107 protein-coding genes and 1 riboswitch (2 of these 108 cut by a window edge) are annotated in these 115343 nt (G+C 36.1%); of the genes, 67 read left to right on the top strand and 40 right to left on the bottom strand.

Features of this window, described 5'->3' with window-relative positions; genetic code table 11:
- Nucleotides 1–683, top strand: partial view of a hypothetical protein gene (locus tag AEA09_RS08360; protein WP_053583399.1) — the 3' portion only. Its footprint begins 220 nt before the window's first position; the window shows 683 of its 903 coding nt (coding positions 221–903); its start codon lies beyond the left edge, outside the window; it ends in the stop codon at nt 681–683.
- A complete protein-coding gene (locus tag AEA09_RS08355; protein WP_053583398.1) occupies nt 667–882 on the top strand; it encodes a hypothetical protein in 216 nt (71 codons plus the stop codon). The genes AEA09_RS08360 and AEA09_RS08355 overlap by 17 nt, the downstream gene beginning before the upstream one ends.
- A gap of 306 nt (nt 883–1188) precedes the next feature.
- On the opposite strand, the gene AEA09_RS08350 is transcribed toward AEA09_RS08355, so the two are convergent.
- Nucleotides 1189–1827 (bottom strand): NAD(P)/FAD-dependent oxidoreductase, encoded by a 639-nt coding sequence (locus AEA09_RS08350; RefSeq protein ID WP_053583397.1) that lies wholly within the window; start codon nt 1825–1827, stop codon nt 1189–1191.
- A gap of 723 nt (nt 1828–2550) precedes the next feature.
- On the opposite strand from AEA09_RS08350, the gene AEA09_RS08345 reads away from it, so the two are divergent.
- The 7 genes from AEA09_RS08345 to AEA09_RS08315 all read left to right on the top strand — a co-directional run bounded on the left by AEA09_RS08345 (nt 2551) and on the right by AEA09_RS08315 (nt 8713).
- Nucleotides 2551–3504, top strand: coding sequence for a cation diffusion facilitator family transporter (locus AEA09_RS08345; protein ID WP_053583396.1), 954 nt, complete (start codon nt 2551–2553; stop codon nt 3502–3504).
- Nucleotides 3505–3638: 134 nt separating this feature from the next.
- Nucleotides 3639–3971, top strand: coding sequence for a metal-sensitive transcriptional regulator (locus AEA09_RS08340; protein WP_053583395.1), 333 nt, complete (start codon nt 3639–3641; stop codon nt 3969–3971).
- Between the two features lie 287 nt (nt 3972–4258).
- Nucleotides 4259–4573: an ArsR/SmtB family transcription factor gene (locus AEA09_RS08335; protein WP_053583394.1), complete on the top strand. Its 315-nt coding sequence runs from the start codon at nt 4259–4261 to the stop codon at nt 4571–4573.
- A 167-nt stretch (nt 4574–4740) separates the two neighbouring features.
- Entirely contained in the window at nt 4741–5061 is a 321-nt protein-coding gene (locus AEA09_RS08330) for a metal-sensing transcriptional repressor (RefSeq protein WP_425411999.1), read from the top strand.
- Nucleotides 5062–5161: 100 nt separating this feature from the next.
- Nucleotides 5162–5368, top strand: a complete 207-nt coding sequence (gene copZ / locus AEA09_RS08325; protein ID WP_053583392.1) for a copper chaperone CopZ — start codon at nt 5162–5164, stop codon at nt 5366–5368.
- Nucleotides 5369–5443: 75 nt separating this feature from the next.
- Complete coding sequence (locus AEA09_RS08320) at nt 5444–7855, top strand: heavy metal translocating P-type ATPase (protein WP_053583391.1); 2412 nt, start codon at nt 5444–5446, stop codon at nt 7853–7855.
- 159 nt (nt 7856–8014) lie between these two features.
- A complete protein-coding gene (locus AEA09_RS08315) occupies nt 8015–8713 on the top strand; it encodes an SIR2 family NAD-dependent protein deacylase (protein ID WP_053583390.1) in 699 nt (232 codons plus the stop codon).
- 42 nt (nt 8714–8755) lie between these two features.
- Here the strand turns inward: AEA09_RS08315 and AEA09_RS08310 are convergent, their stop codons facing one another.
- Genes AEA09_RS08310 through AEA09_RS08300 form a run of 3 tightly spaced genes read right to left on the bottom strand, consistent with a single transcriptional unit; the run spans nt 8756 to nt 9839 of the window.
- Complete coding sequence (locus AEA09_RS08310) at nt 8756–9100, bottom strand: hypothetical protein (protein ID WP_245622817.1); 345 nt, start codon at nt 9098–9100, stop codon at nt 8756–8758.
- Between the two features lie 50 nt (nt 9101–9150).
- A complete protein-coding gene (locus tag AEA09_RS08305; protein ID WP_053583388.1) occupies nt 9151–9480 on the bottom strand; it encodes a fluoride efflux transporter FluC in 330 nt (109 codons plus the stop codon).
- Complete coding sequence (locus AEA09_RS08300) at nt 9477–9839, bottom strand: fluoride efflux transporter FluC (RefSeq protein ID WP_053583387.1); 363 nt, start codon at nt 9837–9839, stop codon at nt 9477–9479. Before AEA09_RS08300 ends, AEA09_RS08305 begins: the two co-directional genes overlap by 4 nt.
- Nucleotides 9840–10171: 332 nt before the next feature.
- Between AEA09_RS08300 and AEA09_RS08295 the strand changes: the two genes are divergently transcribed.
- The 4 genes from AEA09_RS08295 (at nt 10172) to AEA09_RS08280 (ending at nt 16419) form a co-directional block, all read left to right on the top strand.
- Nucleotides 10172–10975, top strand: a complete 804-nt coding sequence (locus AEA09_RS08295) for a cupredoxin domain-containing protein (protein ID WP_053583386.1) — start codon at nt 10172–10174, stop codon at nt 10973–10975.
- 15 nt (nt 10976–10990) lie between these two features.
- Complete coding sequence (locus tag AEA09_RS08290; RefSeq protein WP_053583385.1) at nt 10991–12499, top strand: hypothetical protein; 1509 nt, start codon at nt 10991–10993, stop codon at nt 12497–12499.
- Between the two features lie 444 nt (nt 12500–12943).
- Nucleotides 12944–14686 carry an ABC transporter ATP-binding protein gene (locus AEA09_RS08285; RefSeq protein ID WP_053583384.1) on the top strand — a complete coding sequence of 581 codons (1743 nt, stop codon included), beginning with the start codon at nt 12944–12946 and terminating at the stop codon, nt 14684–14686.
- A complete protein-coding gene (locus AEA09_RS08280) occupies nt 14683–16419 on the top strand; it encodes an ABC transporter ATP-binding protein (RefSeq protein ID WP_053583383.1) in 1737 nt (578 codons plus the stop codon). Before AEA09_RS08285 ends, AEA09_RS08280 begins: the two co-directional genes overlap by 4 nt.
- Before the next feature lie 40 nt (nt 16420–16459).
- On the opposite strand, the gene AEA09_RS08275 is transcribed toward AEA09_RS08280, so the two are convergent.
- Nucleotides 16460–16837: a hypothetical protein gene (locus tag AEA09_RS08275; protein ID WP_053583382.1), complete on the bottom strand. Its 378-nt coding sequence runs from the start codon at nt 16835–16837 to the stop codon at nt 16460–16462.
- 195 nt (nt 16838–17032) lie between these two features.
- Between AEA09_RS08275 and dacB the strand changes: the two genes are divergently transcribed.
- The 8 genes from dacB to AEA09_RS08235 all read left to right on the top strand — a co-directional run bounded on the left by dacB (nt 17033) and on the right by AEA09_RS08235 (nt 25662).
- Nucleotides 17033–18466, top strand: coding sequence for a D-alanyl-D-alanine carboxypeptidase/D-alanyl-D-alanine endopeptidase (dacB, locus tag AEA09_RS08270; RefSeq protein WP_053583381.1), 1434 nt, complete (start codon nt 17033–17035; stop codon nt 18464–18466).
- A gap of 467 nt (nt 18467–18933) precedes the next feature.
- A complete protein-coding gene (locus AEA09_RS08265) occupies nt 18934–19374 on the top strand; it encodes a MarR family winged helix-turn-helix transcriptional regulator (protein ID WP_053583380.1) in 441 nt (146 codons plus the stop codon).
- Nucleotides 19375–19546: 172 nt separating this feature from the next.
- A complete protein-coding gene (locus AEA09_RS08260; protein WP_053583379.1) occupies nt 19547–21244 on the top strand; it encodes a methyl-accepting chemotaxis protein in 1698 nt (565 codons plus the stop codon).
- 146 nt (nt 21245–21390) lie between these two features.
- On the top strand, nt 21391–22323 hold the full coding sequence (locus AEA09_RS08255) for an LCP family glycopolymer transferase (RefSeq protein WP_053583378.1): 933 nt from the start codon (nt 21391–21393) through the stop codon (nt 22321–22323).
- A gap of 311 nt (nt 22324–22634) precedes the next feature.
- Nucleotides 22635–22730: a transcriptional regulator gene (locus AEA09_RS19900; protein ID WP_156312102.1), complete on the top strand. Its 96-nt coding sequence runs from the start codon at nt 22635–22637 to the stop codon at nt 22728–22730.
- Nucleotides 22731–22877: 147 nt separating this feature from the next.
- Nucleotides 22878–23441, top strand: coding sequence for a signal peptidase I (gene lepB / locus AEA09_RS08250; RefSeq protein WP_425411976.1), 564 nt, complete (start codon nt 22878–22880; stop codon nt 23439–23441).
- Between the two features lie 437 nt (nt 23442–23878).
- On the top strand, nt 23879–24373 hold the full coding sequence (locus AEA09_RS08240) for a sigma-70 family RNA polymerase sigma factor (protein WP_245622858.1): 495 nt from the start codon (nt 23879–23881) through the stop codon (nt 24371–24373).
- A gap of 2 nt (nt 24374–24375) precedes the next feature.
- Nucleotides 24376–25662, top strand: coding sequence for a DUF4179 domain-containing protein (locus tag AEA09_RS08235; RefSeq protein ID WP_156312100.1), 1287 nt, complete (start codon nt 24376–24378; stop codon nt 25660–25662).
- A 129-nt stretch (nt 25663–25791) separates the two neighbouring features.
- Here AEA09_RS08235 and AEA09_RS08230 read toward each other — a convergent pair whose 3' ends face one another.
- A complete protein-coding gene (locus AEA09_RS08230) occupies nt 25792–26619 on the bottom strand; it encodes a DNA alkylation repair protein (RefSeq protein WP_053583373.1) in 828 nt (275 codons plus the stop codon).
- 284 nt (nt 26620–26903) lie between these two features.
- On the opposite strand from AEA09_RS08230, the gene AEA09_RS19895 reads away from it, so the two are divergent.
- From AEA09_RS19895 to AEA09_RS08185, 10 genes are all read left to right on the top strand, one after another.
- On the top strand, nt 26904–27074 hold the full coding sequence (locus AEA09_RS19895; protein ID WP_156312098.1) for a hypothetical protein: 171 nt from the start codon (nt 26904–26906) through the stop codon (nt 27072–27074).
- An 813-nt stretch (nt 27075–27887) separates the two neighbouring features.
- The gene (locus AEA09_RS08225) at nt 27888–28436 is read left to right on the top strand and encodes a hypothetical protein (protein WP_053583372.1); all 549 of its coding nucleotides are present in this window, start codon (nt 27888–27890) and stop codon (nt 28434–28436) included.
- A 63-nt stretch (nt 28437–28499) separates the two neighbouring features.
- Nucleotides 28500–28934: a GNAT family N-acetyltransferase gene (locus AEA09_RS08220; protein WP_053583371.1), complete on the top strand. Its 435-nt coding sequence runs from the start codon at nt 28500–28502 to the stop codon at nt 28932–28934.
- 12 nt (nt 28935–28946) lie between these two features.
- Complete coding sequence (locus AEA09_RS08215) at nt 28947–29426, top strand: nucleoside 2-deoxyribosyltransferase (protein ID WP_053583370.1); 480 nt, start codon at nt 28947–28949, stop codon at nt 29424–29426.
- A gap of 63 nt (nt 29427–29489) precedes the next feature.
- Nucleotides 29490–29648 (top strand): YbjQ family protein, encoded by a 159-nt coding sequence (locus AEA09_RS08210; protein ID WP_245622816.1) that lies wholly within the window; start codon nt 29490–29492, stop codon nt 29646–29648.
- 185 nt (nt 29649–29833) lie between these two features.
- Entirely contained in the window at nt 29834–31522 is a 1689-nt protein-coding gene (locus AEA09_RS08205) for an AAA family ATPase (RefSeq protein ID WP_053583369.1), read from the top strand.
- A 26-nt stretch (nt 31523–31548) separates the two neighbouring features.
- Complete coding sequence (locus AEA09_RS08200) at nt 31549–31839, top strand: hypothetical protein (RefSeq protein WP_053583368.1); 291 nt, start codon at nt 31549–31551, stop codon at nt 31837–31839.
- 355 nt (nt 31840–32194) lie between these two features.
- Entirely contained in the window at nt 32195–33034 is an 840-nt protein-coding gene (locus AEA09_RS08195) for a D-alanyl-D-alanine carboxypeptidase family protein (protein WP_053583367.1), read from the top strand.
- A gap of 112 nt (nt 33035–33146) precedes the next feature.
- Complete coding sequence (locus AEA09_RS08190) at nt 33147–33398, top strand: DUF4825 domain-containing protein (protein WP_281176743.1); 252 nt, start codon at nt 33147–33149, stop codon at nt 33396–33398.
- Nucleotides 33399–33764: 366 nt separating this feature from the next.
- Nucleotides 33765–35033 carry a polysaccharide deacetylase family protein gene (locus tag AEA09_RS08185; protein ID WP_053583365.1) on the top strand — a complete coding sequence of 423 codons (1269 nt, stop codon included), beginning with the start codon at nt 33765–33767 and terminating at the stop codon, nt 35031–35033.
- Nucleotides 35034–35107: 74 nt separating this feature from the next.
- On the opposite strand, the gene gltS is transcribed toward AEA09_RS08185, so the two are convergent.
- Together gltS and hutG are read right to left on the bottom strand one after the other, a co-directional pair.
- The gene (gene gltS, locus AEA09_RS08180; RefSeq protein WP_053583364.1) at nt 35108–36292 is read right to left on the bottom strand and encodes a sodium/glutamate symporter; all 1185 of its coding nucleotides are present in this window, start codon (nt 36290–36292) and stop codon (nt 35108–35110) included.
- Nucleotides 36292–37245: a formimidoylglutamase gene (gene hutG / locus AEA09_RS08175; protein ID WP_053584658.1), complete on the bottom strand. Its 954-nt coding sequence runs from the start codon at nt 37243–37245 to the stop codon at nt 36292–36294. Before hutG ends, gltS begins: the two co-directional genes overlap by 1 nt.
- A 137-nt stretch (nt 37246–37382) precedes the next feature.
- Here hutG and AEA09_RS08170 point away from each other — a divergent pair, with 137 nt between their 5' ends.
- Nucleotides 37383–38267, top strand: coding sequence for a LysR family transcriptional regulator (locus AEA09_RS08170; RefSeq protein WP_053583363.1), 885 nt, complete (start codon nt 37383–37385; stop codon nt 38265–38267).
- A 568-nt stretch (nt 38268–38835) separates the two neighbouring features.
- Nucleotides 38836–39576: an SDR family NAD(P)-dependent oxidoreductase gene (locus AEA09_RS08165; RefSeq protein ID WP_053583362.1), complete on the top strand. Its 741-nt coding sequence runs from the start codon at nt 38836–38838 to the stop codon at nt 39574–39576.
- Nucleotides 39577–39825: 249 nt separating this feature from the next.
- Here AEA09_RS08165 and AEA09_RS08160 read toward each other — a convergent pair whose 3' ends face one another.
- Nucleotides 39826–40443, bottom strand: a complete 618-nt coding sequence (locus AEA09_RS08160) for a cupin domain-containing protein (protein WP_053583361.1) — start codon at nt 40441–40443, stop codon at nt 39826–39828.
- 231 nt (nt 40444–40674) lie between these two features.
- On the opposite strand from AEA09_RS08160, the gene AEA09_RS08155 reads away from it, so the two are divergent.
- The 8 genes from AEA09_RS08155 to AEA09_RS08130 all read left to right on the top strand — a co-directional run bounded on the left by AEA09_RS08155 (nt 40675) and on the right by AEA09_RS08130 (nt 47070).
- On the top strand, nt 40675–40875 hold the full coding sequence (locus AEA09_RS08155) for a hypothetical protein (protein WP_053583360.1): 201 nt from the start codon (nt 40675–40677) through the stop codon (nt 40873–40875).
- 611 nt (nt 40876–41486) lie between these two features.
- Complete coding sequence (locus AEA09_RS20445; RefSeq protein WP_281176706.1) at nt 41487–41618, top strand: hypothetical protein; 132 nt, start codon at nt 41487–41489, stop codon at nt 41616–41618.
- Between the two features lie 85 nt (nt 41619–41703).
- Nucleotides 41704–42870, top strand: a complete 1167-nt coding sequence (locus tag AEA09_RS08150) for an S-layer homology domain-containing protein (RefSeq protein ID WP_082332597.1) — start codon at nt 41704–41706, stop codon at nt 42868–42870.
- 56 nt (nt 42871–42926) lie between these two features.
- Nucleotides 42927–43022 carry an excalibur calcium-binding domain-containing protein gene (locus AEA09_RS20095; protein WP_082332596.1) on the top strand — a complete coding sequence of 32 codons (96 nt, stop codon included), beginning with the start codon at nt 42927–42929 and terminating at the stop codon, nt 43020–43022.
- Between the two features lie 351 nt (nt 43023–43373).
- Entirely contained in the window at nt 43374–43799 is a 426-nt protein-coding gene (locus tag AEA09_RS08145) for an acyl-CoA thioesterase (RefSeq protein ID WP_053583359.1), read from the top strand.
- An 11-nt stretch (nt 43800–43810) separates the two neighbouring features.
- A complete protein-coding gene (locus tag AEA09_RS08140) occupies nt 43811–44185 on the top strand; it encodes a DUF423 domain-containing protein (RefSeq protein WP_053583358.1) in 375 nt (124 codons plus the stop codon).
- A 618-nt stretch (nt 44186–44803) separates the two neighbouring features.
- Nucleotides 44804–45700, top strand: coding sequence for a DegV family protein (locus tag AEA09_RS08135; protein WP_053583357.1), 897 nt, complete (start codon nt 44804–44806; stop codon nt 45698–45700).
- 164 nt (nt 45701–45864) lie between these two features.
- Complete coding sequence (locus AEA09_RS08130; protein WP_053583356.1) at nt 45865–47070, top strand: EAL-associated domain-containing protein; 1206 nt, start codon at nt 45865–45867, stop codon at nt 47068–47070.
- A 219-nt stretch (nt 47071–47289) separates the two neighbouring features.
- Here the strand turns inward: AEA09_RS08130 and AEA09_RS08125 are convergent, their stop codons facing one another.
- Nucleotides 47290–48249 (bottom strand): MBL fold metallo-hydrolase, encoded by a 960-nt coding sequence (locus AEA09_RS08125; RefSeq protein WP_053583355.1) that lies wholly within the window; start codon nt 48247–48249, stop codon nt 47290–47292.
- 200 nt (nt 48250–48449) lie between these two features.
- Here AEA09_RS08125 and AEA09_RS08120 point away from each other — a divergent pair, with 200 nt between their 5' ends.
- The 3 genes from AEA09_RS08120 to AEA09_RS08110 all read left to right on the top strand — a co-directional run bounded on the left by AEA09_RS08120 (nt 48450) and on the right by AEA09_RS08110 (nt 54921).
- Nucleotides 48450–49925, top strand: a complete 1476-nt coding sequence (locus AEA09_RS08120; protein ID WP_053583354.1) for a methyl-accepting chemotaxis protein — start codon at nt 48450–48452, stop codon at nt 49923–49925.
- A gap of 465 nt (nt 49926–50390) precedes the next feature.
- Nucleotides 50391–53096 carry an aconitate hydratase AcnA gene (acnA, locus tag AEA09_RS08115; protein ID WP_053583353.1) on the top strand — a complete coding sequence of 902 codons (2706 nt, stop codon included), beginning with the start codon at nt 50391–50393 and terminating at the stop codon, nt 53094–53096.
- Nucleotides 53097–53421: 325 nt separating this feature from the next.
- The gene (locus AEA09_RS08110; RefSeq protein ID WP_053583352.1) at nt 53422–54921 is read left to right on the top strand and encodes an S-layer homology domain-containing protein; all 1500 of its coding nucleotides are present in this window, start codon (nt 53422–53424) and stop codon (nt 54919–54921) included.
- A 151-nt stretch (nt 54922–55072) separates the two neighbouring features.
- Here AEA09_RS08110 and AEA09_RS08105 read toward each other — a convergent pair whose 3' ends face one another.
- On the bottom strand, nt 55073–55657 hold the full coding sequence (locus AEA09_RS08105; protein WP_053583351.1) for a DJ-1/PfpI family protein: 585 nt from the start codon (nt 55655–55657) through the stop codon (nt 55073–55075).
- Nucleotides 55658–55795: 138 nt separating this feature from the next.
- On the opposite strand from AEA09_RS08105, the gene AEA09_RS08100 reads away from it, so the two are divergent.
- Both AEA09_RS08100 and AEA09_RS08095 read left to right on the top strand, forming a co-directional pair.
- On the top strand, nt 55796–56230 hold the full coding sequence (locus AEA09_RS08100) for an Lrp/AsnC family transcriptional regulator (protein WP_053583350.1): 435 nt from the start codon (nt 55796–55798) through the stop codon (nt 56228–56230).
- Between the two features lie 151 nt (nt 56231–56381).
- Complete coding sequence (locus tag AEA09_RS08095) at nt 56382–59552, top strand: ATP-binding cassette domain-containing protein (protein ID WP_053583349.1); 3171 nt, start codon at nt 56382–56384, stop codon at nt 59550–59552.
- A gap of 259 nt (nt 59553–59811) precedes the next feature.
- On the opposite strand, the gene AEA09_RS08090 is transcribed toward AEA09_RS08095, so the two are convergent.
- Complete coding sequence (locus AEA09_RS08090) at nt 59812–60414, bottom strand: LysE/ArgO family amino acid transporter (RefSeq protein ID WP_053583348.1); 603 nt, start codon at nt 60412–60414, stop codon at nt 59812–59814.
- 102 nt (nt 60415–60516) lie between these two features.
- On the opposite strand from AEA09_RS08090, the gene AEA09_RS08085 reads away from it, so the two are divergent.
- The 4 genes from AEA09_RS08085 (at nt 60517) to AEA09_RS08065 (ending at nt 65445) form a co-directional block, all read left to right on the top strand.
- Entirely contained in the window at nt 60517–61953 is a 1437-nt protein-coding gene (locus AEA09_RS08085) for an aminotransferase-like domain-containing protein (RefSeq protein ID WP_053583347.1), read from the top strand.
- 370 nt (nt 61954–62323) lie between these two features.
- Nucleotides 62324–62707: a hypothetical protein gene (locus tag AEA09_RS08080; RefSeq protein WP_053583346.1), complete on the top strand. Its 384-nt coding sequence runs from the start codon at nt 62324–62326 to the stop codon at nt 62705–62707.
- Between the two features lie 561 nt (nt 62708–63268).
- Nucleotides 63269–63442: a hypothetical protein gene (locus AEA09_RS19890; RefSeq protein ID WP_156312096.1), complete on the top strand. Its 174-nt coding sequence runs from the start codon at nt 63269–63271 to the stop codon at nt 63440–63442.
- 1673 nt (nt 63443–65115) lie between these two features.
- The gene (locus AEA09_RS08065) at nt 65116–65445 is read left to right on the top strand and encodes a hypothetical protein (protein ID WP_053583343.1); all 330 of its coding nucleotides are present in this window, start codon (nt 65116–65118) and stop codon (nt 65443–65445) included.
- A 190-nt stretch (nt 65446–65635) separates the two neighbouring features.
- Here AEA09_RS08065 and AEA09_RS08060 read toward each other — a convergent pair whose 3' ends face one another.
- On the bottom strand, nt 65636–67093 hold the full coding sequence (locus AEA09_RS08060) for an aldehyde dehydrogenase family protein (protein WP_053583342.1): 1458 nt from the start codon (nt 67091–67093) through the stop codon (nt 65636–65638).
- A 228-nt stretch (nt 67094–67321) separates the two neighbouring features.
- Entirely contained in the window at nt 67322–68473 is a 1152-nt protein-coding gene (locus AEA09_RS08055; protein WP_053583341.1) for a 3-phenylpropionate MFS transporter, read from the bottom strand.
- 97 nt (nt 68474–68570) lie between these two features.
- Here AEA09_RS08055 and yeiL point away from each other — a divergent pair, with 97 nt between their 5' ends.
- The 9 genes from yeiL (at nt 68571) to AEA09_RS08010 (ending at nt 78889) form a co-directional block, all read left to right on the top strand.
- Nucleotides 68571–69236 (top strand): transcriptional regulator YeiL, encoded by a 666-nt coding sequence (yeiL, locus tag AEA09_RS08050; protein WP_053583340.1) that lies wholly within the window; start codon nt 68571–68573, stop codon nt 69234–69236.
- A 236-nt stretch (nt 69237–69472) separates the two neighbouring features.
- Nucleotides 69473–70453, top strand: a complete 981-nt coding sequence (locus tag AEA09_RS08045; RefSeq protein ID WP_053583339.1) for a diaminopimelate dehydrogenase — start codon at nt 69473–69475, stop codon at nt 70451–70453.
- Nucleotides 70454–70665: 212 nt separating this feature from the next.
- A complete protein-coding gene (locus AEA09_RS08040) occupies nt 70666–72216 on the top strand; it encodes a methyl-accepting chemotaxis protein (protein WP_053583338.1) in 1551 nt (516 codons plus the stop codon).
- Nucleotides 72217–72957: 741 nt separating this feature from the next.
- Nucleotides 72958–73851: an intracellular short-chain-length polyhydroxyalkanoate depolymerase gene (gene phaZ / locus AEA09_RS08035; protein WP_053583337.1), complete on the top strand. Its 894-nt coding sequence runs from the start codon at nt 72958–72960 to the stop codon at nt 73849–73851.
- Nucleotides 73835–74566, top strand: a complete 732-nt coding sequence (gene fabG / locus AEA09_RS08030) for a 3-oxoacyl-ACP reductase FabG (protein ID WP_053583336.1) — start codon at nt 73835–73837, stop codon at nt 74564–74566. The genes phaZ and fabG overlap by 17 nt, the downstream gene beginning before the upstream one ends.
- A 407-nt stretch (nt 74567–74973) precedes the next feature.
- A complete protein-coding gene (locus AEA09_RS08025; RefSeq protein WP_053583335.1) occupies nt 74974–75528 on the top strand; it encodes a DJ-1/PfpI family protein in 555 nt (184 codons plus the stop codon).
- Nucleotides 75529–75802: 274 nt separating this feature from the next.
- The gene (locus tag AEA09_RS08020) at nt 75803–76066 is read left to right on the top strand and encodes a YhdT family protein (protein ID WP_053583334.1); all 264 of its coding nucleotides are present in this window, start codon (nt 75803–75805) and stop codon (nt 76064–76066) included.
- Nucleotides 76066–77511 (top strand): sodium/pantothenate symporter, encoded by a 1446-nt coding sequence (gene panF, locus AEA09_RS08015; RefSeq protein ID WP_053583333.1) that lies wholly within the window; start codon nt 76066–76068, stop codon nt 77509–77511. Before AEA09_RS08020 ends, panF begins: the two co-directional genes overlap by 1 nt.
- 247 nt (nt 77512–77758) lie before the next feature.
- Nucleotides 77759–78889, top strand: a complete 1131-nt coding sequence (locus AEA09_RS08010) for an NAD(P)-dependent alcohol dehydrogenase (protein WP_053583332.1) — start codon at nt 77759–77761, stop codon at nt 78887–78889.
- 54 nt (nt 78890–78943) lie between these two features.
- On the opposite strand, the gene AEA09_RS08005 is transcribed toward AEA09_RS08010, so the two are convergent.
- Nucleotides 78944–79318 (bottom strand): nucleotide excision repair endonuclease, encoded by a 375-nt coding sequence (locus AEA09_RS08005; RefSeq protein WP_053583331.1) that lies wholly within the window; start codon nt 79316–79318, stop codon nt 78944–78946.
- Nucleotides 79319–79631: 313 nt separating this feature from the next.
- A riboswitch (SAM riboswitch) is annotated at nt 79632–79741 on the top strand.
- 95 nt (nt 79742–79836) lie between these two features.
- Here AEA09_RS08005 and metA point away from each other — a divergent pair.
- Complete coding sequence (gene metA, locus AEA09_RS08000) at nt 79837–80772, top strand: homoserine O-acetyltransferase MetA (protein ID WP_053583330.1); 936 nt, start codon at nt 79837–79839, stop codon at nt 80770–80772.
- A 75-nt stretch (nt 80773–80847) separates the two neighbouring features.
- Here the strand turns inward: metA and AEA09_RS07995 are convergent, their stop codons facing one another.
- From AEA09_RS07995 to plsY, 6 genes are all read right to left on the bottom strand, one after another.
- The gene (locus tag AEA09_RS07995; protein WP_053583329.1) at nt 80848–81993 is read right to left on the bottom strand and encodes a GerAB/ArcD/ProY family transporter; all 1146 of its coding nucleotides are present in this window, start codon (nt 81991–81993) and stop codon (nt 80848–80850) included.
- 52 nt (nt 81994–82045) lie between these two features.
- On the bottom strand, nt 82046–82282 hold the full coding sequence (locus tag AEA09_RS07990) for a hypothetical protein (protein WP_053583328.1): 237 nt from the start codon (nt 82280–82282) through the stop codon (nt 82046–82048).
- 6 nt (nt 82283–82288) lie between these two features.
- Nucleotides 82289–83485 carry a Ger(x)C family spore germination protein gene (locus AEA09_RS07985; RefSeq protein WP_053583327.1) on the bottom strand — a complete coding sequence of 399 codons (1197 nt, stop codon included), beginning with the start codon at nt 83483–83485 and terminating at the stop codon, nt 82289–82291.
- 31 nt (nt 83486–83516) lie between these two features.
- A complete protein-coding gene (locus AEA09_RS07980) occupies nt 83517–85091 on the bottom strand; it encodes a spore germination protein (RefSeq protein WP_053583326.1) in 1575 nt (524 codons plus the stop codon).
- Nucleotides 85092–85239: 148 nt separating this feature from the next.
- Nucleotides 85240–85530, bottom strand: coding sequence for a HesB/YadR/YfhF family protein (locus AEA09_RS07975; RefSeq protein WP_053583325.1), 291 nt, complete (start codon nt 85528–85530; stop codon nt 85240–85242).
- A gap of 19 nt (nt 85531–85549) precedes the next feature.
- Nucleotides 85550–86152: a glycerol-3-phosphate 1-O-acyltransferase PlsY gene (gene plsY, locus AEA09_RS07970; RefSeq protein WP_053583324.1), complete on the bottom strand. Its 603-nt coding sequence runs from the start codon at nt 86150–86152 to the stop codon at nt 85550–85552.
- Nucleotides 86153–86485: 333 nt separating this feature from the next.
- On the opposite strand from plsY, the gene parE reads away from it, so the two are divergent.
- The 4 genes from parE (at nt 86486) to AEA09_RS07950 (ending at nt 93987) form a co-directional block, all read left to right on the top strand.
- Entirely contained in the window at nt 86486–88462 is a 1977-nt protein-coding gene (gene parE / locus AEA09_RS07965; protein WP_053583323.1) for a DNA topoisomerase IV subunit B, read from the top strand.
- Nucleotides 88459–90888 carry a DNA topoisomerase IV subunit A gene (gene parC / locus AEA09_RS07960; protein WP_053583322.1) on the top strand — a complete coding sequence of 810 codons (2430 nt, stop codon included), beginning with the start codon at nt 88459–88461 and terminating at the stop codon, nt 90886–90888. The genes parE and parC overlap by 4 nt, the downstream gene beginning before the upstream one ends.
- A gap of 246 nt (nt 90889–91134) precedes the next feature.
- Nucleotides 91135–92376, top strand: a complete 1242-nt coding sequence (locus AEA09_RS07955) for a Fic family protein (protein ID WP_053583321.1) — start codon at nt 91135–91137, stop codon at nt 92374–92376.
- Between the two features lie 381 nt (nt 92377–92757).
- A complete protein-coding gene (locus AEA09_RS07950) occupies nt 92758–93987 on the top strand; it encodes a saccharopine dehydrogenase family protein (protein WP_053583320.1) in 1230 nt (409 codons plus the stop codon).
- A 133-nt stretch (nt 93988–94120) separates the two neighbouring features.
- On the opposite strand, the gene AEA09_RS07945 is transcribed toward AEA09_RS07950, so the two are convergent.
- The 5 genes from AEA09_RS07945 to AEA09_RS07925 form a co-directional block, all read right to left on the bottom strand.
- Entirely contained in the window at nt 94121–94300 is a 180-nt protein-coding gene (locus tag AEA09_RS07945; protein ID WP_053583319.1) for a hypothetical protein, read from the bottom strand.
- A 98-nt stretch (nt 94301–94398) separates the two neighbouring features.
- Nucleotides 94399–95943, bottom strand: a complete 1545-nt coding sequence (locus AEA09_RS07940) for a solute symporter family protein (protein WP_053583318.1) — start codon at nt 95941–95943, stop codon at nt 94399–94401.
- Nucleotides 95940–96278, bottom strand: a complete 339-nt coding sequence (locus AEA09_RS07935; RefSeq protein ID WP_053583317.1) for a DUF485 domain-containing protein — start codon at nt 96276–96278, stop codon at nt 95940–95942. The genes AEA09_RS07940 and AEA09_RS07935 overlap by 4 nt, the downstream gene beginning before the upstream one ends.
- Nucleotides 96279–96710: 432 nt before the next feature.
- Nucleotides 96711–98264 (bottom strand): solute symporter family protein, encoded by a 1554-nt coding sequence (locus AEA09_RS07930; RefSeq protein WP_053583316.1) that lies wholly within the window; start codon nt 98262–98264, stop codon nt 96711–96713.
- Nucleotides 98265–98600 carry a DUF485 domain-containing protein gene (locus AEA09_RS07925; protein WP_053583315.1) on the bottom strand — a complete coding sequence of 112 codons (336 nt, stop codon included), beginning with the start codon at nt 98598–98600 and terminating at the stop codon, nt 98265–98267.
- A gap of 590 nt (nt 98601–99190) precedes the next feature.
- Between AEA09_RS07925 and AEA09_RS07920 the strand changes: the two genes are divergently transcribed.
- Nucleotides 99191–99778: an SCO family protein gene (locus AEA09_RS07920; protein ID WP_053583314.1), complete on the top strand. Its 588-nt coding sequence runs from the start codon at nt 99191–99193 to the stop codon at nt 99776–99778.
- A gap of 506 nt (nt 99779–100284) precedes the next feature.
- Here the strand turns inward: AEA09_RS07920 and AEA09_RS07915 are convergent.
- Both AEA09_RS07915 and AEA09_RS07905 read right to left on the bottom strand, forming a co-directional pair.
- Nucleotides 100285–101450, bottom strand: a protein-coding gene (locus tag AEA09_RS07915; RefSeq protein ID WP_156312094.1) for an IS3 family transposase whose coding sequence is annotated in 2 segments (ribosomal slippage) — nt 100285–101174 and nt 101174–101450 — 1167 coding nt in all. Because the reading frame shifts where the segments join, the coding sequence is not laid out codon by codon here.
- Nucleotides 101451–101566: 116 nt separating this feature from the next.
- Entirely contained in the window at nt 101567–102439 is an 873-nt protein-coding gene (locus tag AEA09_RS07905) for a DMT family transporter (protein WP_053583312.1), read from the bottom strand.
- 191 nt (nt 102440–102630) lie between these two features.
- Here AEA09_RS07905 and AEA09_RS07900 point away from each other — a divergent pair, with 191 nt between their 5' ends.
- Nucleotides 102631–103050: a tyrosine-type recombinase/integrase gene (locus AEA09_RS07900; RefSeq protein ID WP_281176742.1), complete on the top strand. Its 420-nt coding sequence runs from the start codon at nt 102631–102633 to the stop codon at nt 103048–103050.
- Between the two features lie 347 nt (nt 103051–103397).
- Here AEA09_RS07900 and AEA09_RS20280 read toward each other — a convergent pair whose 3' ends face one another.
- The 12 genes from AEA09_RS20280 to AEA09_RS07840 form a co-directional block, all read right to left on the bottom strand.
- Complete coding sequence (locus AEA09_RS20280) at nt 103398–103643, bottom strand: hypothetical protein (RefSeq protein ID WP_245622814.1); 246 nt, start codon at nt 103641–103643, stop codon at nt 103398–103400.
- Nucleotides 103644–103674: 31 nt separating this feature from the next.
- Entirely contained in the window at nt 103675–104016 is a 342-nt protein-coding gene (locus tag AEA09_RS07890; RefSeq protein WP_156312092.1) for a hypothetical protein, read from the bottom strand.
- Nucleotides 104017–104367: 351 nt separating this feature from the next.
- Nucleotides 104368–104616: a GrpB family protein gene (locus AEA09_RS07885; RefSeq protein WP_053583309.1), complete on the bottom strand. Its 249-nt coding sequence runs from the start codon at nt 104614–104616 to the stop codon at nt 104368–104370.
- A 426-nt stretch (nt 104617–105042) separates the two neighbouring features.
- Entirely contained in the window at nt 105043–106059 is a 1017-nt protein-coding gene (gene adhP, locus AEA09_RS07880; protein ID WP_053583308.1) for an alcohol dehydrogenase AdhP, read from the bottom strand.
- 394 nt (nt 106060–106453) lie between these two features.
- On the bottom strand, nt 106454–107266 hold the full coding sequence (locus AEA09_RS07875; protein ID WP_245622857.1) for an aldo/keto reductase: 813 nt from the start codon (nt 107264–107266) through the stop codon (nt 106454–106456).
- Between the two features lie 115 nt (nt 107267–107381).
- Nucleotides 107382–107804 carry a MerR family transcriptional regulator gene (locus AEA09_RS07870; protein WP_053583307.1) on the bottom strand — a complete coding sequence of 141 codons (423 nt, stop codon included), beginning with the start codon at nt 107802–107804 and terminating at the stop codon, nt 107382–107384.
- A 543-nt stretch (nt 107805–108347) separates the two neighbouring features.
- Nucleotides 108348–110063, bottom strand: a complete 1716-nt coding sequence (locus AEA09_RS07865; RefSeq protein ID WP_082332595.1) for a putative bifunctional diguanylate cyclase/phosphodiesterase — start codon at nt 110061–110063, stop codon at nt 108348–108350.
- Nucleotides 110064–110298: 235 nt separating this feature from the next.
- Nucleotides 110299–110892 carry a P-loop nucleotide/nucleoside kinase family protein gene (locus AEA09_RS07860; protein ID WP_053583305.1) on the bottom strand — a complete coding sequence of 198 codons (594 nt, stop codon included), beginning with the start codon at nt 110890–110892 and terminating at the stop codon, nt 110299–110301.
- A 211-nt stretch (nt 110893–111103) separates the two neighbouring features.
- Complete coding sequence (locus AEA09_RS07855) at nt 111104–111253, bottom strand: hypothetical protein (protein WP_053583304.1); 150 nt, start codon at nt 111251–111253, stop codon at nt 111104–111106.
- A 1-nt stretch (nt 111254) separates the two neighbouring features.
- Nucleotides 111255–111410, bottom strand: coding sequence for a hypothetical protein (locus AEA09_RS07850; RefSeq protein ID WP_053583303.1), 156 nt, complete (start codon nt 111408–111410; stop codon nt 111255–111257).
- A 198-nt stretch (nt 111411–111608) separates the two neighbouring features.
- Nucleotides 111609–111758 (bottom strand): hypothetical protein, encoded by a 150-nt coding sequence (locus tag AEA09_RS07845; RefSeq protein ID WP_053583302.1) that lies wholly within the window; start codon nt 111756–111758, stop codon nt 111609–111611.
- A gap of 152 nt (nt 111759–111910) precedes the next feature.
- Nucleotides 111911–112867, bottom strand: a complete 957-nt coding sequence (locus AEA09_RS07840; RefSeq protein WP_053584657.1) for a tyrosine recombinase XerC — start codon at nt 112865–112867, stop codon at nt 111911–111913.
- A 1164-nt stretch (nt 112868–114031) separates the two neighbouring features.
- On the opposite strand from AEA09_RS07840, the gene AEA09_RS07835 reads away from it, so the two are divergent.
- A protein-coding gene (locus tag AEA09_RS07835; protein WP_053583301.1) for a circularly permuted type 2 ATP-grasp protein crosses the window boundary here: on the top strand, nt 114032–115343 show its 5' portion. The gene runs 179 nt beyond the window's last position; 1312 of the gene's 1491 nt are visible here — the first part of the coding sequence; the start codon lies at nt 114032–114034; its stop codon lies beyond the right edge, outside the window.

Genomic DNA, 115343 nt, shown 5'->3' with positions numbered 1-115343 from the left:
ATGCTAAGGAACATCAAATCACGCTTACTGCAGAAGATATTGCTAAACAAAAGAAAATCAGTACAGAGATCTATTATAAAGCGCCAACTACATACTTTGAAAAGGCTTCTGTTAATGAATTACAACGCGTATTAGATTTCTATAATGTGACATTCGATGAACTGTTTGAAAAGGTAGAACGCGTTCAAAATCAATTCCTCCTACTAAAAGTACTAGAGAGTCAGGCAGAATACTCAGAAACATTTATGGAAGATACTATAAGTATTTTTAGAAAAGAATACGCAGTCGACATTGAAAAATTTAGAAAAGAACATGATATACCGAAAAAATGGCCAATAAATGTATTTACGAAGGCATATGACACATCAACGCTTAACACAACATTTTTTGAGCCACTAGAAGCTTATGAAATTGTAGTTAATGATGATGGGATTCCAGTTTTTAAAAATCCTCATTCGGCAATGGAGCGAATTATCTACGGAGAGCATAGGGGTCTTGAAGCAATTTCTGAGCAATTTGATTTGGAGCCAATGTATGTGGGGAATATTCATTTGTATAAGCAGTACGGTTGGCAGGTAGAATCTACAGATGAAGAGGTAGTGCAGAGCGGGCAAGCTATCACTGCGGTACTTGATATTTACGATAATAGCTATCCAGAGAGAATGAATGAGTGGATACAATGACGTTTTTATCGATCAGTATGACGCTGGTGAGTTTTTTTTTATAGGTGTTATTATTCGTGCGATGTATCGATTTTTTGTGAAAAAGAAAATGCCAACTGTGACATTTACACCTTACGATGAACGGAGAGAAAAAGGAGTGAATATTGCTAAATGGTTGAAGGAATCGAGAAACATCTTTGATCTAATTACTATATATTGAAAGCCGAAACTGATTACAATATAAATCTTTTGCAGAGAATTATATTGTACGTGACTAATTTGTTTTTTCTAAATAGTCATCATTAGAAAATCAAGAATGTTGATTAACAACATTCTTGATTTTTTTGGTTATTATTTATGGGTCATTCCCAAAACATGTACTTGACTTAAAATAACCCCACTATAAATAAGCAAATAGAACGGAACGCGTCCGCCTGTAGTAGAGTGTGCTGTCAAGTACTGATTTTGGTATAAAGCTTAATTTATATTGTGGTATATTTTAATGTAATATTTATATCAATGATAATTATAATCTTTCTGTTATTAAAACCTGTTCTGGGAGCGTATCAAAACCATATCGATTTAGAAATTTGAAAAAGGATTCGCGTTTCTTCCCATGCTTTATATAAACAACTAAGATTTTGTCGATAAGGCTATATAGTTCATCAGGTTGTAATTGAGCTTTCACGAGCTTTCCAACACGTGCTTCAGCTCCTTTAGGATTGCCACCAATGTATAAATCGAAGCCATTTTTAACTTTTAAGACTCCAATATCATTCACAAGGGGTTCGCCGCATCCGATAGGGCAACCAGCGTATGCTGGGCGAAGTGTGAAGGGAACGGGTTTTCCAGCAATTCGTCGGTTGATTTCTTTCGCAACTGGCATTCCTTCTTGTTCTTCTCCTTTGCAGAAGTTACAGTGACGTAGACTTTTAACGTAATTACCGACAGGGTATACAGATAATCCAACTTCATTAAACTTTTTTGTGATAAACTCAACATCATTTTCAGCGGCTTCTATATAAAGTTGCTGAAACGTCGTCAGTTCCAATTCTTGATCTCCTAAATATTCAGCGAGGAATACCAGCTGCTTGGCATTAAGCTTTGAACCAAAGCCAATACCTCCATTGACAGCTAATTTGATTTTTTTTTCAATTTCAGACATAACAACATTTACCTTTCTATTGAAAAAGCACTTTCGAAAACTTGTAGTAACCGAAATTTGAATTTGTCGAAAGTGCTTTTTATTATAAATTTTCTTTTAGCTTACTAGCATTAATCATTTGCTCGATTCTTGCTTGGCTTCTTCCTATTCCACTGACACAAGACTTCAGCTACATCCACATCAACTACTATAATGTCTTTAATGTTGTACATGCTATTGCCAACTGGGTTACACAGCTACCGCATGCCCTCCCTTGTACTTTAAATATAATATTTTGCATATCTAAAAACTCCTTTTGTTTTAATTCTGATACTTATAGGGGGTATGTATTTAAGGGGATAAATCCCTTACACCAAATAATAGTGAGCATAATTGCAGACACTGTACACAGGGGTGTAGAACGGGTGTATAAAAGGTGAGTTTATCACCTGATTAATGGATGTTCTAGCTGTGTAAGTGAATTATAATCACCTGTTCCCTATGGGAGTTATATTACTATACCCGTGTAAGGTATGAAAATAATGAAATTTATTTTTATAAATAATGTTAAATTATAAAGAGTTTTTTCATATTAAATGCGATTTAATGTTGATGAAAACCATATACCCCTCAAATTATATGTATTGACAATAGATAAAAGGGGATATATTATCTATATATGAACATATAATCATATATAAGTTGTGTATTAAACTAATTTAGAAATTAGATGGAGGGATTAATATGTCTGGTCATCATGATCATAATCATGCACATGGTGCAAATAAAAAAGTACTACTGATTTCATTTCTAATTATTACTAGTTATATGTTTGTTGAAGCGGTAGGGGGGTATGTGACGAACAGTTTAGCCCTGCTTTCTGATGCAGGGCATATGCTAAGTGATGCAGTTTCCCTTGGAATCGCATTAGTAGCTTTTACGTTTGGGGAAAAGGCAGCCAACTATAGTAAAACCTATGGCTATAAACGTTTTGAAGTATTAGCAGCTATTTTTAACGGTGTGACGCTAATACTCATCGCTCTCTTCATTTTCTTTGAAGCAATTGAACGCTTTGCGAATCCGCCAGAAGTAGCGACAACAGGAATGCTTGTCATCAGTAGTATTGGGTTGGCAGTGAATATCCTTGTAGCATGGATTATGATGCGAGGCGGTGACACGGAAGAAAATTTGAATATGCGTGGGGCATACCTTCACGTTATTAGTGATATGCTGGGCTCAGTTGGTGCCATTCTTGCAGCCTTACTGATTATGTTCTTTGGATGGGGTTGGACAGACCCATTAGCAAGTGTTATTGTGGCGGTACTTGTGTTACGAAGTGGTTATTATGTAACAAAAGCTTCACTACACGTATTGATGGAGGGTACACCTCAAAATGTTAATGTTGACAATGTTGTGAAAACGATTGAACAAACAAAGGAAATTAAAGGTCTGCATGATTTGCATATTTGGTCGATTACAAGTGGTTTAAATGCTTTGTCTTGCCATTTAGTTGTTGATGACCAAATGACGATTGCAGAAAGTGAAAAACTACTACGTACAATCGAACATGATTTACAACATCAAAATATTCAGCATGTAACGATTCAACTCGAAACAGAGGCCCATCAACATGATAATTCGATTTTATGTACAGCTAAAGCAGATGAACCAAACGCACATGCCCACCATCATCATTAAGCGAGAAACGAAGATAAGTTATCTCCAGTGAAATAAATAGAATTTTTTGTATCTGAAGTAGTGAAGAACCTGTGACTATTTTATCCAACATATTTGTGTATAATAAAGAAAGTAGTCAGTTAGGGGGCTTTATTTTGAAAAAAAGTACAGAAGAATTAAATCAATCTACAGAAGAATCTGTCACGTGTCGTAAAAGTCATCACCCAGAGAGCGTAAAGAAAAATCTAACTGTTCGTTTAAATCGTATTGAAGGTCAAATACGTGGCATCAAAGGGATGGTTGAGAAAGACGTGTATTGCGATGATATTATCACGCAAATCTCGGCTACTCAGTCTGCATTGAATAGTGTCGCGAAAATTTTACTTGAAGGTCATTTAAAAGGCTGTGTGGTTGATCGTTTAGCCGAAGGTGACGATGAAGTATTAGATGAATTACTTATAACAGTTCAAAAACTAATGAAGAAGTGAAGCATAGAGGTAAGATCTATCTAGCGATTCAAATAGCAATTTGAAAATCATAAGAGCAACAAAAACAGGTGGAGGAAACGATTTAGTTTTTTTTCACTTGTTTTTTTATTTAGTTTTCTCCGTGTACGATTGATGTGCACCTTATGTGTGTTTCGAAATAGATGCTTATTTAATATACTACTTAAGGTAGTTAACTTTGACTTTCTATGGTACAGTTTTTATATTAATTGTTACATGAACATATTCTCATATTAAGGGATCATTTATTACAGGAGGTATCGTAAACAATGGAAGAAGAAGTACAAACTAATTCACATGAATTAGATGAAGAAACGTTATTTGTTGTATCTCAGACATTTAAAGCGTTAAGTGATCCAACACGTATTCGAATATTAAATTTACTGTGCTGCAAAGAACATTCAGTAAATGAGATAACAGAGGAACTTAATCTGGGACAGTCTACGGTATCTCATCAGCTGCGGTTTTTAAAAAATTTGCGTTTAGTAAAATTTAGACGTGAAGGGACAACCTTGTATTATTCAAGTGATGATATCCATGTGATGAATCTATTACATCAAGCAATTGACCACGCAAAACATTAGTAGGTGTGTTGTTTAAAATCAAAGCTTAAGGGTATATGTAAAGTCAGCTATATCAAGGCTCAGACGATTGAATTAAAAATTTATTCAAAATGAGTCTTAGTACTTTACATACCCTGCTCGGGTATAGTATTATGAAATTAAGTTAAGGAGGCGAGTGATTGGAAAATATATTAGAAGTTGTTACTAGTCATGCTGAAGAAGTGTCTTGTCGAAAAAGTCATCATTCTGAAAAAGTCAAAAAAGATTTATCCAATCGTTTAAACCGAATCGAAGGCCAAATTCGAGGTATTAAAGGTATGATTGAAAAGGATGTTTATTGTGATGATATTATCACGCAATTATCTGCTACTCAGTCTGCATTAAATAGTGTAGGGAAGATTTTACTTGAGGGTCACTTAAAAGGATGCGTGGTCGATCGTTTGTCAGAAGGTGACGAAGATGTGTTAGACGAGTTAGTCGTGACGATTCAAAAGTTAATGAAAAAATAAGAGAGTTATCTTATAGAGCACGGAGATATTTTTAGATTCTAGATACCCCGTTGTTGTATAAATTAATCTATAATACAAAATTAAAAGGAGCGAGAATTATATGCAAAATGTAACATTAAATGTACAAGGAATGTCTTGTGGACATTGTGTCAAATCAGTTGAAGGTAGCGTTGGTGCACTAGCAGGCGTTGATCAAGTAAAAGTGAACCTAGAAGAAGGTTTAGTGGAAGTTTCTTTTGATGAAGCAAAAGTATCACTAGAACAAATTAAAGAAACAATTGATGACCAAGGTTACGATATAAAATAATAAGAGTGCTCTCGTAGCACTCTCCTATTTTCAAAATTACATACCCCTACGTGGTATAAAAAGGTGGGAAACAACATGAGTTCAGAGCTAAAAGAAGCGAATCTGCAAATTACCGGAATGACATGTGCTGCATGTGCAACGCGTATTGAAAAGGGCTTAAATAAAATGGACGGTGTCGAAACAGCGAATGTCAATTTGGCACTGGAAAAATCCTCAATCAAATACGATCCATCTAAATTAAGTGAAGCTGATTTTGAGAAAAAAATAGAAGCGCTTGGCTACGGTGTCGTGAAGCAAAAAGCGGAATTCGATATTACCGGGATGACTTGTGCAGCGTGTTCAACACGTATTGAAAAAGGTTTAAATAAAATGGAGGGTGTTTCCATTGCGAACGTGAACTTAGCGCTCGAAAAAGCAACAATTGAATTTAACCCTTCGGAAGTAACCATTGCAGACATCATTGCAAAGGTAGAAAAATTAGGGTACGGTGCTCATCAAAAGCAAGATGACAAAGAAACCGTGGACCATCGTGAGCAAGCTATAAAAAAACAACAAAATAAGTTTATCTTATCAGCGATTCTTTCATTACCATTATTGTGGACGATGGTAGGGCATTTCTCGTTCACATCGTTCTTATATGTACCGGATTTTTTAATGAATCCTTGGGTACAAATGTTACTAGCAACTCCAGTGCAATTTTATATTGGTAAGCAATTTTATGTAGGTGCCTATAAAGCCCTCCGTAATGGCAGTGCTAATATGGACGTTCTAATTGTGATGGGGACATCGGCAGCATACTTTTACAGCGTCTATCAAGCCATCGTAACTGCAGGTACACACCATGGACCGCACCTTTATTTTGAAACAAGTGCGGTACTGATTACACTGATTTTACTAGGTAAATTGTTTGAAGCAAAAGCAAAAGGTCGTTCATCTGAAGCGATTAAAAAATTAATGGGTCTTCAAGCCAAAACAGCAATTGTTGTACGTGATGGCGTAGAAAAAGAAATTCCATTAGAAGAAGTAGTTATTGGTGACACGATTTTAGTAAAACCAGGTGAAAAAATTCCAGTAGATGGTGAAGTATTAGAAGGTAGAACAGCTGTTGACGAATCAATGTTAACGGGCGAAAGTTTACCGGTTGATAAAATATCTGGTGATGTTTTATATGGTTCAACGATGAATAAAAATGGCTTTATCAAAATGACAGCAACGAAAGTAGGGCGTGATACAGCCTTAGCGCAAATTATTAAAGTAGTTGAAGATGCACAGGGTTCCAAAGCACCAATCCAGCGATTAGCGGACCAAATTTCAGGCGTTTTCGTGCCAATCGTTGTTGCTATCGCCGTAATTACGTTCCTTGTATGGGTTTTATGGGTCGCTCCAGGTGACTTTACAAAAGCACTTGAAGTGTTTATTGCAGTATTAGTTATTGCTTGTCCATGTGCATTAGGTCTAGCTACGCCAACATCCATTATGGCAGGTTCTGGTCGTGCAGCTGAATTTGGAATTTTATTCAAAGGTGGCGAGCACTTAGAGCAAACACAAAGTATCGATACAGTAGTTGTTGATAAAACAGGTACTGTTACACATGGTAAACCAGTGTTAACAGACGTTGTCGTAGTTAATGGGGAAGAAGAAAAATTCTTATCACTGATTGGTGCAGCAGAGAAACAATCGGAGCACCCATTAGCAGAGGCTATTGTGGCAGGAATTGTGGATCGTGGCATCGAACTTGACGATGTTCAATTCTTTGAAGCGATTCCAGGCTATGGCGTTCAGGCAACTGTTTCAGGTCAAGGAGTTGTCATTGGTACACGTAAATTGATGGCACAATACAGTATTGATATAACTCATGTCATATCAACAATGGAAGAATTAGAACGTAACGGGAAAACAGCGATGCTAGCAGCGATTAATGGCCAATATGCAGGTTTAGTAGCTGTAGCTGATACGATTAAAGACACATCAAAAGAAGCAATTCGTCGACTGCAAGACATGGGAATCAAGGTCATTATGATGACAGGTGATAACGAACGTACAGCGCAAACAATTGGAAAAGAAGTCGGCGTTGATGCTGTTATTGCAGAAGTATTACCAGAGGGCAAAGCAGAAGAAGTGAAGAAACTACAAGCTCAAGGAAAAAAAGTAGCAATGGTTGGTGATGGTATTAATGACGCACCTGCACTAGCGACAGCCAACATCGGGATGGCGATTGGAACAGGGACAGATGTGGCGATGGAGGCTGCCGATATTACGTTAATTCGTGGTGACCTCAACAGTATTGCTGATGCGATTTTAATGAGTCGTAAAACGATGCGCAACATTAAACAAAACCTATTTTGGGCATTCGCTTATAACGTAATGGGGATTCCAATTGCAGCTGCAGGATTACTAGCACCTTGGGTAGCTGGTGCTGCAATGGCATTCAGTTCGGTATCCGTTGTGTTAAATGCCCTTCGTTTACAACGTGTGAAACTAAAATAATTGTATAGACAATTAACATAGAAGTATTAGTTAAGCTGTGCCAAAATAATTCCATTTGGCACAGCATTTTTTTATAATGGAAAATTATAGTGAGTGATACTATGTTTTAGATATTTTTTTACATTTCTACTTATTATTTTAGGTTGGAGGAGAATAGAAATGAGTATTGAACAATTAAGTGAATGGTTGAAAGTATCTCAAAATACGGTTGTTTTAACGGGGGCAGGTATGTCAACTGAAAGTGGAATTCCAGATTTTCGTTCGGCATCTGGGTGGTGGCAAAATATTGATCCACGTACTGTCGCGACAGTTGAGGCATTAGAGCGGAATTATCCATTATTTCATGAGTTCTACAAAATGCGCATTGAGAATTTAGAAAAAGTAGCACCGCATGAAGGTCACGAGATTTTAGCAGAATGGGAGAGACAAGGACTTATATCACTTGTAGCCACGCAAAATGTCGATGGTTTTCATCAGCTAGCCGGCAGTCAAAACGTAGAGGAGTTACACGGCTCCATCCGTACAATTCGATGTCATCGATGTGGTAAGCGGGCTGAAATGGCTGCATTTTTACAAAAGCAAAGTTGCAGTTGTAGTGGAAAGCTACGTCCAAATGTTGTGCTGTTCGGTGAAAATCTACCCCAAGCAAGCTGGAAAAAGGTGATAGACTCTATTGAAGAAGCCGATCTTGTTGTCGTAATCGGCACAAGTCTTGAAGTCTATCCTGTTAATCAGTTACCTTCAATGACGAACGGAAAAACAGTCTATATTAATCTAGACACAGCAAAGCAAGTGATACAATTTGATTTAATAATAAAAGGTAAGGTAAAAGAGGTATTAGAACAGGTGATAATATAAAAAGACGCGTCTTCCAATATGACAGGAAGGCGCCTTTGCTAATTAAAACATTTGGGGTAAATATTCATTTGTAAAGCGCTGATTTTTGCGGAGCCATACTTTTAAAATCATGCGATGGGTTAACAGTTTATGTCGGTTATTGGGACGCGTCTTTGCCTCCATCAAACTTTTGAGTAAAATTTGTGTCTCAGTTGCAAAAAGGTCAGGGTTTACAAGTAAATCTAGTTTATAGTCAATAAGGTTTGCAGTTTGGACAGAGGCCAGGAGTTTAGCAAAGTGTGTACTCATATCGGAATAGGCATCTTCTAACTCCAAATCTATTAAAGTATGTAGGGTAAGTGTTATTTCAGCTTCTAATGCTTGTAGTTGTTCAGATGTTGGTTGCATCAAATAATCACCTCATCGTTGTAGTGTAATAAGAGCTTAAATGTTAATTTCTATGCAATAAGAAGGCCGAGTGCAGCGCAAAGTATGCCTAGAATAACTGAGCTGAAAATATAAGTTACCGTTTGTAGCCACATATGTTTTTCAAGTAACTGTAATACCTCAAAGCCAAATGTTGAAAAAGTTGTGTAGGCACCTAAAAATCCTATGCCTAAAAGTTGCCAGAGCCATTCAATCGGTTGTAATCCATATAATAAACCAAGGGCAAAGGAGCCACTACAATTTATTATAAAAGTCGCCCACGGATACGAACTTACAATGTATTTACCGATGCTAAATCGGATAAGAGCACCAAAAAAACCACCAATACCTACGAGTATCATTGTACTGGCCTCCTTGCAAAGAAGACACCTAAAACAGAAAAAAATAGACCGCCTCCAACACTGCTAGCTATGTAGCTGCCTGCAAGAAACCATTTACCTTGTTCAAATAATAAAAGCGAATCTACTGTAAATGTTGAAAACGTCGTAAAAGCTCCGAGAAAGCCAGTACCGATGGCAAGAATAAGGGGAGTTCTCTTCGTATATTTTGTGAAAAGCCAAGCTAGACAAAAACAACCGATACTATTTATACATAAGGTCGTTAAAGGAAATCCACTTTCCTGAGGAATGACCCTGCTAAGTCCATAGCGAGTCATTGCTCCAAAAAAACCCCCAACCCCAACTGCGAAAAACTGCTTCATTTAAGAAACGTCCCTTCGTCAAAAAAATACTTATTTATCGTTCCTTATCATAATGCGAATTCTACAAAAAAGCGATTAATAAATAAAATGTTATTTCTATATAAAGAAAAAGCTAGGGGGAGAAGACTTCGTTAGGCGGTGAATTAACACTGTAAATAGTGTGATAATAGGTTTTGTGAGTAGGATTCACAAGTGAAAATTCATACTAAAGGATGAAATATATGATTTTTAGAGTGTTTTTCGAATAATAATATTGTGAGAGATACAATGTAGAGGTACACTAAAAAAGCAATAAAAATTTGGTATTTTAACAAATAAATGGGGGATTTGACATGAAAAAGAGAAAATCTATTTTAGCATCATTATTTGCAGCAACAATGATATTAACAGCTTGTAATAATGAAGCAGAGAATGAGAAAGCTGCAGAAAAAGAAGTAGGCGCACTTGTGATTACTGGTGACACAGTAACAGAACAAGGGGGTTGTGTACTGGCAAGTCGCTTCTCACCTGGGGACAAAATTGTTTTCCGAAATAATGTCTTAGACGGTATTACAAATGAGCAAGTAAAGGATGCAAAAGTACAGGTGCATTTATCTACAGGGGAAGTACTTGATATGACTTACGGTAAGCATGGGGATGATAATTTTTGGGTAGTGGCATATCCAGTTACGCCAGAGACACCAACAGGAACACTTGGGTATACGGTAAAAGCTGAATATAAAGATCAAAAAGGTGAATTTAAGCCGTTTAACGTAGCTCCTTCACTATTAACAATTGTCTCTGACGAAGTGGTAGAAACTTCAGCAGAAATAGCACCAGAACCAGAAAAGGAAAAAGTAGATTTATCGAAAGTAGAAACAAAACAAAAAGTAGAGATCATCGGGAAAAACTTTGAATTCCACGGTCCTGGTGGCGAAAAAGAGTTTTATGTAAAAGCTGGGGAAGAAGTTACGCTTTCAATGAAAACAGAAGAAGGTATGCATGGTCTGTTAGTTGAAGGTTTAGATGTAAAACTGGATAAAGATGGATATGTTAAATTCACACCAGAAAAAGCGGGAGAATATAAAATCGTTTGTAGTATTTTCTGTGGCGCAGGTCATGGCGATATGACAGCAAACCTAGTGGTTGTTGAATAAGAGGGGGATATGTAAATGAAAGTGCCAATGAAAAAATCATGGCTACTTATGCTAGCTTTATCAAGTAGCCTTGCTTTGGCTGCTTGTTCAGAAAAAGAGGACAATGCAGCTGGGGAAAAAAATAGTGAAGTGTCTGAAACTTCAGCAAAAAAAGAGGAAGTTGTTGAAGAAAAGCTGTTAAACAACATTACATTATCAGCTCCGCGTGGCTTTGTACGTGATGAAGTGCAATTTAATGTGACAGACTTAAAGGCCGAAAAGCCCGTTGAATTAGTATGGAACTCTATTGACGGTGAATATATTGTGGAAGATTTATATGCCGTAATCGGTCCGAAATTTACAGAAAAAGAAATCACAATATTTGAAGGGACAGCTGATGCAGATGGTAAATGGGCTGGTAAATTTAATGTTCCTGAAGGCTTTGGTGGTGATTTTACGGTATGGGTAAAACAAGGCGGTAAAAAAATTGGACAGGTTGGTTATACTGTGGACCCATCATTTGTGATGGAACCTCAATCGGGTCCAGTCGGTACGGAAATCACCATTAAAATGGAGGGTCTAGGCTGGAGTACGTATATGCGTAACTGGCAATTAACGTATGACAATAAATATACTGGTCTGGTAACAGGTATTTCTACAAATGGTACTGCAGAAGCGAAAATTCGTGCAGCAGGATCTGTCGGGGATCATGCAATACGGTTACGAACAGGCTATTTAGGGATGCAATACATAAATTATCTGCAATCACCTTATCCAGATAAGCCAGCACCTGACTTTATGTTTAAAATTACTGATGGTGTTGCACCAACAATTGCAAACCACGTAGAAGAAGCGCCTGTTGCTGCATCTGGTGGTGTAGAGATGCCAGAGCTTAAACAAAAGAAAGACGTGAAAGTTGCACTTAGTGTAGACGAAGGTATTGTAGGTGATCCTGTTAAACTAACGTCTACAGGCTTACCAAAGGATACTGAAGTCGAGCTTGTATGGAACACAATGAAGGGTAGTCGCGTTAGTGGTAATGGATTTGCTGAAGAAGTAACGAGTTTAGACAAAATTAAAACAGATGCAACAGGTAACTTAGACTACGACTTCAAAGTTCCAGATGACTTAGGAGGTATTCCGCACCGTCTTGATTTAGTAGCGAATGGAGAAGTATATGGACAAACTTACTTACGTATTTTGCCATCGATAGTTGATTTCTCACCAAAATCGGGTCCAGTAGGCACGAAAATTTCAATTACGATTAAAGGTGGAGGTTGGACTGAGTTCGACAATGCCTACTATTTAACGTATGACAATGCATATACAGGCTATTTATGTGCCTTTAACAGTCAGGGTAATTTAACATTTGATGTGATTGCAACTGGCGATGTTGGTCATCATTTAATCGATTTATACCCTGGTATTTATAAACAAAAAGAATTAGCTACGGATATGACACTTATCCCACAATTAACGTATTCAACGGATCATCCTGGCTCTGCAATGCCAGCTATTCGTTTAGCGTTTGAAGTAACGAAATAATATCGGAATTTAGTAATTTACCGATTTAAAGCGTTAATTACTTCCTGGAAAACGTAATAAATAACAATTAGATTATTGACAATTATTTCTACAGTGTGATAATCTTCAAGAACACTATAACAAATTATACAAAGGAGGACATGACAATGATTACTTTAACAGCACATTTCAAAAACACAACTGCATACATTGTCCATGTCTAATGTTGTAGAATTTTATTTTGCAATGAAAGGTATGGGCTATCCATTACCTTTTTTTATAAGAGACACATGCTCTTTTTTAGGGGTATGTGTCTCTTTTTTTATTTCAATTGTTGTGGTGAAAAAGAGGAAAAGGAGTGTATGTATTATGTGGAATACAATGAAAAAGATGATTTTCAACAGGGAGTTGCTAGATAGTGGGTAGCTTCACACAAGAGCAAAAGGTGAAAGAAGGTTTTAAAGTATGTTCGATGTTTTAAGCAAATTAAGCTGGTTTTTCAAACTTTATTGGAAGCAATATACGGTTGCGATAGTGCTCCTCATAATTGCCAGTGTATTAGATGTTATTCCGCCCTATTTACTGGGATCCATCATAGATATACTAACAGTAGGAGAAATGACAACAACGATTTTAACAAAATATATACTGATCTTCATTGGGATTATTGTCGGTGGATATGCACTTAATTTCGTGTGGCAGTTCCGTTTGTTTGAAGGAGCCATCAATCTTGAAAAGATAATGCGTCAACGTTTAATGAAGCAATTTTTACGCATGACACCGACATTTTATGAAAAAAATCGAACGGGCGATTTAATGGCACGTGCGACGAATGATTTAAATGCAGTGTCCTTGACAGCAGGCTTTGGCATTATGACCTTAATTGATTCGACGATATATATGGGCTGTATCATTTTTGCAATGGGCTATATGATTTCATGGAAGTTGACGTTTTTTGCTATGTTGCCAGTCCCGATTATGGCGATGCTTATTCAATATTTAGGGAAGATCGTGCATGAGCGATATATGAAAGAGCAGGAAGCGTTTGGAGAATTAAATGATAGCGTCTTAGAATCTGTTGCCGGGGTTCGCGTGGTACGTGCATACGTGCAGGAGAAGAAAGACGAAGCTGATTTTGCAGCGATGAGTGAAACAGTTTATGAGAAAAATATGCATACGGCAAAAATTAATGCACTTTTTGGACCGATTACAAAGGTCGGAACGGGCATTAGTTATGTGGTGGCACTTGGCTATGGTGCTCACTTAGTGGCGACTGAAGCGATGACAGTTGGACAGTTGGTGACGTTTAATGTGTATCTTGGGCTAGCAGTTTGGCCAATCTTTGCAATCGGTGAGCTAATAAATGTTATGCAGCAAGGTAATGCTTCGTTGGATCGTGTACAAGAAACGCTTGAATACGAAGCAGATGTACAAAATACTACAAATCCAAAAGTCCTAGCAACGCCAAATGCCATTGGTTTCGCGGATTTAACATTCCAATACCCGATGAGTAATGTTAAAAACTTGCAGCGCATTTCTTTATCCTTGAAAAAAGGTGAAACTCTTGGCATTGTAGGAAAAACGGGTGCAGGGAAGACGACATTTTTACGTCAGCTATTACGTGAATATCCTTTAGAACAAGGACAGCTATCGATTGACGGCATTGATATTACCACACAAACGAAGGAACAGCTATTGGATTGGATTGGCTATGTTCCTCAAGATCACGTGTTATTCTCACGTACAATACGTGAAAATATACTCTTTGGGAAAGAGCATGCGACAGACGAGGAAGTGCGACAATCTGTGCGAGCTGCCTATTTCGAGAGGGATTTAGAAAATCTACCAATGGGCCTTGAAACGCTTGTTGGAGAAAAAGGTGTTTCTCTATCTGGTGGACAAAAGCAACGTGTTTCGATTGCGCGCGCGCTCATTAAAGATCCTGAAATTTTAATACTTGATGACTCTCTTTCTGCAGTAGACGCGAAAACAGAAGCGAAGATTATTGAAAATATTCAACAGGAACGTGAAGGTAAAACGACGATTATTACGACACACCGTTTATCTGGTGTTCAGCATGCTGACCTGATCATTGTGTTGGATGATGGGCAAGTAGTGGAGCAAGGCACGCATGAACAGCTCCTTTCACTAAATGGATGGTATAAAGAGCAATTCGACCGTCAACAGTTAGAAGGAGGTGCCTCATGAGTACAAGTAAGCGATTGTTTCACTATGCGATGTATTTTAAGCAACCAATTTTACTTGGGCTATTTTTCTTAACGATTGCTGTCTTTACAGAGCTAGTGGGACCTTTTATTGCCAAACATATTATTGATAATTACATGACAATTGGGCAAATCGAGATAAAACCAATTGCCTGGCTACTCATTATTTATTTAGCATTAGCTGTGGCAACCGCGATTTTACGTTATTATATGTATATTTATTTGCAGGTAGGTGCCAATCGTGTCGTGCAAAAATTGCGAAAAGATGTATTTGAACATCTGCAAACATTGCCGATTCACTATTTCGATAATTTACCAGCAGGGAAAATTGTTGCGCGTGTTACAAATGATACAGAAGCGGTACGTAATTTATATGTGCAGGTGTTATCAAACTTTATGACGAGTTTTATTTCGATTTTCGGAGTTTATGTGGCACTCTTTATTTTGAACTGGAGAATGGCGCTACTCTCATTAACGATGATGCCTGTTATCTATTTATGGATGATTTTGTATCGGAAAATTGCCTCAAAATACAATAATGTTATTCGTACGAAAATCGCTGATATAAATGGAATAATCAATGAATCCATTCAAGGAATGACGATTATTCAAGCATTCCGTCGTGAACAGCAAATGAGTAAGGAATTCGATGACATGAATAATGAGCACTACGAATATCAGCGTAAGCTATTATTCCTTGATTCTGCCACTTCCTTTAACTTAGTAAATACATTACGACTTATTATGTTTACTGTTTTTATTTTTTACTTTGGAATGCAATCAATGACAATGACAGAAGTCATTTCTGCAGGTACGTTATATGCCTTTGTTGATTATTTAATTAAACTGTTTAATCCAATTACGAATATCGTCAATCAATTTTCGCAGCTAGAACGCTCGCTCATTGCAGGGAAGCGAGTATTTGAGATATTAGATATGAACGGAGAACCAGTTTCGCAGGAAAGTTTACCGAGATATCAAGGGAATGTGGTTTTTGAGAATGTTTCCTTTGCCTATAAAAAAGAAGAGTATGTATTAAAAAACGTATCGTTTGAGGCGCACCAAGGTGAAACAATTGCCTTAGTTGGGCACACGGGCTCAGGGAAAAGCTCAATAATGAATTTACTATTCCGTTTCTACGATCCATCAAAAGGGAAGATATCGATTGATGGTATCGACGTAACGATTGTATCACGACAATCGATGCGCGAGCATATGGGAATTGTATTACAGGACCCGTATTTATTCACAGGTACGATAGCATCAAATGTGAGCTTAAATAATCCGAATATTACGCGTGAAAAAGTTGAAGCTTCATTAAAGGCGGTTGGTGCGGAACATGTACTCAGCAATTTACCAAATGGTTATGACGAACCAGTGATTGAAAAAGGAAGCACTTTGTCTTCTGGACAACGCCAACTTATTTCTTTTGCACGTGCTCTTGCTTTTGATCCTGCTATTTTAATATTGGATGAAGCAACATCTAATATAGATACGGAGACAGAGGAAATTATTCAGCATGCGATGGATGTCCTGAAAAAAGGACGAACAACGTTTATTATTGCGCATCGTCTTTCAACCATAAAAAACGCCAATCGTATTCTAGTGCTAGACCGTGGTGTAATTGTCGAACGAGGGACACACGACGAGCTACTGGCACAGGGTGGCGTTTACGAAAAAATGTATCAAATGCAAGCAAAATCCTTAAAAGAATAAAAGAAAGACCCACTTTTATCTGAAAGTGGGTCTTTCTATTTTAAGATGGACTTTTTACATGCTTAAAGACATTGATCACAAATAACACAACCGAAACGGCAACAGCAATACCGCCACCAGATACACAAAATTCAAGTAACCAACGAGGCACATCTAAATAGATCATCATCATACCGGCAAAGAGGAACGGTAAACCGATGTTGTATAGCCAAAATTGTGCTTTGGCGAGGGCTGTTTCAGCAGCTTCTTTATAAATAGAGTAAATAACACCTATGAGACCAGTTGACAGCCAACCTACCACATTAATGTGAGCATGGGTCGCTTTCCATTGAAGCTCAATTGTATAATGCATAAAAAGTCCAAAAGCCAGACCAATCGCGAAATAAATAACTGAAATTTTCACCCATTTAGCACCCATTGAAACCAACTCCTTTTCTGTAGGATGTGTAGCTACTATAGTCTATTCTTGTCGAAGTAAAATAATTACATCCAAAATTTTACTGAATAGTAACTATATTTATTCCGACAAATATTGTAAAATAATAGGGTATTAGGTAAAGTAGAGGTAAAATCATCAGCAATATACTAAATATAAGACAACTTTGGAGGATCTATGATAAAGAAAACACTCATTTTCGCGGTTATAGTAATGCTTAGCTGTTTCCATTTATTCCTAATAGAAGAGGCGTCGGCAAGCACACAAACAATGACAACTAACATCGATAGTATTGTTTCAAAAAAATGGGCGAAGAACGAACATAGTATTACCGTACGGAATATGGAGAGTGGGGAGGTCCTATATAGTAAAAATGGAGAGAAAATGATTCGTCCGGCCTCCACACACAAACTGTTAGTAAGTGCAGCAGCTTTAGATTTACTTGGATCGGATTACCGTTTTGTTACGGGGGCCTATATAGATGGGCCAGTTGAGAACGGTGTATTACAGGGCAATCTTTATTTACAGGGGGGAGGAGATCCAACGCTGCTACCTGTTCATTTAGAATCTTTCGCTAATGGTTTGCAGAAAATGGGCGTTACTAAAATTACAGGAGCATTAATAGCTGATGATACGTGGTTTGATTCGGATCGGTTATCCAAGGGAATTGTAGTTGAAGACGAGGCATTAGCTTATGCCTCTCGTATTTCTGCATTGACCATATCACCTAATGATGATTACGATATTTCTACGGTACAGGTAAAGGTGTCTGGTTCGAAGGTAGGTGCTTCAGCAAACGTTCAGCTTGAGCCATATACGAGTATAGTTCCAATCGTCAACCAAACAAATGTTGTCAAAAAGGGTGCTAAAAGCACGGTAAACATAACACGTGAATATGGCACAGACCGTATAATTGTTAAAGGAAATTTACCTGCTGGGACGCAGCGCAATACGAATGTGACAGTGTATGATCCAACATTATATGCACTCGATGTATTTCGAGAAAAGTTGAAGGCAAAAGGTGTACAAGTTATGCCACTTAAGACTGGGCAAGTACCTACACATGCACAAAGAATTGGTGTTTTGTACTCAAAGCCATTAAAGGACATTAATTTTCGTTTTTTAAAGCTCAGCATAAATGGTATGGGTGAAATGCTTACGAAACAAATTGGACGAGAACAGCTTGGAGAAGGTAGCTGGTCAGCTGGTATTCAGGCGATTCGCAAGTACGGTTTTGATAATGGCCTTAATATGGAGCAGTGGTATTTTGAAGATGGCTCGGGATTAAATCACCAAAATCGTGTTAGCAGTATGCAAGAAAGTTTGTTGTTACATAAGGTACGTAGTAAATCATGGTACTACTCATATTTGGATGCTTTGCCACATGCAGGGAGAAAGGGCAAACTTATCGGTGCAACGTTAGAAAATCGCCTAAAGGGGTATAGCGTTTCAGCTAAGACTGGTTATATTACCGGTACATATGCATTAGCTGGCTATGTGCAGGGGAAAAGCGGGAAATGGTACATTTTTAGTATCTTAACACAGGCAAATCAATCGTCTGCAATGTCGACTATAGATCAAATTGTTACGCAAATTGCAAAGGATATGTAAAAAATATATAGTAATTATAATTTAATCCGTAAATTTACTATTAAGTTAGGATTGCTAGTGAAATAGGCGTCGAGAAAACTTGAAAATTGTTAAAATTCTTTCTGAAATTAAAGGTTTTACAAACTAATTTACCTAATTTTTCTAATATGATGAAATGTTGAATACAGTAGTTGAAAACTAGGGTAAACTAGATGTATTCGTTAATAACGATTATGTAAAAGAGGGTGCTTATGCGATGTATACCAAGCAATCAGTGGTATTTCACATGTAGCTTCTTATAAATGATGCTGATTTTGTATTATTGTAAATTTAATGAGCCCAATTGCAAGCACACCTAAAGTAAAGGCTTGGGCAAAAACACAAATGGGGTATTACGAAGCTGTGAAGGATAAAATCTATTTGGCCATTTATTTCATGTGGGTTCTATCATACTTCGTTAATAGTCTAGTATATTCGGGGAGGATATTTTGACAAAAACAAATATTTTTAAGCTCATCCATATGATTGATCAGATGAATAATGAAAACATTGTTCGTTTTACAAAAGCATTTCCTTATCCTCTAGGTATTTCACCTATTTTAGTACTAAGCGAATTACGTATTAAGGGCCCGCAAAAGCAGGCTGAGTTAGCTGAAACAATTGGTTATACTAAAGGTGCAATGACAAGTATTGCGTCGAAATTAGTAGACCTTGGACTTGCAAAACGATTGTATGATGATAATGATCGCCGTACAATTCATATGGAAATTACTTCAGAGGGTGAAAATGCTTTAGCAAAGGCGCAGAGCATTGGTCAAGATGTCTTTATGCAACTTTTTGAAGTATTAAATGAAGAAGAGATAGCTCAATATTTATTAATTCAAGAAAAGTTAGTGCAGGGTATACAAGAAAAAAAATTACAAGCGTAACATCAATATACACATTATAAAAAGAAGCTCTGTTCGATGAGTTTCTTTTTTGTTTTTATAAAATTCCTGAATTCGACAAAAATAACTTTAAAATTTACTGAATATTTGATACTCTTATTGGTACACGAGGAAATTTTTCGTATAAAATCCAAAGTATTTCCTTTGAAGGAGAATGACAAAAGAAATGTCCATAAAAATAAAATTATATGTAGCATTTGCGATACTATTTTTTTGCATTATCGGATTATCCATCAACAGTTATATGGATATGACAAAGATGAAAAATGAATATAACGCAATACTTGATAAGAATGTTGAACAGATTTATTTAGCGTCGGATTTACAAAGCAATACAAAACAACAAAGTATCTACATACAGCATTATATTGAAACTGGAAATTCGAGTACATTAGAAAGTTTCCGGAGCGTGCAACTAAAAATTGGTACAGGTGTTGGTTTGTTAAATGACGTCATTAAAGACAAGTATCTTTCTGAAATTAATAACAAAATGATAGAGGGCAAAAAATCATTTGATAAGGTGGCGGAAACAGTCATCGATGCAGTAGATCGTGGAGATACAACGGGTGCACGTGAAATTTATGATAAAGAGTTATCACGACAGAATAGTTTTATGAGCAGTGTAGCCAATGAAATGCTTGCATTCAATAAAATGAAATTCACCGAAATTTCCTACGAAGCTGAAAAAGGGGTACAAAAAAGTGCCATAATTACCGCTATAATCGGACTATTCGCTACACTAATTTGTATATTTTTAAGTGTTTTAATGGCGGTGAAAATTGCCAAACCATTAACAACAATGGCGAATTCGGTGCAACAAATTACGCAGGGTGATTTAACAATTAAAGATATTACTGTGAAATCGAATGATGAGATAGGTACTTTAGCAAATGCCATCAATGAAATGAAGCAATCTATTCGTATATTGATTCGTTCATCAGGTGAAACAGCTAATGATTTATCTGCTATTGCCGAAGAGTTAACAGCCAGTACCTCACATGTTGCTTCTTCATCTAATACTGTTGCGCAGAATGTTGAAACAATCGCAGCAGGAACAAGAGTTTCTTCATCCGTTTCAAATGAAGCTACACTGGCGATGGCGGAAACAACAGTAGGCATTCAGCAGATTGCAGATGCAACTAACACTGTATTAGAAAAGGCACAACAGACGAAAGATACAGCTGACGAGGGGCAACTTACAATAGAACATGCGAAGCAACAAATGAATATTATTTACGATTCGTCCAAACAAACAACAGCACTTATATCAAGGCTCAGTCATCAATCAGTTGAAATACAAAGTATTACACAAGTGATTACGGACATTACAGAGCAGACAAATCTACTAGCATTGAATGCGGCGATTGAAGCGGCACGTGCTGGAGAGCATGGAAAAGGTTTTGCTGTTGTGGCAGATGAAGTTCGTAAATTAGCAGTCCAATCGAAAGACTCAGCCAACTTAATTGCCCAACTTACGACGGATATTTTGCACGAGACGAAAAATGTAGAAGATTCAGTTACTCAGGGCTTAACGACAGTTGAGCAAGGTGTCAATATTATCGCTCAAGCAGGAACTTCCTTTACCAATATAGTGGAAGCTATTGAGGATATGACGGAGCAAATTTCAACTGTAACGGCGGTCACTCAGGAAATGACAGCCACTTCAGAAGAAATTACGGCATCCATCCATGAAGTAGATGGACATGTTCGTATCACAGCAGATGGTACTGAGGAAATCGCACAGCAAATCGTGGAACAAGTGGCAACTCTACAAGAAATCAATGATATTTCTGAAAATTTAAGTAAAAAAGCGTTGGAATTAACGATTGGAATGACTAATTTTAAATACTAATGCATAAAAAGGCGTACATTTAGCGAATACTAGTGTACGTCTTTTTTTATACCATTATGCATAATAATATATTATATGAACTTTTTTTTTAGTTGAAACGTCTAAAAGACGAGTAAATCTGTTGAATAGCCAGAGAGGACTACGGAATGGAACATAAAATGAAGAGAATAAAAGAGAAGAAAAGTAAAAAGAAAATATGGCCCTGGATAGTAGGTAGCATATTAGCGCTCATCCTAGTATTTGTAGGAACTGCTTATTATACTGTCCATAAAACAATGAATAAAATAAATACGCCACTAATGGAAACAAGTGAAACAGTAGAAAAAGAACAAAAAGTAATCACAAGAAAAGATCCTTTTTCAGTCCTATTGCTAGGAGTAGATGAAAGGGAAAATGATAATGGACGTTCAGATACGATGATTGTCATGACTGTCAATCCAGAGAAAAAAACGATGAAAATGCTAAGCATTCCAAGGGATACAAGAACTGAAATTGTTGGTTATGACACAGAAGATAAAATCAATCATGCTTATGCCTTTGGTGGCGTGCCAATGGCAATGGCAACAGTAGAGAATTTCCTTGATATTCCTCTAGATTATTATGTGTTTATCAATATGGAAGGCTTCTTGAAAATGATTGATACCTTGGGTGGCGTAACGATTCAAAATGATATGGAGTTGACGTATGGTGCATATCATTTCCCAGAAGGTGAAGTGAATTTAAACGGTGAGGAGGCACTTATTTTCACACGGATCCGCTATGAGGACCCACGAGGTGATTTTGGGCGTCAAATTCGTCAACGTCAAGTAATCGAAGCCATTTTGAAAAAGGCTTCAACACCAACTACAATACTAAAAGCAAGTGATATGTTAGAGGTTGTAGGAGAGAATGTACGGATGAATTTCTCTATGAAAGAACTGATTCAATTACAAGGAATTTACAAGAAAATGGATAGTGGCATTGAACAAATAGCATTTGAAGAGGGTTCAGGCACAAGGATTGATGATATATGGTACTACATTCCGAATGAAGAGGAGTTACTAAAAATTCAATCTGAACTGAAAGAACATTTACAATGAATCCCATAAAAATTGTAAATACAAAGTTTGATTTCTAACAATTCAAGCAAAATGGCAGTAATAAATCTAACAATAAAGGGGGGAGCTTAATGAATGGGAGGACCCAGGTGCTTAGGTATACCGCTATAAATAATTGTATGGAATGTTATACGCCAAAGCGTAAAGAGCAAAAAAGACCAAATAAGTCACTAATGTTGCAATTACAGTTATTTTGCTTGAAGATGTTTAGATGATTTTTTAGTGTGTCAATTTGAAATATCAGAAAATTCGATGTATAATAAAATCAACAAATAGTTGAGGAAGTGATTGTTGTGTTAATGGGCATAATTTTACTAACATTGGCATTGCCAACGGGTATATTATTAGTAGTAGATTTACTCCGAGAACAGCATAACTCAACTACTTAAAACAACCATCTAAAGTTTATAACCATAAAAGACAAAGGTAAATTTCCTTTGTCTTATTTTCATTAATAAAAAAAGCAATTAATAGTTAGCATTATTCGTCAAAATAGTATGTTAAATGCTATAATAAAGAAAAAATAGTATCGGGGAATGAGAATGAAAGAAGAAAAAATAGATTTTAAAAAAGAGATATTTTCATACATTAAAATCATCGTCATAACGGTAATTGTAGTACTGGGCTGTAAGCAATTTTTATTTGCCCCTATTAAAGTACAAGGTGCATCTATGTTTCCAACCTATGAAGATACGGATATTATCATTGTTAGCAAAACGAGTAAAATTGAACGCTTTGATCAAATCATTTTCCAATCTCCAACTGAGGATGAGCTATACATTAAGCGTGTGATTGGGTTACCAGGAGATACTGTGGAGATGAAGGACGATGTTTTATATGTCAACGGTAAGGCATACGAAGAAAATTACGTTAATCGTCAAACAGATGATCCCAACCAATTACGTATTACTGAAAACTTTAGGTTAGAAGAATTACTTGGAAAAGCTACTGTACCAGAAGACAGTTATTTTGTATTAGGAGATAACCGTCTAAAAAGTTATGATAGCCGACATTATGGGTTTATTTCTAGTGAGGCTGTTTATGGTGAATCTAAACTAACGGTTTATCCATTCAGTCATTTCTATATTGGTGCAAAATAAGAAAAAAGATCTATCTGCATATTAATTATATGTAGATAGATCTTTTTGTTTTACTGAACCTATTCGTCTTCTATAGAAAAATAAGTAACTTGTTTTGAGTATAAATCTGTGCACATTTTATAAGTGCTGTAATAAACACAAACATTTGAATTTTCAGTAGATTCTTTGAGTGGTTTCATATTGTCATAAGTCATGACAATATTTGGTGGTGTCGTTTCGACTTGGGTATCTTCAACTACTAATTCTACGCCATAAAATAGTGTTAAAAAATAGCAAACGCAACAAAATATACGCACACGATCACCTCTTTCGATAACCTTCTATTACTTATTTATGGTCGAGAGAAGTAAAATATAATTAAAATTGTAAATAAAGATGAACGTTTTAAGGGGCATAGCAGTCTAATTACTAGAAAGGAAGTGACCTTTTTGGATGAAATGATATATCAACGTGCTATGAAAAAAGAGGAAGTAGCTTTTTTAGCCGCAATGCAGGAATGTGAAGCTCTTCTTTACCACACAGCTCTTGGCTATTTAAAAAATGAACACGATGCGATTGAAGCAGTGCAAGAAGTGACTTACCGTGCCTATCACAAAATACATACAGTTAAAGACCCTGCTTATATAAAAACGTGGCTCGTCCGAATAATGCTTAATGTTTGCTATGACATGGTGAAGCAGCAAAAACGTCAGGGGCATGAAATATACAAAGAGCCGAATACAGTACTTAATGAACACCCGATACAAATAGAAGAAGTACTTGCAACGTTGCCAAAAGAACATCAAGAAATTGTTCATTTAAAATATTTTCACAGTTTGAAAAATGCTGAGATTGCTCGTATTCAACAAATTCCAGAAGGTACTGTGAAATCGAGGCTTCATAAAGCATTGCTGAAATTACGGATCTTTATGGGGGAGGGGGAGGAATCGTGAAAATGGAGGATAAATTAACGCAAGTTGGTGAAGAACTTCGACATAAAGCTTTGCCACATGATACCTTGGCACAGGCAAGACGAAAAGGGCTTCAACGTGCGAAGCGGCAGCGTAAGCAAAGTATACGAGTATGGTCGGGTGTAGCAATTGCAGCCATATTCGTGCTTAGTTTTACCCTAAGTATTCGGTTGTCACCTCAATTTGCGCAATCAATGGCGAAAGTACCTGGTGTTTCTTTATTTGTTGACTTGATTAGTACGGACAAAGGGGTTCGAGACATTATTTCGCACGACTATTATGAGGTATTGAATGTAGCCCAAACAAAGGGTGGTCTCACGTTTACATTGCAAGGTGTAATTGCCGATACATCGGGAATGGTGCTAAATTACAAGCTAGAATCATCGAAGCCAGTACAAAATTTGTCCCCTCAAATAAGTATTTTGCAAGATGGCTCACCGTTAGCTGCTTCGATTGGTCAGTATAATTCCGGTGATGAAACAAAGTTTGAACAAGGAAAATTGATACATGTTGTTTCTCCAGAAAGCATTAGCTATGAGAATCCTAATTTTGAATTACAGGTGAAGATAGATCAAGAGTTGGAAACGACGTTTACTCTTCCATTTACGCTAGAAAAACCGATTGCAAAAACAAAAAAAGTTTCACTCAATCAATCCCTTACTTTTGAAGGACAGGAGCTGATCGTAGAAGCGATAGCCATTGCACCTTTGCGTGCAAAGGTTACCATTCGAGTGCCAGAGGACAATACGATGCGTCTCCTCGATATTGAAAAGCTGCAATTAATAGATGAACTCGGAGAGATATGGAAACAGGGAGGGATTATTAGTGCACACGGCGACTTGGAGTCGGGGCTTGTTCATTATTATTTACAAAGTAATTATTTTAGAGAACCGAAAAAATTGGCACTTGAAATTGGCGATATTCAGGCATTGCCGAAGGGTGATGACTATGTTGAAATTGATGTAGAGCATGGAAAAGTGACGCATGTACCACAATTTATCGAAGCGGACATTTGGGTTGAAAACGATGAAATCCATGTCGTTATGCCGGCAAGAGATGAGAAGGAAAGTACATTTTCATTTACTAGTCCAGTGGATGCACGTGGAGAAACTCCCCGTAGTATTAACGTTGTAACGGGTATTAACGACGGGAAAGACCGTAATATATATATGTTTGACTTCGAACAAATGCAAAGCCCGATTCGTTTGAATGTGCAAAATTATCCAAACTACTTAGAGGGTGAGGAGAAAATTGATATTGACATAAAGTAAAGATTACATTATCGATTATCTTTACTAGTAAATGAAAGTGTTCTTTCAAGAATTACTTCGGCCACATATTTAATTTGTACCCAAACGATAGAGACCAGGTACTCATTCATGAGCCTGGTCTTTGTTAATTTATCCTTTTTTCAAGATTGTTCTTTTCGCTTTTTTTATGATTTTCCCTGTTGCCTGTAAATCAGACTCATTTGCCCACTTTTCGCATAAATCGAGCACCCATTCAGGTTGGGTTTTACTAGCATCGTTTAGCCAATTACCAACAGAATCTTGTACATACTTGGCTGGGTCAGCTTTAAGTAAGTTTAAAATAGGCAGTGCTTTCTCTGGCTCTTGTTTTAATAGTTCAATATGTTTCGTCCATACCCCTCGAGGTCGAATGGACTCTACTGCAAAGCGACGAATATTTTCATTAGGACTACTTGCCCATTCCACTAATAATTCTACGCTCTTTTCAATATCTTCTGAAAGGTTTTCTCGAATGGACATCCAAGCAATTTCTCGAACACCAAAATGATGGTCTGCTGCAAAAGGTTGGATATACGACAGTTTTTCTTCTAAAGCCAGGTTAGCGTTTTTATTCATGAATGCTGCCCAACATCGCACGCTGTCCGAAATATGATTGGCACATAAAGTTATTATATCTAGCTTTCTTCCTTTGCTTTCGTTTTCCAACACGTTATCTAATAAATGACTTGCTGTCCGTATTGCTTTCATACCAGTTTCGGCATTTTGTTTTTCCATTTCTGATAAGACAAAATTTAATTTGTCATCTAAACCGAATGAGGGCAGAATATTTTTTAGTAATATTGGATGGTTAACAGCTTGCCATTCTATAAGATTAACAGTCTCTAATCGTCCTTGGTTCAGTAATGCTAACACGTTGTTTGGGATATCAATTGCTTTCCTGGCGCCTTTTCTGTTTAAAATAGCTTCATTAATAACCATTTGAAATCATCCTCTTATTTGTAATAAATATAGTGTTGTCGGTAAATATAAATATTATAAATTATATCTAAAATACCCAAATCCTTCAATTACATGAAGGTGTTTTAGTGTAAATAACGAATGTGAAAATGAATTCTTTATTGCACTGATACAACAGACAGTGTAATGTGGAATTATAAATATGTACAATTTTTACTTTTCGTAGTGAAAAAGTACCTGAATTTATCAAAGGAATAAAGGGTATTTTAGAGTGTGGGACGAATATGTAGATATGAGGTGATTTTATGGTGATAGATATTACAACGGATAATAAATATCCTATGAACCAAAACACACAAATAGAGTATCCTAAAATTGAAGACAGAGAAACAATATATGTACAGAAAATCACGAAAGAATGTGTTGATAAACTGATTGAGAAGATTGATAGAGTACTTAAAAGGAAGTATTTATGACATTTTTTACTTAATTTGAGAATTGGTACGCAATATCAAATTATATGAATAGGGTATTTTATTCTTTTTTTCTCTTGTTTTTAAAACTACTGATTGTGGTTTTTAATGCAGCATGATTTTTAATTTCCAAACTCAAGGATTAGGAAGTTAATTGTGAATTGTTTTTGAAATTCTGTTTGTTACGTTGCTGAGTGAAATTGAGCGATTTTCATTCGAAATAGGGTGGTATCGCTCTTAACCCCGTTCCTTGCTTGGGACGGGGTTTTTTGATGCGCCCAACTTGTATGGAATCAGTATAAGATTTCAAATAGCTTTGCTCCTATTTTGATTGTTATGTTTTTTTATCGTTAATGAACTACCTGTCACACTGATGTATCGTTCTAGTTTCAAATCTTTCATTACTTCAAAAATATTTTTAGTAACAAAGTAACCTTTTGTAAATTAATCTAGTTTTATGTAAGTATGGATTTTTAAATAGGAAGTTCTAACTAACTATTTTGAAACTTAGGTTAAAAATAACTGGTATTCCAACTTACACCTTCATATAAACATACATACTGACATATAAATAAAGATAATGCAGTGCTAAATTTGATATAATCAATATAGAAGTGTGACTATCTAAATCAAAAAAATTCAAGTAATTTAGATTCTTAAGAGAAATTTCATATTTTTATTAAGAGAAAATTAAGATTTGTCGGCTATACTAATTAGAGATAGGCAGTGAAAAAACGAAACCATTTAGTTTGTTGAAACGTATGTAATTATATAGAAGAAATAGTAGATTTTAAACAATTTGAGTAGGTGAGAAAATTGACTCATACGATATACATAGTATTAACTAAAACAGGAACGTTACTGTCGAAGGCGATTGGGATGTATACCGGTAAAGAAATGAATCATGCATCCGTTTCCTTTGATGCAGAACTTTTTAATATGTATAGCTTTGGACGAACGCAGTTGAACAATCCTCTAAGTGGTGGATTTTTGCGTGAAAATGCAGAAACGGGGTTGCTTGAACCAGCGGATTGTGTGATATATCGATGCACAGTTTCGCATTATCAGTACTTAGAGATGAGGAGAATTGTGCACCATATGTACAACAATCGAGATCACTATAAATACAATTTCTTAGGGTTGTTTGGGATCGTCATGCAAATGGAATTACGAAGAGAACGGGCCTATTTTTGCTCGCAATTTGTGGCTACTCTGTTAAAAATGGGTGGCTTACCAGTGTATCAAAATCCAGCATTTATGACCCCGCATTGTATTTCAGAATTACCTTATTTAGAGAAGGTATTTGCAGGTAAACTGTCCGACTATTTACAAGGCGTTCGTGAACCTGCTATGTTATACGGATAAGTTCACTGTACTTCTTGCTATCACTTATAATGAGAAAAAGCTTTAATATGAGGTGAGTTTATAGTGAAGGTTATTTGTATAGAGGGGGTCCCGTACGAGTGGCTTAAAAGTCTACAGGCGATTCATGCACATGTTTTTGATGGTGATGATTTGCCAGTTGAGAAGCTTGAAAGTAAAAAGGGATTATTGTGCATATTGGCAATTGACGAGCAAGAAGTAATTGGATTTAAACTTGGGTATACACATCCAGATGACGTTTTTTATAGCTGGCTAGGTGGTGTGCATGAAAAAGTACGAGGTCAAGGAATTGCCACACAGTTAATGCAATGCCAGCATGATAAGCTTCGGGCACAGGGCTATGAATTGGTTCGTACATACGGACGAAATACAAAAAAAGCTATGCTAATTGTAAACATTAAGCATGGTTTTGATATTGTCTCCACCTTTATCGATAAAAAAGGGAGACATAAAATAGTGTTTGAGAAATCGTTAATTTAAGGAGTTTTTACAATGAAGGCATATTTAGCAAACGGACTTTTTTCTTTAGGGGATCGATTAGTGAATGAGCAGCTAGCAGAAGCAATTCGTCAAGCAGTACCAGGCATTGAGTTGTATGTTCCACAAGAAAATGGTGCCATTAATGACAAATCAGCTTACGCAGATAGCACGAGCATTGCGGAAGCAGATATTGAGATGTTGCAGCAAAGTGATATTCTAATTGCTGTTTTAGACGGGGTTGAAATTGATTCAGGTGTAGCAGCAGAGATTGGTGCTTTCTCTATGTTAAATCGTCCGATTGTAGGTGTATTTACAGATGTACGCCAACAAGGAAGAGATAATGTTAAGAAAATAGAGGCACTTGTAGCAGATGGTATGGAAAATCAGTTTGTGTACCGTAATTTATTTGTTATTGGATTAATTAAACGCAATGGGATCATTACAACTTCGATTGAAGAAGCGGTGAAAGCGGTACAAGAAAAAGTGAAATAACGGGGATACACTTTTTGCAGGACTACGTAATATTGTCGGTGTGAAATGAAGGAATACGCAGAAATGCTTGTTCGTTCACGCGAAATTGCGACCAAAGGAATGGAAGAGGAAGCCATTCAATTATGTGCAGATGCGATTGTAGGCGTTCGTTTTACAACTTCTTCTGTAATGGATGGGACTTCTGAAGTATTGGCGTATGGTATAGCAGTAAAATTAAAATAACAAAATGTTGAATGTAGGCTCCAATGTAAAAATTGGAGCCTTTTTGCTGTGGAAATATAGTTCGAGGAATGCTCCATAAGTGATAGAAGTGTTTTCGCAAATTGTTTTCGGAAAATTCTCTCATATTTTTACTGAATCCGCGTTATAATTGTGCATATACTGATATAGTGAAAGAAGGCTATGAAATGACACATAATCACGAAGAAAAAGAGCTGTTTTATCCTGATGGTGTGGTAATGTACCGTGGGGGCGTAAAGAAAAATGATTTTGGCCACGATATTTATGATGGTAAAGGTTCGATATTTGACCAAGAGAGCTATGTATTATTCGAAGGTGAATTTGTAAATCACATGAAACAGGGAAATGGCATCATGTATTTGAAGGGGCAGAAAGTGTATCAGGGTGAGTTTATCCAAAATAAAAAGCAGGGGAACGGTATTTTATATAAAGATGGGCAGAAGCACTATGAAGGACATTTTCGCAATGATTTAATGGATGGTTACGGGGTCTTATATTATGAAGAAGATGTAGTAGTGCCCTTTGCAGATATACGAACGCAGCATCCGCATTTAAATCGACCACAATTCGAAGGGGATTTTGTCCATGGTATGAAAAAGGGGAAGGGGAAACAATTTTACCCGAACGGCTTGTTGCAATACGAAGGTGACTTTATGTGGAATCGTATGCAGGGGGCTGGAAAGCTTTTTTATAATACTGACACACCAACAATTGAAGAACTGGCAGATGGCATGACTACTTTGCAATTTGAAGGTTATTTCTTTGAGGACATGAAGCATGGCAAAGGCAAATACTATACGCGACAGGGTTTATTAGAGGCGGAAGGACAGTTTAAAGAGGATGCAATGACCGGTAAAGGGACATTGTATTACGAAAATGGACAACCCTCGTATATTGGTGAACTAGTTAACGGCGAAAAGCACGGGCGCGGGGATTTTTACAATGAAGCAGGTAAAATCATATACAGTGGTGAGTTTATTCACGGAGAACGTCTACGTATTACGCCAGAAATTGAGCGAGAAATCTCAAAATTACAGGAACAATTAGATGGGCTTGTTGGGTTACCGAACGCAAAGAAAGAATTACATAATCTCATCAACTTTATAAAAATTCAGAGTCTACGGGTCGATCACGGTCTGACAAGTTTTCCGATTACATATCATCTAGTGTTTTCGGGAAATCCCGGAACAGGAAAAACGACAGTAGCGCGTATTATTGGGCAAATTTATAAGTATTTAGGTGTCCTTTCGAATGGGCATTTTGTAGAAACTGACCGTGCTGGTTTAGTCGCGGGCTATGTTGGTCAAACAGCATTAAAAGTACAGGAAGTTGTGAAAAAAGCAACAGGTGGTGTGCTCTTTATTGATGAAGCTTATTCTCTTGTTAATGATAAAAATGACGCTTTTGGTAAGGAAGCCATTGATGGTTTACTTAAGGCCATGGAAGACTTACGGGATGATTTAGTCATTATTGTCGCTGGCTATACGGAATTAATGGAGGCTTTTTTACTGGCCAATCCAGGCTTCAAGTCGCGCTTTAATCACTTTGTACAGTTCGATAACTTCAGTACAGAGGAGTTGTATGATATTTTTGCGATGCTATGTAAGCAAAATGATTATATATATGGCGAAGTCTTTGCAAGTCATATGACAGCACAGCTACACCAAATTCCTGTCGAAGATATTACGAATTTCTCCAATGGTCGTTATATCCGCAATTTATTTGAAAAGCTTGTAACGATTCAGTCTAACCGTTTGATTCAGCAAGAGAGCATTACAAGAGACGAGTTGATGCAATTTACAGAGGCAGATATTGTCCAAGGCATTGAAGAGCAACTCTTTGAGAATACGTTTTAATTAGATTGATTGGTTCAGAGGACGGAGTGATTGAAGTTACTTTTGCACTGATAGTAGAAAATATTCTTGAAATTAGTCCTGTGAAAACTTCAGAAGAAGCAAGAAAATTAGAAAATGAAATTTATAAATTGGTTATGGAAAATAAGAATAAATATATTATAAAGGCTTTTGAATATGCTGAAGAGATTAAATCCAAAGCAAAAATCCCAGTAAAGATTAAAGAAAAAATACAGGGTGCTCCGAAAGTATGTACAGTATATGAGCAAAACATGTGGCATGGGAGGCAAGTGTTGCAAGATATAGATGATGATTATTAAAGATTAGAGAAGGGATAAGAGACCACTCCGTAATGGGTGGTCTTATTTTTGTTCTGTTTGCAAGATTCGATGTTCGATAGCCTTCCAAGGGTTGTTATTAAAAGAAATAAAATTAAGGAATTCTTAAGGAATACAATAACTAAAAAATAAGATTTTAATTTTATAATATGATCACTCTAAAGTTAATAAAAAAGACTATCTAATGAGAATCAATTTTTTATATAACGTGCCGATAGCGTTTGAAAAAGTATGAAATGTGAGATTCTAGAAACATTGACTTTAGTTACTTTCCAATATCAAAGCATAAAGTTTTAAAGTGTTCATTATTATAATAAGGAATAGGAGGCGTTTTTTTATGAAAAAATTATTATTATTATGTTGTCTATGTGTGGCGGCATTTTTTTTATATGCAAACAAATCAACAGAAGATTATGAAGCTGAAATTGAAATACCATTGTTGCATAGTCAAAATGCGATTTTATTAGATGAAAGTGGACAGTCGGTATATGAAAAAAATGCAGATGCCATCATATATCCAGCATCGTTAACAAAGATTATGACTGCAATCGTGGCCATTGAGGAGAGTGACGACTTGCAAAAGCATACGATGATTGAAGCAAGTACGATTGCGACTTTTACGGCGCAAAATGCATCTATGGCTGGCTTTAAAGCAGGTGATTTTGTGACGGTAGAGGATTTGTTGTATGGTGCTATAATTCCATCTGGGGCTGATGCTACAGCAACCTTAGCCAATGTTATTGCTGGGAGTGAAAAGGATTTTGTGTCTCTAATGAATGACAAAGCACACGAACTTGGCATGAATGATACACATTTTGTTAATGTCAGCGGTCTTCATGATGATGCACATGTGTCGAGCGTGCGAGATATAAGTAAGCTATTTCGCTATGCAATTGAAAATCCAATATTTTACAAAATACTAACAACGAGAAGCTATATAACAGCGGTGCCAGGAGAGCTTACGATGTCTAGTACATTATTTACGAAAATGGCTGGTGTAGAGGGAGCCATTTTAGGCGGGAAAACAGGCTACACACCTGAGGCGGGACTATGTTTAGCTTCATTACTTGAAAAGAATGGGAAGTATTATTTATTTGTAACTACGAATGCGACAGGAAATGTACGTTCAGAGCCCTTTCATGTTGAAGATGCTTTAAGCGTACACGCGGCACTATAAGGGGGCAAATAAATGCACCGGAAATTGACTATGTTAGTAACTCGCGATATCTCTCTTTACAGCATGTACAGCTAAGGCACCTGAAGTACTAGATGACACTTGGGAACCGTAAATTGGTACTTATGTTGGTGATAGTGGAAATGTGAGTGCCGTTGCTAACAAGGCACTTGATTTAGGTGCTACGATCGACTACTTTGATTTGCGTGGGGGAATTATGCGTGTAATTTATCGGACGGATAATGAGTCATTAAATAAAAGGTTTGATGTAGCCAATACGATGGAAGAAACGATGATTTATAATGCCATGATGGCGGCGATATTAGTGCCTAATGCAAAGGGCTATGCTTTTAGTATTGATGATTAGGCGTTTGAAGTGACCAGAGAGGCGTTAATCACTGAAATGTCGACTCTATTTACGACATTACCTCATGGGAATGAATTTTTCGATGAATCGATTGTAACAATTTTTTTGCAGCAGCATGAAGGAAAGATCCGTCAATATGCATAAGACAGCACGTATCAAAAGACATTTTTTAATAAATTCACACTTTCAAAAATCGAAAATTAAATCTCAACCCATCTAATATTCTATTCACTAAATTGTTAATTTAGTTGATAAATACTATATTCTGACACTAGAAATTATTTTATAATAAAGTTAACAACACAGTTGTCAGAATATTAGTACGAAAAACAACTTAGAATGCTGTATAAGGATGGTGTAGTGGTAATGAAAAAGTTTTTATCTATTAGTACATTTTTAGCAATTGTCATTTGTTTTGTGATGACGGGAAAGAATATGGCACAAGCAAATGAAACGACAGTAATCCATCAAGTAATCGAATCATCTTTACCTGTCTATAAAGATGCATCTGAAGAGAGTAGTATTGTAGGCTATTTAACGCAAGGTGATTTCGTTACGACTGAGTACACTCAATCAGACTGGACTTATATTCAATCCTACCAGCTTACAGGGTATGTGCTTAGTTCTGGTATATCGAAAGCACAACCAACGAGTTATCTTGTTGAAAAACAAGGTGGCGCTGATTTATTTACATATCCAAGTCAACATGCACAAAAAAATGGGACATTATTTGATAAAAGTATCGTCCAAGTATACGGCACAGTGCCAGGTGGTTGGTCATATGTGCAATATGGGCATCAAATTGGCTATATGGCAACCAATTCATTAAAGGTACCAATTGGGACAAAAAAAAGAGTGAATACTGTTAATGGCGCTGCATTACATCTAACTGCTAGTCCGAGTTCAGAGGTGATTGATACGATCGCTCACCAAACCGTTGTCCAGCAATATACACTGTTAGCAGGTTGGGCATATGTTGAAGCTGGGGAACAAAAGGGCTATGTAAAGTCAGTAGAACTAACGAATCCCATTTCGCTAGGGAATAAGGCGTACAATAAAGGTATTGCAGCAGCTAAAGGTCAGGCAAAACGAGTAGCATTAACTTTTGATGATGGACCAGATGCGAAAGTGACACCACAAATATTAGCAATCTTGAAAAAGTACGAAGTGAAAGCAACATTTTTCATGGTAGGAAAAAACGTAACAAAAAATCAAGAGATTGCTAAGCAAATATATGAGGGTGGCCATGAAATTGGGAATCATACTTGGAATCATCCGAAGTTAACCACTTTGTCGAAGGCCACTGTCAAGCAAGAGGTAGACCTTACAAGTAATGCTATCTTCAAGGCAATTGGTCAAAATCCTACCGTATTCCGACCACCATATGGGGCAACCGATGAACAAGTGAGATCTGTCATTTCAATGCCCTCTATTTTATGGTCAGTAGATACACTTGATTGGAAGCATCGTAATTCAGCTAAAATTTTATCGAATGTTAAAGCATCTGCGAAAGATGGTAGTATTATTTTAATGCATGACATTCATCAATCTACAGCAAATGGGTTGGAAAATGTACTTCTTTATTTGCAACAACAGGGCTATGAGCTAGTAACTGTTAGTGAAATTTTACAATAATCTCATCCTTTAGTAGAGTAATAGAAAAGAAAAGCCATGTAACTGTCTTTTACTAGACAATTGCATGGCTTTTTTTATGTGAATAAATTAATTGTTGTAATAATGATTGGGATACCGAATACATCGATTAAAAATGCTCCAACGATTGGAACGATTAGAAAAGCTTTTGTAGAAGGACCAAATCGTTGTGTAACGGCTGACATATTTGCCATTGCATTTGGTGTTGCCCCTAATCCATGTCCTGCAAATCCAGCAACCATTACAGCTGCATCGTAATCTTTTCCGAATAACTTAAATAACACAAATATGCTAAACAACACGATAAATAATACTTGCACAAAGACAATTACAAATAGAGGTAATGCTAAATCTGCAATTTCCCATAGCTTAACGCTCATTAAAGCCATTGATAGGAAGATACCTAATGTAACATCACCGATTAGTGAAATACTTTTCATGTTAACGGCATTTGGTTTTATTTTATCCATAATATTACGTACGAGAACAGCTACAAACATCGCACCGACATAGCCCGGTAATACAAATCCAGTAGCTTCAGAGAATAGAGTACCGACATAAGTACCAACAGCCATACTAAATGTGATTAATAGAACTTGTGTAAAGAAAGAGTCAGTTGTAATTTGTTCATTTTTATTTTCAAAATCTACTTCCGATGTTTCCTGAACATTAGGTTTTAAATTATATTTTTTCACTAAGAAATTTACAATTGGTCCACCAATTAAGCCACCTGCTACCAAACCACAAGTTGCTGCGGCAGCTCCAATTGTCATAGCAGAAGAAATACCTAAATCTTCTAATGTTTGTCCAAATGCTGCTGCAGAGCCATGTCCACCTTCCATAGAAACTGCACCGGCCATCATGCCAATTAACGGATGAATGCCCATTAAAGAAGCAAGGGAAACACCTATAACATTTTGCATTAATGCTAAAAAACCACAAGCTAACCAATAGATGATTAATAATTTACCGCCTAGTTTCACGAGTTTAAAGCTAGCTCCTAAACCAATTGTAGTGAAAAATGTAGTCATAAATAGGCTTTGTAAAGAAGTATCAAGTGATATTTCTAACGTTCCTGTTGTTTTTAAAAGTGTTGCTACTGCTGCGAAAAGTAAACCACCAACAACTGGTGCTGGAATACAGAAACGTTTTAAAAAGCCTACTTTATTAATTAAATAAGTTCCCAATGCGAATAGGGCGACTGCTAAAAATATGGTTGTAATTTGATCGAAGGCAATCATTAGCCATTCCCCCTAAGTAAATTATTTAGTGCTTCGTAGACAAAATAGGCGCCTAATTTGACTGTTCTCCCATTTTCATCGAGTAATGGATTGACTTCACAAATATCAAAAGAATGTGTATTTGAATGAGAAGTTACTTTTTGAATAATAGATCTTACGATGCTTGGATCGAGTCCGAACGGAGAAGGTGCACTTACTCCTGGTGCAAATGCTGCATTTAAAACATCCATACATAAAGTTAAAAGGATGTAATCATGGCTATCCATAAATTGTTGTAGTTGACTCTCAATTTCCGTTTTGTTTTCAGCAGTTAAATCATCTTCTAAAACATATTCGACTTGTAGCTCACGTGCCTTTTCAAATAACTCAATTGTATTACCATAACGTTGAATGCCAAGTACAAAGTAATCTACATTCGAATCCTGCTCTAAAATTTGGCGGAACATGGTACCTGACGACGTTTCCACTTCGTAAGAGCGTAAATCAAAATGTGCATCGATATTTATAATTCCGATTTTAGCATCGGTAGGTAATGAAGCACGAACACCTAAATAATGGCCATATAATGTTTCATGACCGCCCCCGAGTACAATACACTTGGCCTTTTTAGTCCGCAATATTTCGACAATTCCGCCGAGCTCATGCTGTGCTTCTTCTAAAGCATGATTCAGACAAAGAATGTTACCTACATCAACAACCTGTTGGCCTTCTTGAAATGTCCAAGGTAAGCTCGCCATTGTTTCACGAAGTGCATTAGGTCCATTGGCAGCACCAACACGCCCTTGATTTCGACGTACGCCTTCATCACATATAAACCCTACAATGCCAGCTTGTTGACCATCTGAAACCCTTACATCATTTATTGGAATTCGATTTACTTTTTGATGAAGCCGGAAACTGCTCATATTGGTTGTTGAGTCAATGCGGCCTTTCCAATGTTTTTGATCTGTCATAGTATACACGGTTTATCGACTCCATTTCTAACGTTTAGATAGTGTAAATTCATTATATATTCGTAAAATTATTATTACTAATATATAATTATTATTAATCTATAGTTTTTAGCTATAAATATAAAGGTGGGAATTTTATGGATTTAAAACAATTGCAATATTTTATATCAGTTGTCGATCATATGAATTATTCGAAGGCTGCTGAAAAATTGCATATTTCACAGCCATCACTAAGTAACGCCATTAAGAAATTAGAACATGAAATTGGTTCTCCTTTACTTGAAAGAAATACGAGAAATCTTAAATTAACTGAAGCAGGGCAACTACTTTATGAACGAGCAATAGTTGTGTTGAAAAATATGGAAATTTTGAAATTAGAATTGGACGAAGTGGTGGTGCATGGTACAAGTGAAATAACCATAGGAGTGATGGAATCCATAAAGCATTGGTTACCAAAAGTGATTTCCAATTACAAGACTTTGTATCCAAAAATGAAATTTCATTTAGTTGATATTTTAGGCAGTGAACGTGTTAAAAATTCTCTCAGAAGCTATAAAACACATTTAATCATTACCAATCAACTAATGGATGAAGAAGATTTGGAAGTAAAGTGCTTATATGAGGAACGCCTTGTAGCGGTTTTACCTATGAATCATCCTTTAGCAGTAAAGGATAAACTGACAATGGCCGATATTTGTAAAGAGCCATTCATCATAAGTAAGGAAGGCTTTCAAACGAGGGAGGATATATTGAATGCGTTTGAAAAGGCAGGAATGGACATTAATATTCAGTTTGAAATTGAACGCTTAGAAACTGCGATATCACTTGTGCGAGAAAACTTAGGAGTTGCGATTTTACCAGAAAAATATTTACAAGGTCCAACTGCTTATGCAATTGTACATAAAGAAATTGATAGTCCCTATTTACGACGAAATGTTTACTTAGTATTTATGAAAAATCGACATCTTCCTTCTGCCATTCGTCAATTACTTGGTGATATTGAAGATTATTTTGATAAGTAGTGAATAAAAATAAACGAATTTTTTAGTGAAAGAACAAGTTCGTTAACGGGATTGTAGATTATTTAGGAATAGTTTCTACTTACAAAATTCTTTATTTAGCGATATTTTTCTCCCTTATTCTAAATTTTAATTAATAGATGATTGATTTACTAGAAATATAGAGGTAACATTTAATGTAAGAATTAAATCAATATTCAATCATTTTAATTTTAATGTTTAAATATTGTGGGCATTTTAAATGAATTTTTCTTATAGCGAAACATGCGATTAATCGATGCTGACATTGCAATTTTGTATGCCTTTGGAAAGCCGCCGATTTCGATTTTCTCAGGCTTCTATACGCGAAAGGAATTCATAGTAAGTTATGCAGAGAAAAGTGGGCGAGATGTGTCAAACATCGACTACTACATTAAGTTTTCCTACTTTAAATTAGCAGTTATTTTTTAAAAAAGTATATTATCTCTATGCTAAAGGACAAACGTGAGATGATTGATTTGCGAAAATGGATAAAATGATCGCAGCACTTATTAAACAAGCATCTAAAGCAATCAAATAAAGGAGGATTATCATGCGTTTGAAAAATAAAGTAGCTATTATAACAGGGGGCGCTAGCGGCATTGGTTATGCGGCGGTGAAGCGTTTTATTGACGAAGGGGCTAAAGTGGTCATTGTAGATATTGATACTACTAAAGGGCAAGGTTTAGCTGCATTCCATGAAATGCGTGGGGATGAGGTATCATTTGTCGCAGTAGATGTCTCTAATCGTGAAAATGTTGACCTAATGGTAGCTCGAGTAATTGAATTATACGGCACAATCGATATTTTAATTAACAATGCAGGGATTACACAAGACGGTATGTTTTTGAAGATGTCCGAAGAGGCGTTTCAGCGTGTGATGGACGTCAATGTGAAAGGGGTATTTAACTGTACGCAGGCAGTATTACCACATATGTTAGAAAAGGGGCGTGGTAAAATCGTTAATACGGCGTCTGTGAGTGGCGTTTATGGTAATGTCGGTCAAACAAATTATGCCGCATCGAAAGCAGCCATTATCGGGATAACGAAAACGTGGGCGAAAGAATTTGGACGTAAGGGCATTAACGTGAATGCGGTCGCTCCTGGTTTTACGCATACGGATATGGTAGAAAAAATTCCTGATGAAATTGTAGAGCGAATGCTAGATGTTATTTCACTTGCACGCATGGCTGAACCTGAAGATATAGCGAATGCTTACTTATACTTGGCCTCTGATGAAGCAAGCTATGTACACGGGCATATTTTAAACGTAGATGGCGGTATTATGATGTAAGAAAAGGGACGGTTGTTAGTAAAATAGCATCCGTTTTTCTATAAACAAAACTACAGATTATCCGACATTAATATTTTTATTTTCAAACAACCATTCGCACCATATATCTTCATATAAATAAATATATTCACGTGAAGAAAATAAAGAGTGCGAATGCATGTTCTTATTATAGCATCCAAATTAAGATTTACTACCAGTATTTTTAGTAAAGAATCGAACATCTAATAGCCAGGAAATAAAACGTATTTTTTAATACGTATATCCTTGTGGGGGATAGAAGTGATTGTAATATTGATTGTAGTAAGGATAATTCATTACAGTGTTGTTAGCAGTTGTATTGCAATCTAACGGAGGACCAATGTTTGTTGATGGTTTCATAGGAGCGATTGCGTTGCTCCATTGCTGCTCGTCTAGACAATATGTGTGCGCCATGACATTCGGGGGCATGATTTTTAAAATATCTGAACCTAAGATTACTTCTGGTGTTGGGGCATCAAAAATCGCAAGCAAATGTGTATGATCTTGATTTCCTGTTACATAATGCCACCATCCTTGCGGAACATTTACTACCTTCCCAGGTGTTATTGAATATTCTTGAAGTCGCTTAGTAAAGGGATTAATCATTGAAACTGTAGCGGCTCCAGATATACAATACACGAGTTCTGCAGCATTTTGATGATAGTGGGGCTCAACCACATTATTAGAACTAAGAGAGAAGTCCAGCAACGAAACATTTTCAAGGGAGTTTAATTGTTGTATACCTAGGACATTAATGAAATTCTGATCGTCTTTTTTGAAAACGGTGTTTGTATTTACGTCAAACGTAAATTGAGTAGATGGAGATGTATAATCCATATAGGAAGTCAACAGTACATCCTTTCTATATAAAGTGAAATGAGCATCAAAGCTACATTCTATATAGAGTATGTAGAGATGCATGTTTATGTGATGTGCTTTTATTACAGATCCTAGTCTTAAAAAATGAAGCGTTAAATTTATTATCATAAAGTATGTTCAATGAAATAATGTGCATTATTACCATGATATTTATACATAATAAGATTAACTAGTTTGTTTCAATAATAGGAGGTATGAAAAATGTGGGAATTTTTTCAAACAGCTGCAAAAAAACTTAACAATGAAAGTAGTCTACAAATGAATAAAGAGGATCTGCTATTAGAGCAGGATTATGAGTTAGCGTCATTAGCCCAAGCTATGAAGCAACAAGACGTTAATGAAATTAACCGTAGTAAAAAAAGGTTAGCTGAAATACATCAGCAATTAAAATCAATGCATTAAAAAGTCGCGACGCTGAAATACGAGCCGATAGAGTAAATAATATTTACACGACGGAACACTTGAAAATGAAAGTCGTTTATTTATCATTATGGATTATTAATAAATGTCCAGGAGGATTATTTCAATCTCAACGGCAGCTAGTTAAACAAAAGTACGAGTTGTTCGCAGGCATCGAATCGACACATAATTTATGTACAACTCCCGGCAATGTCGAAAGGCTATTGTATGCTAATTAAGCTATAAAAAAAGAAGTAGTAAAGTTACTCATCCATCGAATTAAAAAGAATGGATGAGTATTTTTGTTTTGTGATAAATGAAAAGCGTACATTAATTATTTTTAATGTGCTTGTTATAAGAATAATTATCTTACGAAAATAAAATGCTATATAATGTTAAAGTTTGAGAGATATTTTCTTATCTATGTCTAGGTGTTCACAATAGCCGATTGAGGTCGGTTCGAAAGTTTATAGTATTAAGTTAATCTAATGTTTGTCCTTCTCCTCAAAACCGCGTAACTATATACATTTTTTGTATTGGTAGTAATGTGTAATAAGTCGAAAGTTATACCAATATAATTTTATTGGTGTATAATTGTCTCTGGTGAAGATTAGATGAAAAAAATTATATCTGCACTATCGATATTTATATTAGTTATTACTTTCATATTGCCGCAGCAAGCACAAGCAACGAAAATATTTAGTGATGCGCCAACAGATTTAGAACAAAAAAAATGCTATTTATAGCCTAGTAGATTAAGGAATTATAAATGGTTATCCTGATGGTACATTCAAGCCTAGCCAATCTATTACGCGAGCGCAAGTAGCCGTTATGATTAATAGAGCTGTCAAACTTGAACCCATCCGCGGAAAAACAACATTTAGTGACGTACCGACTTCACATCCTTATTACAATGATATTCAATCGCTATACCGTGCGGGAATAATAGATGGTTCGAATAGAAAATATAATCCTAGTAATGTATTAACACGTGGGCAAATGGCGAAAATCCTTGCCAACACGTATAAGCTAACGCTAAAAGAAACAAATGCATTTATAGACGTAAATGCTGACAATGATTTCAATAAGTATATAGGTGCACTTGCAGATGCTAATATCACCACGGGATATGCGGATGGTACATATAAACCAAATGCAAAACTTTCTCGAGTTCACTTTGCAGTATTTATGTACAGAGCCATGCAATTCGTTGAGAATCCTAATCAACTTAAAGTTCACTTTATCGATGTAGGACAAGGAGATTCGATTCTGATTCAAACGCCAAATGGTAAAACAATGTTAATTGATGGTGGTGTAAGATCGGCCGGAAATGATGTCGTAACTTACATAAAATCACTAGGTATTAAGAAGCTAGATTATGTGGTGGCTACACATCCAGATGCAGACCATATCGGTGGATTGATAGCGGTATTAAACTCAATTCCTGTTGGCGAATTTATCAACAGTGGGAAAGAGCATACAACAGAGACTTATGCTCAAATGTTACAACTTGTGTTGGATAAAAACATCAACTATACAGAACCAACAACAGGTGACCTCATTGACTTAGATAAAGACCTAAAAACACAAGTATTACACGTAGATGCCAATACTTCAGATAACAATGATGCGTCTATTGTATTAAAAGTTACTTATAATAAAGTATCCTTTTTATTAACTGGTGATGCGGATAAAAATATTGAATCACAAATCGCATCAAAATATGATGTTTCTGCTACTGTTTTAAAAGCGGGACATCACGGATCCAATACAAGTAGGTCTTTAGCGTTTTTACAAAAAGTTAAACCTGCTGCAACAATATTAAGTTATGGTCAAGATAATAGCTACGGTCATCCTCATGAAGAAGTTGTAGCAAATTTAAAAGCAGTTGCATCAAAAATGTATTCAACAGCGGAGTCTGGTACGATTACTGTCACTACTAATGCAATAACTACAGTATCTCTGCTAAACCGTTCACTGTACAAACACCTGATGTAGGTTCAGGCATATATGTTATTCCTGGGGCGCCAACATCATTCGAAAATTGCACAGAAATGCGTGCGTATTATCCGAATGGCGTTCAATCATCGCATCCAGCTTACGACAAAAAGCATGACCGTGATGGTGACAACTGGGCTTGTGAAAAATAGCTTATCTCTATTCCACAAATGTTTTGATGTACCGAAAGCATAGCTGCACGTACATATGTTTTGTTTGCGAAAGCGAAGCGTCAGAGTTAGAAAACTCTCATCACTATAAGTGGTGAAGTGAAAGTGGTATTAGCTTTTTTCAGCAGGCTTCTAAACGCCGAATAATATTGGTTAGAAGAATATCTCATTATGAGGTAGTCTATTTTATAATATAAAATAGTGGATTTCTTCTATAATAATGTTTGTGTCAGTAAAGATTTGAATGTAATACACCTGTTCATTACATTTAAAAAATCTAAAATACCGCCAATTAAACATTTTTACGCTATAATAATATTCGAGGTGAAGAAAATGTTTGTAAGTGAAAAACAAATTGAAATTCGTTATGCAGAGACAGATCAAATGGGTGTTGTGTATCATGCAAATTACATCGTCTGGATGGAAATTGGACGTACACAATTAGTAAAAGATGCTGGTTTTGAATATGCCGCATTAGAAAAAGATGGCTACGTTTCGCCAGTTATGGATTTATCTATTTCCTATAAGGCAGCCATGCATTATGGACAGGTTGCAACAGTGCGCACATGGGTTGAAAAACATGATCGCTTACGCACGACATATGGCTATGAAATTTTACATGAAAATGGAACAGTCGCTGCCACTGCACAGTCAGTACATATTTTGGCACATAAAGAAACGCTACGCCCGGTTTCACTGAGTAAAATCGATCCAGCTTGGGATGCAAAATATAAAGAAATTGCTCGTGAGCAGAAATAGGAGAAACAAGTATGCAAATCTTATTAGCATTAGGAGCAATGATGGCTTGTCTAGGTGTTGCGCTAGGTGCATTTGGTGCACATGCATTAAAAGATAAATTCACTACACCACGCTTTGCAGCCATTTGGGAGACAGCCGTACAATATCAAATGTATCATGCAATTGGCTTATTAATACTCGGTATTTTATCGAGTGACGTATTATTAGGGACATCTAGTATGCTATCTTGGGCAGGATATTTGATGTTTGCAGGTATTATTTTCTTCTCAGGTAGCTTATATATCCTTGCTGTTACAGGTGTTAAAAAGCTTGGCGCAATAACTCCAATTGGCGGCGTATTATTTATTGTCGCTTGGGTGCTCGTTGCATTTTCTGCATTTGTTTAATTTCGAGATGTTGTACACAGAATTTGTGTGCAGCATCTTTTTTTATTTGTAAGGAAAGAAAAACGGTAGCTGTCCATATTTCGGTTCTAATCAAATGATGAAAGCGAATGCCAAAAAAGTACTTACACCAAATGGCGTATGTACTTTTGAAGTAACAGATAAGCTGGCGGACGATTACTTTCATAAGTGGATTAAAGGCAGATAGTTTACACTTAGAACTGCTTAACTGAGTGCAAAACCGGATTCATTTCAAAGGATATTCCTCAAAATACAAGCTGAATATACGGGAGCCGATAAGGATGGTAATACGTCGACACATAGAACATGTTTCGCCAATTCGTGTAACAATTTTGGTCATGTTATCTTTAATCGTCATTGTATGTATCTATTATTTCTTTATGATAAAATAGAGGCAAATAGTGTTCCGAAAGTATGAGTAGTATACTTTTAGAATGCTATTTTTCTGTTTTTATTATTGTCGAAATGATGTCGAAGATTGTAGAAAAATAATTAAAGTATGATAAATGTCACTATTCATGATTATCGTATCTGTGTATAGTTGCATAAACTATATAAAAACAATAATATTCTATGATAGATGAAGGGAATTACATTAGAATGGAAAAGAAAATTGCATGGGTTACAGATACATCAGCATTATTAGATGAAAAATTCATACAGGACAATCACATTCACGTCTTACCACTTAATATTGTGTTTGAAGAAGGAGCTTTACGCGAAACTGTTGATATGACACATGATGAGTTTTACGAAAAGTTACGAAATGCTAAAAAACATCCAAAAACATCACAGCCGTCTATTGGTGAAGTTGTGGATTTATATAAATCACTAAAAGAACAAGGATATACATGTGCAATTGCTATTCATACGTCTCAACATCTTTCGGGCACATATCAAAGCGCTTTCACAGCCGCTGAGCAAGCGGAATTTGAAGTGTATCCAGTTGATTCAAAAATTGGCTCATTTCCGATGATGAAAATGATTGAAATTGGTCAGCAGTTAGAACGCGAAGGTTATGAACCTGACTACATTGTTGAAAGAATTAATGAACTTGCAGATAACAGTGAGCTCTCATTTATCCCAGCAAGCTTATCGCAACTGCATAAAAGTGGTCGTGTATCAGGGACACAAGCATTTTTAAGCAACCTTTTAAATATTAAAGTAATTATAACTTTTGAAAATGGCAAACCCGTCATGAAAGAAAAAGTACGTGCAGCGTCAAGAGCAAAAGTATATGTGCAAAATCTATTAAATACAGATTTAGAAACAAGTATCGTTCCTGAAGTTGCGGTCATTCACTGCAACAATGAAGAGGGAGCTATTGCTTGGAAAAATGCTTTAGAAAACGAGTATCCACTCATAAGTTTCTATGTCCTTCCATTAAGTGCTTGTGTAGGGGTTCATGCTGGTGAAGGAACACTTGGTTTAAGCTGGGTACGTCAGCCAGAGTTAGCACCACTAAAACAAAAAGAAGCTGAATTAGTTACTATATAACAATAATTGTGATTTTGTGATTTGTATGTATGTGAAGTTGCGAAATTCCTATAAACGAACTATTATACAGTCAGAGAGCATTTTTTTCGCTTTAGTCAACTGGCGGATGTAACGTTATTTTTGAATGATAGCAGCATTGTCATTCTGGTATGGGGGTTTCTACGATGGATGTTATAGAGGTTTTAACGAATTTAGATCAAGTGGAAGGGTATTTCCAACCGATATTTAGTGCGGATGAACATACGGTTATTGCATACGAAATTTCCGGACAGTTACAATTAGATGGTCAACAAATCAATCTAAAAGATTTCGTCAATAATGAAGATATTCCAGAAGAATATCGCATGGATATGGAACGTAAAATTTTACATGCAACTCTAGAAAAAATAGATGAGATTGCGTCAGATGTTGATATTTATATACCAAGTAATCCGAATTTATTGATGCAGGATTTTGGTGAAAGCCGATTTGATATTATTCAACAATATTTTAATGAAGAAGATTTACATCGAATTGTACTTGTTATTTCTGAGCACCGTTATACAGGAGATATGGACCAGTTACATCATGCGCTACGCTATTTTACAACGTATGGCGTGAAAATTGCAGTGCAAGAGGTTGGTGCGGAAAGTCATTTAGAGCATATTGCTTTGTTGGCACCACATATATTAAAGGTGAATATTCAAGATTTAAACTATGATTCTTGGTCAGCCCAAACAGATATGATTACGGCAATTGGTAGCTTAGCATATAAAATTGGTGCAAACCTTCTATTTGAAGAAATCAGCACGGTTTATCAATTGCAATTTGCTTGGAAAAATGGTGGCCGCTTCTACCAAGGCCCATATTTAGCCAATCCATCAAAATCATTTGTTGAAAAAGATATACTAAAAGAACGTTTTAAACAAGAGTGTCAGCAATTTATTACCTCTGAGAAGAAAATGTTAGAGGCCCAATATTTTGAGCTGAAGAAATTACAAGAAGAGTTAGAGGTCATCGTGCATCGTGTCAAACCTTCTAGTGATAACATTTCACTCTTAGAGCATTTAGCACACTTGCTTGATGGTTACTCCTTCCGTCTATATATTTGTAATGAGGATGGCTTCCAGCTAACACCAAACGTGATGCGGGTGGATGGGCAGTGGGAGTTACAACCGAATGCCATTAACAAAAATTGGAGTTGGCGTCCGTACTTCTTACAAACGATTATTAAAATGCGTAATGATCAAAGTGGAGAAATTTCAGAACTATACCGAGATATTGAAACAGGGGAAATTACGCGCACATTCTCGATTGCAATTAATGAATTAGAATTTTTATTCGTCGATCTTTCGTATGATTACCTATATGAACATAATATATTTAGATAGATTTACAAACGCCTATATACCAAAAATCACGGGGTGCAAACTATGTTTGTACCCCATTTTCTATTTGAGATCTCTTCTAAAATATAGCATTGTACATATCTTCTAGACTATGATTAGAGTGAGGGAATTTAAACTCATTTATCATCTATTAAATTGTGAAAAATAAAAATGAAGCATAATATCATTCAGTATTGAAAAAGGTAAGGCGTAACGAAGACGTTACACTTTACCTTTTTTTACTTTCATAAGATAGTCAAGGATTCCCATGGCTGACACTACAGTATCAAAGGGAATCGTCTGATAGACTGGGTGATTATCTGCAATACCTTGCTCTTGTAAATATTGATGAAGTATCGCTTTTAACCGTTCATCTAAAAGATTCGTCTGTTCTTCAAAATTGTCTGAAGCTGCTAATGCCTTTTCTCCTTCTGCTAAAAATAACGGTGTCCAATACCTTACTTGGCGAAAAGCTTCTTTCGGATTTTTATAAGCACCATAATGCCCAAAGTATAATTCTGTTACATTCATGCTCTCATAAAATTGAATGGATTTTTCCATTGTTTCCGGATTGTACTGATTTGGAGAAGTAGAAGGAATGATTAAATCAACAGCTTCGCCTTCCATTTCTGGATACCTCACACCTGTCGTATCTCCAACAAACATCCCATTTGTCGCTGAATAATGGATTGAAACATGATGCTTTGCATGTCCCTCTGTATGATAAAATGTCAGCTGATGCTCTCCTAATGACAATACTTCTTCATGGCCAATTTCAATAACACGCTCCGCAGCGATTGGTACAATTGGGTCGAATAATTCATCGAAGGTTTGGCCGTATATCGATTTCGCACTAGCGATCAGGCGACTTGGGTCAATCATATGTGATGCCCCACGTGGATGTACGACAAATTTAGCATTCGGGCAGCTTTGTAGAAAAAGACCAGCTCCACCTGCGTGATCCAGATGAATGTGTGTCACAATTAAATAATCAATTTCCTCTAAAGAAATATTTAGTTCCTTTAAACCTTCTATAATATAAGGGACAGAAGGGCTTGCTGATGTTTCAATTAATGCGACTTTTTCATCGATTAATACATAAGCACTTGTGCGCTCGTCTCGATTCAAATCATGTGTATCGATACAATAAAAATTTGAAGCAATTTTTTGAACTCTCCCCACGTGAAAACCTCCATAATTTCATTTAGAAAAATAAATATATCAATTACGCTCATCTTACCATCTTTAGAGGGGCTTTTCTTCTGTATAAAGATAAAATATTCTCTAAATTACTTTATTTATCTATAAAAAGTAGTTGTTCTACTTTATAATAATGGAAATACAAGATGAATGTCTATTCATTTTTAGAGGAGGAGAAGGATATGGGAAAAAAGTTGCGTTATGATACATGTAAAGTACACCGTGTCAATTTAGCTATCATTTCGATTTTAGCTATTCTAATTTGCGGACCAATGATTCTTTCAAAGGGGATCGTCTATCTCTTTATTGGACTAGGTGTTATTGGACTTGCTATAGGTAATTATTTTTTACCGATAAAAACCTATGTGAAGGGCTTAATATTCGGATTGATTCCATCGAGCGTTGTTTTTACATTGTTTTTACTCGATAGTTTTTCGCTCAACAAACACTATATTCTTCTTTGTACGATAGCGATGATTGCTTTGTATTTTAAAAAGGAATTAATTGTGTTTTTTGGTATTTTGACAGATGCCAGCTTTATTATTTTATATATCGTAAATTCCGAATCTCTTTTAGGACAATTTGATGATATTATCGTATTCATTACGCTCCTAGCGATAATGAATGGTGTTATCATTGCCTTTTTCCTAATTGCCAAATGGGGAAACGAGCTTATTGCCCATGCAGATACACAGCAAAAAGAAGTGTCAACTTCATTTGATCAATTACAGACAACGTTCAACCAAATAGAAGAAAGTAGCTATACACTTGATGAACATGTCACGCATTTTCACCAGACGATGCGTAATATTTCGGGGGTAAGCAAACAAATCCTTACTGCAACAGAGGATATTTCGGCGAGTATTCAGCAGGAATCTTCGAGTTTACAGTTGATACATGGCACAATGGCAGAGTCGGTGCACTTTGTGAATGAAACTTTTTCTATTTCAAAGGAAACAGTGTCCAAATCGAATGAATTGCAGGAAGAAGTAATAAGAGGATGGGAAAAAATGCAGGAAGTCATGAAGCAAATGTCCGTCATGAGCCAAGCTATGAATTCCACTGCTGAGACAGTCCATGATTTACAGGCAAGTTTACAAACCGTAGATAGTCTTTTGAAGGGTATTCAACATATTGCGCAGCAAACAAATTTACTTGCTTTAAACGCTGCCATTGAAGCAGCAAGAGCTGGTGAGCACGGTAAAGGCTTTGCAGTTGTAGCTGATGAAGTACGAAAATTAGCAGAAGAAAGTGCAGCAATTACCGTGAATATCACATCTGTTACTGCTACATTATTTCAAAAATCTACTGAAGCATATGAGCGTTCGGAAAGAGGGGACGAAGCATTACAACATGGTGAGATCCTGTTACATGACGTAAGTTCCTTCTTTAATGTATTAAAGGACTCATTTGCTGAGACAAATACAGATTTAACACGTGGTATGGGTGAGTTAAGTACTGCCATTGGACAATTTGAGCAAATCCAAACGCAAATCGAAAAGCTAAACCAAATGACTGAGCAGAATGCAACCTCGACAGGAAACATATTGCAATCTATAGAAGATGAAAACAATATGCTGGAGACAATGATTGCTACGACGGATCATATTCAAGCACTTAGTGTGACGTTAAAATCACTGACGACCTATAAAAACTAAATTTATCGCGTTTATGTACTTTTGATCACACTTAAAAAGAGGCTTGATCCGATTGCGCAATGTAATAAATCTGTAGGTGAAAACCAAATGTTAAGCATAACTATAAAAGTTTTAGCTATACGAGTACAAATGTTTGCCGGGAGAACCATTAATGGTTTCTCGGCCTTTTTCTTTTCTAACATAATAATATAGAAGGAATTATCATGTTCATTTTTATAGAAAAGTAAGCGTTTACGTTTTTTTTGAATAAGCCTCAAAAATGAAAATGACAAGAATATGTCTTTTTCGTCACAAATTCGCTCATTCAAGTAAATAATCAAAAAGTCTCAATCTCGATAAGAAAAACTTATTGAAAAAGATAATATTAATGTAATTTACTTATGAATATAAATAGGCTATCATGGGAATTGGAGAAAAGACACTTTACATAAGCCTTTTCAAATAGATATTTAGGGGGATCCGCAAATGGCACAAGGTAATTTACACAACAGCCGCGCATCATTCGAAGTTAACGGTAAATCATACAATTATTATGATTTAGCTGCAATCGAAAAAGCGGGCGTTGCAAAAGTTTCAAACCTTCCTTACTCAATCAAAGTATTATTAGAATCAGTATTACGTCAATATGACGGTTACGTAATCAAAGAAGAGCACGTAAACGAATTAGCTAAATGGGGCAAAGATGCTAACACTGAAGCAGAAGTACCTTTCAAACCATCACGCGTAGTATTACAAGACTTCACTGGTGTACCGGTAGTAGTTGACCTTGCATCATTACGTTCTGCAATGAAAGAAATGGGTGGGGATCCTAACAAAATCAATCCTGCTATCCCAGTTGACCTTGTAATTGACCACTCAGTACAAGTTGACAAATACGGTAATGCATCTGCATTACAAGCGAATATGGATCTTGAATTTGAGCGTAACGCTGAACGTTATAACTTCCTTAAATGGGCTCAAACTTCTTATGATAATTTCCGTGCTGTACCACCAGCAACAGGTATCGTTCACCAAGTAAACTTAGAGTATTTAGCTCCAGTTGTACACGTAAACGAAAATGCTGATGGCACATTCGAAACTTTCCCAGACTCAGTAGTAGGTACTGACTCTCATACAACAATGATCAACGGTCTTGGCGTTCTTGGTTGGGGCGTTGGTGGTATCGAAGCGGAAGCTGGTATGCTTGGTCAACCTTCATACTTCCCAATTCCTGAAGTTATCGGGGTTAAATTAGTAGGTGACCTTCCAAACGGAACAACTGCAACTGACTTAGCACTTAAAGTAACACAAGTATTACGTCAACGTGGCGTAGTTGGTAAATTCGTTGAGTTCTTCGGACCTGGCGTATCTAAATTACCACTTGCTGACCGTGCGACAATCTCTAACATGGCTCCTGAATATGGTGCTACTTGTGGTTTCTTCGCAATTGATGAAGAGTCACTTAACTATATGCGTTTAACTGGTCGTGACGAAGAGCACATCGCGGTTGTAGAAGCTTACTTAAAAGCAAACCACATGTTCTTTGACCCATCTTTAGAGCCAGTTTACACAGACGTACTAGAAGTAGACTTAGCTGATATCGAACCAAACCTTTCTGGTCCTAAACGTCCACAAGATTTAATTCCATTATCAGAAATGCGTGCTCGTTATAAAGAAGCTGTAGTGGCACCACAAGGTACACAAGGTTTCGGTTTAACTGAAGACGAGTTTGCAAAAACTTCTGTAGCTAAATTTGCTGAAGGCGATGTAGAAATCCCAACAGGTGCTGTAGCAATCGCTGCAATCACTTCTTGTACAAATACATCTAACCCATACGTATTAATTGCTGCTGGTTTAGTTGCGAAGAAAGCAGTCGAAAAAGGTCTTACAGTGCCGAAATGGGTGAAAACTTCATTAGCACCAGGTTCAAAAGTAGTAACTGGTTACCTAGAAGATTCAGGTTTACAAACATACCTTGATGAAATCGGTTTCAACACTGTAGGTTACGGTTGTACAACATGTATCGGTAACTCAGGTCCATTACTTCCTGAAATTGAAGACGCTATCAAAGCGAACGACTTATTCGTAACGTCTGTTCTTTCTGGTAACCGTAACTTCGAAGGTCGTGTACACCCACTTGTAAAAGCTAACTACTTAGCATCACCACCACTTGTTGTTGCTTATGCATTAGCTGGTACTGTAGATGTAGATCTTCAAAATGATTCATTCGGTAAAGACAAAGATGGCAACGATGTATTCTTCGCTGATATCTGGCCTTCAACTGAAGAAGTTAATGCAGTACTAAGCACTGTTGTTAACCGTGAATTATTCCAAAAAGAATATGAAACTGTATTCACAGCTAACGAAGCTTGGAATGCAATTGAAACATCAACTGAGTCTCTATACACATTTAATGACAAATCAACTTACATCCAAAACCCACCATTCTTCCAAGGTCTTGCAAAAGAACCAGAAGCAATCAAAGGTTTAAATAACTTACGTATTATGGCGAAGTTAGGTGATTCAATCACAACTGACCATATCTCTCCAGCTGGTGCAATCGGTAAAGAAACACCTGCAGGTCAATATTTAATCGAAAACGGAGTTGCAATCCGTGACTTCAACTCTTACGGAAGCCGTCGTGGTAACCATGAAGTAATGATGCGTGGTACATTTGCTAACATTCGTATCCGTAACCAAATTGCTCCTGGTACAGAAGGTGGATTCACTACTTACTGGCCAACAGGCAAAGTTGAATACATCTATGATGCATGTATGAAATATCAAGAACAAGGTACTGGTTTAGTAGTACTTGCTGGTAATGACTACGGTATGGGTTCTTCTCGTGACTGGGCTGCGAAAGGTACATTCCTACTTGGAGTGAAAACTGTTATTGCACAATCTTACGAGCGTATCCACCGTTCTAACTTAGTAATGATGGGTGTTCTTCCTTTACAATTCTTAAACGGTGACTCTGCTGATTCACTTGGTTTAACGGGTAAAGAAGAAATCTCTGTAAACATTACTGATGATGTGAAACCACGTGATATCTTAACAGTAACTGCTAAATCTGAAGATGGCACAGTTAAAACTTTCCAAGCTTTAGCTCGTTTCGATTCAGAAGTAGAAGTAGACTACTACCGTCATGGTGGTATCCTACAAATGGTTCTTCGCGCGAAAGCTGCTGAATAATTCATTTAGAAAAAACCGATCTCTAAGGAGATCGGTTTTTTTGTTGTTCTACCTATTTTAACGGGCAGTAAAATGCCACTTCAAAACTTAAGAGGGCTAGGAGAAGTCCATGGGGAAGATCAACCACGACGTGACTGTTCGTATCTTGGATTCTTTTTTCATCACTGTGGAATGAAAGAAATTCATATCCTTATGACAAAGTCGACCTTAAGGCGTCCAAAGACAACTTATTGAAGTTCCGATTTTATAGCATTTTCTTCCGAAGTTATGTATAATTAGTATTGTAAGAGTTTTACATAATATACAGAATAGTGGGGGATTAGGAATGATAAAACATAAGAAATATAAATTTTATACGACAACTGCGGTTGCATTAGCCGTAACGGCTGTAGCAGTAGTTCCTGCATCAGCGGCAAGTCCTTTTTCAGATGTAAGTGAAGACCATCCACATTTTAAAGGAATTTCTACACTTTCAAAAGCAGGTGTTGTAAATGGCTATGATGATGGCACATTTAAACCGTCCCAATCTGTGACACGAGGACAAGCTGCTAAAATAATTGTCAATGCATTTGAACTTGCAGCAGCAGATTCTGTAGAAAAACTAAATTTTAAAGACCTTAACAAGTCGAGTGAGTATTATGAATCTATTACAAAATTAGTAGCGCTTGGTGTGGTGAAAGGCTATGATGATAACACATTCCGACCAAACGAAACTGTCACACGTGGACAATTGGCTGCGATGATTGCACGTGCATTAGACTTAAATGCAAAAGGAACAAGTCCATTTACTGATGTACCAGAGGGCAGTTCCTATGCTAATGCTGTTACAGCACTTTATGAAGCAGGTATTTCGACAGGTATTTCTGCTACTGAATACGGTGTAAATAATAAAGTGACACGTGGTCAATTAGCTACATTCATTGTCAATGCTATGACAACAACGCCAACAGTGTCACAGCCAACGGAATCACAGCAAAGTTCCATTACTCTTGAAGAAGTATTTAACAAAGCATTAGCAAAACAGCAAGATGTGAAAAGCATGAAAGCAACAGTGACGATGACACAAGCATTAGAAGTAAGTGAAGGTAAAGAAACAATTAAAACGAACACATCGAGCAAAATGACAATGACTGCAGTTGTAGACCCTATCCAATTTTTCATTGAAGGAACAATGGCTATGACGGAGCCTGAAAGCGGCGAAGCAATAGAGATGCCATTAAAGATGTACATGACAGCAAAAGATGGTATGTATATGTATGAACCGACAGAAGGGGCTTGGATGAAGTTCCCTAGTGATATGTTTAATACGATACTTGATCAAGCAGGTGTGCAAGTAAGCGCAGCTGATCAGCTTGAAATGCTGAAAGAATTTGCAAAAGATTTCACAATGCAAGAAACAGATAATGCCTACATTTTGACACTAAATGCAGATGGTGAGAAGTTCAGTCAATTGATTAAAGAGCAAGTTTCGGCACTTTTACCTATGATGGAATCAGGCATTGAAGATGAAGATACCCTAGCAGTAGAAGAGGAAATTGGAGCATTGTTCAATAGTATGTCATTTGATAATGTGAAATATCAATTAACAATTGATAAAAAATCATTTGATATTAAAGGTATCGTGACGGATATGACTTTAGCAATGGATATGGAAGGCGTTAAAATGAAAATTGACCAAAAATCAAACATCATTTACGATGAATTTAATAAAATTACTACAATTACGATCCCACAAGAAGTGCTAAACAATGCGAAGGAACTACCAGGAATAACGGAAGAGGAAATGGATCTAGTTTCCACAATTACTCTTCCAATCATTAAGTAAAAGTGTAGCCATCTGGTGCCGATACTCAATCGGCACCAGATGGTTAATTTATTTTTAGAACACGTGTAATAGTATAAATAATTGCTTCAAAATAGCTGAATTATTCAAGAAATATGAATCTGAATTCTGATTTAAATATTTATAGCGAATTTTAGTTAAACCCCATTAAATCTTTTATTTTTTGCTTATTTTGAATTGATGTAAGGTTACTAAGTAACAGGAAGGCCACTTCAAAAGCTGTACCTGGGTTAGATGATGTAATGATATGTTCTGTCTGGACAATTCGCTCATTAACGATAATTGCCCCGTACGATTGTAGCTGCTCTAATCGTTTACTTGTTGGATGGTTGTACGTCGTTGCCTTTCGATTCTGTAAAATACCGCTATGTGCTAATGCTAGAGAAGCTACACAAATAGTTGCGATAGGCTTCTTACGCTCGTCGAAGTGACGAATAACTTGTTGAAATGCATCACTAAATGCATCCTCATAAAATCCAGCCTCTTCAAATCCTCCAGGAATCGCTAACGCATCAAAATCCTCAAAGTTAATTTCATGAAGTAATTTTTCAGGCGTTACGGTGAAATTCCATGTACACTGTAATTCCTCGTGTAAGCCTACCGTGACAACTTCTGTCGACCCATCTCCCTCCCATTTATTCCAACCAAGCACATCCGTAAAGACACTTGCTTCAACCGCTTCAAAACCATTTGCTAACAGTAATAATATTTTCGACATGTTGTTTGCCTCCTCTATACTTTTATTTTAATGAAGAAAAACAAAGTAAAACATAAGATAAAGCATGTTTTTTCTTCATTTTGCTTTATAATATAAGAAAAAACTTGTTTTTTTATTTATAAATAAAGGTGGGTACTTATGGACCAAATTGATACTGAAATTTTACAGCAACTACAACGAAGTGCAAAAATCTCGATGAAGGAGCTCGCAACGATTGTTCATTTATCATCACCAGCTGTCATTGAGCGTGTAAAGAAATTGGAAGAGCAAGGAATCATTGAAGGGTATACGACAAAGGTGAATTTAAAGAAAATTAATCGTTCAATACAAGCGATAATTCTATTTAAATCGATTGATTGTAAGAGTCTTTCGAACTTTTGTAATGCACATCCTGATGTTCTTGAATGCTACCGGGTAGCTGGTGAAATTAGTTATATCGTTAAAATTGCTACATATTCAGTGGAAACTCTAGAGCAGTTTATAGATGATGCAATGCCTTATGGGACTCCTTCAACAAATATTGTTCTGTCTCGTACTGAAAATTCAGTAATTAAACCATTTACGCTTGAATAAGGATTTTTTTATAAATGAATATATAATAGGGAATTTAGTAATCTTTGTCTCCAATTAGTATGAGTTTGTCGATTCGAAAAAACTCAACAAATTCATTTGAATTTTTACTAACATGGCAATACTAAATTTAGAAAATGGAGTGGAAATCACTATGAAAATAAATCAATTAATTGCGAACAATATTAACAAATTAGATGCGGTACTACCAGTAGATAAATCGTTAGGAATTGCTGGTTTGTCTGGATCTGGTAAAACAACTTTTTGCCAAACAATTGGTGAAGAGTCCAAGAAGCGTCTTGTTTCTTTATTGCCAAAAGCTGAATATCAGTATTTATTTCCAGCTATTATGGAAACGAATTTCAGTGCCATCAAAATGGAAGAAATGCCTTTAGTCCTTTTTCTCGGAAAATCATCAATCTCTTCCAATCCACGTTCAACAATTGGCACACATACAGGCGTATTTAAAGACATTCGTGTTACTCTTGCTGAAAAATTCGATCTGTCTCCAGAAGTTTTTTCATTTAATAATGAGTTAGGTTGGTGTCCAGGTTGTAAAGGTCGTGGAACTACTAAAAATGTCGAATGTCCTAAGTGTAAGGGGAAGCGTTATAATCAAGAAGTTCAGCAATATATGATTGAATTATTTGATAAACCACATAATATTTCTGATATCAATGACCTAAGCATAGAATCCATTATTTCACTTGCAGAAGTTTTAAATATTAGTGAAGGTAAACAACATATTCTCAATAATATAATCAATATGAATATTGGTTATTTAACATTAAATCGTATTATGGGTACATTGTCAGGTGGCGAATTAACACGACTGTACTTGGCAGAATTCATGGCATCAAGTGAAAATACTGTTATTATTATTGATGAAATCTCCGTGGGTCTTGATCACCAAACACTATTGAAAATTTTAGAACAGATTAAACAATTGGGTTATAAGAATCAAATTTGGCTCATTGATCATTCGGACACTGTGCTTGACACAACGGATGAGCAATTGTTCTTTGGTCCGGGTAGTGGTAAATATGGCGGGAAAATTGTTGAAGAATCACCACGTCCAAAACCAATCATTTGGGAACGAAATGAGGAAAAGCCAACAGAATACTATCAATTCAAAGATCTTTACTGTCGTAATATTCAAATGGCAGAAATTCAGATTCCCCAAAACAGACTTGTAACGTTTACGGGTGAGTCAGGATGTGGTAAATCAACACTTGTTAACGAGTGTATGGCCAAGGACTTTCTGAAGAGATATCCAAAAGATAAAATTGTCATGGTTGGGCAAGAACGAAACCAATCGATTACAAGTCGGTCAACAGTTGCGACTTTTCTTGATATTAAAAGGAAGCTCACAAAATATAGTGAAGATATTGATGATATTTTTGGACGCTCGATTGAAGATATTATTGAGGAACTTCCAAATGAAGACATCGCTCATAAACGCTTAAGCTTATTGATCAAACTTGGACTTGGTTATTTGACGTTGGAAAGAAAAACACAGTCCTTATCGACTGGTGAATTTCAATGTGTTCATTTAGTTTCTGAGCTGTTTGCCAACACTAGAAACCCAAATACGCTTTTTATTTTTGACGAGCCTTCTAAAGGGTTATCACAAAATATTTTAAATCAATTCATCGATAGTCTTAGGGGCATTTTGCAAGATGAATCTGTCTCAATCATAATGATTGAACATAATGCGTATATGCTGGAAAATTCTGATTTTATTGTTGATTTTGGTAAAAGACAGCTTGCACCTGTGGAGCATTTGGAGGTTGTCAGTCATGAAGACTACTATCGTCAAAAAAACAGTGAAGACCTGGTTGCTCCATTACAGATTTCTTCAACTATCAATCAAGAAAATGGCGTTAATTACTTAAAAGAAAATCATATTGCGTATTTTAAAAATGCAGAAAATGTCTATAAGGGTGGCATCTTAAAAAGCTTATCATCAATGGCACGTTTGATTTATGGTGAATACGAATCCGAAACAATTGCACCCGTCATCGCCATTGATTTAGAACGGCACTTGTATAGTCAATATAGCTTTCTCTATGAAATGGGCGGCTTGATTAATCATATTGTGGCTGCTCATCCCACCAATAAGGATACAAGAAGCTTTGATTTCTATTATCAAGATAATCATTGTCCATCATGCTCGGGCCGCCAAGTAATTGAAAAATTTGATTTTGATATTGTTATCCAGGACAAAACCGTGCAATTCTGGGATGGCTTATTACACCCAGATGTGATGGAGGTATTAAAATATTATCAATATCCTAAATTGCAATTCCTCTTTGATGAGATTAAAAATGAGCTTGGCCAGGATATAAGTAAAAGTTATAACGACATGACTGAAGAAGAAAAGCATACCTTCTTATATGGGTATTGGGAAAAGTCATTCTATGATAAAGCAGGGAAGGCGAGGAGAACTTGGGAAGGCTTTAACCTCATCATTGGGCGCTATATATTTGTATCGAAATCGATTATTAAAGAGCAAATGAAAGAATCTAAAGAGATGATTACGTGTCCAATCTGTCAAGGAACCGTGCTAAACCATCATAAAAAGCTGAAATTTGGCAATGCGGATATTCGTGAAATTATTCAGCTGCCAATTGATCAAGTGATGAAAACAGTTGGTGAGTTACCAATACTAGAAAAACTGAAGGCTATCGTCGGCGGTGATATGAATTTGACTGAAGATGTCTCTTTGTTACCTAAGGAAACACAGGTCGCTCTAAAAATGTTCGAACTGGAGCAGGGAAGCTTTGCCCATTATGAAATGGTTTTACAAAATGTTCTACCATTCTGGGGCAGTATTAGCGGTAATATCGAAGCGATCAGCATTAATAATCAAATCACCATCTGTGATTTTGACAATATTATCGAAACAAGAGAAGCAATCATTGATAAGTATTTCACCAATGGAAAATACAAAAAGCTTACCTATGTCTATGAAGCGTTTGGTTATAAAAAAATTGTCACTCAAATTAATAAGATTAAAAAAAGTCATCAATGTCCTTTCTGTAAAGGGAAGAAAATAATATCAGAAGATGGACTCCATGATGGTGTGCATAAATTATCGGTACCATGTGTTAGTTGTTTTGAAAGTGGTATCAATGATGAAGGGCGTCAGGAAATCGTCGAGGGTATAGACGTGCAAACATGGTTAACCGGCAAAGTAGGTGAAGTTGTTGCTGAAAGTGTAAATCTTGAGGCTGTTGCACATATTCCAATTTTCAATCGCATTCGTGAGTTGAATAAACGAGAAATGATGGCGATATACGAATTCCTTGAGCAAAATAATTAAAACAATCGACATTTTTATACAGGTCTTGACGTCAGTCAGTAAAGAAAACTCATTTGCAATAATAAATTGCAAATGAGTTTTTATGCTATTCTGAAGAGAAGCTTGTTGGTTTAAAATAATAATCAAATTCGCCTTGGCGTATTTGCCGCTAAACGTGGCGAGCTTAGCCAACGTTCCGTTATTCAGCAGGTGGCGCTTTTAATAAAGAAAATGAAGAAACGAAAAAGCTCATTTTTTCTATTTTATGATAAGGCGTACTTTATAGCAGCCCACTCAATAAATAAATCGCAGTTGCCCATATAAAGACAGCAGAACATTTATTAAAGGTGTTCATCAGTTTACCTGAACTGTCGAGTTTTTTGAGTGATGCACCAGCAAGTGTAAGTCCAAAAAACCACAGCCAAGAAATTAAAATACAGGCAGCAGTAAAGTAAATTTGCTCAGTGCCGCTGTATTTTAATGCACTTGTCCCGATAACACCAATCGTATCTAAAATAGCATGAGGGTTTAATAGAGAAACCGATAGTGCAAATAAAATCTGTTTTTTTATAGGGAGCGCCTCGTTATTTTCGGTTTTGGTAGGGTTGGATTTCCAAATGGCATAGCCCATATACAGTAAAAAGACAATACCAACGCTCATTAGGGCGATTCGTAACCACTCAAATTGCAGGACAATAACAGATAAGCCAAAGACAGCGAGCAAAATGAGTAAAGTATCGCACACTGCCGCTGTAACGCTAGCTGGAAAGGCACGAACTAAACGCGGCTGCGTGGCACCTTGTGAAAATACGAATACATTTTGTACACCTAATGGCAAAATAAGTCCAAATGCTAAAATAACGCCATGCAGAAATGCTTCCATTTTGTCATACCTCCTTTTCTTTACTAGTTTACGTATGTTATAACTAAAAGAAAACGACCAATTGGATGGTTTTTCACCCGTCCAATTTTAAGGAGATGCGATATGGGATGGCAACCAAATAGAGAAGTGCCAACATCGTTACAACAGCAAATTATGGATTGGATGACTGATAACATTGCGCGTGGCGACTGGGTAGTGGGGACAAAGCTTCCAACTCAAAGACAGCTCGCACTGCAGTTTGGTGTAAACCGAAGTACTGTTCAGCAAGCATTAGAAGAGTTAAAAGCAGATGGTTTACTAGAAGCAAAAGTTGGTTCGTGCGTGTTTGTAGCGGAAAACTCTTGGCATGTCTTTGTAAAGCAAGCACAGCCGAATTGGCAAAATTATATTGAGGCAAGTTTACATAAACCCAATTATCATACCATCCAGTTGATCAATGAGTATGAGCAACGAGATGATGTCATTCGTCTTGGAACAGGTGAGTTGGCACCAAGTTTATTACCAACGGCTGAAATAGAGGCTTCTTTACAAGAACTCAGTTTACAACCAACGATGCTTGGCTATTCCTCGCCACAAGGTAGTCTCTCATTGCGTTTAGCTATTTGTGAATATGTAAAAAAGAAAGGTATTCAGACGGCACCACAAAATGTTTGTATCGTTTCAGGGGCATTACAAGCATTGCAGTTGATTGCAGTTGGCTTACTGGAGCAAGGTTCTATTGTCTTTCAAGAAGAGACTTCTTATTTAAATTCTGTACACCCATTTCAATCGGTTGGCATGCAAATGGTACCTGTAGTACGTGATACTCACTTACATACCACACTTAAAGAAAGAAAACGCAAACGACAGGCGATTTTTTATACAGTCCCGACATTAAATAATCCTACAGGGGCAGTTTGGTCTCAGACTGAAAGAGAGAAACTTTATGATGCTTGCAAAGATTTACGTATCCCAATTATTGAAGATGATGTGTATCATGAGTTGTTGTTTGATGATACGACAGAGCCGATAAAAGCTATGGATGAAAGTGGGCAAGTACTTTATATTGGCAGTGTTTCGAAAACATTGAGTCCAGGTCTTCGAATAGGATGGGTCATTGGGCCATCCACAGTAATCGAGCGACTAGCCGATATCAAGATGCAAACAGATTACGGTTCTAGTGCTATTTCACAGGAAATTGTGTTGCACTGGCTCCAAACAGGAAAGTATGAAAAACATATCGAGAGCTTGCGTAAAACATTGCAGAAGAGAGCCGATTATGTAGTAGACCTACTAAAGGAAAAATTCGCAGGTATCGCAAATTGGGATCAGCCAAAGGGCGGATTTTATATTTGGATAAAATTCCATGAGCCTATAGTGAATAAGGCGTTTTTCATGCAGTTGTTACAACATCTTGTACTGATAAATCCGGGCTTCATATACGACCCACAAGATGTGCATCATGTACGACTTTCGTATGCTTATGCTACGTTAGAAGATTTAAAGACTGGCTTAGAAATTTTATATGCGATTGCGATTGAAACAATAGAGCATCAGTAAAATGCGGGTTTACAAGGTTAGGGCGCTCTGATCTGTCGTAAAGGATTTTTTTCTGTATGTAAACACTATGCCTCTAATAGATTGATATGTTCCTAGCTGTATCAGAGATTATCTATAGTTAGCCTATATCAAAAGGCTATTCTCTAGAAGGTGTTGTTCTTCCGCCAACGGAACGAGTTAGAGGTGAAAGTAATGTTAAATTTCGGTTGAATTTGCTAATCTTAAACAAGTTTTTTTATGACAAGAGTTGATATAAGTGAATGAATTTATAATTGGAGGAAAATAACGTTGTTAAAAAAATCCATCGAACCATTATAAATCCAACTAACTTTGACTATACTGAGGGAAAATAGTTCAAAGGGGATATATTATGGAAAACTTAACAATTGTAGTGAGGACGTTAGAGTACTACAACCCTCTTGGTAATGCTAATTTTTCACTAGTTTACGAAAAAACAGAAACGTTCCATGGGATTAGTAAAAGTGAATGTGTAAAAAAATATTATGAAAAAGTTAACCAGTATTTAGAGAAATACGAAGCGGAAAAGATCTCTACAACTGCAAGTAAAATTGCATATGGTCTTACTAAATATGAATTCCGTCCTAATCTCAATGTATTTTATTATGTAGAGCTTCATAACGCCAATGTGTTAGTTGATACACAAGGTCTAGGATGGCTTAATCTAGAGGAAAATTTCGATGAAGAATTTATGAGGAGAGAACTTGAATTAGTGCTAGGCGCAGCGAGCTATTAGGAAAGAGAGCAATCTAAAAGCAAACTGTCTAAATGTAATATTAAGGCTGTTTCTCAAAGTTTGTTGTTATTAAAACATAAAAAAACAAAGTTAATCCACAAAATATGTAGAATTAACTCCGTCAGAAAAATACTCAAAGTGAATTTGATATACTTAATAAACCATATAGAGTTAGTAGAAGGCCTAAATAAAACAAAACTGATCCAGTAAAAGGGTCTGTAATAAAATCAAAAAACTCCATCCACTTTTCCTGAACAGTATCGGCTTTCTTTATCTCGGGTATGTAAATACGCAACGTAATAACTATACAGATAAATCCTGTAATTAAGGATAATAAACCCATCATTAAACCTACCTTTTTATACTTTAAAGCTTTATAATTCTAACTCAGGTCAATAAAGTTTACAATCGCTTTTCATCTAAACTGCGCCGGGAGTTGAATAAAGACCTATTCTTTTTTTACATTATGTTCATACTGCTGCATCAATCCCCAAAAGCTATTTCCTGCTTACAAATAGTAATGTTATAATTAAAATATTACTGTCAAAGGAAGTACATTAAATGGATAAAAAACAAAAAATTCTTCTCATCACAATTGTATTAATTGCTTTTCCGGTCGCCTTTTTGGTGCCTGAAAGTAGATACGTTTTTCTATTAGGTCCTCTTTATTTCCTTATTTTTTTTCTATTTGAAATTTATGATTGGTTCAAAGAAAAACGAAAAAATATTTACTGATTCATTCATTGTTTTAGTCAGGGTTATAGATATAAAACCCTCCCTCTCTTGTTCGACTAACCTGCGCCGTGATTTGAATAGCAACAATCTTTTAGCAAAGAGCCAATATTAATAAGCACAAGGGATGTTATCAATCAATTAGATTTAGATAGCATCTTTTTTTATGTCCAGCAACGACTGAGCTTATTCTTAATAAAAACAATGTTAAACAGAAAAAGCATGTTAAAAACCGCTTCTGAGCTTAACTTCTTGCTGCCAGCTATAAATAGGGCTGGCAAGGGTAAATAGACTGGCTTTAAGACTTATATACATATATGTACCCACTTCTCGGGCGCTGTAGTTATAAATCATTGAATTGATAAAACTGTTCTTCTTTCTTATATAAACAGGAATCCCCTTTAATGCGCTGGTGGTTAAAAAGGTTAATTTTACAAGTTTTGAGATAAATAATACAATTATAATACGGGAGGTGTCAAAATGAACAATGACGAAATTTTAATAAGTATTGTAGTAAAAAAACTAGAAAATCAAACGAAGAATTGAATATTCCTAACGAACTCAGAGCGGAATTAAGCAGTAGTATATGTAGGAGTGCTAAAGATTGCATCATTAACTTTCTGGAGAAAAAAGAGGATGAAGAACTTTCCGCATTATATGGAAGCAGGTTAGGACTACATGAAAAATGGATTGAGCTAGAACCTGGAGAAACTCTGTTGGATTCTTTCAATAAAAGAATGTTAGGGGAAAGCTAGATAGAAGACATAGCAAACCCATGATTTACGAAGTAGTAGAAGGTAGGGAAGAAAAGAGCTTTTATTCCTTCACAATTTAATACCTATTGAATAAATCATAAAAAGAATGAAGATTACAAAGCGAAAAGTACTATTTTGTCGTTCACTTTAACTTCTTGCTGTTTTTTTTGAATAAAGCAATTTAAAAGCAGCTACAAGGCTGGCAGCTTTCTTTTTTTATTGGCTGTGTTAAATAACTCTGTTGATACTTGAATCCACTTTAATATCTTAAAGGTTTGATTTAAATTGACCAAAAAATTAGGTTTAAAATTAGTCTTTGCCATAATAGTTATCTTCCTTATTTTCATAGGCTATCCAGCTTTTAGCATTTTATCTTTTAGTGACAAAATTCAATTAGTTAAAACCGATGGAGCTGCTGTTTGGGATGATGAACCATCTCCCGTTCTTCTTACGAGAGTTAGTATTCTAAATTGGTTATATTGTTAGTTTGCCATTTAGGTAATTCCAATTAGGAAAGGACTTTAACCAGCAGTCCTTTTATTTTGAAATTTTTGTTTAACAAAGCATTTTATTAAATATATGATGCAAGTGCAATAAAACCTCGAGTTTTTTCTTAACCTACATCATTTTATTATTATTTTATTTTATATTTCGGCACTCGAATGTGGTCTAGATAGCTTAGACTTTGTAAAAGTAATTACGGAGTTAGCTTAGATCAATACAACTACAGCAGTATAATTGATAGCGTATTGGAGAAACCAATATTATACGGTATTAAAGAAGATATTTCCGATTGGGACATAGGATTAGTTGATACCACTTATCTTATATAGACAAAATATAATGAGCAATTAATATAAAAGTCATCACTATTGATAATAACTCGGCAAAGAAATAATCGATATCAAGGAGAGATTTTAAATGAAGATTGATATTAGAAACGATGTTATGGATAAATTGAAGGCGATGGGGATAGATGCTACTGAGCAAACTATCAATAGCATTGTTCAACGAGTTTACGAAGCGGTTATCACAAGAGATTATTACGATATAATTGAGGAAGCAATAAAGGTTGAAAATGAACGTCGAGACGCGAAAAAAGACGAGGATCCACAAACTAAACTTTCAAATAAATATGAAGGCGTCAAAGAAGAAGTATTAGAGCCTACAAATAACAGAACAAGTTTTGAAGACCCTGTGAAAAAAGATATTCAAAAGAATTTGTTAGGGGGATTGTTTTGGTGGCTGTAATATAAAATCAGTAATAGCATCATTTTAACCAATGGCTTTTATAATGATCGTCGAGAGCAACAATCTTTTTTGAGAATAGCCAATCAAAAAACCGCTCCACATCTATTAAAATGTGGAGCGGTTTTTCAAATATTTAAAGACAACTGAGGTCTTAAGCCTTTTCCAAAAGCTCTAAGGGTATCCGCTTATATTAGAATGGATATTGTCTTGGTGCTTTTTGTACAGAAATCCATTTTACTTGTGTGAACTCGTCCACGTAGAATGGGTTACCGAAGCGACCTACACCACTTTGGCGCATCCCACCGAATGGAGCAGTAGGTTCGTCGTTTACACTTTGGTCATTGATATGTGTCATACCGAATTCGATTTCTTTTGCATATTCACGTGCTTGTTCAACATTGCCTGAGAAGATTGCTGAGCTTAAACCGTAAATTGTATCGTTCGCAAATTCAATTGCTTCTTCATCAGAATCCGCTTTAATGATAGGGGCTACTGGGCCAAAGATTTCTGACTGTGCCAGGTGGCTATCATTTTTCACGTTACCAAAGATTGTTGGAGTCATGACGTTTCCTTCGACACGGCCATCAAGTAACACTTCTGTACCTTCTGCTTTTGCTTGTTCAATAATTGCTAAGGCATGCTTGCGTTGTTTATCGTTAATGATTGGTCCAATTGCAACTTCATGGTTACGAGGATCACCATATTTAATGCCTTTCACATGTTCAACGAATTTCGTTGTAAATTCTTCATATAGATCTTTGTGTACAATAATACGGTTTGTAATCATACAAATTTGACCTTGGTGAAGGAACTTACCGAATGCTGCTGCTTTTACAGCTTGATCTACATCCGCATCAGAAAGTACGACGAATGGCGCGTTACCACCAAGTTCAAGTGCTACACGTTTAAATTCACGACCAGCTACTGCACCAATATGACGACCTACTTCAGTAGAACCTGTGAAGCTTACTAGTTTTACAGTTGGATGTTCTACCATGATGTCACCAATAACTGATGATTTCGTTAGTAGGCTTTGGAATACAGCTGCTGGAATACCTGCATGATCAAACGCTTTTGCGATTACCGAACCAGAAGCCAAGCTTACTTGTAAATCCGCTTTGTGTACAACTGTGTTACCAAGAGCAAGTGCTGGTACAATCGTACGCATTGATAAGTATAGCGGGAAGTTAAATGGTGCAATTGAAGATACAACACCTAGTGGTAGGCGGTGGATTTCATTTACTTTGTCAGGAATAATTGATGCTTCTGTACGTACTTCATACGCCAGATCAACCACTTTTAACGCTTCTTGCATCGCGCCGATTGTGCTATCAATTTCAATACTAGCCTTCACAAAGCTTGAACCTGATTCTTCAATTAATAAGTCGATGATATCAGAACGATTATCGATGAAATATTTTTTCGCTTTTTCAATGACTTCTTTACGAAGAGTCGCGTTATGAGCCCAATTTTTAAATGCTGCTTGTGCATAACCAAATGCTTCTTCTGCTTGTTCTTTTGATGCCATTTGTACTGTTGTTAGTAGTGCGTCATCAAATTTATTTGTAATATCAAATGATTTGCCGCTATTTCCGTCAATCCATTCTCCGTTAATATAGCTTTTGTTTAATGATAGATATTGTTTCAATTGTAGCGCCTCCGAATGATAAGTTTTTGTTTTTTTACTACTTATACACTTAATATAAAGGTATTTTTATATAAATGTTAATAATTAGCTTGTGAATTTAGTAACAAGAAGAACAGCGAACGAGATTTGAACAAGAGAGCTTTCTTTCAGTCACTACACCTATAAATACGCAACTATACAAAAACAAGCTACCTCAATAGAATTTGAGGTAGCTTGTCTTCGAGATATTTAATAGTTGTACCTCTTACGTGTTGCCAGTACGATAAGAATCGCAGGCACGGTACAAATAATCATTGCTAAAAACGATAAGCCCGGTGATATTTCATATAGATAACCACCTAAAAACGTGAGTATTGCCGTACTTAGACCCATAGCAAGAGCTGAATACAGACCTTGTGCATTTGGAATTTGCTCCTTCGGCAAAGTCTTTGTTATATAGGCGATAAAGGCATAATGAGCTAAAGCAAAGGATAGAGCATGCAATATTTGTGAGAGTACAAAAACAAATACATTTGGGAAAAGGAATATTAATACCCAGCGCAATGTAGAACCAATTCCCGCTAATAGCAGTAGTGATGATGAGCGCCATGTTGTGAATAATGTATCAGCCTTCATGAAATAAAGGATTTCACAAATAACAGCTATATTAATAATCATACCTATATAAAGAGGGTTAACGTTTAAATCCTCCAAATAAATATAACCATAACTATAGTAAGAAGCATGTGCTCCTTGTAATAAAATTACGATTAATAATACAACTGGGAAGCCTTTCAGTTTCCACAGTGTTTTCATGGAAAGTGATTGTTCACGATCTTCTTTGGTTGGAACAGCGAGCAATACTTTCGGTGTTGCCGTTAGTTGCATCATTAGCATACCAATCAGTCCAACAATCATGCTCCAAAAGATCATTTGTTTGCCGAATACACCTGTCAGCATACTAATAATCAATACTGCAATGACAAATCCAAAGGAGCCATATGATCGGCTTTTACCGTAATGGACATGACTTTGTTGTACAAGTGTTGCTGCACTACTTTCAATTGCTGGAAGTAATGCTGGGTAAAAGGCGCTAAATAAAATCGTCACGATGAAAAGAGACGTAAAGGATGTACTAGGAATATAGAGTAGCGCCGTCATCAGTGCTCCGAGTGCTAAAATACCATTTAGGTTTTTGTTATTGACGTATTTTGCGAGTGTAGGGAAGAAGAATAAGTTAGAAGCAGCACGGGCAAGTAAACCACAACCCATAACTATGCTTGCTTCAGAAACGGTAAGTTGCTTGGCATCGACAAGCCAACCTGTCCAGTAGGGTAAAAAGATACCCCATGTGAAGAAAAAGGCAAAGAAATTTTGTGAAAGCCATCGTTGATTGTTCATAAGACATCGTACCTCCATTAACTATGTTGAATAATAGCACGTTCCTCGTTAGAATAATGTGAGATATCTCATATTTTGAAAGGTTAGGGGTGAAAAATTGCAAATAATAACTGGAGATTTACTCACACACTATATAGAGCAATATCCAATTGACGATTACTTTTCGTTTGATATACGGCCTTATATGAAGGTATGCCTGTTTGAGAAGGGAGAATGGATTTTCAAGGAAGGCTCGTACCCAGATACGATGTATTACATGGTCGAGGGGAAGGCCAAACTTTATGTAACACATAAAAACGGTAAGGTATCTTTAATTGAATATATTGAAGCGCCTTGTTTTATGGGAGAAATTGAATTACTAAATGAAGCGAGGTATACAAAGGGGATTCAGACAGTGGCAAGGACCATTTGTTTGTCGATTGCTGTACATGAATGTAGAGAGAAACTACTTGCAGATGCGATATTTTTACGTAGAATTTGTGTATTTCTTGGAGAAAAGGCAACCGCTGTAACAGCAAAATACACACAAAATCAAGTTTACCCGCTCGAAAATCGTTTAGCAGCCTTTATCCAGCTATCATCCGATCAAGGCATTTATAAGGAAAAGCATACTGAAATATGTGAGTATTTAGGCGTGTCTTATCGTCATTTATTGTACGTTCTTGCACAATTTTGTGAAGAAAACATATTAGAGAAGACCAAAAAAGGGTATCGCATTATCAATGATAAACGCCTTGGTGAGTTAGCACAGGAAATTTTATAAAATGTTTCTAAAAGGAATAATGGAAAAGATCCATTTTATTTAAGAGGGAAATTCCAGAATTACTTTGAAACCGCATTCATGCCAATGTCGGATAGTAATCATACAAAACTTGTATAGATTATTGAGAAAAATAGGTACTCAAACTATTGTGAATTTTTCTAACACAAAGTATCATTATAGTTAGATTTAACGTGAACGACTTCACAAAGTCACGTTAACGTAAGGAGGAATTTTTTATGAGTAAGATTCGAGTGGGTATTGTAGGTTACGGTAATTTAGGACGTGGTGTTGAATATGCGGTTTCTCAAAATCCAGATATGGAAGTAGTCGCAGTTTTTACACGTCGTGACCCCTCTTCAGTAAACGTTGCTAGCAACGCGAGTGTATATTTAGTAGATGATGCCGAAAAATTCCAAAATGATATTGATGTGATGATTTTATGTGGTGGTTCTGCAACAGACTTACCAGAACAAGGTCCACACTTCGCACAATGGTTTAATACAATTGACAGTTTTGACACACATGCGAAAATTCCAGAATTCTTCGCTGCTGTAGATAAAGTTGCTCAACAATCTGGCAAAGTATCTGTTATTTCAGTAGGTTGGGATCCAGGCTTGTTCTCACTAAATCGTGTTTTAGGTGAAGCGGTACTACCAGTAGGCACAACATACACATTCTGGGGCGATGGCCTAAGCCAAGGGCACTCAGATGCTGTACGTCGCATCGAAGGCGTCAAACAAGCAGTACAATATACACTACCGATTAAAGATGCGGTAGAACGTGTTCGGAACGGTGAAAACCCTGAGCTTACGACACGAGAAAAACACGCACGTGAATGTTGGGTTGTATTAGCAGAAGGCGCAGATGCTGCAAAAGTTGAGCAAGAAATTGTTACAATGCCAAACTACTTCGATGAGTACAATACAACAGTAAACTTCATCAATGAAGAAGAATTTAATGCAAATCATACTGGAATGCCTCATGGCGGCTTTGTTATACGCAGTGGAGAAAGCGGTGCGGATGACAAACAAATTCTAGAATTCTCGTTAAAGCTTGAGAGTAATCCAAACTTTACATCAAGTGTACTTGTGGCATATGCTCGTGCAGCATATCGTTTAAGCAAGTCTGGCGACAAAGGTGCAAAAACAGTATTTGATATTCCTTATGGTTTATTATCACCAAAATCGGCTGCAGAATTACGTGCCGAATTATTATAAACATTCAAGTCCAATTATCGATTATGATAATTGGACTTTTTTTTTAGATAATATTTACCTAATCAACACACTTGTTCATATACTATTTTAAAAAAATACTTCAAACTAGCCAATGACACCCGATAAGAGATATGGAACAACTATATAATAATGGTATTTAATGTATATTTAGTACCGTTAATTGTTGTAAAAACAAAGTAGAAGGTGCAAATGTGAATAAAGAACATATTTTACAGGAACGGAATAGTTTAATTTTAAAAATCACATCGGGTGTGGTACTGCTAGCGATTGCAATCTATGTATTACATCATCAATTTGGCTTTTTAGAGATGCAAACAATTCAAGTAAATGGGCAGTTAAATAGATCGTTTCTTTATACGATATCTGTCCTTACATTGCTGGCTATTCCAATCGGACTAAGTATTGTTGCATGGCTAATGTATTTAAAAAACGCAAAGAATGATCTTCTTCCATGGCTATTAATGCTAGCATTAACTTTTGCAAGTATTGCATGTATTGCCGCTGGTAATGGCTTAGTAGAATATCACTTCTCAATCTTTATGGTGCTTGCGTTTATTGGTACTTTCCAAAATATCCGACTTGTTGTAGTAAGCACAGTTATTTTTGCTGTTCAGCATTTAGGCGGTTACTTTTTATTTCCAGAATTAATTTGCGGAACGAGTGACTATTCGTTTACATTATTATTAATTCATGCAGTCTATTTAATATTAACTAGTACGGCTACCATCTTGATTATTCATAAAACGCTCAAAACGGAAGCTTATTATCGTGAAAATGAAGAAAGTTCAAAAAAAGAATTACAAAATTTGTTAGACGAGTTAAGTCGTTTAGGGAATGTAGTGAACGAACAATCGTTGGAACTTGCTACTGATTCAAAATTAATGACAGACGCAAGTCATCATATTACAAATGCACTTCGCAGTAATGAGAAAGATTTAAAACAAGATGCTGTTGAACTACAAAAAGGTTTTACTAAAAACGAAGTGTTGCTTGAGGAATTTGAACATATCCAAACAAGTGCAAAGCAAGTGGCATCCAAAGCGAAACATAGCTTACAACAGGCTTCCGCGGGGAGAGAATCTGTGAATGGCGTTTCAACACAAATGCAAGTGATTATAGCATCTATTGAATCGATAAACGATTTAGTCATACAGCTGGCTAGTCAGTCACAGCTTATCACACATTCTCTAGGTGAAATTGAAAGCATCTCCGAGCAAACGAAACTTCTTGCATTAAATGCATCGATTGAAGCAGCACGTGCAGGTGAGAATGGTAAAGGATTTGCGGTTGTCGCAGGTGAAATTCGAAAACTCGCTACCCACTCACAACAATCAACAGCAGATATTCAATCAGTATTACAAAACATTGATATTCAGGTACAAGAAATAGCAGGAAAAATGAATATTGGAATGGATGAAATTCAAAAAGGTAATGCCACAATAATGAGCAATGCGGATTTATTCCATATTATTTTAAACTCTATGCAAGATGTCGAAAGTGGCGTTGAACAAATTTCAGTTGCATCACAAATAGTAGCCACACAAGCAAGCGAGACAAATGGGATCTTCACGAGTATATTGGATTCCAATAGTACATCTTTAGAAAATGTATCTGTTATTGCCAATGCTGCACAAGATCAATACACGTCAACAGAATCATTAAAGCAAGTAATAAGTGAGCTTCAGACAATGGCGAATGAATTAAATTTACTTACGAATAAAATTAACGCTTCAAAAGCATAGAATTATTGAAAATCGTTCGGTCATCTCGAGCGATTTTTTTGTTGCATATAAATGAAGAAAACCAAAATAGAACGGTTTTGAATGCCATAATCAATCATATAATATAAGGAAAACTGCTAAAAAATTAATTGTTTATAAGGATCTATGCCAAAATCTGTTCTTGTAAAACATAAGCATGAATTCTGAGTAGATCAAAATCACGAGGTCGCATTTGTTTTTCACGAGCGAATACTGAACAGCAAATTTTTTAGAATATTTTTCAAATGTAAAAAAAAGCTTATTTGCCAAAATTGATATACGACTTAAATATAAATATGTGTCAAACTAGGCTAAAGTCCTGAAATGACGCTTATTTAAAAATATGTCGTATATCAAAATCGAGCGTTTGAATAAATTCGATTTTTTTTAAGTCACTTTTGAATTTCCTGTGTTAAAACGAAAATGACCTTGATACATTTTGATAAAAAAATATTCACTCTTTTTCTTCTAAATTCAGATTGATGTTGCTCGCAATTTATTCAAAATACAACAAATATTATGAATAAAGATAATTAAGTAGAATTCCCTAAAATGCTCGATGGTTGTTACAAGAGTACAAGTAAGGGTTTTGGTAATAACCTTTTTATAAATTAGAAAATAATTTAGATCACTTAGACATACAAGATGGGGACATTGGTTGATGCAGGTATTGGCTACATTTATGGAGCTATAACAATTCGATGGAGATGAGGGAGAAGTACAATGTTGTTGACGGTTCAACTACCTAATGGGGAATCTGCGGCTTTTCGTAAACGCGATGGCGGGGAACATATTATTTTATTAATTCACGGTAATATGACGTCTTCAAAACATTGGGATGTATTTATAGAATCTTTAGATACAAAATATACTGTTTATGCGGTGGATTTACGAGGTTTTGGGGGTTCAACTTACCATCAACCTATTACTAAGATTAAAGATTTTAGTGATGACGTAAAACTGTTTGTTGATGAATTACAGTTAACACATTTCGATATGATTGGCTGGTCAACTGGTGGCGCCGTATGTATGCAGTTTGTAGCAAATTACCCGGGATACTGTCAGCGACTCCTTTTATTAGCTTCCGCTTCTACGAGAGGGTATCCGTTCTATACCAATTTAGGTACAGGTAACCAAGCATCTTTAAAACAAGCGACTACTTATGAAGAAGTATTGCTGGATTCATCCAAAACCAAATTAGTGCAAGGCTTTTATGATACTCAAAATAAGGAAGGATTAAAAGCGATTTGGAATGCACTTATTTATACGCATAAACAACCAGAATCGGAACATTATGATGCTTATTTGGATGATATGTTAACTCAACGAAACCTTGCTGAAGTATATCATGCCTTAAATACTTTCAATATAAGTGCGATTGGAACAAATGAAGTCCAGCAAATTACCATTCCAACACTAGTTTTAAGAGGAGATCGGGATTACGTCATTACCGAACAAATGACAAATGAAACGATTGAAGATTTAGGGGAAAATGTACAATTTCAAAGTTTAGAAAACTGCGGCCATTCACCACTTATAGATGATTTACCACAGCTTATTTCAAAAATAGAAAGCTTTTTAGAAATAGGAGGGGAAAATTATGCGTTTAAACAATAAAGTTGCCATTATTACGGGTGCAGCAAATGGGATTGGTTTTGCCGCAGCTGAACGGTTCATTGAGGAAGGTGCAAAAGTAATAATAGCAGATTTTGATGAAGCGGCTGGTATTGCTGCTGCAAAACGTCTTGGCAGTCAAGCGTCTTACGTCAAAGTAAATGTGGCTGATAGGCAAAGTGTGAAAACATTAGTAGCAACTGTGATGGAGCAAGCAGGTCAAATCGATATTTTAGTGAATAATGCCGGAATAACAAGAGATGCAATGCTGACAAAAATGAAGGAAGATCAGTTTCAACAAGTCCTAGATGTTAACTTGAGTGGTGTTTTTCATTGTACACAGGAAGTCATTCCTCACATGATTGCGTCAGGTCGTGGCAAAATCATTAATACTTCCTCTGTTAGTGGGATTTACGGTAATGTCGGTCAAACCAATTATGCAGCAGCAAAAGCGGCAATTGTAGGTATGACCAAAACGTGGGCAAAGGAGCTAGGTCGTAAAGGAATCAATGTGAATGCAGTTGCACCAGGATTTACCGAAACAGAAATGGTGAAAAAAATGCCCGAAACGATACTAGAACAAATGCGCTCCGTCGTTCCATTACAAAGATTAGGAGCGCCACGAGATATTGCAAACGCATATTTATTTTTAGCGTCTGATGAAGCTTCTTATATTAGTGGACACACGCTTCATGTGGACGGCGCTATTATGATGTAGTAAAGGGAGACGTTCAAGATGATTGTGTAGCTAGCTTGGATTTTAAAACATACTTCTTTAACACCATCCACATCCAATAAATAGATATATTAACCATTCTCAAGTAAACTTTGATGGAAAAAAGGACCTGTTGGAGGTCCTTTTTCTTGTATCTTTTTCACCTAACGAATCCCACTAAGTAAAAGGGGATTTATGTTTATGTTCCTTGTATCTCTGCTCTTATCATTAAACATGAAGAAGTCATGTCATATAAATCTTCATAGCACATCACGCTTCTGTGCCAAGTATACTTAAAGCGGATTATCTTGAATCATTTTCTTTTTTATGAAAATCACAAAAAATAGCAGGGTATTTCTTTGAAGCGTCGAATTAAGGTACTAGATTCATAAATAAAAGGGGATGGGAATATGACAAAAAATGTTTTGATTATTGCTGGTGACGCTGTAGAGGCGTTGGAGATTTTTTATCCGTATTATCGATGCTTAGAGGCGGGCTATAATGTAACGATTGCAGCACCTTCAGCGAAGAAAATGCAAACGGTTTTACATGATTTTGTTGATGGGGTCGATACATATATCGAACGTCCCGCATATGGCTTAGAGGCTAATGCTGCCTTTGCTGACATTGATCCAGCACAATTTGATGGGTTGATTATTCCAGGTGGTCGTGCGCCTGAATACATTCGTTTAAACGAGTATGTCCCAGCGATTGTAAGCCATTTTTTTGAAGTAGATAAACCGATTGCAGCAGTTTGTCACGCGGCTCAAATTTTCGCGACAATTCCTGAAGTTCTTAAAGGGCGCGAGCTAACTGCATATATTGCATGCAAACCTGAAGTCCAAGTAGCAGGTGGTACGTATATTGACGCAAATTTGCATACTGACGGCAATCTTGTAAGCGGTCATGCATGGCCAGATTTGCCAGGACTAATGCGTGAATTTATTCGAAAATTAGAAGATTAAGCGAAAAGGGTGTCCGAAATGATTTTTCGGGCATCCTTTTATTTAATGAACTTAAAATCTCAGCATAGTAGACAAAATTGAGAATATGATGAGTTTATTATTTTCGCTCATTTGGATGTATTTTAAAATGCTTTCTTTCTCGAATTTCAACTGTAATTATGTGTTTTGTTATAAGAGAGTCATACTCGTTTTACATTTTTACGCTAATTCCTACACATTACTTCCCATAACAAGGATTGGTGGGTAAAATAGTGTAGGTTAGGGGGATTCAACTTTGAAAGATCAACGTTTTAAAATTGCGCATAAAGAGGCGCTTATTGGCATCGGATTAGTCATTATCAACTTTGCCATTTGGTACGGCTTTGCCTACGGACTCGGTTCAGGTGATCCAACAGAATATAAGTATGTATTTGGCTTTCCTGCTTGGTTTTTTTATAGCTGCATTGTTGGTACAGTCTTTATGATTGTGCTCGTTTGGGTTGTCATGAAGCTATTTTTCACCGATGTGTCATTTGATGACGAGGAGGTGGATAAGTAATGCATGAGCAAGTTATTTTTCCACTTATATTGTTTTTAGTCATTATATTTGGTATCGGTATTTGGGCGAATAAACATGTACGCTCGTCTAATTCGTTTTTACAGGAATATTTCCTTGGTGGCCGTGAAATGGGTGGCTTTATCCTTGCGATGACGATGATTGCAACATATGGTAGTGCGAGTAGCTTCATCGGTGGACCAGGTGTGGCTTACAATAAAGGCCTCGGCTGGGTGTTACTTGCGATGGCGCAGCTACCAGCAGGCTATTTTGTATTAATGATTTTAGGTAAGAAGTTTGCCATTATTGCAAGGCGCTATCAGGCCATTACGTTAATCGACTTCTTACGTGAACGCTATAAAAGCCATGTGATCGTTATTTTTTCTGCGATTAGTATTATTGTATTCTTATTCTCAGCAATGATGGCTCAGTGGGTAGGTGGTGCACGTTTAATCGAATCACTCACAGGGTTAAACTATACAGCTGCACTATTTATTTTTGCGATTTCCGTATTAGCCTATGTGATTATTGGAGGTTTCCGCGCTGTTGCGTTAACGGATATGGTGCAAGGGACAATTATGGTTATCGGCACTGTCATCTTGCTCATTGGGACAATCGTTGCGGGTGGCGGTATTGAAAATATTATGGCGGCACTTGTAGCAGAAAATCCAAATCTAATTTCACCATTCGGAGCAGAGGGTGAGTTAACGCCATTATACGTTTCTACGTTTTGGATTTTAATTGGGGTTGGCGTAGTCGGGCTACCACAAATTGCCGTACGTGCAATGAGCTATAAAGATTCGAAAAGTATGCATTTGGCCATTATTATCGGTACAATCGCCATTGGTACCATTATGTTTGGTATGCATCTTATCGGAGTGTTAGCGCGTCCTGTTATGCCAGGAATTGAAATTGGCGATAAAGTTATGCCGCTTCTGACGCTCAAGGTACTACCACCGTTTTTAGCGGGGATTGTATTAGCAGCACCTATGGCAGCAACCATGTCAACGGTCAATGCACTGCTTATGCTAGTAAGTTCAACAGTCGTGAAGGATATTTACCTAAACTATGTGAAACCAACAGCAAGTGATACAGAAATTAAGCGTGCTAGCTTTATTGTCACAACTGTTATTGGCTTAGCGGTTGTTATTTTTGCATTAAACCCTCCAGACTTACTCATTTGGCTGAACTTATTTGCATTTGGTGGGTTAGAAGCAGTCTTTATTTGGTCTGTGGTGCTAGGTCTATACTGGAAAAAGGCCAACAAATACGGGGCAATAGCTTCGATGATTACGGGGATGACGCTTTATATCGTCATTGATCGTTTTTATCCATCCGTATTTGGTATGCATACGGTCACAATCCCAATTCTTACTTCATTCCTTGTCTTTGTAATAGTGAGCTTACTTACTGCACATAAATTTAAAGATGAAAAGTTATTTATTTAGACATCAATAGGAGCCATCTCAAAAGTTATTTGAGATGGCTCCTTTTTTCTGTATTGAAAGTGAAAAGGCAGATAAAAAAGAGGGTTAAAAGCGCTATTGTAATATATTGATTACTGTATACTACTCTTTGTAATGCTACTTTATGAATAATATTTTTTATATAAGTATCTATTTTGTATATATTTTGTATATATAAATAGATGTAATCATAGATTGAAGAAATCATGAAAAAATAGGGGGTTGTTTGGTGAAAATACTAGCTGCTGTTGTAAATGGTATAAATGAAGAATATAAATTTGAAAAGTTATCGCTAGCAGAAATCCAACCTGATGAAGTACTTATTAAAGTAGTAGCAACAGGTATTTGTCATTCAGATGAAGCATTACGTGTCGGTGATGCTGAATTTCCGTTACCAGCAGTACTTGGACATGAAGGTGCTGGTATTGTTGAAGAAGTTGGAAGCTCTGTCAAAGGTTTTAAGATTGGTGATCAAGTTGTTATGTCTTATAAGTATTGTGGCCATTGTACAAGTTGTCGTTCAGGTAGACCAGCGGCTTGTGATAGCTGGGCCAAGTTAAATATGCATGGTACAAGAGAAGACGGCACACATACTTTTTACAAAGAAAATGGTACACCCGTTTCTAATTTTTTCAGTCAGTCTTCATTTGCAACACATACATTAGTACATGAGAATAATTTAGTAAAAGTTGATGATACAGTAGATTTACGCTATATTGGGCCCCTTGGTTGCGGGTTTTTAACGGGCTGTGGTACTGTTGTGAACGGTTTACAGCCGAAATTTGGTTCATCCATTGCTATATTTGGCACAGGAGCAGTTGGGTTAGGGGCATTAATGACAGCAAAAATCGAAGGGTGTAAGACGATTATTGCCATTGATGTTCATGATTCACGTCTCAAACTGGCAAAAGAACTTGGTGCGACGCATACCATTAATAGTATGAATGAAGATTTAGGGGCACGGATACTTGAAATTACTGAGGGAAGCGGCGTTAATTACTCTATTGATACAACTGGTGTCGCAGCGGTGATGAAGGCATCGATTGATGTACTTGGTATAGGCGGTGTATGTGCTCCAGTTGCAGTCACACCTAATAGTATTGAAATTAATACGCTAATGGATTTAGTATTTGCTAATCGTAAGCTCATTGGTGTATTAATGGGTGATACTGTACCACAAATTGCGATTCCTCAATTAATTCAATACCAAAAAAGCGGACAATTCCCATTCGAAAAACTTGTAAAGTTTTATAAATTCGAGCAAATTAATGAAGCATCTGTTGATTCAAATAACGGTTCTACAATAAAGCCAATACTCATTATTGATGAATCTTATCGTGCAGAAGAGCCTCTAATCTAAATAATATAAATAAGAGACCAACTCAACGAGTGAGCTGGCCTCTTGTTTTATCTTTTATTCAAAAAACACTTTATCTACATTGTATTTTGCACGGAATGTGTTGATCGCATATGTTTCATAAATTTCACGTTCCATAGGATCTTCAATTTCATACACTTCAATTTTGAAGATTTCATCACGATGGTTTTGTAGTGGTGACACATTATCTTCAAAGTGCTTTTTAATACGTTGACGGATTTTACGTGCTTTCCCTACAAATAAAAGCTCATTTTTTTCATTGTAGAAAAAGAAGATACCGCCTTTATCACGAGTGATTTTATGGAAGTCAATAAAACCGTGGTAAGGAGTGATTTCTACATCTCCTGGTTTTAATACTTGTTCACGTTGACGAATCACTAAGTCTGGTTTTGGTAGTTCGATTTTAATCAAGATATTCACGTTCCTCTCTATTACATAAAGTATATCCTAACATAATTCAAGCGTCGTGGCTATTACGAACTGAATTATGACATATTAATAACATAAAATCTTGAGTGTGTAAAATTTTTATTACTGTTATGCAAAGGAGACTATTTCTTCTAGTAATGAATAAAATTATAATGACTGAGGTTCTTTATAAAGAACGACTAAGCTAAAAGAAATTATTGTGGCCGTACTTAACTCTAACAACTTAAAAAACTAAATATTCTATATTTTATTGAAATTCCGTATTATTCATGGTACAATTCAGCTTAATTAAATAGTCTTATCAAGAGAAGTCGAGGGATTTGGCCTGTTGACGCTTCAGCAACCTCTAACTTTGTTAGAAAGGTGCTACTTCCAGCAAAGGATTTTTCCTTTGAGAGATAAGAGTGAACGTGATTAAAACCCTTTCATTCTTTCTCACATGGAATGAGGGGGTTTTTTAATTTTAGAAAAAGAGAAATTGATGAAATGGGGAATGCAAAGTGCCGATTAATATTCCGAAAAACTTACCAGCTGGAGAACATTTACGAGAAGAAAAAATCTTCGTTATGGAAGAAGACCGTGCGAGGACACAACAGATTCGTCCGTTAAATTTCTTGATCTTCAACTTAATGCCTGAAAAAGAAAAAACCGAGTTACAGTTATTACGTTTGCTAGGGAATACACCGCTACAAGTAAATATTACGTTTTTAAATACAGCAACACATAAGTCGAAGAATGTCAGTAAATCACATTTACAGTTATTTTACTCAACATTTGACGAAATTCGTCATCGTCGCTTTGACGGCATGATTATTACCGGTGCACCGGTTGAGAAAATGGAGTTTGAGGACGTTAATTATTGGGACGAAATCGCTGAAATTATGGACTGGTCAACGAAAAATGTAACATCAGTTCTACATATTTGTTGGGGGGCACAAGCTGCACTCTACCATCATTACGGTATTGGGAAATTTGAACTTCCTGAAAAATGCTCTGGCGTCTATTCGCATGTTATTACAGATTTGACGGTCGATTTAGTACGGGGATTTAGTGACTTATTTACTGCACCTCACTCACGCTATACATCGGTTTCCATTGATGAAGTACGTAATCACCCTGATTTACGCTTACTATCTTATTCTGAGGATGCTGGCGTCTTTATTGTCCAATCAAAAGATAATAAAAATATTATGATTACAGGCCATTTAGAATATGATGCGACAACCCTAGCTGACGAATACAGTCGTGACATAGAAAAAGGCATTGATGTTGCAGTGCCAGTGAACTATTTCCCAAATAATGACCCTGAAAAAGAGCCAATTAATACATGGCGGGCCCATACACATTTATTATTCTCAAATTGGCTAAACTACTATGTATACCAAGAAACGCCATATGAATGGGATTTTGTCGAAGAAATCGAATATCATATCTAATAAAAAAACCTCCCTTTTTCAAGAGAAAGGGGGGTTTTACTCTTAATGCCAGGCTTTAAACTACAGGAGAAGATTTTAACTGTCTTTTTCTGAGAGCAATGTTTTGGGCTGTTTTTTTATATTTACTTCTTTACCCGAAATCTTTCGAATTTTAGCAATTAGAAGTAACAGTAGCGGTAGAAATACGGCAAATATTGAGGAGTACGGTAACCAAATCTCCTTATTAAATATATCTGAATGGACTATGTTTGGATGAACAATTAGAGAAAGTGCAACTGCAATCATCCCTAGTGGTAATATAAGTGGTCGATGATCTTTAATATTGAGTAATTGCCCTAACCCCTTTACCGTTGCGTAAAAATAGATAAACAATCTAATGTAAATTGTCGTAATCCACATGAAAGTCATAATAATTTCGATACGTTGCAGGAAATTTCCTATTGAAATTTTTTGTGCCAGTGCATAGCTAGGAAAGGTTCGTAAGGATGTATTCGTTGCTCCTAGTACTAAAATCGACAAAGTAATCAATATAATTAAAATCAAACCTCCGAATAAGGTACCTATGTAAAATCCTTTTTGAGCAGATTTTATTACATTGATGCCGGAGGGGAAAATCATTAGTAAAACGACTGAAGGAAAAGCAAAAGCGCTAATGAAAAGTAAAATACCATATATAAATGATCCTGTCGTTGCTTCAAAAAGGGGCTGTATGTTTTGAATATTGATATCTGGAGAGATAAAAATGACAAATATAACGAATAAAAGCAGAAAAACAGGAAATAGTATTTCTGCAGAACGGGCAAAGACTTCTAATCCTAAATACGTAGCAAACATGATAATAAGCATAAATAAAATTGAAAAAGCAACTGTAGGCGTCTCTGGCATGACTTCAGTTTGCATAAATTTACCGATAAAATATAGTAATTCTCCTACAGATAGATAAGCAAATATAATAAATGCAAGAGATATAGTTTTTCCTATAAATTTACCTAATACTTTTTCATTTACTTCAACGAAAGACAAACTAGGTATAATATTTCCAACTGTAATATATAGCTTTATCAATAAAAGGCTGATTGCAACACCTAAAATAGCTGCAATCCAAGCATCCTGTTTAACGATTTCCGCGAGGCTTGATGGTATTATTATGATAGTTGTCCCCATTGAGGAAAGCAGTGTAATTATTGTAAACTGGCGCGCACTAATAACTTGTTTTTCCATAACTTTACCTCTTGTACTTTCTACTGGATTTATATCTACATATCAAGGATTGTTAATATTTTAAAACTGTTTTTAACAGATCTGCAAAAGGCTTAAACAGAATAGTTATCAAGTCTAATGGATTTGGAATAGTAACATTTAAACCTTTCATAATACTTAAAGCTGTTCCGATAAATAGCAAGATGGAAAATGTCCAAATGGTTTTTGTTTCACCCGTTTTCATTAATTGTGGCATTTCGAAGTATATAATCAGTGCTGAAATTGTTACTATTCCTAATGTAATAAACATTTAGAATTACTCCTTTGACTGCTGTGATATTGAGTTATGGATAGTGCCCACTCCAAGTGTACGAACATTGACTTTCACGTTAACTTCTAACTCTGGAAATATCGTAGCCCAATCTTCTTTTATTTTCTTCCACTCTTTAGGATCTGCACGATGAAGTACCTCACTAAACCCTAAGTTATCTACTTGATAATTTTTTTGAATCGTATTTAATACTTGTTCTGTTTTCTCCTTAATTAGGTTACTCGTTTTTTCATTAATCATTTGAATGGTTTCTTTCTCTGCTAAATTAATCGTACAATCTACTTCTCCAACGTTTTGGTCGATCTCAATATGGACAGTAAGTTTTGGAATACCGTTCACGATCTTGCCTTTGATTTTTGTTTTTGATTTAGTGATTTCGGTTGATAGCCGTCCTTCCTTAGGGCAAGAAATCACTTCAATTGTACTCTCAACGTTATCATTCAAAAAATTATAACTTTTACTTTCATCATCAGTTAAAACGCCAACAAATTTGTCCTGTTTAAAAACTGCTAGTCCTGAGAATTCCAGTATGACTGGTGTTTTAATTCTTTCAACATTTGTCTGATCGATGCCTAATTTCGGATCGCCAATTACTTCGATTGCTGTTAGAACAGGACTATTTTCATTACTTCTCAGCGTAGTTATTAAGTCATCTATATTAACAGTTAAAGTAGAACCCCATGCTTTTTCGGAATTCTGGATAGAACTAGATATCTTTTGAGCAGGGATTTTTTCTATAGGCGTTAGAACATTTAACACTTCTTTGGCTGTTGTCTTATTTGCTACTATGATATTAAAGTCATTTCTAATTTCATGGTCTCTCGCTAAAAAATCTATTGTTGGCTCTATTCCTTCAGAAGCTAATTTTTCTCCGATGACAACCACTTGAAGATGTGAAAAGTATGGTTTTCTCGGTGATGAGTTCGTAATTTTCCTTATTGCTTCAAATACTGTTTTCCCTTGAGCGGTGTAGGTAATAACTGGTGCACGCCCACTAGCAGGCTGCTTGGAAGAAATCTGACCAGGATCTACTATTTGCACAGATACCTCATAGTTATCATCTGTTTTATCCACGCCAAGAGCCACAGCGATAGCAAGTTCATTTAACTCACGTTTACTCCAGCAACCACTTAACAAAAAAGTGAGTAAAGTTAGTAGAATAACGGTTGTTATCTTTTTCATATCGAAACCCTCTTTTTCCACACATTTATTGTCAATTGTTGTTTTCATTCTTTAAATGCTTATGTCCTCGAATAGTGTTACTTTTACTAACTAAGCGTGGTCGAGTTAATAAAGACCCACGCGGAAACAAGACTAAGGCATCCTTTTGATCGTCTGGAATGATAGGTGCAAAAGGACTCATATAAGGTACTCCAAAAGAGCGCAAACTGCATAAATGAAGGATTAAAGCCATTACACCAATTATTACGCCAAATAAACCAAAACCTGCTGCTAAGAACATTAAAGGAAAACGCAGAACACGGATTGTGTTAGACAGACCATAAGCTGGGAAAAGAAAACTACAAATCGCTGTTAAAGCCACAATGATCACCATTACTGCCGAGACAATACCAGCTTCTACTGCTGCTTGTCCAATAACCAACGTCCCAACAATTGAAACAGCTGGCCCAATCGTTCTCGGCATACGAAGCCCGGCTTCCCTTAATATTTCAAATGCAATCTCCATAATCAGAGCTTCAACAAAGGCGGGGAAGGGAACTCCTTCTCGCTGAGAGGCAAGACTGATCAACATTGCTGTAGGTAACATTTCTTGATGAAACGTAGTGATTGAAACATAAAGGGAAGGGACAATCAAAGAAATGCTTATACCGAAAAACCTTAAGAATCGAATTAGTGAACTAATAATGAAATTTTGGTAATAGTCCTCTGAAGATTGCAGAAAAGATGTAAGTAGGGCAGGGACAATTAGAACAAAGGGTGTACCATCCACGAAAATAGCAACTTTCCCTTCTAATAATTCAGCTGAGATGACATCGGGCCGTTCAGAATTATAAATGGTTGGGAAAATTGTATATTTAGAATCTTGTATCAATGCTTCAATATAACCGCTCTCCAGAATGCTATCAATATCAATACTGTCTAAACGATTAAGTACTTCTTTTACAATTTTTTCGTTTGCAATTCCATTAATGTACATAACTGCAATATCCGTTTGTGTTACTTTCCCAATAACCCTTGATTTAATCCAAAGATTAGGATTCTTAATCTTACGACGAATTAATGCAGTATTAGTACGAAGGGTTTCTGTAAAAGACTCTTTTGGACCTCTTATAACGGATTCCGTAGAAGGTTCAGTTATTGCTCGATCCTTTGAGCTTTTAGTACTTGTTGCAATCCCTTTTGTCACGCCATCCAGTAAAATGACAGTTTCTCCATTTAAAATAGAGTTAAACAATGTTGGGAAATCGCCAATATCTTTAACATCTCCAACTGGTAAACAAGTATCTTTTAAGTATTGATTGACTGCTTCTGATTTACTTTCAAAAGGCTCATCAAAATCCAACATAAGCGATTCCATTATAAAATCTGTAATTGCTGTTTTATCGGCTAAACCGTCTGTATAAACAATTGCAATAGGTTGTTTCTCGGATTTCCCAATCAAAATCTCACGTATGATAATATCGTTGCTATTACCAACCGCTCTTTTTATAGTTTTAATATTTTGTGCAAGAGATGGATTAAGTAAATGTTTTGTAGAATTTGATGTTGGTTGGGAGGTGTCGTTATGATTATTTTTTGAACTACTCACTATAAAATCCTCCTCCATCTGTAGTTAGAGCTAATAAGAGGATGGTCAATTTTAAATCGAGATAAACAAACAATTACGTTGTGAAAAAAAAGAGGTAGTCTCATGCAGTCAAAATGCATAAAAAACGGGCAGTCTCAAAACTACTTGAGACTGCCCGTTTTTGCTGTTATTTTTTATAGTCGTATTTTAATTCATCAATTGCACGATCGACATCTACGTGTAAATTATGCTCATTGAAAAACCAAATATCTCTTTCATCGATATAGTAGGTAACACCATCAACAACGGTTTGAACACCAATGTCGATTGGTTCCTCGCGTGTCATACCGAGAGAAAAGCCTTCATGAAAAGGACTTGAACCACCATATCTAGCATAAAAACGAATGGTATCACCTTTTTCAACTTCCATTTCATGTTTAAACCATTTAAGAGCCGCATCTGTTAGTGTAATCTTCATGTTATGCTCCTTTCGTACGTTAAATCCATTTCACTTTTGGTTCAGTACCATTTTTAATACGTGTAATGTTTGCACGATGGCGGTAGACAATAAAGCTAAATAAACACGCCACTAAAATAAATAAAGCAAAATCACCTGTAACAAAATAATAAACGATTGAATAAATAAGTGCCACTGAAGAGACAATTATTGATGTTAAACTAACAATTTTCGTCAGCTTTAGTGTGAGAAAGAATGTGAAGAATAATACAATAAACAATGGCCAAGAATAGCCAAGTACTACACCAGCAGATGTGGCAACAGCTTTACCACCACGGAAGCCTGCAAATACCGGAAACACATGACCGACAACTGCAACAACGCCAAGAATCAATGGATGGATCGTCGCCTCAGAGAATGCAGGCAACATCGCCAATAATACAGCTGCTGTTCCTTTTAAAACGTCCATAACCGTGACAATCAGACCTGCTTTTTTTCCTAAAATACGAAAAGTATTTGTAGCTCCTAAGTTACCGCTACCATGCTCTCGTATATCTATTTTGTAAAAGATTTTTCCAATCCATAACCCTGAAGGTATAGAGCCGATTAGATAAGCACATAAAATAAGTAGACCGTTTATCATTGATAAGCTCCTTTCATTTATTACTTGGTACTAATAGTTTGTGATGAACATTTTACACTTTTTCTTTACAATTCACAATGACATGAAGGAGTTTTCCTAGTGAATCGGGAATTCCTTTACAAGAGAAGAGCTTTCTCTAAAATATAGGTTATATAGCAATTTTGTCAATATTACTTTCCTTTGGTAGAATAGAAGTCTATCATTTATTTTCTAAGTCAAGGAGTAATAATATAAATTTATTTGCGCCTGCTACTGGCTATTGACAGGGAATGCTATTATTATTAGGATGAGAACGTAATCAGAACGTGCGTTTGTTTTTTGGAGGGGAATCTTTTGGCGAATAAACAGTCACCTAGCGTCTATAATGATGACGCGATTCAAGTTTTAGAAGGATTAGAAGCGGTACGAAAGCGACCGGGCATGTATATTGGTTCCACAGATGGTCGAGGGCTTCATCACCTTGTATATGAAATCGTAGATAATTCGGTAGATGAAGCGTTGGCCGGCTTTGGTTCTCATATCATTGTCACAATACATCGAGATCAAAGTTTAAGCGTTCGAGATTTCGGACGAGGTATGCCAACAGGTATGCATAAAATGGGCAAACCGACACCGGAAATAATTTTCACAGTTTTACATGCAGGTGGGAAATTTGGACAAGGCGGTTATAAAACGAGTGGTGGTTTACACGGTGTAGGTTCATCTGTTGTGAACGCCTTGTCGACATTTTTAGAAGTAACGATACATCGTGATGGAAAAAAATATAAACAACGTTTTGAAAATGGTGGCCACCCTGCAACTACACTTGAAGAAATCGGTAATACGAAACAGACAGGAACACTCGTACATTTCTTACCAGATGACACGATTTTCTCTGTTACAAAATTCAACTATGATACGCTTGCAGAACGTTTACGCGAGTCAGCATTTTTACTAAAAGGCTTAAAAATTGAATTAATCGATGAGCGCGAGGAAGGCAAAGGGGATGTTTTCTATTATGAAAACGGCATAGAAGCTTTTGTTGCTTATTTGAACGAGGAGAAGGATATACTTCATCCCGTGAAATACATCGAAGGAACGCAAGATGAAATCGAAGTTGAATTTGCCTTCCAGTATAATGACGGCTATTCAGAGACCATTTTATCGTTCGTTAATAACGTGCGTACACGTGATGGTGGTACACATGAAACGGGTACGAAAGCAGCGTTAACTCGTGTATTTAATGAATATGCACGTAAAATTGGATTATTAAAAGAAAAAGACAAAAATCTAGAAGGTTCGGATATTCGTGAAGGCTTAGCAGCTGTAATTTCTGTTCGTATTCCTGAGAATTTACTGCAGTTTGAGGGGCAAACGAAAAGTAAGCTTGGCACAAGTGAAGCGCGTTCGGCGGTCGATGCTGTTGTTTCTGAGCAAATGTTATATGTGCTTGAAGAGAATGCTGAGCTATCTGCATCGCTTGTTCGTAAGGCCATTCGAGCGCAGCAAGTGCGTGAAGCGGCTCGTAAAGCTCGTGAAGATGCTCGTAACGGTAAGAAAAACAAAAAGGCAAGTACGCTTCTTTCAGGAAAATTAACGCCTGCACAGTCCCGTAACGCAGCGAGAAATGAATTGTACTTAGTCGAAGGAGATTCTGCAGGAGGTTCAGCTAAGCAAGGTCGGGATCGTTCGTTCCAAGCAATTTTGCCACTGCGTGGAAAAGTTATTAATACGGAAAAGGCAAAGCTACAGGACATTATGAAAAATGAAGAAATCTCCACAATTATTCATGCGATTGGCGCTGGAGTTGGGACAGATTTTTCTGTAGAGGATGCTGCTTACGATAAGGTTGTTATTATGACCGATGCCGATACAGACGGTGCACATATCCAGGTCTTGCTATTAACGTTCTTTTATCGTTATATGCGCCCACTAATTGAAGCTGGGAAAGTGTTTATTGCTTTACCACCACTATATAAAGTGTCAAGGGGTACTGGTAAAAAAGAAGTCGTTGCGTATGCATGGACAGAAAATGATTTACAAGCTGCTATCCAAAAAGTCGGGAAAGGCTATATGCTTCAGCGTTATAAAGGACTTGGTGAGATGAACGCCGATCAATTGTGGGATACAACTATGAACCCTGAAACACGTACATTAATCCGCGTTACTATTGAGGATGGCGTAAGTGCTGAGCGACGTGTCACAACGTTAATGGGGGACAAAGTAGAACCACGCCGTAAATGGATCGAAGCGAATGTAAACTTCGGTATGGAGGATGATTCAAATATCCTAGATAATGAATTCATCCAACAAGAGGAGGACCAAGTATGAGTAGTACGGAAAAGTTTCAAGATTTGCCATTAGAAGAAGTAATGGGTGACCGTTTTGGTCGCTATAGTAAATATATTATTCAAGACCGCGCGTTGCCTGATGCACGCGACGGTCTTAAACCAGTACAACGCCGCATTTTATTTGCCATGTTTACAGAGGGGAATACAAATGAAAAACCGTTCCGTAAGTCTGCCAAAACAGTAGGGAACGTAATCGGTAACTACCATCCACACGGTGATAGTTCTGTATATGAAGCAATGGTGCGTATGAGTCAGGATTGGAAAGCTCGTCATATGCTTATAGAAATGCACGGTAATAACGGATCCGTCGATGGTGATCCACCAGCAGCAATGCGTTATACCGAAGCGAGACTTTCTGCGATTGCTGCTGAAATGCTTCGTGATATTGGTAAAAATACAGTTGAATTTGTACCAAACTTTGATGATCAAGATATGGAGCCAACGGTTTTACCATCTCGCTTCCCAAATCTGCTTGTCAATGGTTCGACAGGAATTTCAGCAGGATATGCGACAGATATTCCGCCGCATGCACTTGATGAAGTGCTTGACGCTGTATTAATGCGCTTAGATAACCCATCCGCAACTGTCGATGAGTTAATGACTGTTATTAAAGGGCCTGATTTCCCTACAGGTGGGATTATTCAAGGTGTCGATGGCATCAAGAAAGCGTATGAAACAGGTCGAGGCAAAATTATTGTACGTGCACTGGCAGACATTGAAACGTTAAAAGGTGGAAAAGAACAAATTGTTATTACAGAGTTGCCATATGACGTCAATAAAGCGAATCTCGTGAAAAAAATTGACGAGCAGCGTGTCGACAAACGTCTTGATGGGATTGCCGAAATTCGTGATGAGTCAGACCGTACAGGATTACGTGTTGTGATCGAGTTGAAAAAGGATATTCCAGGACGCGCAATTTTAAACTATTTATTTAAAACAACTGATTTGCAAGTTGCTTATAACTTCAATATGATTGCCATTCATAATCGTCGACCAACAATGATGACATTACCTCTCCTTTTAGATGCCTACATAGCACACCAAAAGGAAATAGTCACAAACCGTTCTATTTATGATTTGCAAAAGGCGAAAGATCGCTCACATATCGTAGAAGGGCTTATTAAAGCATTGTCGATTTTAGATGAGGTAATTGCAACAATTCGTTCATCCAATGATAAACGTGATGCAAAAACGAATTTACAAGTGAAGTATGACTTTACCGAAGTACAATCAGAGGCTATTGTAAGCTTGCAATTATATCGTTTAACGAATACAGATATAACTGAACTTCGTCATGAGCAGAATGAACTGAATGCCCTGATCACAAAACTTGAAAGCATTTTAAATAGTGAGGCCAAGTTAATTCGTGTCATTAAACAAGAACTAATTGACATAAAAAAACGTTTTACACAACCACGTCGTTCTAAAATCGAACGTGATATTGAAGAAATTAAAATCACATTAGATGTGCTTGTACCGAGTGAAGAAGTAGTCGTGACCGTAACGAAAGACGGATATATTAAACGAACATCTATCCGTTCACATGCTGCTTCAAACGGGAAAGATATTGCGATGAAAGAATCGGATTACTTATTGTATGAAGGTAACTTAAATACGCAGCACCATTTACTGCTCTTTACGAACCGTGGAAATTATATTTATCAGCCGGTACATGAACTGCCTGAAATTCGTTGGAAAGATCTCGGGCAACATATTTCAAGTATTGTACCAACAGGAGAAGACGAATCAATTATAAAAGTATTCGGCTTTGAAACATTTGATCAACCAAACAAATATATTCTAACAGCGACAAAAGTAGGGCAAATCAAACGTTCGCCACTAGCAGATTATGCAGTGACACGTTATTCTAAGCCGATTAAAACAATGAATGTCAAAGCTGGTGACGAAATGATTATGGCTGATTTTGTCACGGATGAAGCGGAATTGTTATTAACGACAGATACGGCTTATGCAATTCGTTTCCCAATTGAAGAATTACCAGTTACTGGTGTCAAAACAGGTGGGGTAAAAGGTATTACTTTAAAAGATGGGGAAGCATTAGTTGGTGTCAATATCCTAAATCCGAATGAAACTGAGTATGTAGTCATTGTGACACAGCGTGGGGCTGTCAAAAAAATGAATGTCGCTGAGGTAGAAGTTGCAAGTCGAGCAAAACGAGGCTTAAAAGTACTTACAGAACTCAAGGCAAATCCACATCGTATTATTGCTGTTGTAAAAGCATGTAATGATGAGCAATTAATTGTAGAGACTGAAAAGGGTGTACAAGAGGTGTTAGATGTTCAGACGCTAAATCGTGCAGACCGCCATTCAAACGGCTCCTTTAAAGTCGATGTTGCCTCTGACGGTGCTATTTTACATGTATTAAAAGAGAAAAAAGAGAAATAAGCAAAAAGCCCATATTCCTTTCAAGGAATGGGCTTTTTTATTTTCCGGAATTATGAAATATATTTGATAGAACTAGTGTCTATATCGAAGTATTTTCGCATATAATAAAAAAGGCTGATTTTTATAATAAGAGGTCAGTTCAACATTCCTTATTTAAAAAATACCCGTTTTTTTACTTTAAGGACCTATATAATATATAATTAAAATTAAAAACAGCACATTTTATCATTAAGGTGGTGTAAGTGGATGACGTATGAGAAACTATCAAAAATATATTATAAAAGCGAAGATCTATATAAACAGGAATACGAAAAACGATTTCAAGGCTATGGTACGTTTCAAACAGGGTTAAAAATTCGACCTGTTCAAAAAGGGAAGCATATAGGAGAACCCGTTGAACTATTTATCGTTCATACACATAAGCTAATGAAACTACATGAAGAGATACTTCTAAATAGTTTTCAAATACGTTCTATGGTTGAACAAATGCCTGCCGTTGCCGTACAGCCATACTTTGATAAACTACTTATAAACGAACTACAAAGCACCAATGAAATCGAGGGCGTTCGTAGCACAAAAATGGAACTAACTCAGGTGTTGCAAAGTGTAAAGGAAAAAAACCTGCCCAAAGATAAACGTTTTATCGGACTTATGAAGACTTATCAATATTTAGATCACATTAAACCTTTTGAAGCTATAACAGATTTTCGTAAACTGTATGATGATATTGTGGCAGAGGAAGTTGACGCAGCATCTCAACCGGACGGTGAACTATTTCGAAAAGAATCTGTGAGCATTACGGATGGCCATAAAGCGACACATATCGGAGTATTTCCTGAAGAGCAAATAAAATGGCATCTTCAAGAACTAATTGAGTTTCTGGAACATTCTCAAACACCAGATTTGTATAAATTCATGCTCGCTCATTATTATTATGAGTATATTCATCCGTTTTATGATGGTAACGGTCGTACAGGAAGATTACTCGTATGTAGCTATGTAGCACGAAAACTTGATAAGTTCACAGCCATTACACTTTCTTATACTATCAATCAAGATAAACAAAAGTATTATAAAGCATTGGAAGAGCTCTCTCAGCCACTTAATAAAGGGGAAGGGACATTTTATATGCAGAGCTTGCTTGAATTACTACGTGATGGACAAAAGCATGTAATTGAGGATTTAGAATTAGGGCTTGCTAAACTTCAAAAAATAAATACGCATCTCCTTCATCTAGACTGGGCAGATCATGACCAGAAGCGGCTACTGGCAACTTTACTTGAAGTGTCCGTTTTTGCAGGAACGTACCATCACTTATCTAATTCTGAACTAATAGAAGCCACATCACTCTCTCGTTATAAAGTGGATACCTATTTAAGTACATTTGAGTCAATGGGTATCGCAACCAAAATCCGTCAACGTCCTGTAACCTATCAACTTAATGATAACTATATTGACGATGTACTTAATGCTTCATTAAATCCATAGCACCCAGCGCGTAGATTTTTTATAATCTATGCGCTGGGTGTTTAATTGTTTATTTTAAAAAATATTTTCCTACGTGAAATTGACTAAAGAATTGGGGGTATTTGTAATTTCAATTCAGTATGACGGGGATACCCCTCATTTAAAGCGTTTCCTGAGCCCGTTGAATAGCTTAGACGTCGAATGATGCATATTTATGCTATTAGTTACACAAACCCTTTAAACGGGATGCAAGCAGCTAACTGTTAGTGACAAGTACTTTAGCGTAATCCAAAAACGAAATTGGGTATAATTGACAATAAATGGACTAGAACATACTATCGAAATTAGAATATAAAAAATAATACATTTAAAGAAGTGGGAGGATTCTAAAAGAGATACATCATGATTCCTATTGATATTCAATTTACCCAACTTAGTCTATCAACTGTATTATCCGAAAAAAAGTTGGGAAATGTTCATTTAAGATTCAATATTATTTGTAAGGCTGGAGGGAATGAAAAAATGAAAAGTAATATTTTAGTGGTTGGTGGATATGGTCAAGTAGGGAAGGTGATATGTACTAACCTGTCTGCAATATATCCAGGCAAAATTAAATGTGCTGGAAGGAATTTAGCAAAGGCAAAGGACTTTGCGTTATTAACAGAGGGGAAAGTATTCCCAAAACAACTTGATATCTACAATATTGATAAATCAGATGAAATATTTAATGACACAGCAATTGTCATTATGTGCCTCGATCAAAAAGAAAGTCGTTTTGTAGAATTATGTATCGAACATAAAATTCATTACATCGATATTTCACCTTCATATACAATTCTTTCAGAAATCGAGAAATTGAATAACAAAGCAAAGTGTTTTGGTACAACCATTGTATTAGGTGTCGGTTTAGCACCAGGGCTATCTAATTTACTGGTGAAGCAAAGTAAAATCCAATTCGATCATATTAAGGAAGTTGATATGTATCTCATGCTAGGGATAGGTGAAAGGCATGGAAGAGATGGGGTTGAATGGCTATTGAATAATCTTAATACAAACTTTTACTCATTTGAAAATGGCTACCCGAAACTATTTACTAGTTTTAGTGATGGTAAGAGAACGAAATTATCAAGCAAACATGGTATTAGAACGGCCTATAGATTTGACCTTGCAGATCAGCATATTGTTCAAAAAACTTTGGAAATTGAATCTGTATCATCTCGATTTTGTTATGATTCTACTATTGCAACAAGTGCAATTGCACGATTGAAAAGGCTAGGTATATTTCGATTACTTAAAATCACATTTATAAGAAGTGTTTTTATTTCAGTACTTGAAGGTGTATTAAGTATTTTCCAACGATTACATATAGGCACAGATGCATATGCGGTAAAAGCCGAAGTGAAAGGAATAAAAAACGGGAAAGGGGTAATTGTTCAAACCTCAATCTACGGGAAAAACAATACAGAAATAACAGGTAGAGTGGCATCTTTTGTTGCTGATCGACTGATTAAAAATAAATACCCTAAAGGAATATTTTTCATAGAACAACTTTTTGAGCTAGATGATTTATTGCCAATTTTATCAAAAGACATATCGTTTAATTATGAAGGTACCGTCGAAAATTTTGTGTAAATGACTGTCACACATTTAAGACAATGTAGACTGGAATTACTCAAAAGGGTGAGGCGTGTTAATACGTATTCAGAACTAGGAATCTTCGAGTGTAAATTGAGATATTTTAGAAACTAAAAACACAACCACTACTTTAATCATCAGAGTGGTTGTGCTTTTTATATTTCGTGAAATTTCTTTCAATACTTTCTTTTTTAGTTTTCGTTACACGTTCATGTGTACTAAAAGGGGAGAATTGACGTTTTTTTTCGACATCCTTTTCACTTGTTCTCTTTAGATGTAGTCGTTTTTTTTTAGCATTTGATTGTGTCATGAGAAAACCTCCAACTATTATTACCAATATAGTACCGAATAGGGGAGAAAAAGTAAAACCTCGTAAGCAGAGCGCTTACGAGGTTTTCATCAATAAAATTAGTGAGAAACGTCTTGTACTGAAATACCAGTGTTTGCTTTAACGTTAACTTCACGGTATTTAGCATCATTAGTTTCTTTAGAAAGCATTGTACCAATCCAACCACCTAAGAAGCCTAGTGGTACTGAGATTAGTGCTGGGTTCGTTAACATAATTAACGGATCACCAACGAAAATTGCTTTACCTTCAACTGGATTCCAAACGTTTGGAGATACAGCTACTAAAACTAAAGCAGAGATTAAACCTGTTAACATTGCTGTAACCGCACCAGTTGTGTTGAACTTTTTCCAGTAAATTGTGTAGATAATTACTGGTAAGTTAGAAGAAGCTGCAATACAGAATGCTAACGATACTAAGAATGCTACGTTAAGTGTCTGTGCACCAAGTGCAAGTAAGATAGATACTACAGAGATTGTGATAGAACCGATACGAGCAGCCAAAACTTGCTCTTTCTCTGAAATTTTACCCTTTTTAATGATTTGACCATAAATATCATGTGATAGGGCAGATGCACCAGAAAGTACGAGTCCTGCTACTACTGCTAAGATTGTTGCAAATGCTACCGCACAGATGAATGAGAATAAAATTTCGCCACCAAGCGCTTCCGCAAGAAGTGGTGCAGCCATGTTTCCAGCTGGATTTGCAGCGATAATTGTTTCTTTACCTACGAATGCAGCAGCACCGAAGCCTAAGAAGATTGTAAGAACGTAGAAGATACCTACGATCCAAGTAGCCCAAATTACTGAAGATCGAGCTGTTTTTGCATCTTTTACTGTGAAGAAACGCATTAAGATATGTGGAAGACCTGCTGTACCTAATACAAGTGCGATTAACATCGAAATCGTATCAATACCATTTGTATATCTAAGACCTGGATTTAAGTATGCTGCACCATTATCAGTAGCAGTTGTCATTTCAAGGAACATGTTTGAAATACTGAAGCCGAACTTTTGTAGAACTAAGAATGAGATAATCATAGTACCTAACATTAAAAGAGCCGCTTTAATAATTTGAACCCAAGATGTCGCTGTCATACCACCGAATAAAACGTAAACTGTCATCATGACACCTACAAGTAGTACCGCTGCCCAGTAATCGATTCCTAAAAGTAATTGAATAAGTCCGCCTGCACCAACTAACTGTGCAATCATGTAGAACAATACAATTGTAATTGTACTTAATGCTGCTGTACCACGCACTTTTGAGTTCTCAAAACGAGCTGTGATCATGTCAGCTAATGTGAATTTACCAAGGTTACGTAGTGGTTCAGCTACGATGTAAAGTACCACTAAGTAAGCTACTAAGTATCCGATAGAGAAGAAGAATCCATCAAATCCGAATAATGCAACAGCACCAGCAATACCTAGGAACGATGCTGCTGATAAGTAGTCACCAGCAATAGCTAGTCCATTTTGCCAACCAGTTAAACCGCCGCCTGCAGTGTAGAAATCACTTGCAGAAGAAGTACGTTTAGATGCCCACCATGTAATAACTAATGTAAGACCTACAATTGATACGAAGAAAAATAATGCAGTAAAGCTCATCGGCGGCCACCTCCATTTTCATACTCTGCGATAATCGCTTTTGCTTCTCTGTCATAGCTGTTTGCTTTAGCTACGTATAAATGACATAAACTCCAAGTCATTATGAATAATCCTGCTGAATAGATCCACACCCAAGTAATTTCCCCAATTGCTTTTTGGTGTAAGACAGTCGTGTACGAAGTAAGAATTGGAAGTAACATGTATGCCCCTAAGAAGAATACTGCCATTGACCAAAGAAACGTAGACTTTTTTCGTACGAGTGCTTTAAACGATTCTTGATTCGCAATTGCATCATAATCAATTACGATGCTTTTACCTGTTTGATTGTTCGCCATAAACATTCCCCATTTTGTGTTTATTTTTACTGCTTTAAGACTAGTTTTTGCTAGCTTAGTGAATTACATCTTCATTTTATGAAACTGTTCACAAAATTGCAATACATTTTTAGAAAAATTATGTAAAAAAAATTTTTCTAAAAATAGACTTCAAATAGAAAATACACTACAAAGCCTAGAAAATAAAGGGTTTTGCAATATTCAGATAAATAAAAAAAGCTAGGATAATACTAGGTTCTTAGCAGAAAAAAAGTAGACATTTTTGAGAGAATAGTGGATTTTTCCATAAAATTTATTTAATTTCATTTGTCTGAAAAATACATTTTCGGTGATTTTTCTATAAAGAATAATATTGCTCAATAAATAAATTGCTTAAATTTTAATAATAATAAACAGAAAAAAACCCGACCTCGGCCGAGTTTTTTTCGAAAATCAATGTGAAATATCAGAAACTGATATGCCTGTATTTGCTTTTACACGAATCTCTTTATAAATTCGATCTGCTTCTTCTTGAGGAATTTTGTTCGTAGTCAGAACAGAACCTAAATAGCCCGCGATAAAGCCAAGAGGGATCGTAATAATCGCTGGAACAGCAAGTGGCACTAATGGATCTCCAACAAAAATAGCTGCACCTTCAATAGGACTCCAAATGTTTGGACCCATTGCCCCTAAAATTAAACATGAGACTAAGCCTGTTACCATTGCCGTAACGGCACCAGTAGAGTTGAACTTTTTCCAGTAGATAGTGTACAGAATAACTGGAAGGTTCGCAGAAGCCCCAATACAGAAGGCAAATGAGACTAAGAATGAAACATTTAAGCTTTGTGCAAATAACGCCAAAAGAATAGAAACAATTGCAATAGAGATAGAACCGATACGCGCAGCCATTACTTGTTGTTTCTCTGTTAATTTACCATCTTTAATAATTTCACCATAAATATCATGAGAAATCGCAGATGCACCCGTTAGTACCAAGCCTGATACTACTGCTAAAATTGTTGCGAATGCTACTGCACAGATGAATGACATTAATACATCGCCACCAAGGAATTCAGCAAGCAGTGGAGCAGCTGTGTTACCAGCTTTACTTTCAGCAATGATATTATCCAGACCCACAAAGTGCATAGCACCGAAGCCTAAGAAAATTGTTAACGAGAAGAAAATAGCTGTAATCCAAGTTGTCCAAGAAATAGAAGAACGTGCAGTTTTCGCATCTTTTACAGTAAAGAAACGCATTAAAATATGCGGTAAACCTGACGTACCTAAAACAAGTGCCATCATCATTGAAACAGAGTCAATCGAACTTGTATATTTTAAGCCTGGCACAAGGAATTGTTCGCCATGATCTACAGCGATTGTGTCGAACATTTTCACTAAGGAGAAGTCGAATTTAATAAGAACTAATGTTGCAAGTAAGCCCGTACCAAATAATAGAAGACCTGCTTTAATGATTTGTACCCACGAAGTAGCTGTCATACCTCCAAATAATACATACGTAGTCATCATTACACCTACGATTAACACAGCAATCCAGTATTCAATACCAAATAATAGTTTAATAAGCGCACCTGCACCTACTAATTGTGCAATCATATAAAGAATAACGATAATAATCGTACCTGTTGCAGCAACACCACGAACGCGTTTTTCATTGAAACGAGCTGTTAGCATATCCGCTAATGTAAAACGACCTAAATTACGCATTGGTTCAGCAATTACATATAGAAGAACTAAGTTTGCCACTACATAACCAACTGAGAAAAAGAAACCATCAAAGCCCGTTAACGCAATCGCACCGGACACCCCAAGGAAAGCTGCGGCTGATAAGTAGTCACCAGCGATGGCAAAACCATTTTGCCAACCTTTAAGACCTCCACCTGCTGTATAGAAGTCACTTGCAGAAGAAGTACGCTTCGCTGCAATAAATGTCACAATAAGTGTTAACCCAACGATTCCTAAAAAGAAACCTACTGATACTAAATTCATTTATTTTCCGCCTTTCGCACGATATTCTGCAAGAACTGCCTCAGCTTCTTTATCAAATGAAGCTGCTTTTTTTACATAAACAGTACAAAGTACAATCGTCATGATGAATAATCCTGCTGCATATACCCAAACCCCAGTGATACTTCCGACAACTTTTTGTTGTAGTACAGGTTGGAAAGCAAGGATTGGAAGTAAGATGTAAAGCAATAAAAAACTTGCAGTAATCGAGAAAAGGAATGTATTTTTCTTTTTCACGAATTTGTTGAACGATTCCATAGCTTCAATTGCATTATAGTCAACTGATCGTACGTTTTTGTTCTCAGTAATGTTAGCCATTATTATTCCCCCTAAAGTTATATATTTCTGTTTTAAACGGCATATTCCTATTTGCTCCGCCGCTATATTCACCTATTTTATGAGGTATAATCCTATAATGCAATACTAAATTTTGATTTTTTATAATTTTTAGTCTAATTAACAAGCAGGAAATAACGTAGAATTAATAAGGATTTATGAGCGTTTTTACGTATTTAAGAGAAAAATCTCTTTCTATAGAATAATATTTCAATAGTATTAAAGTGAGGATAAAATCGAATTCTCAAGAATATATAATCTTAAAAGAGAAAATTACGCGAATTACTATTTTGAAATCAGAATGTAAAAAATAAAAAAAGCAAAAATAGATTGTTATATAACAATTGTTGAACACGTTGGGAAATAATGAAATAAATTTAAAAAAGAAAATTGATTTTTTATAAAAACTGCGCAATATATGGTGATCAAAGGTTACTATTATTCCAGAAATGAACTAATTTATGTACTAAATTGTTTTTTTTGGTAGAGTTTCAAGTAAGTTATCTTGTTTTTAATATCCATTCTATATACAATAAACTGCGACGATTAATCGAAGGGAAGTGAACTTTTCTATGAAAAAGAAAAGCATGATGCTTGTTATGGTGATTTTTGTTAGTAGTATATTAGCGTCTTGTGGAAGTTATAAATTCCAGCCAGAGCTTAATATTAAAGTAGAAGATTTTACACAAACAAATCAAAATAACGAGGAAGTAACACTGGAGACTCTAAAAGGGAAACCTTGGCTTGCAATGTTTATATTCACAAAGTGCAATACAGTTTGTCCGCCAATGACGTTTAATATGACCGAAGTGCAAAAGGCACTGATTGACGATAAAGTAGAAGACTACAACATTGTAGCTTTTACCATCGATCCAGAGGTCGATTCACCTGAGGTACTAAGCGAATATTTAAAAGCTTATCCAATTGCAGATACGAGCAAATGGCAGCTATTAACGGGCTATAAACAAGAGTACATTGAACAATTTGCCAGAAAGTCGTTCAATTCGCACGTGAAGAATGATCCTAATACAGACCAAGTCATACATATGTCGAGTTATTATTTAGTAAATGCAGATGGCATTGTTGTAAAAGACTATGACGGCGCTGCAGATGTACCAGTAGATACTATTGTTGCAGATATGAAGGTCTTAACAAAGTAAATAAAACGAACCAAGAAATCATAATGAATTTCTTGGTTCGTTTTTATATTCTGTCTCACTACTATAAGTATACTTAATGATGATACATAACTTCCTATAATATATATTATGTAAACTAAAATTATTTTGCGTTAAGGAGGGCTTACATACGTCAACTACCTATAATATCTATTCAGACACTATATTGTGTTGCTTTCATCACAACCCTAGCTCAAGTTAAATACTTCCTTGTAATCGTTCTTCTCCTTTATAGCCCTTAATAGTCGTAGCGATGCATCTTACTTGTCACACTAAGGTGCTTATTTTTTTCAGAGCATTCATAAAGTAATTATCAATATGTGGTTGTATTAATTTATCAAACAAATTGCTACCTCCACCATCAAAAAATATATATTTGAAATTGATTACGGGCTTACCGTAAAATCGGGCATTTACTCTTATTTATGGGAATAAAAAACTAGGCTTTAGACTGACCTAACGATATGAGACACATATAAAACACCTTATTAGGCTGCCATTACACCATATTTTATGGGTGTTAGGTAGCCTAATTTTTCTTGGATACGTTCTTCATTATAATAATTTAAATAGGTAATTACCCGCTCAATTACGTCTTGATTACGTAATGAATTAAATTTAACATATTGAAATTCCTCAGACTTTAAGTTCGAATGAAAAGATTCAATCACCGCATTGTCCCAACAGTTTCCTCTACGTGACATGCTGCTGACAAGGTCGTTATCCTTAATGTAGGCCTGATACGCATATGACGTGTAAACACTCCCTTGATCTGAATGCACAATCACACCTTCGGGGTGGTTACGGACAGACAGTGCCTCCTTTAACGTGTCGATTACCAGTAGTGTCTGTTGATGATCGTATAATTTATAAGCGACAATTTCATTATTGAATAGATCCATAATGGTCGAAAGATATTTTGTAGTACTGCCATACTGAATATATGTAATGTCTGTCACCCACTTCTTGTTCGGTTCACTAGCCGTGAAATCTCGTTTAAGAAGATTAGGGGCAATTATGATACTTTCACCTTGGGATTTCCACTTCCGTTTTGGCTTGATACGGCACTGTAAGTTATGCTTTTGCATAAGGTTCTGAACTGTATTGCGATTCAATTTTATATCATATTTCTGCTTCAACATTGCCTTTATTTTTCTATGACCATTCCGATACTTAGTGCTTTTGCACAGTTCTATAATAGATTCCTCTACTACTGAAAGCGACTTATTTATGCCGTGAAGATACCATCTATAATAGTTCGCCCGTGGTACTCCTAACGCGGATAGGATAGCTGTAATCGTGTACTTCTTTCTAAGTTTCTCTACAATCTGTAGAACTATTTCTTTTTTAACTCCCTTTCGATCTCCATGTACTTTTTTAGAATTTCGTTCTCCATCTTCAAATGTGATAATTGTCGTTCCCGTTTATCGTCTTCACTGGCTAACTCGGGACCGTGACCGAAAGTGTATTGTTTACCAATCGGCTGATCAAATCGATAAATTTCATTCGCGCGGTACCATTTCATCCAAGTTTCGACCTGTGATTTGTTTTTGATTCCGTGTTTCTCCATAATTTCATTAGTTGTCAATTCACCACTTAGTTTATCTTTAACAACAGCCCATTTAACTTCGCTTGAATATACGTTCTTGCCCATGCAAAAACACCTCCGATGTAAGTACTTTTTACAAGTGTACCACTCCGAAGGTGTTTTATATTGTCTCAATAATTTAGGTTAGTCCACTTCACATTAAATGCAAGCCTAGTTTTTTGTTAAGCGTTTATTATAGATTTTTTAAAGGATGGTTTCACTTCCGCGATTATTATCGCAGTAAAGATCAGGCAGCAACCAAAAATCATTCTTCCTGTTAAAATTTCGCCTAATAATAATACAGAGAAAAATGTTCCAAATATAGACTCTGTCGACAGAATTAACGCAGATTTTGTTGGATCTGCATACTGCATTCCAATATTTTGGCATACATAAGCAATGAGAGTACAAAAAACAGCAAGAAAAATAATTGTTAAAACGCCTTCCACACTTGCAGAAGTAGGGATTTCTCCAAGTGCAAGGACACCAATCCAGCTGAAAATTGAAGCCACGAAAAATTGGACAATTGTTAACGCTAATGCATCTTCTTTTTTTACGAAGACATTCGTATAAAAAATATCGAATGCAAATGCAAAGGCACACAGGATCGATAACATATCCCCGAGATTAATTGTAAAGGAATTTTGTAAAGATAAAAATCCGATACCGACAATCGCGATGACGGCTGCCAAAATCTCAAAGCGGTCAAATCGACGTTTATAAATGATGTACGCAATAATTGGTACAATGATAACGTTAATGGCCGTTAAAAAGGCATTTTTAGACGGTGTTGTATACTCAAGCCCTAGTGTTTGCAAGGTAAATGCTATAAATAAAACAGCACCTAATATGGAACCTTTCCAGAAAACACTTTTAGAAATAAGCCTTAGTTTTTTATTGAAAATAATGGCTAATAGAATCGTTGCTAATGTAAAACGAAGCGCCATTAATTGCATTACGCTCCAATGCTCTAAGCCTACTGACATCCCAACAAAACCGCTCCCCCACATAACAGCGGTAATAATCATTAATAATTCACCTTTATACTTCTTCATGTTAAACCTTCTCTCTAATACATAGCTACAACATCAAGGTGTTTTTTTCCATGTAATCAATATATATTAAATTATACTATTACTTTTTCACTATTTTAACAATATCATATTTTTTAAATGAACTAATGTTTATATTGCCGAAAAAAACAGGTCTGAGACGTTCTGAACTTGTTTCATAAACATGGGAACAAATTCATTTGGTAAATGAAACGATTCGAATTGATGGAAAAGGAAAAAAAGAACGAATATTGCCCCTTCATCCACATTTAATCCCGCTTCTAGCATCCTATAAAACTTATTTAAGATCCTATCAATTGTATCCATCAGAACCTGTTTTCTTGAATAAAAACCAAACAGCATTAGATTCGCGCGGTTTGCATGTCATCTTTAAAGATGTGTTGAAAAAGGCAGGCCTCCCACCTATCCGCTTCAAGCTGCATCACTTGCGGCATACATTTGAAACACTGATGTTGCAACGAAATAAAGAGAATGTTGATTTTCGTACACTTCAAGGATTACTCGGTCATGAAAGTATTACATCAACTCAAGTCTATACACATATTGAGTTTGAACAGAAAAAGAAAGCCATTGATTCTTTTCGAATATTTTGATGCCTTTCGATTTAATAGAAAGAAAAATGTATAACCAAAAATACTTTTTTTAATGATTCTGCGCCTCCCCCCTACAGCACGATAACTTCTTAATGAGTAAGTACATTCTAAATATAGCTATACAAAAATAACACGTATGTATTCCTCGTTCTTTAAGCTTTCAAGATGATGCAATTCGACTTCTTTAATAGTTATACGGCGGCTTTTTAGTTTTCGGTCGTAATCTTCTGCCCAAAACCTAATTAATTCTGCACTATGCTCCGGTTTTATATGTTGCTTCAAATAGATTAAAAAGTCCGATAAAAATTGAGGACCCCAATTTCCCTCGATACCGTATACAAAAGTTTTTAATTATAAAATTCTAAATCATATGGTGGATTATTCCACTGAAATATATTCAAATGACCAAAAACCGATTCATCTGGCACATGTAAAATACGAGTATCATCATCCATCAAATGCCATGATTGTGCTGTTGAACTCTCTGTAATTGGATATATTTTTTTCAATTCTCTTACTGTAATTTCAGCAATTCCTGTACAATCAACTTCTTGTAAAAAGCTATTCGCCACAAGTACGGAATATAAAGTCATATGTTTGTCTCCTTAATTTTTTAATAATTTTCTATTCGTCTTCTGTGTTATACGGTCTGATTGTCTTTCCGTTTTTAACCATAGCCCATTGTTCGATCTTGTCTTCTTCATTTAAGTATAATAAGTATTCTATATCGCTTTCCTTATCATCATCTAATGGTTTCACTAGATATGTTCTCGTTGCTGCACGCAATGTACCGTGTGATTGTCTATCCACGACTTTAACTTCAAAACCCAATTCTAACTCAATTTGTTGAACTTCTTTTGATCTTTCAGTCGAGTCCCATATACTTAATCCTACCAACGCTAGAAGTACTATTCCTATGCTGAAAAACATAATCCACTTTAAAGTACCCCTTTTAATCTTCATCATTTCCCCCTCCTTCGTTCTAACAGAGTGTCTCAACTTGTTGTAGAATCACACCCGTTATCCTAATAAGTAATTTCCTTCATTTTATTTTTGATTAGAAACCTACCCCACCAAACAAGTGAAAGTAAGAAACAAATGATTACATAAATAGAAAGAGTTCTCCAATTCTTAAAGCCATTCTCTTTAAATTGCATAAGACTTACAATAGGGAGTTTCTAGGAAATTAGCCCAATCACTAGACTAACAATATTAAGGAAACCTCATTCTAAAACCTCTGCTTTATCTATTTGTAATTTCCATTTATTTAGCATTTAGACGTTTAGCTAGACAAATAGTTCCAAATACTACTGGTGTTTAACTCAAAGAATATCGAATTCCCCTTATGGCAAAGACTCTTTCTTTAATAAAAGCTCTGAAGCAGTCGGTTTTTACACTGCCATCATTAAGTTCATAAAATCTTGAAAGTGTCTGTACTGCTTTTAGGAATAGTTCAGGGGTAACACGAACTTGTATATCTAAATCACCCTTTGTAAGGCTATGAGGGACAGCTGTACTTCCAACGTGCTGGACATCAGCTCCAGGTGTTACTCCTACTTCGGTCAAGAGAGTAACAACCTTAGAGAAAACAGCCTATATTATTTACGTTTAGAAAGCTTTCAAAAATAATGTTCGTGTTTTGTTTGATGGATGACGTATCCAGCCGATGAACGAATAGCACTTCCATGAGCAAAACGCGAATTTTTAAAGTTGTTTTGCGTATGATTGTTCGTTTATTATCCTCTGTCAGGATTTTTACACACAATCGTTCCTAAGTATATATACTTAAATCCCTTCTTTCCAAACGCTGTTTCTCAAGAAATAAAAAAACAAGAGCAGCACAACACGTAATGATGTTGTGTTTGCTCTTGTTCTATTGGCAGTTAGTAGTAAACTATTGACCAAATAATTTCATATTAATAAAAAATTCAGCATCAAAAAAAGAAGACAAGTGTAGATAAAAATACACTTGTCTTGTAATTAAAATATCAATTATTTTGTAAAGTCAATAACCATACGTCCTGTAATTTTACCTTGTTCCATTTCTTCGAAGATTTCATTAATTTCTTCGATTTTACGTAATGCCACTTTCGGTACTACCTTACCTTCTGCAGCAAATTGGAATGCTTCTTGTAAGTCTTGACGTGTACCAACTAATGAACCTACTACTTGGATACCATCTAGTACTAAACGAGGGATATCTAAATCCATTTTATCTACAGGTAAGCCAACCGCTACTACGCGTGCACCCGCTTTTACAACATCGATTGCTTGGTTAAATGGCGTTTTAGCTACAGCTGTAATTACTGTTGCATCTAAGCCTTTACCATCTGTCAGTTCTTTCGCTTTTGCAATTGGGTCTTCATTTAATGAGTTCACCACAACGTCTGCACCTAATTCCTTAGCAAATGCTAGCTTTTCATCATTAATATCGAAAGCAACTACTTTAGCACCAAATACATTTTTCGCGTATTGCACCGCTAAGTTACCTAGACCACCAACACCAAATACACCAATCCATTGACCTGGGCGGATATGTGATTCTTTCACAGCTTTGTAAGTTGTAACACCCGCACAAGTTACAGAAGAAGCCGCTGCTGGATCTAAATTATCAGGGACCTTTACAGCATAGTCAGCTGTTACGATAACTTGTTCAGCCATCGCACCATCTACTGTGTACCCTGCGTTTTTCACGTCACGACATAGTGTTTCGCGACCTGTCGTACAATATTCACAGTGACCGCAGCTTTCAAACATCCAAGCGATTGATACACGGTCGCCAACTTTTAGTGAAGTAACACCTTCAGCAACTTCAATAACTTTACCAATACCTTCGTGACCTAGAACGACCCCTGTCACATCACCGAAGTCTGCATTTTTCACGTGTAGGTCTGTATGACAAACACCACAGAATTCTGTTTGCACTAATGCTTCACCATGTTTTAATGGTCGAAGTTGTTTCTCTTCTACACTTACTTTTTTGTCTTTAGTTACAACTGCTGCTTTCATAATTAATATGCCTCCTCAAATGTAAGAAATCATTTTAATTTACAATCGCAGATCCACAAATATGTGAATCTATTTTCATATTAAAAAGGATTTAAACTGAATGCAAATATTTTGATATTGACTCCTTAAAAAGCGTCTTGTTTCCCGTAAAATTGTTAAATTTTTAAGTAATCAACAGCATTTTAGCTTTATCCTGTACTTAAAATACAATTGGCTGAACCTCATCATAAAAATGGTGAGGATTAATTTGTTCTATAGGTAATCGAATAGTTACGGCTTCCTTCCCTACTCGTTGAATGGACATGTCCGCACTAATATATGGCTTTAATAATTCAATAAAAGAATCTGCATGTTCATATAATCATTCGAATGGACAATAATGTTACGTAAGTTATTAAACATCCATCTTGCGACTTGCCATCCAGCGAATCATTTCTGGATCAGTATGAGAGAAGAATTGGCTTTCTCCTTCGTTTAATGTTGCGATTTCTTTCTTGTCTTCCTCAGTTAATTCAAAATCAAATACATCAATATTTTCTAGCATCCGTTCTGGTTTAACGGATTTTGCCAAAACAATAATATCTTGTTCAACTAACCAACGAGTGATTACTTGTGCAACTGATTTGCCGTATTTTTCACCGATTTTAACTAAAATAGGATTATTGAAAATGTCGTTTTTTCCCTCAGCAAATGGCGCCCATGCTTCCGGCATAATGCCTTCCGCTTTTAATACATCAATATTTTTCACTTGTTGCTGGAATGGATTGATTTCAATTTGGTTGACTTGCGGAGTTACTTTGTTAAATTCAGCTAAGTCAACCGCTCTGTCTACCGCAAAATTTGAAATACCAATCGCACGAACTTTTCCTGTCTCCTGAAGTTCTTCCATTGCACGCCATGCACCATAAACATCATTATATGGTTGGTGAATCAATAATAAATCAACATATTCTAAGCCTAAACGTTTCAATGAACGCTCAAATGAAGACTTTACGCCATCATAGCTGACATTTTCTACCCATATTTTTGTGGTGATAAATAATTCTTCACGCGGAACGCCTGAACCAGCAATTCCACGGCCGACAGCTTCTTCATTCATATAACTTTGCGCGGTGTCGATATGACGGTAGCCGGCATTGATAGCTTCTTTTACCGAAGTTTCGGCTTGTTTAGGGTCAGTGATTTGAAATGTCCCAAATCCTAAAATTGGTACCTATACACCATTGTTTAATTTAACAGTTTGCATTCAAAATTCCTCCAAACAACTATTTTTGATTACATTATTAACTATAAACCTTGGAGTTGACTCCATAGCAAGAGATTTAATCACTTTTTCTCTCCCATAGTTTTTCAACGTTCTCAGAATTCATTTCTCCAGTCTTAAATTTAGCGATATGTTCATCATAAGTTTCAATTTTATAGACCAGTAAATCTCGTACTCGATTCATTTCAGCTAATTTTTCATTCAACTCTTTCAATTGATCTCGCAATACCTGTTTTTGGGCTTCTTCAACATTTTGCGTTTCTCGAAACTGAGCTAAAGTCGCAAACTCGATTAAAGACTCAACTGATAGCCCTGCATTACGCAAATTTTTAACTAAGTAAATCCAGTTCAAATCACTCGTAGTATAGTCGCGATAGCCGTTCTCATTACGATGAACAGGCGGAATAACGCCAACTCTTTCATAGTAACGTAAAGTATCAACTGTTAAATCAAACATTTCAGCAGCTTGTTTAATATTCATAACTATTCACCTCGTATTATTTTTGCATTCTGTTTATATTATAAACATTGGAGTAAACTCCAAGGAAAGACTAATACTCACAATCCGTTAAAAATGGCTTGAAGTGAAAATTTCTGGACACGTTTCTTTTTATCTTTTGTCACTTTTGAAGATATTTTGCTCTAATTTAAAGTAATAAATCGCATTAAAAAGCTACCCATTAAGAGTAGCTTTCAGACTGTAGACAAAGTCGTTTTTTCGACTTTGTCCATTATTTTTTTATTGGGCTGCTATCAACACGATCTGTTGTTGATTTTCAAGGATTTAGAAAAATATACGAGAATGGAAAACTAAAATGAAGCTCCGACAAATGATAAATTTTTATGTATATTGAACAAATCTACATTAAACGATAATTAGCATTATTTAAACGAATAATCCCCTTTTGAACGATAAATTATAGGAACCATCCGATAATTAAAAAGTTGTGACCAACGTAAATATATTATGTAAACTAAAAAGAAATAAAAAAACATGGCCCCCTCTATTGAGCCACGTTTTATATTAGTGTGTATCTTTTTTCTCGAGAATTTCATTTGTAAAGTCTATCACCGACAAAGGTTTGCTGAAATAATAGCCTTGTACAAATTCACAGCCATGTTTGCGTAGGACGTTTAGTTCTTCTTCTTGCTCGACACCTTCAGCAACAACTTTTAATTCCAGGGCGTGTGCTAACGAAATCATTGCAGAAATCATTGCAATACCGGACTTACCTGATACGATATCTTGAACAAACGCTCGATCGATTTTCAAGATATCTACTGGGAATTTTTTCAAATAATTGAGCGATGCATAACCTGTACCAAAGTCGTCAAGTGAAATTGTTATACCTAGAGACTTTAAGTCTTCAATTGTTTGAATCAATTCCTCTGTATAATCAAGCATACTCATTTCTGTAATCTCAATTTCAAGTGTATTTGGATTTATCTTTGTTTCAGCGATTACTTCGCGTACCATGTCTACAAAGCCACCTGTACTAATGTGGATTGGTGAAATATTGACAGCTACGTGTAAGTCTAAACCATACGTCTGGTTCCAAATGTGGGCCTGTGTAGTGGCTTTTCTTAGCACCCATACACCAATATCATTAATAAGACCACATTCCTCTGCAAATGGGATAAAGTAATCTGGAGGCATGTACCCCAATTCCGGATCATTCCACCGTAGTAGAGCCTCCATACCAACAATTGAACCTGTTTTCAAATCTATTTTGGGCTGGTAATGGAGTTCCAACGTATCATTTTTTAATGCCTGATGTAATTTCGTTTCAAGTAAAAGCCACTTATCGGTATTTCCATCCATATTTGCACGATACAGTTTATATTGATTGCCTCGTGTAGATTTCGCAGCATACATGGCAATATCAGCATTTTTTAATAATTCCTCTATTGAACTTGCTTGTTCTGGGAAAACACTAATCCCAATACTTATACTCGCATAAAACTCATATGTATCAATGACAAAACTTTCATGAAAAATTGTTATAATCTCTTTCGCCATTTCTTCAATGCGATTTACATCATTTAAAATAAACACGAATTCATCGCTATTATGACGATAAAATGAATTTGAAGTGAAATCAATATTTCGTAGGCGATTTGCCATTTCAATTAAGAACATATCACCAATAATATGGCCAAGACCATCATTAATGTTTTTAAAACGATTTACATCAATAAAGAATAACGCAAATTTTTCACCTGTACGCTTTGATTGATGGAATTCATTTTCTAACCGTTGCTCTAGCTTTCGACGATTTGGTAACCCTGTTAACTCATCGTGGTAAGCAATATGTGTTATTTTCTTAATATCTTTTTGTGCGGTAATATCTACACGAATTGCTATGTATTGATATGGCTTATCGTTTTCATCAAGGAAAGGAATAATCGTAGTTTTTACCCAGTAAAGGCTACCGTCTTTCGCCCGATTACAAACTTCTCCATTCCACATTTCACCCTTACCAATTGTTTTCCACATTTCTCTAAAGAAAGACTTTTGATGGAAACCAGAATTTAATAATCGATGATCCTGCCCTATCAATTCTTCTCGATTGTATTTCGAAATTGTACAAAAGTGATTATTTACAAAAGTGATTTTCCCTGTACGGTCTGTAATAGCTATAATTATCGAACTGTTTAAAGCTGAAAAAATATCCTGTAACTCTTTCAAGCTATAATTAGCTTGATTGAAACTATTAGGCGCGATATTAATCATCATCATTCTCCGTTCATTAAAATAAAAAGTGATTTTAGGTCTTTTGATTTATAATAATACAGGTAAAAAGTTCCGTTATTAGTAACCACTTTTATGTAACTTTATTATAGTCCTAGAAATACAGTTAATTCAACCCAAGTTTTTAGTTGGAAGTGATCATTTTTCTACTTTATTCAAACAAGAGAAAACAGATTGTTCAAAATAATCTTTTGCTCAATCTGTTTTTCTTAAGTATAAAAATTCACAGTGTTTTAATTAGGTTATTTACTTTTATATTATAAAGAATTGGAAGTGCATCACTATTATCAAAATTAAGATTTGTGAAGTCTGTATCATTCCATTTAATTTTCATGGCAGCTACTTGTTTTAAATAGGCATCCCAATTGTTTAATTTCCAAGTATCACGTAGCTCATTACGAGTAATTAACCGATTTAACAGTGTTTGTTGATCGACTGTTACCAAGACAACCTTGAGATCAGCTAGCGCACGAATTTTCATCACATCTAGATTGGTATGTAGCCAGTTTTCATCTGAAATTTCCAGTTCAAATCCGGCAGTTAAAACGACGTTATTACCAAGTTCTATATTTTCTAGTGTTAATGCTAATATTGTTTTGTATTCAAGTGGTCTCACTGTATCTAGATAAAATGCGGACTCTCGGTCATGTTTATTTTTCGTTGGTGAAGATTCTCCGAGATATTGTTCTGTCAAACTAATAGTTGCTGTATCTTTATCAAGATACGTATAGTTTTTTTCACGTGCAATTATTTTACCAACCGCGCTTTTTCCTACCCCTGCCTCACCAATGACGAAAATTACACTTGGCCGCGTCATACTATAGACCCCCATTTAACTTTTCCTTTATTTTAGAATTACTTACTTATACTACCACGAGTCTTAGATAAAAGAACTATCCAATTTTGGATTTAATTCATATATCATTTACAAATCACGTTAGATACCTTTCCAAAAAAATGTGAAATGCCTTACTGTCCATGTTGGCAGTAAGGCATTTCACAATCGACTAATATATTTCATATTCTATTTAACCTCCTAATGTAATTGCCTGTTCATTGTACGCATCTAACTGTTCTTGTGTTAAATTCAAGATATAATAGTGGAAATTAATAGGTTCCAGCCCATGCTTTTCGCACATTTTGAGGTAAAATTCATAGCCTTTTTGATAATCTGTCATCTTAGTAACTTCCCTTCAATCGTAATGCAGCTTCATTGTAATACTCTAATTGATCTTGAGATAGCTGATTCACATAATAATAGAAGTTAATCGGCTCTAACTCAAACTGTGCACATTTTTCTAAATAAAAATCAAAGCCTTCTCGATAGTGTGTCATATGGATTCCTCATTTCTTTGTACTATAACAGATATTGTTTTGTATAAATACTATATAACAGAGAAGATACTATGTCAATAAATAGTCTGGGATTTCTTGCTAGCATATAAAAGCCAAGTCCATTAAATTATAAGGGCTGGGCTTTTATAATATATTCAGATCGGCTTTCGTAATAATCACATCCTAACAATCATCATTTTACACGCCTAATTGTTTTGCTCGCACGTTATATGCAGAAAGTTGCTCATGCGATAATTGGATTACATAATAACGAAACGAAATCGGCTCCATTCCGTAACGCTCACACATCTCACAGTAAAATTCATACCCATCACGATACATTGACATAAAAACCCCTCCTCATTGTTTCAAACTGTATTATAACAGTTATTTAAAGTTGTTTATAATATATAACAGATAGATGTGTAAGTCAATTGTTTTTTATAGAATTATCTAAATATTCCAATTGAAAAAGGGCCTACAACTTCTTTGTAGTCGCCCTATCTCACAATATTAAATGGATTTTTTTCAATTACATGTTGTAGCTCTTCATCTTCAATATGCGTATATATTTGTGTCGTTGCAACACTTGAGTGCCCCAAAATATGCTGCAAGCTACGTATATCCGCCCCTGCCTTGTACATCATTGTCGCTGATGTATGACGTAGTTTATGGGGAGTTAAATGATCCTTCTGCAAACCAGATTGCTTGTTAATTTGTTTCACAATTTTAGCAACCGTTTGACGAGTTAATCGCGTTCCTTTTTGAGAAACGAATAGCGGCTCGTCACCAATACCTGTATAAGCATGCTTCCCGCTGTTTTCATAAGCCTTTAGAGCTTGTATACAGCTATCATTTAAATAGACAATACGTTCTTTGTCTCCTTTTCCAACAACCGTTAAATAGCGACCTTGTATGGATGACTTATTTAAATTACACAGTTCGGTTACACGGATACCGAGATTTAAAAAGAACATCATCATGCAGTAATTACGTGGTGAGGCACTATTTGGCTGAATTCCTTCGATAAACTGTGTTGCCTCTTCTAAATTCATGTAAATCGGCTTCTTACGCCCTATTTTGGGCGTTTCAAGTTCATCAGCCGGATTTTCTTCGATTAATCGTCGTTTCCCTTTTATGTATTTAAAAAACGATTTTAATGTAGCTACTTTTCGCGCTCTTGCTGATGCGGAATTATTGCGCTGCACCTCACAATATTCCATAAACAAATACAAATCTTCTAACGTTATTTCTCGTATTGCTTCTATTGTAATAGTAGAAATATCTATTTCCGACATGTGTTCCATTTCTAAATCGTTTTGCATAGCCAAATGAAAACGAAAAAAAAGTGTTAAATCGTATTCGTATTCTTTTCTCGTACGATGAGATTTCCCTTTAATCGTCGTTAAATACACCAGGAAATCTTTTATTATTTTCGGGAGTTGTTTCTTTTGCATGAAAATCACCTCTATACTCTCTATATTACCACGAAAAAAGGTTCCCAAATATAAATTTGGGAACCTTATTGCAAAAAAATGTCCTTTTTCACTATATAGAACAAATGTTCTTGTGATAGAAAATAAAAAAAGACTATTTTCTTTTACCTCAGAAAATAGTCTTTTACGTCGATTCACCATAAGAAGTAATATAACAAACCCGTTACAAAGAACCCCTTCCCTATGTGGAGGAACATCGTTAAACGTTTTACATCACTTATATTTGATTTCGGTACTTTAAAAGGAGGTCTAATAGCAAATACAACACTAGATGCTACTATTAGATACTTCAGAAATTCTGTAGCGCATACTGAAAAAATAACAACTTCAATGAACATCGTAACTGTAAAAAAAAGTAATGACCCGAAAATTTGTTTCCGATTTAAAATCTCGGACCTCTAAACTTCCATCTTACGAATAAATGTATTTGCAATATAAATACCCTCCTTTGCCACTCTTAAAATTCATAATATTAAATATATATAATATTATTTTTATCTTTTTCTAGTATTTGATTAATATTTTCTTTGTAATATTTATTTTTTCTATCTTATACGTATATTTCATCGAAAAAACGAATATTTAAATCTATTAACATAAAAAACGCAGTGAGACGTTCTGAAAATCGCATGGACGGGTGGTTATGCAGTTCGAATCGTCTCACAGCTTACGTGGGATTTTTTTGGATTTTGTAATATTTTTCAATTAAATGGCATATGTATTACTTGGCTATATATTATTTTCCAATTACTATATACTTTTCATTTCGATTAACTAAATACCTTTTATGGTTAAATTGAACAATAATTGATTCAAGTAGTTACTAGTCCTCCGCTGTTTCTAATTGGAAGCGAAGTTTTCGTCACTTACAAAAATAATGTTTCTTTTTTTCGTAAGATGGCATTGCTTTCAAAAAATCATCATGTCGCATTTTTCTGTCGAGTAGACACATCTAACATTTCTAAAGTGTGCAATATCTTTACATCTGTTAAACCACATTTTGTTTGTTTGTCCAGCTTATATGCTTGCAATAAATTAGTGATTGGCAATTCGTGTACTTCTTTTTTATGTAATTAGTTTTTAGTGCAACATTTTTTGTATTTCTTAAATTTGGAGGCGATTCACATGGTTAAATTGTATGAATCTGGTTTGTTTTTTGATGAAATGTTAGATGGTATTCAACCGAAACCACATTACCAGTCCTTCCATCGTAAATTAAGCGCATTTTCAAAGGAACAGCTAGAAGAAAAGCACCAGCAAGCGCAGTCAAGCTTCCTAAGACAAGGAATTACGTTTACGGTTTACGGTGCACAAGGTGGTACCGAACGCGCAATGCCGTTTGATTTTGTACCAATCATTATTCCACATGAACAGTGGGTGATAATTGAAACGGGCATGAAACAACGCGTCGAAGCTTTGAATCGCTTTTTACATGATGTGTATCATGAGCAATACATTTTAGAAGATGGTGTTATACCAAGATTGCTCGTTGAAAACAATCCCTACTACTATAAGGAAATGCTGGGTGTGCAAGTACCAAATAATAATCATATATTTTTAGCAGGCATTGATTTAATTCGAGATGAAAATGGTGTGTACCGTGTTCTTGAAGATAATTTACGTAACCCTTCTGGCATGTCGTATGTATTCCAAAATCGACATGTGATGAAGGAAGTATACCCTGAATTTTTCTCAAAACACTCAATTCATTCACTTGAAAAACAAATGGCGCATATGCAAGAGGTCCTACTTGCACACCGCCCTCGAAATTTAGATCCACATTCCGATGCAAAAGCCGTTTTATTAACGGCTGGTATGTATAATTCAGCCTATTACGACCACGTTTTCTTAGCGCAGCAATTGAACATTCAGCTTGTGGAGGGGCGAGATTTAGTAGTACAAGATGCCAAAGTATATATGAAAACAATTTATGGGCTCGAACAAATTGATATTATTTATCGCCGTATTGATGATGATTTCTTAGATCCAACTGTTTTTCGTGCTGATTCTTTACTAGGTGTAGCAAACATGATTGATGCTTATAAGGCTGGTAACATTTCCATACTCAATGCCATTGGCAACGGAGTAGCTGATGATAAAGCAATGTATGCTTATGTACCAGATATGATTCGCTACTATTTAAAGGAGGAACCAATTTTAGAAAATGTTACAACATATCATTTAAGTGATGAAAAGCAGTTAGCGTGGGTGCTCACACATATCCAAGAGCTCGTGATTAAAAATGTCGGAGCATCTGGAGGCTACGATATGCTCATTGGCCCCCAAGCAAGTAAAGAAGATATCATGTTATTCCGTAAAAAAATATTAGAAAATCCACATCAATATATTGCGCAGCCGACAATTCAATTATCACGTGCCCCTGCATACCAGGATGGACGCTTCTATCCTTGTCATATAGACCTACGTGTATATGTTA

It is taken from the genome of Lysinibacillus contaminans (genome assembly GCF_001278945.1).
In the GTDB taxonomy this organism is placed as follows: domain Bacteria; phylum Bacillota; class Bacilli; order Bacillales_A; family Planococcaceae; genus Lysinibacillus; species Lysinibacillus contaminans.
The sequence above is the reverse complement of the archived record's forward strand: the minus strand, read 5'-3'. Positions and strand labels throughout refer to the sequence as shown.

Excerpts from the sequence above, each read along its gene's own strand:
- AEA09_RS08355 (WP_053583398.1), top strand. The coding sequence starts at position 667 with ATGAGTGGATACAATGACGTTTTTATCGATCAGTATGACGCTGGTGAG.
- AEA09_RS08350 (WP_053583397.1), bottom strand. The coding sequence starts at position 1,827 with ATGTCTGAAATTGAAAAAAAAATCAAATTAGCTGTCAATGGAGGTATT.
- AEA09_RS08345 (WP_053583396.1), top strand. The coding sequence starts at position 2,551 with ATGTCTGGTCATCATGATCATAATCATGCACATGGTGCAAATAAAAAA.
- AEA09_RS08335 (WP_053583394.1), top strand. The coding sequence starts at position 4,259 with ATGGAAGAAGAAGTACAAACTAATTCACATGAATTAGATGAAGAAACG.
- copZ (WP_053583392.1), top strand. The coding sequence starts at position 5,162 with ATGCAAAATGTAACATTAAATGTACAAGGAATGTCTTGTGGACATTGT.
- AEA09_RS08320 (WP_053583391.1), top strand. The coding sequence starts at position 5,444 with ATGAGTTCAGAGCTAAAAGAAGCGAATCTGCAAATTACCGGAATGACA.
- AEA09_RS08315 (WP_053583390.1), top strand. The coding sequence starts at position 8,015 with ATGAGTATTGAACAATTAAGTGAATGGTTGAAAGTATCTCAAAATACG.
- AEA09_RS08310 (WP_245622817.1), bottom strand. The coding sequence starts at position 9,100 with ATGCAACCAACATCTGAACAACTACAAGCATTAGAAGCTGAAATAACA.
- AEA09_RS08305 (WP_053583388.1), bottom strand. The coding sequence starts at position 9,480 with ATGATACTCGTAGGTATTGGTGGTTTTTTTGGTGCTCTTATCCGATTT.
- AEA09_RS08300 (WP_053583387.1), bottom strand. The coding sequence starts at position 9,839 with ATGAAGCAGTTTTTCGCAGTTGGGGTTGGGGGTTTTTTTGGAGCAATG.
- AEA09_RS08295 (WP_053583386.1), top strand. The coding sequence starts at position 10,172 with ATGAAAAAGAGAAAATCTATTTTAGCATCATTATTTGCAGCAACAATG.
- AEA09_RS08290 (WP_053583385.1), top strand. The coding sequence starts at position 10,991 with ATGAAAGTGCCAATGAAAAAATCATGGCTACTTATGCTAGCTTTATCA.
- AEA09_RS08285 (WP_053583384.1), top strand. The coding sequence starts at position 12,944 with ATGTTCGATGTTTTAAGCAAATTAAGCTGGTTTTTCAAACTTTATTGG.
- AEA09_RS08280 (WP_053583383.1), top strand. The coding sequence starts at position 14,683 with ATGAGTACAAGTAAGCGATTGTTTCACTATGCGATGTATTTTAAGCAA.
- AEA09_RS08275 (WP_053583382.1), bottom strand. The coding sequence starts at position 16,837 with ATGGGTGCTAAATGGGTGAAAATTTCAGTTATTTATTTCGCGATTGGT.
- dacB (WP_053583381.1), top strand. The coding sequence starts at position 17,033 with ATGATAAAGAAAACACTCATTTTCGCGGTTATAGTAATGCTTAGCTGT.
- AEA09_RS08260 (WP_053583379.1), top strand. The coding sequence starts at position 19,547 with ATGACAAAAGAAATGTCCATAAAAATAAAATTATATGTAGCATTTGCG.
- AEA09_RS08255 (WP_053583378.1), top strand. The coding sequence starts at position 21,391 with ATGGAACATAAAATGAAGAGAATAAAAGAGAAGAAAAGTAAAAAGAAA.
- lepB (WP_425411976.1), top strand. The coding sequence starts at position 22,878 with ATGAGAATGAAAGAAGAAAAAATAGATTTTAAAAAAGAGATATTTTCA.
- AEA09_RS08240 (WP_245622858.1), top strand. The coding sequence starts at position 23,879 with ATGATATATCAACGTGCTATGAAAAAAGAGGAAGTAGCTTTTTTAGCC.
- AEA09_RS08235 (WP_156312100.1), top strand. The coding sequence starts at position 24,376 with ATGGAGGATAAATTAACGCAAGTTGGTGAAGAACTTCGACATAAAGCT.
- AEA09_RS08230 (WP_053583373.1), bottom strand. The coding sequence starts at position 26,619 with ATGGTTATTAATGAAGCTATTTTAAACAGAAAAGGCGCCAGGAAAGCA.
- AEA09_RS19895 (WP_156312098.1), top strand. The coding sequence starts at position 26,904 with ATGGTGATAGATATTACAACGGATAATAAATATCCTATGAACCAAAAC.
- AEA09_RS08215 (WP_053583370.1), top strand. The coding sequence starts at position 28,947 with ATGAAGGCATATTTAGCAAACGGACTTTTTTCTTTAGGGGATCGATTA.
- AEA09_RS08210 (WP_245622816.1), top strand. The coding sequence starts at position 29,490 with ATGCTTGTTCGTTCACGCGAAATTGCGACCAAAGGAATGGAAGAGGAA.
- AEA09_RS08205 (WP_053583369.1), top strand. The coding sequence starts at position 29,834 with ATGACACATAATCACGAAGAAAAAGAGCTGTTTTATCCTGATGGTGTG.
- AEA09_RS08195 (WP_053583367.1), top strand. The coding sequence starts at position 32,195 with ATGAAAAAATTATTATTATTATGTTGTCTATGTGTGGCGGCATTTTTT.
- AEA09_RS08185 (WP_053583365.1), top strand. The coding sequence starts at position 33,765 with ATGAAAAAGTTTTTATCTATTAGTACATTTTTAGCAATTGTCATTTGT.
- gltS (WP_053583364.1), bottom strand. The coding sequence starts at position 36,292 with ATGATTGCCTTCGATCAAATTACAACCATATTTTTAGCAGTCGCCCTA.
- hutG (WP_053584658.1), bottom strand. The coding sequence starts at position 37,245 with ATGACAGATCAAAAACATTGGAAAGGCCGCATTGACTCAACAACCAAT.
- AEA09_RS08170 (WP_053583363.1), top strand. The coding sequence starts at position 37,383 with ATGGATTTAAAACAATTGCAATATTTTATATCAGTTGTCGATCATATG.
- AEA09_RS08165 (WP_053583362.1), top strand. The coding sequence starts at position 38,836 with ATGCGTTTGAAAAATAAAGTAGCTATTATAACAGGGGGCGCTAGCGGC.
- AEA09_RS08155 (WP_053583360.1), top strand. The coding sequence starts at position 40,675 with ATGTGGGAATTTTTTCAAACAGCTGCAAAAAAACTTAACAATGAAAGT.
- AEA09_RS20445 (WP_281176706.1), top strand. The coding sequence starts at position 41,487 with ATGAAAAAAATTATATCTGCACTATCGATATTTATATTAGTTATTACT.
- AEA09_RS08150 (WP_082332597.1), top strand. The coding sequence starts at position 41,704 with ATGATTAATAGAGCTGTCAAACTTGAACCCATCCGCGGAAAAACAACA.
- AEA09_RS20095 (WP_082332596.1), top strand. The coding sequence starts at position 42,927 with ATGCGTGCGTATTATCCGAATGGCGTTCAATCATCGCATCCAGCTTAC.
- AEA09_RS08145 (WP_053583359.1), top strand. The coding sequence starts at position 43,374 with ATGTTTGTAAGTGAAAAACAAATTGAAATTCGTTATGCAGAGACAGAT.
- AEA09_RS08140 (WP_053583358.1), top strand. The coding sequence starts at position 43,811 with ATGCAAATCTTATTAGCATTAGGAGCAATGATGGCTTGTCTAGGTGTT.
- AEA09_RS08135 (WP_053583357.1), top strand. The coding sequence starts at position 44,804 with ATGGAAAAGAAAATTGCATGGGTTACAGATACATCAGCATTATTAGAT.
- AEA09_RS08130 (WP_053583356.1), top strand. The coding sequence starts at position 45,865 with ATGGATGTTATAGAGGTTTTAACGAATTTAGATCAAGTGGAAGGGTAT.
- AEA09_RS08120 (WP_053583354.1), top strand. The coding sequence starts at position 48,450 with ATGGGAAAAAAGTTGCGTTATGATACATGTAAAGTACACCGTGTCAAT.
- acnA (WP_053583353.1), top strand. The coding sequence starts at position 50,391 with ATGGCACAAGGTAATTTACACAACAGCCGCGCATCATTCGAAGTTAAC.
- AEA09_RS08110 (WP_053583352.1), top strand. The coding sequence starts at position 53,422 with ATGATAAAACATAAGAAATATAAATTTTATACGACAACTGCGGTTGCA.
- AEA09_RS08105 (WP_053583351.1), bottom strand. The coding sequence starts at position 55,657 with ATGTCGAAAATATTATTACTGTTAGCAAATGGTTTTGAAGCGGTTGAA.
- AEA09_RS08100 (WP_053583350.1), top strand. The coding sequence starts at position 55,796 with ATGGACCAAATTGATACTGAAATTTTACAGCAACTACAACGAAGTGCA.
- AEA09_RS08095 (WP_053583349.1), top strand. The coding sequence starts at position 56,382 with ATGAAAATAAATCAATTAATTGCGAACAATATTAACAAATTAGATGCG.
- AEA09_RS08090 (WP_053583348.1), bottom strand. The coding sequence starts at position 60,414 with ATGGAAGCATTTCTGCATGGCGTTATTTTAGCATTTGGACTTATTTTG.
- AEA09_RS08085 (WP_053583347.1), top strand. The coding sequence starts at position 60,517 with ATGGGATGGCAACCAAATAGAGAAGTGCCAACATCGTTACAACAGCAA.
- AEA09_RS08080 (WP_053583346.1), top strand. The coding sequence starts at position 62,324 with ATGGAAAACTTAACAATTGTAGTGAGGACGTTAGAGTACTACAACCCT.
- AEA09_RS19890 (WP_156312096.1), top strand. The coding sequence starts at position 63,269 with ATGGATAAAAAACAAAAAATTCTTCTCATCACAATTGTATTAATTGCT.
- AEA09_RS08065 (WP_053583343.1), top strand. The coding sequence starts at position 65,116 with ATGAAGATTGATATTAGAAACGATGTTATGGATAAATTGAAGGCGATG.
- AEA09_RS08055 (WP_053583341.1), bottom strand. The coding sequence starts at position 68,473 with ATGAACAATCAACGATGGCTTTCACAAAATTTCTTTGCCTTTTTCTTC.
- AEA09_RS08045 (WP_053583339.1), top strand. The coding sequence starts at position 69,473 with ATGAGTAAGATTCGAGTGGGTATTGTAGGTTACGGTAATTTAGGACGT.
- phaZ (WP_053583337.1), top strand. The coding sequence starts at position 72,958 with ATGTTGTTGACGGTTCAACTACCTAATGGGGAATCTGCGGCTTTTCGT.
- fabG (WP_053583336.1), top strand. The coding sequence starts at position 73,835 with ATGCGTTTAAACAATAAAGTTGCCATTATTACGGGTGCAGCAAATGGG.
- AEA09_RS08025 (WP_053583335.1), top strand. The coding sequence starts at position 74,974 with ATGACAAAAAATGTTTTGATTATTGCTGGTGACGCTGTAGAGGCGTTG.
- panF (WP_053583333.1), top strand. The coding sequence starts at position 76,066 with ATGCATGAGCAAGTTATTTTTCCACTTATATTGTTTTTAGTCATTATA.
- AEA09_RS07995 (WP_053583329.1), bottom strand. The coding sequence starts at position 81,993 with ATGGAAAAACAAGTTATTAGTGCGCGCCAGTTTACAATAATTACACTG.
- AEA09_RS07990 (WP_053583328.1), bottom strand. The coding sequence starts at position 82,282 with ATGTTTATTACATTAGGAATAGTAACAATTTCAGCACTGATTATATAC.
- AEA09_RS07985 (WP_053583327.1), bottom strand. The coding sequence starts at position 83,485 with ATGAAAAAGATAACAACCGTTATTCTACTAACTTTACTCACTTTTTTG.
- AEA09_RS07980 (WP_053583326.1), bottom strand. The coding sequence starts at position 85,091 with ATGGAGGAGGATTTTATAGTGAGTAGTTCAAAAAATAATCATAACGAC.
- AEA09_RS07975 (WP_053583325.1), bottom strand. The coding sequence starts at position 85,530 with ATGAAGATTACACTAACAGATGCGGCTCTTAAATGGTTTAAACATGAA.
- plsY (WP_053583324.1), bottom strand. The coding sequence starts at position 86,152 with ATGATAAACGGTCTACTTATTTTATGTGCTTATCTAATCGGCTCTATA.
- parC (WP_053583322.1), top strand. The coding sequence starts at position 88,459 with ATGAGTAGTACGGAAAAGTTTCAAGATTTGCCATTAGAAGAAGTAATG.
- AEA09_RS07955 (WP_053583321.1), top strand. The coding sequence starts at position 91,135 with ATGACGTATGAGAAACTATCAAAAATATATTATAAAAGCGAAGATCTA.
- AEA09_RS07950 (WP_053583320.1), top strand. The coding sequence starts at position 92,758 with ATGATTCCTATTGATATTCAATTTACCCAACTTAGTCTATCAACTGTA.
- AEA09_RS07945 (WP_053583319.1), bottom strand. The coding sequence starts at position 94,300 with ATGACACAATCAAATGCTAAAAAAAAACGACTACATCTAAAGAGAACA.
- AEA09_RS07940 (WP_053583318.1), bottom strand. The coding sequence starts at position 95,943 with ATGAGCTTTACTGCATTATTTTTCTTCGTATCAATTGTAGGTCTTACA.
- AEA09_RS07935 (WP_053583317.1), bottom strand. The coding sequence starts at position 96,278 with ATGGCGAACAATCAAACAGGTAAAAGCATCGTAATTGATTATGATGCA.
- AEA09_RS07930 (WP_053583316.1), bottom strand. The coding sequence starts at position 98,264 with ATGAATTTAGTATCAGTAGGTTTCTTTTTAGGAATCGTTGGGTTAACA.
- AEA09_RS07925 (WP_053583315.1), bottom strand. The coding sequence starts at position 98,600 with ATGGCTAACATTACTGAGAACAAAAACGTACGATCAGTTGACTATAAT.
- AEA09_RS07920 (WP_053583314.1), top strand. The coding sequence starts at position 99,191 with ATGAAAAAGAAAAGCATGATGCTTGTTATGGTGATTTTTGTTAGTAGT.
- AEA09_RS07905 (WP_053583312.1), bottom strand. The coding sequence starts at position 102,439 with ATGAAGAAGTATAAAGGTGAATTATTAATGATTATTACCGCTGTTATG.
- AEA09_RS20280 (WP_245622814.1), bottom strand. The coding sequence starts at position 103,643 with ATGACTTTATATTCCGTACTTGTGGCGAATAGCTTTTTACAAGAAGTT.
- AEA09_RS07890 (WP_156312092.1), bottom strand. The coding sequence starts at position 104,016 with ATGATGAAGATTAAAAGGGGTACTTTAAAGTGGATTATGTTTTTCAGC.
- adhP (WP_053583308.1), bottom strand. The coding sequence starts at position 106,059 with ATGAAAGCAGCAGTTGTAACTAAAGACAAAAAAGTAAGTGTAGAAGAG.
- AEA09_RS07870 (WP_053583307.1), bottom strand. The coding sequence starts at position 107,804 with ATGAATATTAAACAAGCTGCTGAAATGTTTGATTTAACAGTTGATACT.
- AEA09_RS07865 (WP_082332595.1), bottom strand. The coding sequence starts at position 110,063 with ATGATGATGATTAATATCGCGCCTAATAGTTTCAATCAAGCTAATTAT.
- AEA09_RS07860 (WP_053583305.1), bottom strand. The coding sequence starts at position 110,892 with ATGACGCGGCCAAGTGTAATTTTCGTCATTGGTGAGGCAGGGGTAGGA.
- AEA09_RS07855 (WP_053583304.1), bottom strand. The coding sequence starts at position 111,253 with ATGACAGATTATCAAAAAGGCTATGAATTTTACCTCAAAATGTGCGAA.
- AEA09_RS07850 (WP_053583303.1), bottom strand. The coding sequence starts at position 111,410 with ATGACACACTATCGAGAAGGCTTTGATTTTTATTTAGAAAAATGTGCA.
- AEA09_RS07845 (WP_053583302.1), bottom strand. The coding sequence starts at position 111,758 with ATGTCAATGTATCGTGATGGGTATGAATTTTACTGTGAGATGTGTGAG.
- AEA09_RS07840 (WP_053584657.1), bottom strand. The coding sequence starts at position 112,867 with ATGCAAAAGAAACAACTCCCGAAAATAATAAAAGATTTCCTGGTGTAT.